The 112,842-nt window shown below is 67.1% G+C and carries 108 protein-coding genes, 1 tRNA gene, 1 pseudogene and 1 riboswitch (1 of these 111 cut by a window edge); of the genes and pseudogenes, 37 read left to right on the top strand and 73 right to left on the bottom strand.

All coding sequences use genetic code 11. From position 1 onward, the window contains the following. Positions 1–66: 66 nt before the first annotated feature. The 5 genes from ACP26O_RS04135 (at position 67) to ACP26O_RS04115 (ending at position 5,514) form a co-directional block, all read left to right on the top strand. Complete coding sequence (locus ACP26O_RS04135; protein ID WP_175664126.1) at positions 67–1,323, top strand: lipopolysaccharide biosynthesis protein; 1,257 nt, start codon at positions 67–69, stop codon at positions 1,321–1,323. Further along, on the top strand, positions 1,320–2,144 hold the full coding sequence (locus ACP26O_RS04130; RefSeq protein ID WP_175664127.1) for a glycosyltransferase: 825 nt from the start codon (positions 1,320–1,322) through the stop codon (positions 2,142–2,144). The genes ACP26O_RS04135 and ACP26O_RS04130 overlap by 4 nt, the downstream gene beginning before the upstream one ends. A gap of 62 nt (positions 2,145–2,206) precedes the next feature. Further along, positions 2,207–3,343 carry a glycosyltransferase family 4 protein gene (locus ACP26O_RS04125; RefSeq protein WP_175660947.1) on the top strand — a complete coding sequence of 379 codons (1,137 nt, stop codon included), beginning with the start codon at positions 2,207–2,209 and terminating at the stop codon, positions 3,341–3,343. A gap of 14 nt (positions 3,344–3,357) precedes the next feature. Beyond that, positions 3,358–4,380: a UDP-glucose 4-epimerase GalE gene (galE, locus tag ACP26O_RS04120; protein ID WP_011656147.1), complete on the top strand. Its 1,023-nt coding sequence runs from the start codon at positions 3,358–3,360 to the stop codon at positions 4,378–4,380. A 27-nt stretch (positions 4,381–4,407) separates the two neighbouring features. Continuing rightward, positions 4,408–5,514 (top strand): MraY family glycosyltransferase, encoded by a 1,107-nt coding sequence (locus ACP26O_RS04115; RefSeq protein ID WP_012363239.1) that lies wholly within the window; start codon positions 4,408–4,410, stop codon positions 5,512–5,514. A 118-nt stretch (positions 5,515–5,632) separates the two neighbouring features. On the opposite strand, the gene ACP26O_RS04110 is transcribed toward ACP26O_RS04115, so the two are convergent. The 19 genes from ACP26O_RS04110 to rfbB form a co-directional block, all read right to left on the bottom strand. Beyond that, positions 5,633–7,981 carry a protease pro-enzyme activation domain-containing protein gene (locus ACP26O_RS04110; protein WP_244098985.1) on the bottom strand — a complete coding sequence of 783 codons (2,349 nt, stop codon included), beginning with the start codon at positions 7,979–7,981 and terminating at the stop codon, positions 5,633–5,635. A gap of 303 nt (positions 7,982–8,284) precedes the next feature. Then, positions 8,285–10,168, bottom strand: a complete 1,884-nt coding sequence (locus ACP26O_RS04105; RefSeq protein ID WP_175664129.1) for a polysaccharide biosynthesis protein — start codon at positions 10,166–10,168, stop codon at positions 8,285–8,287. 12 nt (positions 10,169–10,180) lie between these two features. Further along, a complete protein-coding gene (locus ACP26O_RS04100) occupies positions 10,181–11,197 on the bottom strand; it encodes an MraY family glycosyltransferase (RefSeq protein ID WP_175664130.1) in 1,017 nt (338 codons plus the stop codon). Positions 11,198–11,202: 5 nt separating this feature from the next. Next, a complete protein-coding gene (locus tag ACP26O_RS04095) occupies positions 11,203–12,168 on the bottom strand; it encodes a UDP-glucose 4-epimerase family protein (RefSeq protein WP_175664131.1) in 966 nt (321 codons plus the stop codon). A gap of 449 nt (positions 12,169–12,617) precedes the next feature. Continuing rightward, entirely contained in the window at positions 12,618–13,808 is a 1,191-nt protein-coding gene (locus ACP26O_RS04090) for a glycosyltransferase (protein WP_175664132.1), read from the bottom strand. Further along, the gene (locus tag ACP26O_RS04085; RefSeq protein WP_175664133.1) at positions 13,805–14,881 is read right to left on the bottom strand and encodes a glycosyltransferase family 4 protein; all 1,077 of its coding nucleotides are present in this window, start codon (positions 14,879–14,881) and stop codon (positions 13,805–13,807) included. The genes ACP26O_RS04090 and ACP26O_RS04085 overlap by 4 nt, the downstream gene beginning before the upstream one ends. A gap of 25 nt (positions 14,882–14,906) precedes the next feature. Beyond that, on the bottom strand, positions 14,907–16,058 hold the full coding sequence (locus ACP26O_RS04080) for a glycosyltransferase family 4 protein (protein ID WP_175660940.1): 1,152 nt from the start codon (positions 16,056–16,058) through the stop codon (positions 14,907–14,909). Further along, positions 16,055–16,972 carry an NAD-dependent epimerase/dehydratase family protein gene (locus ACP26O_RS04075; protein WP_105787407.1) on the bottom strand — a complete coding sequence of 306 codons (918 nt, stop codon included), beginning with the start codon at positions 16,970–16,972 and terminating at the stop codon, positions 16,055–16,057. The genes ACP26O_RS04080 and ACP26O_RS04075 overlap by 4 nt, the downstream gene beginning before the upstream one ends. Next, complete coding sequence (gene gmd / locus ACP26O_RS04070; RefSeq protein ID WP_126227269.1) at positions 16,950–17,984, bottom strand: GDP-mannose 4,6-dehydratase; 1,035 nt, start codon at positions 17,982–17,984, stop codon at positions 16,950–16,952. The genes ACP26O_RS04075 and gmd overlap by 23 nt, the downstream gene beginning before the upstream one ends. 60 nt (positions 17,985–18,044) lie before the next feature. After that, positions 18,045–21,701 carry a glycosyltransferase gene (locus ACP26O_RS04065; RefSeq protein ID WP_175664135.1) on the bottom strand — a complete coding sequence of 1,219 codons (3,657 nt, stop codon included), beginning with the start codon at positions 21,699–21,701 and terminating at the stop codon, positions 18,045–18,047. A gap of 389 nt (positions 21,702–22,090) precedes the next feature. Next, positions 22,091–23,467: a PfkB family carbohydrate kinase gene (locus tag ACP26O_RS04060; protein WP_244098986.1), complete on the bottom strand. Its 1,377-nt coding sequence runs from the start codon at positions 23,465–23,467 to the stop codon at positions 22,091–22,093. Between the two features lie 151 nt (positions 23,468–23,618). Beyond that, the gene (locus tag ACP26O_RS04055; RefSeq protein ID WP_175664137.1) at positions 23,619–25,034 is read right to left on the bottom strand and encodes a class I SAM-dependent methyltransferase; all 1,416 of its coding nucleotides are present in this window, start codon (positions 25,032–25,034) and stop codon (positions 23,619–23,621) included. Beyond that, positions 25,031–26,251, bottom strand: coding sequence for an ABC transporter ATP-binding protein (locus ACP26O_RS04050; protein ID WP_175664138.1), 1,221 nt, complete (start codon positions 26,249–26,251; stop codon positions 25,031–25,033). Before ACP26O_RS04050 ends, ACP26O_RS04055 begins: the two co-directional genes overlap by 4 nt. After that, the gene (locus ACP26O_RS04045) at positions 26,251–27,045 is read right to left on the bottom strand and encodes an ABC transporter permease (RefSeq protein ID WP_126228789.1); all 795 of its coding nucleotides are present in this window, start codon (positions 27,043–27,045) and stop codon (positions 26,251–26,253) included. The genes ACP26O_RS04050 and ACP26O_RS04045 overlap by 1 nt, the downstream gene beginning before the upstream one ends. After that, a complete protein-coding gene (locus tag ACP26O_RS04040; RefSeq protein WP_043173195.1) occupies positions 27,045–28,490 on the bottom strand; it encodes a mannose-1-phosphate guanylyltransferase/mannose-6-phosphate isomerase in 1,446 nt (481 codons plus the stop codon). Before ACP26O_RS04040 ends, ACP26O_RS04045 begins: the two co-directional genes overlap by 1 nt. A 140-nt stretch (positions 28,491–28,630) precedes the next feature. Beyond that, positions 28,631–29,533, bottom strand: coding sequence for a dTDP-4-dehydrorhamnose reductase (gene rfbD / locus ACP26O_RS04035; protein ID WP_175664139.1), 903 nt, complete (start codon positions 29,531–29,533; stop codon positions 28,631–28,633). Further along, the gene (gene rfbC / locus ACP26O_RS04030; RefSeq protein WP_175660934.1) at positions 29,526–30,077 is read right to left on the bottom strand and encodes a dTDP-4-dehydrorhamnose 3,5-epimerase; all 552 of its coding nucleotides are present in this window, start codon (positions 30,075–30,077) and stop codon (positions 29,526–29,528) included. Before rfbC ends, rfbD begins: the two co-directional genes overlap by 8 nt. Beyond that, positions 30,062–30,955, bottom strand: a complete 894-nt coding sequence (gene rfbA, locus ACP26O_RS04025) for a glucose-1-phosphate thymidylyltransferase RfbA (protein ID WP_138848164.1) — start codon at positions 30,953–30,955, stop codon at positions 30,062–30,064. The genes rfbC and rfbA overlap by 16 nt, the downstream gene beginning before the upstream one ends. A gap of 11 nt (positions 30,956–30,966) precedes the next feature. Further along, a complete protein-coding gene (gene rfbB, locus ACP26O_RS04020; RefSeq protein ID WP_175664140.1) occupies positions 30,967–32,028 on the bottom strand; it encodes a dTDP-glucose 4,6-dehydratase in 1,062 nt (353 codons plus the stop codon). Positions 32,029–32,373: 345 nt separating this feature from the next. On the opposite strand from rfbB, the gene ACP26O_RS04015 reads away from it, so the two are divergent. Next, positions 32,374–33,213 carry a symmetrical bis(5'-nucleosyl)-tetraphosphatase gene (locus ACP26O_RS04015; RefSeq protein WP_175664141.1) on the top strand — a complete coding sequence of 280 codons (840 nt, stop codon included), beginning with the start codon at positions 32,374–32,376 and terminating at the stop codon, positions 33,211–33,213. A 31-nt stretch (positions 33,214–33,244) separates the two neighbouring features. Here ACP26O_RS04015 and ACP26O_RS04010 read toward each other — a convergent pair whose 3' ends face one another. From ACP26O_RS04010 to ACP26O_RS03975, 8 genes are all read right to left on the bottom strand, one after another. Further along, entirely contained in the window at positions 33,245–34,102 is an 858-nt protein-coding gene (locus ACP26O_RS04010) for a lysophospholipid acyltransferase family protein (protein ID WP_175664142.1), read from the bottom strand. Positions 34,103–34,121: 19 nt separating this feature from the next. Then, positions 34,122–35,399, bottom strand: a complete 1,278-nt coding sequence (locus tag ACP26O_RS04005; protein ID WP_175656152.1) for a dihydroorotase — start codon at positions 35,397–35,399, stop codon at positions 34,122–34,124. A 61-nt stretch (positions 35,400–35,460) separates the two neighbouring features. Further along, positions 35,461–36,492 (bottom strand): aspartate carbamoyltransferase catalytic subunit, encoded by a 1,032-nt coding sequence (locus ACP26O_RS04000; RefSeq protein WP_006751103.1) that lies wholly within the window; start codon positions 36,490–36,492, stop codon positions 35,461–35,463. A 74-nt stretch (positions 36,493–36,566) separates the two neighbouring features. Continuing rightward, positions 36,567–37,082, bottom strand: a complete 516-nt coding sequence (gene pyrR, locus ACP26O_RS03995) for a bifunctional pyr operon transcriptional regulator/uracil phosphoribosyltransferase PyrR (RefSeq protein ID WP_175664143.1) — start codon at positions 37,080–37,082, stop codon at positions 36,567–36,569. After that, positions 37,069–37,518, bottom strand: a complete 450-nt coding sequence (ruvX, locus tag ACP26O_RS03990) for a Holliday junction resolvase RuvX (RefSeq protein WP_011656118.1) — start codon at positions 37,516–37,518, stop codon at positions 37,069–37,071. Before ruvX ends, pyrR begins: the two co-directional genes overlap by 14 nt. Then, the gene (locus ACP26O_RS03985; RefSeq protein WP_006751106.1) at positions 37,515–38,093 is read right to left on the bottom strand and encodes a YqgE/AlgH family protein; all 579 of its coding nucleotides are present in this window, start codon (positions 38,091–38,093) and stop codon (positions 37,515–37,517) included. Before ACP26O_RS03985 ends, ruvX begins: the two co-directional genes overlap by 4 nt. 182 nt (positions 38,094–38,275) lie before the next feature. Then, positions 38,276–39,589 carry a hypothetical protein gene (locus ACP26O_RS03980; RefSeq protein WP_175664144.1) on the bottom strand — a complete coding sequence of 438 codons (1,314 nt, stop codon included), beginning with the start codon at positions 39,587–39,589 and terminating at the stop codon, positions 38,276–38,278. A gap of 105 nt (positions 39,590–39,694) precedes the next feature. After that, a complete protein-coding gene (locus ACP26O_RS03975; protein WP_004186709.1) occupies positions 39,695–39,865 on the bottom strand; it encodes a rubredoxin in 171 nt (56 codons plus the stop codon). 256 nt (positions 39,866–40,121) lie between these two features. On the opposite strand from ACP26O_RS03975, the gene ACP26O_RS03970 reads away from it, so the two are divergent. Next, positions 40,122–40,988 (top strand): hydroxymethylpyrimidine/phosphomethylpyrimidine kinase, encoded by an 867-nt coding sequence (locus tag ACP26O_RS03970; protein WP_011656116.1) that lies wholly within the window; start codon positions 40,122–40,124, stop codon positions 40,986–40,988. Positions 40,989–41,141: 153 nt separating this feature from the next. Here the strand turns inward: ACP26O_RS03970 and groL are convergent, their stop codons facing one another. From groL to ACP26O_RS03920, 10 genes are all read right to left on the bottom strand, one after another. Next, positions 41,142–42,782, bottom strand: coding sequence for a chaperonin GroEL (gene groL, locus ACP26O_RS03965; protein WP_426356293.1), 1,641 nt, complete (start codon positions 42,780–42,782; stop codon positions 41,142–41,144). A gap of 46 nt (positions 42,783–42,828) precedes the next feature. Beyond that, the gene (gene groES / locus ACP26O_RS03960; protein ID WP_004186661.1) at positions 42,829–43,122 is read right to left on the bottom strand and encodes a co-chaperone GroES; all 294 of its coding nucleotides are present in this window, start codon (positions 43,120–43,122) and stop codon (positions 42,829–42,831) included. Positions 43,123–43,493: 371 nt separating this feature from the next. After that, positions 43,494–44,003, bottom strand: coding sequence for an SRPBCC family protein (locus ACP26O_RS03955; protein WP_175664145.1), 510 nt, complete (start codon positions 44,001–44,003; stop codon positions 43,494–43,496). 44 nt (positions 44,004–44,047) lie between these two features. After that, the gene (locus tag ACP26O_RS03950; RefSeq protein WP_175664146.1) at positions 44,048–44,680 is read right to left on the bottom strand and encodes a LolA family protein; all 633 of its coding nucleotides are present in this window, start codon (positions 44,678–44,680) and stop codon (positions 44,048–44,050) included. Continuing rightward, positions 44,677–45,099, bottom strand: coding sequence for a quinol oxidase (locus ACP26O_RS03945; protein WP_175664147.1), 423 nt, complete (start codon positions 45,097–45,099; stop codon positions 44,677–44,679). Before ACP26O_RS03945 ends, ACP26O_RS03950 begins: the two co-directional genes overlap by 4 nt. 28 nt (positions 45,100–45,127) lie before the next feature. Further along, on the bottom strand, positions 45,128–45,910 hold the full coding sequence (locus tag ACP26O_RS03940; protein ID WP_175664148.1) for an anti-sigma factor family protein: 783 nt from the start codon (positions 45,908–45,910) through the stop codon (positions 45,128–45,130). Further along, complete coding sequence (locus tag ACP26O_RS03935; RefSeq protein WP_006753920.1) at positions 45,910–46,425, bottom strand: sigma-70 family RNA polymerase sigma factor; 516 nt, start codon at positions 46,423–46,425, stop codon at positions 45,910–45,912. Before ACP26O_RS03935 ends, ACP26O_RS03940 begins: the two co-directional genes overlap by 1 nt. Positions 46,426–46,483: 58 nt before the next feature. Next, positions 46,484–46,843, bottom strand: coding sequence for a COG4315 family predicted lipoprotein (locus tag ACP26O_RS03930; RefSeq protein WP_175664149.1), 360 nt, complete (start codon positions 46,841–46,843; stop codon positions 46,484–46,486). 273 nt (positions 46,844–47,116) lie between these two features. Beyond that, the gene (locus tag ACP26O_RS03925; protein WP_175664150.1) at positions 47,117–48,361 is read right to left on the bottom strand and encodes an NAD(P)/FAD-dependent oxidoreductase; all 1,245 of its coding nucleotides are present in this window, start codon (positions 48,359–48,361) and stop codon (positions 47,117–47,119) included. A gap of 66 nt (positions 48,362–48,427) precedes the next feature. Continuing rightward, positions 48,428–49,207, bottom strand: coding sequence for an ABC transporter substrate-binding protein (locus ACP26O_RS03920; RefSeq protein WP_175664151.1), 780 nt, complete (start codon positions 49,205–49,207; stop codon positions 48,428–48,430). A gap of 380 nt (positions 49,208–49,587) precedes the next feature. Here ACP26O_RS03920 and ACP26O_RS03915 point away from each other — a divergent pair, with 380 nt between their 5' ends. From ACP26O_RS03915 to ACP26O_RS03900, 4 genes are all read left to right on the top strand, one after another. Then, positions 49,588–50,550: an ornithine cyclodeaminase family protein gene (locus tag ACP26O_RS03915; protein ID WP_175664152.1), complete on the top strand. Its 963-nt coding sequence runs from the start codon at positions 49,588–49,590 to the stop codon at positions 50,548–50,550. Continuing rightward, complete coding sequence (locus tag ACP26O_RS03910; protein WP_175664153.1) at positions 50,547–51,341, top strand: helix-turn-helix transcriptional regulator; 795 nt, start codon at positions 50,547–50,549, stop codon at positions 51,339–51,341. Before ACP26O_RS03915 ends, ACP26O_RS03910 begins: the two co-directional genes overlap by 4 nt. Positions 51,342–51,432: 91 nt before the next feature. Then, a complete protein-coding gene (locus ACP26O_RS03905; protein ID WP_175664154.1) occupies positions 51,433–52,167 on the top strand; it encodes a DsbA family oxidoreductase in 735 nt (244 codons plus the stop codon). Between the two features lie 346 nt (positions 52,168–52,513). Beyond that, the gene (locus tag ACP26O_RS03900; RefSeq protein WP_175664155.1) at positions 52,514–53,302 is read left to right on the top strand and encodes a sulfite exporter TauE/SafE family protein; all 789 of its coding nucleotides are present in this window, start codon (positions 52,514–52,516) and stop codon (positions 53,300–53,302) included. A gap of 180 nt (positions 53,303–53,482) precedes the next feature. On the opposite strand, the gene ACP26O_RS03895 is transcribed toward ACP26O_RS03900, so the two are convergent. From ACP26O_RS03895 to ACP26O_RS03885, 3 genes are all read right to left on the bottom strand, one after another. Beyond that, positions 53,483–53,617, bottom strand: a complete 135-nt coding sequence (locus ACP26O_RS03895; RefSeq protein ID WP_279607348.1) for a hypothetical protein — start codon at positions 53,615–53,617, stop codon at positions 53,483–53,485. A gap of 216 nt (positions 53,618–53,833) precedes the next feature. Beyond that, positions 53,834–55,921, bottom strand: coding sequence for a D-(-)-3-hydroxybutyrate oligomer hydrolase (locus ACP26O_RS03890; RefSeq protein ID WP_175664156.1), 2,088 nt, complete (start codon positions 55,919–55,921; stop codon positions 53,834–53,836). Between the two features lie 248 nt (positions 55,922–56,169). Further along, entirely contained in the window at positions 56,170–56,535 is a 366-nt protein-coding gene (locus ACP26O_RS03885; protein ID WP_175656162.1) for a BON domain-containing protein, read from the bottom strand. A 464-nt stretch (positions 56,536–56,999) separates the two neighbouring features. Between ACP26O_RS03885 and ACP26O_RS03880 the strand changes: the two genes are divergently transcribed. From ACP26O_RS03880 to ACP26O_RS03870, 3 genes are all read left to right on the top strand, one after another. Then, positions 57,000–58,472, top strand: coding sequence for a TAXI family TRAP transporter solute-binding subunit (locus tag ACP26O_RS03880; RefSeq protein ID WP_175664157.1), 1,473 nt, complete (start codon positions 57,000–57,002; stop codon positions 58,470–58,472). Positions 58,473–58,563: 91 nt separating this feature from the next. Continuing rightward, positions 58,564–59,202, top strand: a complete 639-nt coding sequence (locus ACP26O_RS03875; RefSeq protein ID WP_006752404.1) for a 2-hydroxychromene-2-carboxylate isomerase — start codon at positions 58,564–58,566, stop codon at positions 59,200–59,202. Positions 59,203–59,270: 68 nt separating this feature from the next. Beyond that, a complete protein-coding gene (locus ACP26O_RS03870) occupies positions 59,271–60,218 on the top strand; it encodes a LysR family transcriptional regulator (protein ID WP_126227245.1) in 948 nt (315 codons plus the stop codon). A gap of 42 nt (positions 60,219–60,260) precedes the next feature. Here ACP26O_RS03870 and ACP26O_RS03865 read toward each other — a convergent pair whose 3' ends face one another. The 4 genes from ACP26O_RS03865 to xdhA form a co-directional block, all read right to left on the bottom strand. Next, positions 60,261–60,662, bottom strand: a complete 402-nt coding sequence (locus ACP26O_RS03865) for a polyketide cyclase (protein WP_175664158.1) — start codon at positions 60,660–60,662, stop codon at positions 60,261–60,263. Between the two features lie 96 nt (positions 60,663–60,758). After that, positions 60,759–61,421 carry a xanthine dehydrogenase accessory protein XdhC gene (gene xdhC / locus ACP26O_RS03860; RefSeq protein ID WP_175664159.1) on the bottom strand — a complete coding sequence of 221 codons (663 nt, stop codon included), beginning with the start codon at positions 61,419–61,421 and terminating at the stop codon, positions 60,759–60,761. Positions 61,422–61,505: 84 nt separating this feature from the next. Next, complete coding sequence (gene xdhB, locus ACP26O_RS03855; RefSeq protein ID WP_175664160.1) at positions 61,506–63,869, bottom strand: xanthine dehydrogenase molybdopterin binding subunit; 2,364 nt, start codon at positions 63,867–63,869, stop codon at positions 61,506–61,508. A gap of 18 nt (positions 63,870–63,887) precedes the next feature. After that, a complete protein-coding gene (xdhA, locus tag ACP26O_RS03850; RefSeq protein WP_175664161.1) occupies positions 63,888–65,450 on the bottom strand; it encodes a xanthine dehydrogenase small subunit in 1,563 nt (520 codons plus the stop codon). A gap of 348 nt (positions 65,451–65,798) precedes the next feature. Here xdhA and ACP26O_RS03845 point away from each other — a divergent pair, with 348 nt between their 5' ends. Next, the gene (locus tag ACP26O_RS03845; protein WP_175664162.1) at positions 65,799–67,013 is read left to right on the top strand and encodes an MFS transporter; all 1,215 of its coding nucleotides are present in this window, start codon (positions 65,799–65,801) and stop codon (positions 67,011–67,013) included. Between the two features lie 320 nt (positions 67,014–67,333). On the opposite strand, the gene ACP26O_RS03840 is transcribed toward ACP26O_RS03845, so the two are convergent. After that, positions 67,334–68,230, bottom strand: a complete 897-nt coding sequence (locus tag ACP26O_RS03840) for a DMT family transporter (RefSeq protein WP_105784774.1) — start codon at positions 68,228–68,230, stop codon at positions 67,334–67,336. A 133-nt stretch (positions 68,231–68,363) separates the two neighbouring features. On the opposite strand from ACP26O_RS03840, the gene ACP26O_RS03835 reads away from it, so the two are divergent. Next, positions 68,364–69,299: a helix-turn-helix domain-containing protein gene (locus ACP26O_RS03835; protein ID WP_175664163.1), complete on the top strand. Its 936-nt coding sequence runs from the start codon at positions 68,364–68,366 to the stop codon at positions 69,297–69,299. Positions 69,300–69,359: 60 nt separating this feature from the next. Here the strand turns inward: ACP26O_RS03835 and ACP26O_RS03830 are convergent, their stop codons facing one another. Next, positions 69,360–70,571 (bottom strand): pyridoxal-phosphate-dependent aminotransferase family protein, encoded by a 1,212-nt coding sequence (locus ACP26O_RS03830; RefSeq protein WP_175660912.1) that lies wholly within the window; start codon positions 70,569–70,571, stop codon positions 69,360–69,362. Between the two features lie 209 nt (positions 70,572–70,780). Here ACP26O_RS03830 and ACP26O_RS03825 point away from each other — a divergent pair, with 209 nt between their 5' ends. The 5 genes from ACP26O_RS03825 to ACP26O_RS03805 all read left to right on the top strand — a co-directional run bounded on the left by ACP26O_RS03825 (position 70,781) and on the right by ACP26O_RS03805 (position 75,608). Further along, the gene (locus ACP26O_RS03825) at positions 70,781–70,981 is read left to right on the top strand and encodes a hypothetical protein (RefSeq protein WP_164714806.1); all 201 of its coding nucleotides are present in this window, start codon (positions 70,781–70,783) and stop codon (positions 70,979–70,981) included. A gap of 348 nt (positions 70,982–71,329) precedes the next feature. Beyond that, positions 71,330–72,316 carry a LysR family transcriptional regulator gene (locus ACP26O_RS03820; RefSeq protein ID WP_175664164.1) on the top strand — a complete coding sequence of 329 codons (987 nt, stop codon included), beginning with the start codon at positions 71,330–71,332 and terminating at the stop codon, positions 72,314–72,316. Between the two features lie 30 nt (positions 72,317–72,346). After that, positions 72,347–73,345 (top strand): 2-hydroxyacid dehydrogenase, encoded by a 999-nt coding sequence (locus ACP26O_RS03815; protein ID WP_126227232.1) that lies wholly within the window; start codon positions 72,347–72,349, stop codon positions 73,343–73,345. Positions 73,346–73,469: 124 nt separating this feature from the next. Beyond that, positions 73,470–74,231, top strand: coding sequence for a 5,6-dimethylbenzimidazole synthase (gene bluB, locus ACP26O_RS03810; protein ID WP_175664165.1), 762 nt, complete (start codon positions 73,470–73,472; stop codon positions 74,229–74,231). Positions 74,232–74,447: 216 nt separating this feature from the next. Further along, entirely contained in the window at positions 74,448–75,608 is a 1,161-nt protein-coding gene (locus ACP26O_RS03805; RefSeq protein WP_175664166.1) for an MFS transporter, read from the top strand. 138 nt (positions 75,609–75,746) lie between these two features. Here the strand turns inward: ACP26O_RS03805 and fahA are convergent, their stop codons facing one another. From fahA to ACP26O_RS03780, 5 genes are read right to left on the bottom strand one after another with little or no spacing between them, the layout of a single operon-like run. Then, entirely contained in the window at positions 75,747–77,051 is a 1,305-nt protein-coding gene (gene fahA, locus ACP26O_RS03800; protein WP_175664167.1) for a fumarylacetoacetase, read from the bottom strand. Beyond that, positions 77,048–78,382, bottom strand: coding sequence for a homogentisate 1,2-dioxygenase (gene hmgA / locus ACP26O_RS03795; protein WP_175664168.1), 1,335 nt, complete (start codon positions 78,380–78,382; stop codon positions 77,048–77,050). Before hmgA ends, fahA begins: the two co-directional genes overlap by 4 nt. 15 nt (positions 78,383–78,397) lie before the next feature. Next, the gene (locus ACP26O_RS03790; protein WP_165750957.1) at positions 78,398–79,759 is read right to left on the bottom strand and encodes an MFS transporter; all 1,362 of its coding nucleotides are present in this window, start codon (positions 79,757–79,759) and stop codon (positions 78,398–78,400) included. Next, on the bottom strand, positions 79,756–79,986 hold the full coding sequence (locus ACP26O_RS03785) for a DUF2783 domain-containing protein (RefSeq protein WP_175664169.1): 231 nt from the start codon (positions 79,984–79,986) through the stop codon (positions 79,756–79,758). Before ACP26O_RS03785 ends, ACP26O_RS03790 begins: the two co-directional genes overlap by 4 nt. 46 nt (positions 79,987–80,032) lie before the next feature. Then, on the bottom strand, positions 80,033–81,709 hold the full coding sequence (locus tag ACP26O_RS03780; RefSeq protein ID WP_175664170.1) for an FAD-dependent oxidoreductase: 1,677 nt from the start codon (positions 81,707–81,709) through the stop codon (positions 80,033–80,035). 385 nt (positions 81,710–82,094) lie between these two features. On the opposite strand from ACP26O_RS03780, the gene ACP26O_RS03775 reads away from it, so the two are divergent. Continuing rightward, positions 82,095–82,898 (top strand): EAL domain-containing protein, encoded by an 804-nt coding sequence (locus tag ACP26O_RS03775; protein ID WP_012363186.1) that lies wholly within the window; start codon positions 82,095–82,097, stop codon positions 82,896–82,898. Positions 82,899–83,072: 174 nt separating this feature from the next. Here the strand turns inward: ACP26O_RS03775 and ACP26O_RS03770 are convergent, their stop codons facing one another. Continuing rightward, complete coding sequence (locus ACP26O_RS03770) at positions 83,073–83,483, bottom strand: GFA family protein (RefSeq protein WP_175664171.1); 411 nt, start codon at positions 83,481–83,483, stop codon at positions 83,073–83,075. Positions 83,484–83,610: 127 nt separating this feature from the next. Then, complete coding sequence (locus ACP26O_RS03765) at positions 83,611–84,402, bottom strand: IclR family transcriptional regulator (protein ID WP_175656178.1); 792 nt, start codon at positions 84,400–84,402, stop codon at positions 83,611–83,613. 210 nt (positions 84,403–84,612) lie between these two features. On the opposite strand from ACP26O_RS03765, the gene ACP26O_RS03760 reads away from it, so the two are divergent. Then, positions 84,613–85,800, top strand: coding sequence for an acyl-CoA dehydrogenase (locus ACP26O_RS03760; RefSeq protein ID WP_175664172.1), 1,188 nt, complete (start codon positions 84,613–84,615; stop codon positions 85,798–85,800). A 134-nt stretch (positions 85,801–85,934) separates the two neighbouring features. On the opposite strand, the gene ACP26O_RS03755 is transcribed toward ACP26O_RS03760, so the two are convergent. Next, a complete protein-coding gene (locus ACP26O_RS03755) occupies positions 85,935–86,573 on the bottom strand; it encodes a peroxiredoxin (protein ID WP_012363183.1) in 639 nt (212 codons plus the stop codon). Positions 86,574–86,888: 315 nt separating this feature from the next. On the opposite strand from ACP26O_RS03755, the gene ACP26O_RS03750 reads away from it, so the two are divergent. The 3 genes from ACP26O_RS03750 (at position 86,889) to ACP26O_RS03740 (ending at position 88,191) form a co-directional block, all read left to right on the top strand. Further along, entirely contained in the window at positions 86,889–87,191 is a 303-nt protein-coding gene (locus ACP26O_RS03750; protein ID WP_006754606.1) for a DUF883 family protein, read from the top strand. 123 nt (positions 87,192–87,314) lie between these two features. After that, on the top strand, positions 87,315–87,704 hold the full coding sequence (locus ACP26O_RS03745; RefSeq protein ID WP_105832615.1) for a phage holin family protein: 390 nt from the start codon (positions 87,315–87,317) through the stop codon (positions 87,702–87,704). 43 nt (positions 87,705–87,747) lie between these two features. Then, positions 87,748–88,191, top strand: a complete 444-nt coding sequence (locus ACP26O_RS03740) for a DUF3318 domain-containing protein (RefSeq protein WP_175664173.1) — start codon at positions 87,748–87,750, stop codon at positions 88,189–88,191. A gap of 117 nt (positions 88,192–88,308) precedes the next feature. Here the strand turns inward: ACP26O_RS03740 and ACP26O_RS03735 are convergent, their stop codons facing one another. The 7 genes and pseudogenes from ACP26O_RS03735 to glyA all read right to left on the bottom strand — a co-directional run bounded on the left by ACP26O_RS03735 (position 88,309) and on the right by glyA (position 93,104). Beyond that, complete coding sequence (locus ACP26O_RS03735) at positions 88,309–88,761, bottom strand: type IV pilin protein (RefSeq protein ID WP_175664174.1); 453 nt, start codon at positions 88,759–88,761, stop codon at positions 88,309–88,311. Continuing rightward, positions 88,758–89,306, bottom strand: a complete 549-nt coding sequence (locus tag ACP26O_RS03730; RefSeq protein WP_175664175.1) for a pilus assembly protein — start codon at positions 89,304–89,306, stop codon at positions 88,758–88,760. The genes ACP26O_RS03735 and ACP26O_RS03730 overlap by 4 nt, the downstream gene beginning before the upstream one ends. A gap of 106 nt (positions 89,307–89,412) precedes the next feature. Continuing rightward, positions 89,413–90,260, bottom strand: a pseudogene (locus tag ACP26O_RS03725) (PilW family protein). Then, positions 90,244–90,660, bottom strand: coding sequence for a hypothetical protein (locus tag ACP26O_RS03720; RefSeq protein WP_175664177.1), 417 nt, complete (start codon positions 90,658–90,660; stop codon positions 90,244–90,246). The pseudogene ACP26O_RS03725 and the gene ACP26O_RS03720 overlap by 17 nt, the downstream one beginning before the upstream one ends. After that, positions 90,657–91,217, bottom strand: a complete 561-nt coding sequence (locus ACP26O_RS03715) for a GspH/FimT family pseudopilin (RefSeq protein WP_175664194.1) — start codon at positions 91,215–91,217, stop codon at positions 90,657–90,659. Before ACP26O_RS03715 ends, ACP26O_RS03720 begins: the two co-directional genes overlap by 4 nt. Before the next feature lie 153 nt (positions 91,218–91,370). Next, positions 91,371–91,850, bottom strand: a complete 480-nt coding sequence (gene nrdR / locus ACP26O_RS03710) for a transcriptional regulator NrdR (protein WP_006754597.1) — start codon at positions 91,848–91,850, stop codon at positions 91,371–91,373. Between the two features lie 6 nt (positions 91,851–91,856). Then, positions 91,857–93,104, bottom strand: a complete 1,248-nt coding sequence (glyA, locus tag ACP26O_RS03705) for a serine hydroxymethyltransferase (RefSeq protein ID WP_041491093.1) — start codon at positions 93,102–93,104, stop codon at positions 91,857–91,859. Positions 93,105–93,241: 137 nt separating this feature from the next. Then, a riboswitch (ZMP/ZTP riboswitch) is annotated at positions 93,242–93,342 on the bottom strand. 180 nt (positions 93,343–93,522) lie between these two features. Between glyA and ACP26O_RS03700 the strand changes: the two genes are divergently transcribed. From ACP26O_RS03700 to ACP26O_RS03660, 9 genes are all read left to right on the top strand, one after another. After that, entirely contained in the window at positions 93,523–94,269 is a 747-nt protein-coding gene (locus ACP26O_RS03700; protein WP_011656071.1) for an SDR family NAD(P)-dependent oxidoreductase, read from the top strand. A gap of 109 nt (positions 94,270–94,378) precedes the next feature. Continuing rightward, positions 94,379–94,864 carry a tol-pal system-associated acyl-CoA thioesterase gene (gene ybgC, locus ACP26O_RS03695; protein ID WP_011656070.1) on the top strand — a complete coding sequence of 162 codons (486 nt, stop codon included), beginning with the start codon at positions 94,379–94,381 and terminating at the stop codon, positions 94,862–94,864. 145 nt (positions 94,865–95,009) lie between these two features. Then, positions 95,010–95,687: a protein TolQ gene (gene tolQ, locus ACP26O_RS03690; RefSeq protein WP_006753266.1), complete on the top strand. Its 678-nt coding sequence runs from the start codon at positions 95,010–95,012 to the stop codon at positions 95,685–95,687. A 10-nt stretch (positions 95,688–95,697) separates the two neighbouring features. After that, on the top strand, positions 95,698–96,147 hold the full coding sequence (tolR, locus tag ACP26O_RS03685; protein ID WP_006753267.1) for a protein TolR: 450 nt from the start codon (positions 95,698–95,700) through the stop codon (positions 96,145–96,147). Then, positions 96,144–97,211: a cell envelope integrity protein TolA gene (gene tolA, locus ACP26O_RS03680; RefSeq protein WP_011656068.1), complete on the top strand. Its 1,068-nt coding sequence runs from the start codon at positions 96,144–96,146 to the stop codon at positions 97,209–97,211. The genes tolR and tolA overlap by 4 nt, the downstream gene beginning before the upstream one ends. 108 nt (positions 97,212–97,319) lie before the next feature. Further along, on the top strand, positions 97,320–98,615 hold the full coding sequence (gene tolB, locus ACP26O_RS03675; protein WP_006753269.1) for a Tol-Pal system beta propeller repeat protein TolB: 1,296 nt from the start codon (positions 97,320–97,322) through the stop codon (positions 98,613–98,615). Between the two features lie 17 nt (positions 98,616–98,632). Further along, positions 98,633–99,142 (top strand): peptidoglycan-associated lipoprotein Pal, encoded by a 510-nt coding sequence (gene pal / locus ACP26O_RS03670; protein ID WP_006753270.1) that lies wholly within the window; start codon positions 98,633–98,635, stop codon positions 99,140–99,142. A gap of 19 nt (positions 99,143–99,161) precedes the next feature. Further along, the gene (ybgF, locus tag ACP26O_RS03665) at positions 99,162–99,911 is read left to right on the top strand and encodes a tol-pal system protein YbgF (RefSeq protein ID WP_011656065.1); all 750 of its coding nucleotides are present in this window, start codon (positions 99,162–99,164) and stop codon (positions 99,909–99,911) included. 109 nt (positions 99,912–100,020) lie between these two features. Further along, positions 100,021–100,097: transfer RNA gene (locus ACP26O_RS03660), tRNA-Lys, on the top strand. A gap of 160 nt (positions 100,098–100,257) precedes the next feature. Here the strand turns inward: ACP26O_RS03660 and ACP26O_RS03655 are convergent. From ACP26O_RS03655 to ACP26O_RS03620, 8 genes are all read right to left on the bottom strand, one after another. After that, positions 100,258–101,205: a fatty acid desaturase family protein gene (locus ACP26O_RS03655; protein WP_175665251.1), complete on the bottom strand. Its 948-nt coding sequence runs from the start codon at positions 101,203–101,205 to the stop codon at positions 100,258–100,260. After that, positions 101,202–101,819 (bottom strand): phosphatase PAP2 family protein, encoded by a 618-nt coding sequence (locus ACP26O_RS03650; RefSeq protein WP_175665252.1) that lies wholly within the window; start codon positions 101,817–101,819, stop codon positions 101,202–101,204. Before ACP26O_RS03650 ends, ACP26O_RS03655 begins: the two co-directional genes overlap by 4 nt. Next, positions 101,816–102,973 carry a hypothetical protein gene (locus tag ACP26O_RS03645; RefSeq protein ID WP_175665253.1) on the bottom strand — a complete coding sequence of 386 codons (1,158 nt, stop codon included), beginning with the start codon at positions 102,971–102,973 and terminating at the stop codon, positions 101,816–101,818. Before ACP26O_RS03645 ends, ACP26O_RS03650 begins: the two co-directional genes overlap by 4 nt. Beyond that, complete coding sequence (locus ACP26O_RS03640; RefSeq protein ID WP_011656061.1) at positions 102,970–103,719, bottom strand: hypothetical protein; 750 nt, start codon at positions 103,717–103,719, stop codon at positions 102,970–102,972. Before ACP26O_RS03640 ends, ACP26O_RS03645 begins: the two co-directional genes overlap by 4 nt. After that, on the bottom strand, positions 103,716–104,732 hold the full coding sequence (locus ACP26O_RS03635) for a hypothetical protein (protein ID WP_244099024.1): 1,017 nt from the start codon (positions 104,730–104,732) through the stop codon (positions 103,716–103,718). The genes ACP26O_RS03640 and ACP26O_RS03635 overlap by 4 nt, the downstream gene beginning before the upstream one ends. Positions 104,733–104,793: 61 nt before the next feature. Beyond that, entirely contained in the window at positions 104,794–105,858 is a 1,065-nt protein-coding gene (locus ACP26O_RS03630) for a glycosyltransferase (RefSeq protein WP_175665255.1), read from the bottom strand. 139 nt (positions 105,859–105,997) lie between these two features. Further along, positions 105,998–106,441, bottom strand: coding sequence for an inner membrane protein YiaA (gene yiaA, locus ACP26O_RS03625; protein WP_011656058.1), 444 nt, complete (start codon positions 106,439–106,441; stop codon positions 105,998–106,000). A 104-nt stretch (positions 106,442–106,545) separates the two neighbouring features. Then, a complete protein-coding gene (locus tag ACP26O_RS03620; protein WP_175665256.1) occupies positions 106,546–107,496 on the bottom strand; it encodes a cupin domain-containing protein in 951 nt (316 codons plus the stop codon). 130 nt (positions 107,497–107,626) lie between these two features. Here ACP26O_RS03620 and ACP26O_RS03615 point away from each other — a divergent pair, with 130 nt between their 5' ends. Together ACP26O_RS03615 and ACP26O_RS03610 are read left to right on the top strand one after the other, a co-directional pair. Next, positions 107,627–107,956, top strand: a complete 330-nt coding sequence (locus ACP26O_RS03615; RefSeq protein WP_105831886.1) for a carboxymuconolactone decarboxylase family protein — start codon at positions 107,627–107,629, stop codon at positions 107,954–107,956. A gap of 157 nt (positions 107,957–108,113) precedes the next feature. Continuing rightward, positions 108,114–108,947 carry a class II glutamine amidotransferase gene (locus tag ACP26O_RS03610; RefSeq protein WP_105831887.1) on the top strand — a complete coding sequence of 278 codons (834 nt, stop codon included), beginning with the start codon at positions 108,114–108,116 and terminating at the stop codon, positions 108,945–108,947. A 21-nt stretch (positions 108,948–108,968) separates the two neighbouring features. Here the strand turns inward: ACP26O_RS03610 and ACP26O_RS03605 are convergent, their stop codons facing one another. The 4 genes from ACP26O_RS03605 to ACP26O_RS03590 all read right to left on the bottom strand — a co-directional run. Beyond that, positions 108,969–109,649: a GNAT family N-acetyltransferase gene (locus ACP26O_RS03605; RefSeq protein WP_175665257.1), complete on the bottom strand. Its 681-nt coding sequence runs from the start codon at positions 109,647–109,649 to the stop codon at positions 108,969–108,971. Next, positions 109,646–110,971 carry an aminotransferase class I/II-fold pyridoxal phosphate-dependent enzyme gene (locus ACP26O_RS03600; protein WP_175665258.1) on the bottom strand — a complete coding sequence of 442 codons (1,326 nt, stop codon included), beginning with the start codon at positions 110,969–110,971 and terminating at the stop codon, positions 109,646–109,648. The genes ACP26O_RS03605 and ACP26O_RS03600 overlap by 4 nt, the downstream gene beginning before the upstream one ends. A 67-nt stretch (positions 110,972–111,038) precedes the next feature. Then, positions 111,039–111,956 carry a UDP-3-O-acyl N-acetylglycosamine deacetylase gene (locus tag ACP26O_RS03595; RefSeq protein WP_175665357.1) on the bottom strand — a complete coding sequence of 306 codons (918 nt, stop codon included), beginning with the start codon at positions 111,954–111,956 and terminating at the stop codon, positions 111,039–111,041. Between the two features lie 47 nt (positions 111,957–112,003). Beyond that, positions 112,004–112,842, bottom strand: partial view of a type I polyketide synthase gene (locus tag ACP26O_RS03590; protein ID WP_175665259.1) — the final stretch only. It continues 6,727 nt past the right edge of the window; only the last 839 of its 7,566 coding nucleotides appear in the window; its start codon lies off the right edge, out of view; the stop codon is at positions 112,004–112,006.

The following is a 112,842-nucleotide window of genomic DNA, read 5'->3' as shown; positions in this document are numbered from 1 at the left end:
CGCCGCCGCCAACCTCCCGCCTCCCGGCGCCCTGCCGGCCGCCTCCAGCGCGTGCGGCCGCCCCGCATGCTGAAGCGATTCGGCAATCCGGACGTCGCGAAGGCCGTCGCGAATCTCGTCTGGCTCGGGCTCGAACGGCTCACGCAGATCGGCGTCGCGATCGCGATCAGTGGCCTTCTGGCCCGTTATTTCGGGCCGGACGTGTTCGGCAAATGGCAGTATGCGAATACGCTTCTCCTCGTACTGGCGCCGCTCACCTGGGTGTGCGGCGCCGAAATCCTGGTTCCGACCATCGTCCAGCGCCCGCCCGCGCAACTCGGCGCGGTGCTCGGCAGCGCGTTCGCGCTGCGCATCGGCGTGTCCGCCGTCGCGCTCGTCGCGACCTGGATCGCGATCGGCGCCGGTGCGTTCGACCCGCTCGTCGGCGCGATGCTCGCGGGCCTCGCGGTCACGATGGTGTTCCGCGAGCCGTTCGTCGGCGTGATCAACGCATGGCTGCAGAGCATGACCTACAGCAAGCCGCAGCTCATGACCAGCATGGTCACTGCGCTGGCGAAGGCGCTGCTCGTCTGGCTGCTGGTGCGCGCGGCCGCCGGCCCTGCCCGCTTCGCGTGGCTGTGGGCGCTGGAGGCCGCCGCGATCGGCTTCGCGCTCGTGCTGTACTACCGCCATCGTAACGGCGGCACGCTCGGCTGGACGTTCGACAAACCGCTGTTCAGGCACTTCGCCACTGCCGGCACCGTGTTCTGGCTCGGCCTGATCTGCATGTACCTGTTCCTGAAGCTCGATCGTCTGATGCTCGAGCGTCACGTGTCGTTCTCCGACCTCGGCCGCTACGCGGCGGCCCAGCAGCTCAACGAGAACTGGATCACGCTCGCGCTGATGCTCGCGCAGACCATCGCGCCCGCGTTCGTGTACCGCGTGCAGGACGTCGCGCGGCTGCGCCGCAACATCGTCCGGCTGACCGCGATGACCGCCGGCCTGATGACGGCCGGCGCGCTGGTGCTCGACGCGGCCGCACCGCTCATCGTCGGCAAGGTGTTCGGCCACGGCTACGAGGCGTCGGTCGACATCTTCCGCTGGGCCGTCTGGCTGTCCGTGCCGGCCGGCATCGAGGCGATAGGCAATCTTATCGTTCTCAAATATCAAGCAAAATTCGTGTTGCTGGCGAAATGGGTGCTCGCGCTCGCGATCGCCGCGCTCGTCAACGTGTTCGCCATCCCCCGGCTCGGCCTGTACGGGGCGCTCGTCGGGCTGGCGGCCGGCTATGTCGCCGCCATCGCCGTTAATTTTTATTACATTCGTTTCAGGCTGCGCCCATGACGTCTCCCGCTTGCCCGCTCCCGCTCGACGACGTGGCCGTGCTGATGCCGGCCTACAACGGACACGACGACGTCGCCCGCACCCTCGCGTCGTTCAGCGAGGACGCGCCGGTGCACGTGCTGATCGTCGACGACGGCAGCACGCCGCCGATCGTCGCGCCCGCGTTGCCCGGCCTCGCCGTCGAGGTGCTGCGCATGCCGCAAAACGGCGGCATCGAGCGCGCGCTCGAGGCCGGCATCGACGCGCTCGCGGCGCGCGGCTTCCGCTATGCGGCCCGCATCGACGCCGGCGACCTCGCCGCGCCCCGGCGGCTCGCGAAGCAGCGTGCGTATCTCGATGCCCATCCGCGAGTCGCCTGCGTCGGCATGTGGACGCAGGTCGTGTCGCGCGCCGGCGAACCGCGCTTCATGCTGACGCCGCCGGCCGATCCGCGCATGCTGCGCCGCACGCGTTTCCTGCGCTCGCCGCTCGTGCACCCGTCGGTCATGCTGCGAGTCGACGCAGTGCGCGAAGTCGGCAACTACCGCGCGAAGTACCGTGCGGCTGAGGATCTCGATCTTTTTTTACGGTTAATGCAACGCTACGATTGCGCGAACCTGCCCGAGCTCGGCCTCTACTACGAGCTCAACGAGGGCGGGATCAGCGCGACCCGGCGCCGCCGCCAGCTGATCTCGACGCTGTCGCTGCTGCTGCGTCACTTCAACGCGCTGAACCCGTACGACTGGGCCGGTCTCGCCAAGAACCTGCTGCATTTCGTGACGCCGTACCGTACGCTGCAGCGGATCAAGCAGACGCTGTTCGCGGCGCGGCCGTCCGCTTAGGGTCTGTTCACGCGGTCTGTTCACGCCCGGCATTTTCGACGCTTTATTTTTTCTTTATTTTCATGTCCGCTACCTCCTCGCTGCGCATCGCGCTCGTCTGCAACACGGCCTGGGCGATCTATACGTACCGCCACGGGCTGATCCGTGCGCTCGTCGCGCGCGGCGCCGAGGTCGTCGTGATCGCGCCGCACGACCGCACGGTGCCGCTGCTCGAGCAGATGGGCTGCCGCTACGTCGCGCTCGCCGTCGCGTCGAAAGGCACGAGCCCGCGCGAGGATCTCGGCACGCTCGCCGCGCTGGTGCGCCATTACCGCGCGCTGCGGCCCGCGCTCGTGTTTCATTACACGATCAAGCCGAACATCTACGGATCGGTCGCCGCGTGGCTCGCGCGCGTGCCGTCGATCGCGGTCACCACCGGCCTCGGCTACGTGTTCATCCAGAAAAGCCGCGCGGCGAGCGTCGCGAAACGCCTGTACCGGTTCGCGTTCCGCTTCCCGCGCGAAGTCTGGTTCCTGAACCGCGACGATCTCGCGACTTTCACCGACGAGCAGTTGCTCGCGCACCCGGATCGCGCGCGGCTGCTGCACGGCGAAGGCGTCGATCTCGACCAGTTCGCGCCGGTGCCGCTGCCCGGCGGCAACGGCCCGGTGTTCATCCTGATCGGCCGGCTGCTGTGGGACAAGGGCGTGCGCGAGTACGTCGAGGCCGCGCGCGTGGTGCGTGCCCGCTACCCGGACGCGCGCTTTCAGCTGCTCGGGCCGCTCGGTGTCGACAACCCGAGCGCGATCAGCCGCGCGGACGTCGACGCGTGGGTTAGCGAAGGCGTCGTCGAGTATCTCGGCGAGGCGCACGACGTGCGCCCGCACATCGCAGCGGCCGACTGCGTCGTGCTGCCGTCGTACCGCGAGGGCGTGCCGCGCACGCTGATGGAAGCGTCCGCGATGGGCCGCCCGATCGTCGCGACCGACGTGCCGGGCTGCCGCGACGTGGTCGCCGACGGCGAAACCGGCTTCCTGTGCCGCGTACGCGACAGCGCGAGCCTCGCGGAGCAGTTGGTCCGCATGATCGAACTCGGGAGTGGCGGACGCGACGCGATGGGCGCGCGCGGCCGCCGCAAGGTGGCCGAGGAATTCGACGAGCAGCAAGTCGTCGAACGTTACCGGCAGACCATTCATACATTGACCGGCATCACACTCTGAAGGAGCGCATCAGCATGACCGCTAAAGGCACCATCCTCGTTACCGGCGGTGCGGGCTACATCGGCTCGCACACGGCCGTCGAGCTGCTCGACAACGGCTACGATGTCGTGATCGTCGACAACCTCGTCAACAGCAAGGCCGAGTCCGTGCGGCGCATCGAGAAGATCACGGGCAGGACGCCCGCGTTCCACCAGGTCGACGTGTGCGACGAAGCCGCGCTCGCGAAAGTGTTCGACGCGCATCCGATCACCGGCACGATCCATTTCGCGGCGCTCAAGGCGGTCGGCGAATCGGTCGCGAAGCCGCTCGAGTACTACCAGAACAACATCGGCGGCTTGCTGACCGTGCTCAAGGTGATGCGCGAGCGCAACGTCAGGCAGTTCGTGTTCAGCTCGTCGGCGACCGTGTACGGCGTGCCCGAGCGCTCGCCGATCGACGAATCGTTCCCGCTGTCCGCGACCAACCCGTACGGCCAGTCGAAGCTGATGGCCGAGCAGGTCCTGCGCGATCTCGAGGTCTCGGACCCGTCGTGGCGCGTTGCGACGCTGCGCTACTTCAACCCGGTCGGCGCGCATGCGAGCGGGCTGATCGGCGAGGATCCGGCCGGCATCCCGAACAACCTGATGCCGTACGTCGCGCAGGTCGCGGTCGGCAAGCTCGAGAAGCTGCGCGTGTTCGGCTCCGACTACCCGACGCCGGACGGCACCGGCGTGCGCGACTACATCCACGTCGTCGATCTCGCGAAGGGGCACATCGCCGCGCTCGACGCGCTCGCGACGCGCGACGCGAGCTTCGTCGTGAACCTCGGTACGGGCCAGGGCTACAGCGTGCTGGAAGTCGTGCGCGCGTTCGAGAAGGCGTCGGGCCGCCCGGTGCCGTACGAACTCGTCGCGCGCCGCCCGGGCGACATCGCCGAGTGCTACGCGAATCCGCAGGCCGCGGCCGACCTCATCGGCTGGCGCGCGACGCTCGGCATCGACGAGATGTGTGCCGACCACTGGAAATGGCAGGAGGCGAACCCGCGCGGTTTTGTATAATCCGCTGTCCATTTTTCGAGCGATCCCATGCTCAGCTTCGCGTCCGGCTTCATCGTCTCCCTGCTCGTCACGTTGTTCATCGTGCGTTATGCGCATCTGCACGAGAAATTCTCGATCGACAGCGACCTGGCCGGCGTGCAGAAATTCCACGTGCGGCCGGTGCCGCGCGTCGGGGGCATCGGGATCCTCGCCGGCGTCGTCGTTGCCGCGCTGGTGCTGTCCCGGCGCTACCCGACGATCTCCGGCAGCATTCTCGGGATCGTCGCGTGCGGGCTGCCGGCGTTCCTGTCAGGGCTCGTCGAGGACCTGACCAAACGCGTGTCGCCGCGCGCGCGGCTGCTGTGCACGATGGGCGCCGCCGCGCTGGCGTTCTGGCTGCTGAACATCGCGGTCACGCGCATCAGCGTGCCGCCGCTCGACTTCCTGCTCCACTACGTCGCCATTTCGGCGTTCATCACCGTGCTCGCGGTCGCGGCGCTGGCGAACGCGATCAACATCATCGACGGCTTCAACGGCCTCGCGTCGATGGTCAGCTTCATGATGTTCGCGTCGCTTGCCTACGTCGCTTTCCACGTCAACGACCCGGTCGTGATGTCCGCGTCGATCATCATGATGGGCGCCGTGCTCGGCTTCTTTCTGTGGAATTTCCCGGCCGGGCTGATCTTCCTCGGCGACGGCGGCGCGTATTTCATCGGCTTCATGCTCGCCGAACTCGCGATCATGCTGGTGATGCGCAACCGCGAAGTGTCCGCGTGGTATCCGGTGCTGCTGTTCATGTATCCGATCTTCGAGACCTGCTTCTCGATCTATCGCAAGAAGTTCATTCGCGGGATGTCGCCGGGGATTCCGGATGGCGTGCACCTGCACATGCTCGTGTACAAGCGGCTGATGCGTTGGGCTGTCGGCACCAAGCATGCGCATGATTTGACGCGGCGAAATTCGCTGACGTCGCCTTATCTTTGGCTGCTGTGCCTCGTTGCGGTGATTCCGGCGACGCTGTTCTGGCGGCACACCGTGCATCTGTTCGTTTTTGTCGTGCTGTTCGCGCTCACTTATGTGTGGCTTTATCTCAGCATCGTAAGGTTCAAGGTGCCTAGGTGGATGGTCGTGAGGAAGGAAAGACGCGGGCATTGAGGGGGTGGATGACCGGCGTGTTGCCGGTTCACGCGACGACGCGTGGCCCCGATGACGGATGAGTCGCCGTTGCCGACTGGATCAATGACGGCGCCCCGGCGACTCGACCAACGAACTGCTAGCTTCCCGCGGTATTCGAGCTCCAGCTCGGTATCCGCGCATAGATCACGATGTTTCCGTCGTCCTGCAAATACGTGGTCGCCCCCGGATTTCCACTGGTGCCGGAATACCAGAGCGGAGCACCCGCGGAACTGTAGACGACCAGATTGCCATCCCCTTGCATCGTCGCATACGCACCTGGGTGATTGTAAGTACGCGAACTCCACTGCGGCACGCCCTGGCGAAGCAGCACCAGATTCCCGTCGCCCTGCATGACGAGCACGTTCGCGCCGTTGCCTGAAGTCAGACTCTGGCCGCTGCTCAGCGTCATGCCACCGTTCCAGACGGCCGGGCCGCTCGATGAATTCGCCATGCCCGCCGCGGAAGTCGACGTGGCAAATACCGGCACGGACACGCGGTAGATCACCATGTTGCCGTCGTCCTGCACGGAGAGCCTATGGCCGAAGGTGGCGCCGTTGGTCGACGAGAACCACAATGGCTTGCCGCTCACGCTGTAGATCACGAAGTTGCCGTCGGTCTGGAACACGGCATAGGCACCGGCATTTCCGTTGGTCCCCGAATTCCACACCGCGGCGCCGTTGGCCGTGTTGTACAGCACCAGGTTGCCGTCATCCTGCATGGCCAGTCGATGACTTCCTGACGCCGAGTACACGATTTGCGACGGCCTGAGCGTCGTGCCTTCGGTGACCTCGCCGCCATAGATCGGCGAAGTCGGCACGCATATCGCGGAATGCAGCGCGCTGACGTTCGGCGTGCCCCAGCCGGTCACGAAATCCCATCCCGAACCCGCACTGTATGCACCGTTCGACCCGTTGGTGACATCGCGAAAGATCGATGGGCTTGTCGCTTGTGCGCTGTACAGCGTGGGCGCCGCGAAACCGAGGCTGGCCGCGCAGCCCCCGGACAGCATGCGCGCCCAGGTCGCGGCAAACAGCGGCGCGGACAGGCTCGTCCCGCCCACGATCTGGAGTTGTCCACCGACGACGACCTGTGCACCGCTGTACGGATCGGCGTCGAACGCGATGTCCGGCATGCCTCGGAAGAAGCGGCCCTTGAGCGCCGGCACGTTCGACTGCCACGACGGAATCGGCTCGATGCCACTGATGCCACCGCCGCTGCCGTCCCACGCGGTCTCGCCCGCGTAGCTGCCGTTCCCGTTCGTATAAAGCGATGTGCCGCCCACGGCTACCACGTAGGGGGAAGTCGCCGGGTATTGCACCGACGTGCCGTTGCAGCCGTATGCAACGCTGCCCGAATCCCCGGAACTGACCGCGAACGTCTGTCCCTGCGCGACGGCGAGCTCGAACAGCGTGTCGATGGCGGCCGTCGGCGCCCAGTTCTCGCAACCGCCGATCGACATGTTCACGACGCGCGCGGTGTTGTCGGTCACGGCCCGATTGATCGCGAGCGCCATGTTGCTCCACGCGAACGATGGCGCGACATAGAAATTGAGTTGCCTGACGCCGCCGGACATCCCGACGATGGTCTGACTATCGAGCGACCATTCGGTGTTCGCGCTGGTGTCGGCGCTTGGCGAGCCGACGTTGATCACCGAAACGGGTACGGGAGGCAACTGGTGGTTGCTTGCGAAGGTGGCCAGGTCGATGACGGGCTGCGTCACATTGCCTTCCGCAATGATGCCCACGGTGATGTTGCTTGCCGTCGGCGTACTGCCCACGGAATAGATGCCGGGAAAGTCCGTCGGACTATGCGCGACCGTCACGGCCGCGGTTGTCGGCGACGCATTCGCTTGCGGCGCCGCCGCCGAAAGCGAGGCGCGAACGAAATGCGGATGGAGGCGGGTCGCCGTATCCAGCCCCAGTACCGATTGAACGACCCCGCCGAGCGCATTGGGCAGCGTCTCCGGGGCGGTGTTGATATGGGCGCTGGTGCCGTCCGCCATCGCGACCGGCACCAGCGTCGTCTGGAACACGCCGGAGACCACGCCGGCCGGCGCGTCGGCTTCGACAATCATGTTGTTGCCGGCGACGTTGATGTTCGTGAAGCCCTTACTTTGCAGATAGGCCTTCACGGTGGCGACCTGGCCGGCGGAGGGCGTGTATCGCGCGGCGATCTGCGCGGAGGTCAGCACGGCGCCGAAACTGGCGCTGCCGGGCGTTCGCGCATCCTGCACGAAACGATGCAACGCGGCTTCGTCGTTCAGTTTGAGTACGAGCGCGACATGGATCGGCGCCGTCGCGCTCATTGGCGCCGCGCTCACCACGTTGCCCGTGGCGCGCAGTGCGGACACTTTGCCCGTCTGCGCAGCGACATTGGTAGCAGCGGCCGTCGGACTATCGTCCCCGCCGCACCCTGCAAGCGCGAACACCATGAGGGCCGCGCTCATTCCCCTTGCAATATGCTGCTTCATTGGATTGGTATGGACCGTAGATCTCGTATTTGGCTTTTCGTTCTTTTACGGCAATCGCACGGCAACCTTGAGGGAAACATAGGAAGTATTCGGCCGGTAGTCAAATGAATGCGGCCAATCGATGGGGGGAACGGGAAGGGGCCGATTCACGCGCCCGAGCGACACGGTGGCGCCACGCGCGTGCCACAGCCGATACCGGCCCGACCCGCGGCGCGGAATAAAAAAAGCGCCTCACGGGCGCTTTTGGGGGATAGCCGACGCACGCACGCGGCGGTGCGTCTACTTGCTCGAGGCCGCCCGCACATCCGGCACACTCTGGAGCACAGGAGCAACCGTCGTCTGGTATTCAGGCACCCAGCGGCGCAGGTCGCGCCGGACTTCGTCGTCGCTCAGAACCCTGTTCTGCATCAGCCACGGCAGCAATTCGTCGAGCAAGTGATCCGGCACTTCCCGCGCGCGCGCGATCCGCAGTTTGGGATGCGGCGTGCGCGTGGTCGTCTCGTCGTCCGCGAGCAATTCCTCGTAGAGCTTTTCGCCGGGTCGCAGCCCCGTGAATTCGATCCGGATCTGTCCTTCCGAAAAGCCGTACAGACGAATCAGGTCGCGCGCGAGATCGACGATCCTGACGGGCTCGCCCATGTCGAGAATGAAGATCTCACCGCCGCGACCCATGCTCGACGCCTGCAGCACGAGTTGGGACGCTTCCGGGATCGTCATGAAGAACCGCGTGATCTCGGGATGCGTGACGGTCACCGGGCCGCCCTTTGCGATCTGCTGCTGGAACTTCGGGATCACGCTGCCCGCGCTACCGAGCACGTTGCCGAACCGCACGGTCTCGAACTGCGTGCCGCCGCTCGTCTGCTGCAACGCCTGGCACGCCATCTCGGCGAGACGCTTGCTCGCGCCCATGACGTTGGTCGGGTTGACGGCCTTGTCGGTCGAGATCAGCACGAAGTGGCGAACATCGTGGCGAATCGCGGCACGCGCGACCCGATACGTGCCGAGCACGTTGTTGCGCAGCGCCTGCCACGCATTGTGCTCCTCCATCAACGGCACGTGTTTGTATGCGGCCGCATGGAACACGATGTGCGGCGCATGGCGCGACATCACCTGGTCGAGCAGCAACGAATCCTTCGCATCGCCGATGATCGGCACGACGGGCTGGTCGGGGAAGCGTTCCCGCAACTCCTCGGTAAGCCGATACATCGCGTATTCGGACAGATCGAACGCGACGATCTGCGCAGGCGCAAAACGCAGGATCTGGCGGCACAGCTCGGAGCCGATCGAACCGCCCGCGCCCGTCACCATCACGACGCGGCCACGCAGCAGCGCCTCGACGTGCGGCGTGTCGATCGTCACCGCATCGCGGCCGAGCAAATCCTCGAGGTCGATATTGCGCACCTGCGACAGGAACCCCTGTCCGGGCATCAGTGCGGTCAGCGACGGCAGCACCATCGCCTTGATGCCGGCGCGCACGCACAGCGTCGCGACGCGGCGCTGCGTTTCGACGGACGCCGACGGAATCGCGATGATCGCGTATTCGACCTTGATCGCGTCGGTCCAGTGCTTCAGGTCGTTGAACGAGCCGAGCACCTTGTAGCCGTAGATCTCGCGCCCATGCTTGGTGACGTCGTCGTCGAGCAGGCCGACCAGACGCCATTCGCCCGAACGCGACAACTCGCGCGCGAGGCTGGCGCCCGCCGTGCCGGCGCCGAGCACCAGCACGGGCTTGCCCTGTCCGACGAGGCCGCCGTACAGGTAGAACTCCTTCGTCGCGCGGTACAGCGCGCGGGCGCCGCCCATCAACAGGAACAGCATCAGCGGCGAGACGAGCAGCACCGAGCGCGGGATGATCGGTGTCGGCTGGAACATCACGGCGCCGATCATCACGATCACGCTGCCGCCGGCAACCGCCTTCGAGATCCGCATCAGGTCGGGAAGGCTCGCGAATACCCAGAGGCCGCGATACAGGCCGAACACATGGAACATCAGCGCGTAGACCGGCAGCGTCCAGACGAGCGCGGCCACCGCGCCGCCGAGAAAATCAGCCGGAATGCTGCCATTGAAACGAACGAGATAAGCGCACAACCACGACGCGACCACCGCCGTCAGGTCGAACAGGAAAGCACTCAGCGACAGCCACGATGCTTTGGATCGCAACATCGGCAGGAAACCTCAAGAGTTGTTTTCGGCGGCCGACTGAAACCGGCGCCAACGCATGTCGATCACCAACCCGATACATGCAAGGACGCCATACCATGCGACAAACAACAGCCATTGCTGCTGTTCAGGGCGGCCTTTTGCCCACACGGCGATGATTATGCCTGCGAGCATGATGAGGTACCAATAAAGAGCAGTCCGGCGGTGACCTACGCCCGAACGGACCATCCTTTGATAATAATGCTCCCGATGCGCCTGCCAGAACTTTTCTCCACGTAACAGGCGTCTCAAAAGTGTTACAGATGCATCAGCGATAAAGGGCGCGAAGACGAGTGCCGGAAACCAGATCGGCCACGCATCGGCACGCCATCCCCAGTAGCCAAGCGCGCCGGCAAGGAATCCCAACGGAATCGAGCCTGCGTCGCCGAGAAACAGGCGAGCCGGATGGAAATTGAGCAACAGGAAGCCGAGCGCCGCGCCGGCAATGGCCGCGCCGGCCACGGCGAGATCCGGTGACGGGTTCGGGCCGGTCAGCGCCGCGGCCGCGTATGCACCGAAGCCAAACAGCGCCATACCGCCCGCGAGGCCGTCGGCGCCGTCCATGAAGTTGTACAGGTTCGTCAGCCAGACCATCACGAAGCCGACGCCCGCGAGCAGCCACCAGGGCGCATCGGCCGGATAGACGACGATCAGCGCAACCACGGCCACAAGATGCGCCGAAAACCGCACGCGGGCCGGCAGCCCGCGCCGGTCGTCGATTTGCGACATCGCCGCCAGCCCGGCCGCGCCGACTGCAATCAGCCACAACGCCGGCGCAAGGGCCAGCAGGAAGACAACGCAGACCGGCACGATCCCCCATCCGCCGACGCGCGGCGTCGGCAGCGTATGGAGCGAACGATCGTTCGGAATATCGGTGGCAAGGCGCCATGCGAGGCCGGTCGCGAGCAGCGTGCGCAGGATGGCCGTCGTCGCGATGGCGGCGACCAGCGCCACCACGACCGCGTAGGGCCCTGTGGAGATCGGGAAATGCATGTGGACTATTGTTGTGTATCGCGCGAACGATACCATGCGGCGGTCGCTGCGAGGCCCTGGCGGGTCGTATAGGGCGGATGCCAGCCAAGCACGCGCCCGATCCGGCCGGTATCGAGCTGCAGACTACCGGTCAGGCGATCGATGGCCGCGCTGCGGCCCGTCAGCTTGCCGAGCACGCGCAGCAGCACCGGCGGCACCGCGACCAGCCGCGCCGGCTTGCCCAGCGCGTCTCCGACGAGGCGCAGCAGGCCCGTGACCGACGGTGCGTCGTCGTCGGCCACATGAAAGCATTCGCCGGCCGCGCGCGGATCGATCGCGCAACGCAGCAGCGCATCCGCGAGGTTTTCGACGTAGACGATGCTGCGGCGCGCCGAAACGGCGCCGAACGGCAGCGGGATCCCGCGTGCGACCGCATCCATCATCCGCAGGAAGTTGGCGCGCACGGCCGGGCCATAAACGAGCGGAGGACGAACGACGACGACGTCGAGCCCCGCCGACGCGCCGAACTGCGCGAGTTGTCGCTCCGCATGCAGTTTCGAGCGGCCGTAGGCATCCTGCGGATCGGGTTCGACCGCTTCCGACAGCGGCACACCGTCGTCGCCCTCCCCGACCGCCTTGATGCTGCTCGCGAACACGATGCGGCGTACGCCGTGATTGCGCGCCGCCTGGGCGAGCCGCAGCGTGCCGATGACGTTGGTGGCGTCGAACGCCGCATCGGGATCGGGCGACTCGTCGCGCATCACGTGCACACGGGCGGCAAGATGGATCACGCAGTCGGCGGCCAGATCGGCCGGCCACGCTTCATCCAGTTGATCGAAATCAGCAGTGCCGTGTACCCATTCGCGCACCCCATCGATGCAGCCGCCCGGTCGCCTTACCAGTGCGGTCACCGTGTGACCGGCCTGCAGCGCACGGCGGCACAGTGCACGGCCGACAAAGCCATTCGCGCCGGTGATGACGAGATGGGTCATCGCCCCCTCCGGCCGGATCGGCTGACGGTTCGACGAAGCGGCGTGAACCCGCGTGTCGCGCCGGCACGCGGCGCGGGCCGATGCACGCTGGAACGACGCGGGGAAACGGAAAGGGGAATTGACACAAACACGTCGGGATCTCGAAGACGTAAAGCATGCCGCTCGCCGGCATCTGGCGATGCATCAAGGCATGTGCTGCCGGATGCAACCCTATGGAAAGACACGTCGATGTCCGGGTTCCGTATTAGATGAAGGCGTCGCGCGGCCCGGCTCGCTCCGCTTGCGGGACAGCGGCGTCGCCGCCACGCAATACCGGCCGAAGGCCTTTGGCGGCGGCATGCCGATGGGGCCGCATCGGTGCGCGAACATTGTAACCTTGCCGATCGGCAGCAACCAAGCCTGGCCCGGCGCGCGGCCACGGGGGCCGCGAGCGCCGGACGTGTCGCCGCTCAGGCCAGCAACGCGCTCACCTCGTCGACGAGCGGCGCGAGCATGCGCTCCCAACCGTGCTCGTGCTCGACGAAGGCTCGCGCTCGCGCCGTCATCTCGACCGCCGCGGCTTCGTCGGCGACGAGCTGTTCGATCCGATCAGCGAATTCCTCCGGCGTATCCGCGATCAGCAGGTCGCGCCCGCTGTGCGCGCCCAGGCCCTCGTGGCCCAGCGACGTGGTGACCACGGGCAGCCCGAGCGCCATGTATTCGAGAATCTTGTTCTGCACACCTGCACCGATGCGCATCGGGCACACGCCGATTGCGCCGTCGGATGCGGCCTGCGCGACCGACTCGACTCGGCCCGTCACGTCGACGCCGTCATACGCGCGGAATCGTTCTGCAAGTGCGGGCGCGATGGACCCGACGATCCGGAAGCGGTAATCGGCACGCTTGCGCAGCAACGGCAGCACCGCCTCCGCGAAATAGTGGCACATGTCCTGGTTCTGCACGGTACGCATGTCGCCGATGAAAATCAGGATCCGGCTCGCCATGCTGCGTGCGGTGTACGGCAGGCCCGACAGGTCCACGCCGTTCGAGCACACCATCACCTTCTTGGCGGGCTGGCCGGGAAACAGGTAGTCGCGATCGGTCCGCGACACCAGCACCGACAGGTCGAAATCGTCGACGATCGTGCGCTCGTAGTCGAGCAGGCGCTTCGCCTCGATGCCGAACACGCGCGACTTCAGCCCCCGTGCGCGCCGCAACTGCTTCACCCGGCTGTAGTTGAGCGAAATCGCATCGGTCATTTCCAGGACGCGCGGCTTGTCCGACTTGCGGACATACTCGGCGCAGCGCACGAGATGCACGAAGGCGCCGTCGTGCGACGGCAGCAAGCGCGCCACCGCCGCCGCAAACGCGCGACTCCGGTAGTACGCCACCTGCAGCGGCGTGCGCGTGGGCAACGCCAGCAACGTATTCAAGTACGATCGCCGACGCGACAGAAAGACCCGTTCGACCCGATCGAATACGCCGTCGTCCGGCAACGCGGCGTGCATTTCGTCGTCGCTGTCGCACATGCTCAGCAGCGTCAGCGAGAATCGACGGGACAGCACACGGCAGAGATGGTAGATCCGCAGCTTGTCTCCGCCGATCACCGGATACGGAAACCGCGGCGTCAGCACCAGCAGCTTCTTCTTGTCCTGGTTCATGATAGACGCGCCCAGAAATCCTGGATCAACGGACGCACCGCCGACTCCGAGAACGTGCGTGCGCGGGCGACACCGTCGCCGATCGCGACGTCGAATCGCGCGCCGTCGTTCCATACCCTGCGAATCTGCTCGGCCATGTCGTCCACCGAAAAGGGATCGAACTGCAGGCCGCAGTCGCCGATGACCTCGGGCATCGACGTCGTATTGCTGCACGCAACCGGTGTGCCCGACGCCATCGCTTCCAGCAGCGGAATGCCGAACCCTTCGAACAACGAAGCAAAGATGAATGCGTGTGCGTGCCGATACTGCTCGCGCAGCTCGTCCCGCGAAATATAGCCGAGCAGCTCGACCGCACCCGCGAGGCCGAGCGCTGCCGCCCGCCCGAGAAAATGCGCGTGATGGTCGGACTTGATCCCGGCGATCCTGAGCGTGGCGTCATCGCCGAGCGCCGGACGCGCGATCGCGAACGCCTGCAGGAGTCGATCGACGTTCTTGCTCGGCACCTCGCCCGCGACCGTGAACAGGTACGGCCGACGTGCCGCCGCGCTCACCGGCGCGTCGAACCAGTCGTCCGAAATCATGCACGGGATGACGTGCACGTCGGCCTCGTTCAGCCCGAACGTTTCGACCAGCTCCCGTTGCGTAAACCGCGAGATGGTCAGCACGACGTCGGCCCGGCGCGCCAGCCGCGGCACCACATGGCGGCGATATACACGCCCGGCGGTCTGATACAGCGACCTCGCCGGCGGCAGCACGCTCCACGGCTGCATATAGATCAGATCGTAAATGACCGCGATCAACGGCGTGTTGCCGGTGGCGCGCAGCGGCCCGGTGTTGTACGGGCACAGCAGATAGTCCGGTTTATGCTCGCGGCACAATCGCGGCAACTCGACCTGCTCCCACCACGGGAAGAAACAGCGCCCCTGGCTGACGCACGGCCATTCGTCGGTGGTCACGCCGTCTGGCGCGAAGCCCAGTACCGACTTGCCGATCGGCGCCACCAGTTGACGGGCAAAACGCCCCATGCCGCGGTAGTTGCCGACCATCCAGGTGATGTCCACCCCCAACTTCACGCGGTGCTCCTTGAAGCGAATTGATTCATTGACGACGTGTTCCGCCCAGGACAGCTTCGTAGACCGCCAGCGTCTTCTCCGCGCAAGCCGGCCAATTCAATGCTCGCGCCCGTGCCAGCCCGGCCTCGCGAAGCGCGTCGGCCCGCCCGGGCTGCTCGACCACCATTCTCATGCCGTCGGCAATGTCACCGGTCCGGGTGGGATCGACGAGGATCGCCGCGTCGCCCGCGACTTCGGGAACGGACGTCGTGTTCGATGCAACGACCGGCAAACCCGAAGCAAAAGCTTCCACGACCGGCAACCCGAAACCCTCGCACAGCGACGCGAACACGAGCGCACTTGCCGACTGCAACAGCGCGCGCACGTCATGATCAGGCAGATACTCGAGCCAGCGAACACTACTGCTCTCGTCCGCGCGCAGGCGCGCGACGAGTTGCTCGCAGCCCCACCCGGCCCGTCCGACGATCACCAGAGGGAAATCGCGACGCAGGCCCGCAGGCAGGCTCGCATGGGCATCAACCACTCGCTCGAGATTCTTCCGCGGCTGCAGGGTCCCGATGCACAGGAAGAACTGCGTCGGCAAGCCGAGACGCTCCCGTACCGCATCGCGCTCGGCTTGCTCGATCCGTTCGAAGAACCGGGGATGGACACCCAGCGGAACCACCGAAATCCGCTCCGGTGCGATGCCGAAATGCTCGACGATTTCCTGTTTCGAGTAGTCGGAGATCGTGATCACATGGTCGGCCCAGGCGCCCGAGCGACGCAGCAGCCAACGCCGCAGTGCCGCCAGCCGGATCGTCGTCCATTCCGGATGCGACAGCGGGATCGCGTCCATCAGCGTCGCGATCACCGGTGTCGAGGACAGCTTCGGAATCAGGTGATCCGTCGCATGAAACACGTCGACGCGTTCCGCACGCAATACCGTCTCGTCGATGGACGTCCACGGCGTCACGGCACCCAGCACCGTCGCGATTTCATGCCGACCGAGATTCACTGCGGGCCGGGCGCCCGGGAATACGTCGTCCCCGACGGTCACGCCGAAACCGGCGGGGACCAGGTCGACCCCGCCTCGCGCGATCAGCGCCTGCCCCAATTCGCGTGTATACGAACCAATGCCGTCTACGCCGCCGTGCGCACGGCTTCGTGCCAGCGCCGTCGTGCCAAAACCGACCTTCACCCACGCCCTCCGCCAAACATCCAGCGTAGCGTGCTCTCCAGCGGAATATCGTCGAGCGGGCCGATGGCGGCCTGCAGCCGCGTACCGTCGCCCTGCAACCGGCGCACTTCGTTCGCGCGCACGAAAGCCGGGTTCACGCGCACCTCGATCGTGTAGCCGGCAATCTTCTCCATCATCGCGATCACCGCCTTCAGCGACACCGCACGACCGGAGCATACGTTGAACACGCCGCCGGCCGGCGCGAGCTGCAGCAAGCGTCGATAGGCATCCACCACGCGGCGCACGTCGGAGAAATCACGCTCGACGTCGATATTGCCGAGTTCGATCACGCGCTCGCCGCGCTGGAAGTGGCTGACGATCTTCGGCAGCAGGAACTGCGGCGACTGCCCGACGCCCGTGTAGTTGAACGGACGCGCGACGACGATCGGCAACTTGTCGCACCACAGGCGTGCCATGTACTCCATCGCGAGCTTGCTCACCGCGTAATCGTTCGCCGGATTGGGCTCGACCGATTCGTCGATGACTTCAACCGCCGCGTTGCCGTAGATGTTGGCACTGCTCGCCAGCAGAACCGCCTTCGGGCGGCTCTGCAGATTCGCGAGCGCGTCGAGCAGGTTGCGCGTGCCGACCACGTTGGTGCGATAGATCGCATCGGCGTCACCGTGCGCGACGAACGCGATCGCAGCGAGATGCGCGACCACGTCGGGCTGCACGTCGGCGACAACCTGTGCAAGCGCCGCGCGGTCGCACAGATCGACCCGATACATATCGGGTCCCGTCGTTTCGGAACCGTGCGTCGTGCCGAACACGCGATAGCCGGCCGCGCGCAACGACTGCGCCAGGAAGTCGCCGGTAAAGCCGCCCAGCCCTGTCACCAGGGCCCGCGGCGCGTCAGAACGAGAAGCCGAGTTCATTGCGACGCAAATCCGCTTCAACCATCATTGCGCACAGCTGCTCGAGCGTCGTCGTCGGCTCCCAGCCCAGCTTCTGCTTCGCCTTCTCCGGGTTGCCGATCAGCAGGTCGACTTCGGCCGGGCGGTGGAACTTCGGATTGACGCGCACGACCGTCTTGCCGGTCGCGACATCGACACCGATTTCATTCACGTCGCTGCCCTTGAACTCGAGATCGACACCGGTGGCCTTGAACGCCATGCGGACGAAGTCGCGGACGGTTTCCGTTCGATTCGTGGCGAGGACGTACGTGTCCGGTTCGTCGACCTGCAGCATGCGCCACATACCTTCCACGTATTCCTTCGCGAAACCCCAGTCGCGCTTCGCATCCATATTGCCCAGTTCGAGCACGTCGAGCTGACCGAGCTTGATCTTCGCGACGGAGTCCGTGATCTTTCGCGTGACGAACTCGCGGCCGCGCAGCGGCGATTCGTGATTGAACAGGATGCCGCTACAGCCAAAGATATCGTAGCTTTCGCGGTAGTTCACCGTGATCCAGTGCGCATACAGCTTGGCCACGCCATACGGGCTACGCGGATAGAACGGCGTCGATTCGATCTGCGGGATCGCCTGCACCTTGCCGAACATTTCGGACGTGCTCGCCTGGTAGAAGCGGATCTTCGGATTGACGATACGGATCGCCTCGAGCAGGTTCAGCGGACCGATACCGGTGATTTCCGCGGTGGTGACCGGCTGGTCGAAGGACACGCCGACAAAGCTTTGCGCGGCGAGGTTGTACACCTCCGTGGCGCCCGTCGTCTGCAGCAGGCGGATGCTCGACGACAGGTCCGTCAGATCGTATTCGATCAGGTGCAGGTTCGGGTGCTTGGCGATGCCAAGCTCTTCGATGCGCCAGAAGTTCACCGAGCTGGTGCGGCGATAGGTGCCGTAGACCTGATAGCCCTTCTCGAGCAGGAGCTGGGCGAGGTAGGCACCGTCTTGGCCAGTGATGCCGGTAATGAGGGAAACTTTCATAGTTTGAGAATTCATCTTAAGTTCTCTTGCAAAATCTTTATCGAAGGATTGACGGCAATGTCACTCGGTCTCCGCAGGGACCTCCATGCGGCGGACCACCTTGATGACGTGGCGCGTCGGCAATACGTTGTCCAGCAATTGCTGAACAGAGGCTTGCCAAGTCAGCGTCGGCATTCCCTCGGACTTCGGGTGAGTGCCTTGCCGATACAGCTCGAGCCAGTGTGTCACGGCCTGCGCCAACGCTTCGCCACTGTTGCCATGGAAATAATCAGCATGGCTCAGCGCTACCTCACGGAACACGGGCAAATCCCGCGCCAATATAGGCAGATGCTTGCGCCCCGCCTCGATCAGCGGCAACCCGAAGCCTTCTCCTTCCGACGCTGCAAGCAAACAACTGCAAGCGCCATAGACTTGCTCCAGGTATTCATCACTGATGCTCTCCAGCCAGAATAGCCGCTTTCCAAGCTCGGGATGCGCGCGCAGTCGTGCGACCAGCTTCTCGACCAGCCACCCGGATTTGCCGACGATCACCAGATTGACCGCAGTACCTTGTTGCCAGAGCTGCTCAAAAGCGGTCAGCGCCTGTGCATGCCCTTTACGCGGCTCGACCGTCCCTACCATCAGGAAGCTGGGAGCCGCGCGCAGCGCCTTGAGTACACGAGGTGCATCGCTCGGCATGCCGGTACTCGGTCGGGAATTCTGTACATCCGCGCCGTAATGGAACCAGCCGACCTCGAGCGCGCGCTCGCGCTGGGGATGATGCTCCCGCAACCACTGCGTGAATTCGTCCGCCACCGTCCGGGAGCCGCACACGACACCGTCGTAACGGGAGACCGTATTCAGCCATTTCTCGAACAGTTCCCCGCTGCCCGGCGCAAAGTAGCTGGGCATCTGTACGCACAAGAGGTCGTACACGACAAACTCGATGCGAACGCCCTGGCGCCACATTTCATCCAGAAATGGTTCCTGAACGCCGATGCCGTACGGGTTTAGATCGAGACCCAAAAAGACATCGCCCGCCTGAAAATCAATGGGATCTTCCTGCACCGCGCCGGGATCACCCTGCCCCAGGAATCGCGACCGCAAGCGCTTCGCGTAAAAGTACCCCGTGCGATCGTGCGTCGAGTAGACCGGCCACACCTCGAAGTCTTTCGGCGGATCCTGGAGCAGTTCGCTCAGAATACTCCGCACGACCCGTTGAATTCCGGTCCGCGCGTCATGGCTGACCAGCTCCGACACATCGACAAACAGCGCACGACGCGTTCGCGTGGGCAAGCTGAGCGCTATGCCCTGCGCGACTTGAGCCAGTTCGTCTTCATTGCATTGACGCACCAAAGGCGCGAGGGCCTGGAACAACTTCTTGCGCGTCGACTTGACGCTCGGACGCGCCGGTGCCGTCGGCACCGCCGCACCGTTCTGGGCCAGCAGCTCACGGCAGCGGGCAAACACTTCGTCCACCGTGATGTCATCGAGACAAAAGAAGTTGTGCGGGCAATCGCGTCGCGCCGGAATGTGGCAGGGCGAGCACGCTGCCTCATTATGCAAGACATAGCTGTTGCCGAACACCGGCGCCCATTCGTGCGCGGTTTCCAGCCCGCCATAGACCCCCAGCGCCGTCACGCCCAGATAGGCCGCCATGTGCGCACCACCGGAATTGTTGGCGACGCATAGCTGGTGGCCGGCGAGATGCCGCATCAGTTCGGGGATGCTGAGGCCCGCTTGAATCACCACTTTATCAATGCCGTCGAAGCTGAAACGCTGGGCTTCTTTTTCGCTGGCAAAGAAAACGCTGACGAGTTCGACCGCGGGATCCGCAGCCAGCCGGCGTGCCAATTCATGGAATCGCGCGACAGGCCATTCCTTGGCATCGCCACCGGCGTAGGGAAACAGCGCAACCGCACGAGTATGCTGCTGCAAAGGGGTGGCGATCGGCGGCAAAACCACATAGTCCGACGGATGAGCCGGCAGTGCGTCGACCAGAGCCAGCATCTGCTCGCTGATCGAAATGCGATTCAGCGGCGTTTCCACGAACGGCAGATCCTGATACGTGGGCAGTGCGATGTCGAGCTTGGCATCGATGGCCGGATCGAGGCTGCCATAGCCGACCTTGAGGCCCGCGTCGACTTGTGCCAGGACGAACCGCGTATCAGGCTGTCGCCTGAAATCGATAGCGAGGTCGTAGAAACCCAGTTGCTTCACGAATTCGGTCAACGACCCATCGGACAGTTCTGCCTGCAACGACGATTTGCGCTTGAAGTAGTCGAGCGTCAACACCCGGTCAAAGAATGGCAGCGTCTGAGCCAACGCCTGATTCCAGCTACCCACCACGACATCGATACTGGCCTTCGGGTATCGCGCGCGCAGACGGGAAATAGCCGGCACCGCCAGCAGCAGATCGCCCATGTGATCCAGCTTGAGCAGCAGGATCCTGTTGATTTTCGGCTCGAACAGTGTGGTGCGCTCGAAGGTCACGGGCCGTGCCGCCCGGAACTCACGGGTGCGCTCGAAGGGCGCGATGGCCTGCAACACGAGCTTGGCGCTGCGATCCCACGAAAATGCCTGCGCCTGAATCCTGGCGTTCTCCAGCAGCCGTGCACGCAGGCCCTCGTCAGTCAGCGCCTGATGCATCTTGGCGCTGATGGCCGGCACCGACTGCGGATCAAACAGCGCCTCGGGGCTGCCCATGACCTCCGGAAGACTGGCGGCGTCGGCGGCAATCACCACCGCGCCGCATGCCATCGCTTCGAGCGGTGGCAAGCCGAAACCTTCGTGCAGAGAAGGGAAGACGAACAGCTGGCACGTACTGAACAACGCCAGCAGCTCTTCATCAGAGATGTAATCGCTGAACAACAGCTCGTCGGCACGTAGGCCGGCGCGTTGCGCATGTGCACGAAGCGCGCTCACTTCCGACTGCGGCATTCGACCGACAAACAGGAGCTGATGGTGGTGGCGCGACGTATCAGGCAAATGGGCGAACGCCTCGATCAGCCGTGGGAGATTCTTGCGAGCATCGGCTCCCCCCGTGTACATGATGAAAGGTCGCGTTACCCCCAGTCGCCGCTTCAGGGTTGCGAGCGAGTCTGCATCGGGCACGACGCGGGTAAACATTTCATCGCACGCGCCCGACACATTGGTCACCTTCTCGGCCGAAAAGGGCAATGCACCCAATGCCTCCTGCCGGGCACTTTCCGAGATCGCAAGAAGATGGCGTGCACGCTTCAGGTTCTCGATGCGGTCAGCATAATAGCCGCGATAAACGGGGTTCGTCCGGTATTGCTCGTCCGGGTTGATCAGCGGAATCAGGTCGTAAAGGATGACCGCGGTCGGCAGCGGCTCACCGAGTGCCCCAATGCTGATGATCGCGTCGTCCCCCAGCCCCTCGAACAGACTGGTGACCAGCACGATATCGGGATCGAGCGTTTCCAGAAACGCCTCACGCACCCGTTCGGCAATGGCGCGACGCGACGCATTGTTTGCGTCGATCCAGCGCATCGGCCCCGGCGCCTGCCAGACCCGAATCCGTTCCTGCGGCACCAGCCCTCGAAATGCGTCACGGATTGGCCCGATGGTCTCGGGGAAAAGCCCGCTGAGCGCCAGGTACACTTCATGGTCGCCCGCGTTGCGGGCAATGGCAAGCGCCAAGGAAAGGGAATAGCGCCCGATGCCCCGGAAGCGGCTCTCGGTTTGCGCTCCCTGCATGTCAATAACGATTCGCATGGTTGTCCTACTTTACTTGGCTACCGACGCCCGCGAGGCCGTCTCGATCCCGGAACAATCCGGCGCTGCAGTGCATCGCGGTGCGCGGACGGAAAATGGCCGTCCAGCAGGCACCCTCGAGTGGTAAAAGCGGCGCTGAACCTTGCTCCCGGTTCGTTCAATCAGAGAACTACCGTCAAACAAGCCTTCGAAACTCGTGCGGCTCACAACGTCGAGCCGGCGGCATTGCACCATCAAGCGACGAGGCGGCGCGCTCCACGGATGACCTGAAAAGCCGAGCCGCTCGCGAAACAGGCCTACACCGGCGTCGTAACCCGGGACCACCCGTCGCGGCATGCCCGCTTCGCACGACCGGCGCAGGCCCTGCTTCCATTCAACACCACGCAAGGTCATTGATCACGCACCGTGCCGACCTTCCGAACGACACGGGCGGTCGGGTAGCCGTCGTGGAATGCGAGCGCGGCAACGCGGCCTCCGCGAGCGCTTACCGCGTCACGGCCCACGATGTCATTCACGTCGTAATCACCGCCCTTCACGAGAACGTCGGGTTCGAGCGATTCGATCAATTGCAACGGCGTCGGCGCGTCGAACTCCACGACGTAATCCACTGCTGCCAGGCCGGCCAGCACTTCGGCGCGATCGGCGACGGAATTGCCCGCGCCCCCGGAACCGTCGAGTTCGTGCACCGAAGCATCGGAATTGAGCGCCACGACCAGAATGTCGCCCTGCGCACGCGCTTCATTGAGGAAGCGAATATGGCCAGGGTTCAGCGTGTCGAAACGGCCGTTGGTGAACACGATGACTTCCCCTCGCTGCCGATGCGTCAGCAGCAGCTTCCCGAGTGTGTCCTCATCCACCAGCTTCGGAGCACGCTGGCGTGACGGATTCAGTTGATCGCGAACTTCGTCCGCCGTGACCACATAGGTGCCGGAATGCGACACAGCGATGCCCGCCGCCACATTGGCGATATGCACCGACTCGGATACCGGCGTACCGCGGGCCAGCGCCAGTGCGAGTGCCGAGAGCACGGTATCGCCGGCGCCCGAAACGTCGAAGACATCGCGTGCGTGCGTGGGAATGCTGCCCTGATGGCCGTCCGTGCTCACATAGACCATGCCCTTCGCGCCACGGGTCACGACGAGATGCCGCAAGTTCAGCTCCGTCAACGCGTGACGTGCCCGTTCCAGCAGTTCCTCTTCGGACGTGTAGTCGCCGAACAGCCCGATGAACTCGGAATTGTTCGGCTTGAGCAAGGTCGCGCCGCGATAGAACGCGGGATCAGTCCGTTTCGGATCGACCAGCGTGGGAACATTCAATGCCGCGGCCGCCGCCAGAAATTCCGGCAGGTGGTCCAGCGTACCCTTCGCATAATCGGAAAACACGATCAGGTCATGGTCGGGTGCGACCCGCTTGAATTCTTCGAGCAGCAACGCCTGCGTATGTGCCGTCGGCCGCACATCGCGATCCACCCGGGCGATCTGCTGCGTGCCCGCCATCAAGCGGGTCTTTTGCGTCGTGCCGCCCTCAGGGTCCGACACGAATCGCGTCTGTACACCGTATTCCTGCAAGCACTTTTGAAGTTCGATTGACGCGCTGTCGTGACCGACCACCGCCAGCAGTGTCGCGTCCCCGCCCATGGCACTGACGTTGGCGGCGACGTTCGCCGCGCCGCCTGGCCGATTCTCGTCGCGACCGACCGCCAGAACGGGAACCGGTGCCTCAGGAGAAATGCGAGAGACGCTGCCAATGACGTAGCGGTCAAGCATGATGTCGCCAACCACCAGGATTCGTGGTCCGATTGCGTTAGCGCGCTGGGGTTTATGCATGGGGGATGTTGTTTCCAAAGCAGCACTTACCATTGTTACCGGCACACTGTTCGCGTGCGCGGCAGTTCCATCTATTCGGTTACGCGCATCGTCACCGGGATTCGGACGCACGCGCGGCGGCCCGAAGCGCGTCGAGCACCTCACGGGCCGACTCGGGCAACGCGCGTTGAGACGCAGGAGAACCGACTGCAGCGCTGGCCGACTGTGTCACGACGGCGCGCAGTCGACGGTCCAGCGCCGGACTCATCCGCACCAACCTGAGGGCCGCGCGCTTCAATGCCGGCCGCTTCGCCAGTTCAGCCGCCCCGATCTTGAGTACGCCCTTGATTCGCGCCTTGATGCCGGGCAGCAACCTGCGTTCACGGATTGCAGAGGTCAATCTGCGCAGCGGAAAGCCGACCATGCGCACGGGCTTCGACACACGCCACGACGTGCTGTGCAGCACGGCATGCAGCAGCTCATTCGCCTGCCGGGCCTGCGCTTCGGCGTGTTGCGCCCGCGCCTCCGCCGCGCCGAGCTGGTTCTCCGCATGCTGGCGCAGCGCCTCTGCGTGCTGGCGCAACTCCTCCGCATGCCGACACCGCTCGTCTGCAAGCTGGAGCCGGTCTTCGGTCACCTGCCTTTGCCCTGCATCCAGATCAGCTTCGACGGACTGAAGCCGCGCCTCGGCCTGTTGTAGCTGCACGTCGAGCGCACGACACAGTTCGTCCAGCCGCTCGACGCCGGCCTCGGCTTTTTCCACCCGGAGTCGGACGGACTCGGTTCGCGCTTCGTAACGGTCAGCCAGCCGCTCCAGCGACAAGCCATACTCAGCCGCGAACACCTGAGCAAACTTCTCCTTGATGTCCGGATCGGCCGCCTTCTGCGCAATGACCGCATAGTCGGGGCTTGCACCGCGTATCACCTCGAGCAGAGACACCGAATGATCAGGATTACGCAACGCCGGCGATTCCTGCAACCCGAGCGTCTTCACCGTCTCGAATCCACCGTGCTCGACCACGAAAGACAACAGCAGCGACGGAATCGGCTTCTGATGCGTGGGATCCAGGTGGAAGTTGTTGGTCGCGACGGCGATATTTTCCGGATTCGGCGTTTCGAGGATCAGCAAGCCGCCGGGCCGCAATACCCGTAACGCCTCGGAAACGACCGTCTGCAACTGCTCGAAGCTAATGTGTTCGACGACGTGGAAAGCCGACACGACGACCTGGCTCTCGGATTCCAGCGTCTTCAGATAGGCCACCGCATCGCCCTGCGTCGCGGGCAGGCCACGCTCCTCGCACGCTTGCAGCATGCCGGCGTCCAGGTCGACGCCGAAAGGCGTCAACCCTTGTTCGGCCATCAACTCCAGCCACTCGCCACGACCACATCCGAGGTCGAACGTGCGGCCCCCCGGATAGATCGATGCCAGCGGTTCGACGAACGGCAAATACTGCCTGCGGATGCGCTTGATGAGGTCCCGGGGCGCGTAATAGCGCTCTTCGAATGCCCGGTAGAAATTGTCGCTCACGACACCACCTTCGCCTGTGTCGGCATCCACGTCATCCCGACGAATTCGCTCTCGTTGCCGTTCACCATGCTGAATGTAAGGGCGTGATCCCTCCACTCGAAATTGTTCTGCATGTGCGTGCTGCCCGTATGCAGCGCCACGGCAACCGAATAGCTGCCCGGCCCGATGTTCGCCGGAAATTCGAAATCGACCGTCGCCTTCGCCCCGGCAGCCACGTCGCCGATCTCGGACTTGAGATTGTGCGTGTTCGTGCCAAAGACGGTCTGCCCCAATCTGTCCTTGATCATGAAGCCCATGACCAGATCCTGCACGGACTCACGACACTCGGCGGATATCCGCAGCTTCACCGGCTGCCCGACATGAGCGACTTCGATCGGTCTGCCATCTCGATTCAGCAACGTAACCTGATCGATCGTGACTTCGCCCGTGCCGGAAATGGTCTGGACCTTGCCGGTCTCGAGCACTTCCTGACGGACCTGCTGATCCTGGTGGTCCGCCAGCATCGCGTTGTAGTAGTCCATGACCGCCTCGGGCGTTCCTTCCATCTCCAGCCGCCCGGCATTCAACAGGATCGCGCGATCGCAGATGGCCTGAATCGCGGCCTTGTCGTGCGCGACGATCAACAACGTCGTGCCCTGCTTGCGAAACTCGCGGATGCGATCGAAACTCTTGTGCTGGAAATAGGCGTCACCGACCGAGAGCGCCTCGTCGACAATCAGGATGTCCGGACGACGAGCCGTCGCGACACTGAACGCGAGACGCACCTGCATCCCGCTCGAATAAACGCGCACCGGCTGGTCGATGTATTCGCCGATTTCGGCGAACGCCTCGATTTCCGGCATCAACGCGACGATCTCTTCGACGCTGTAACCGAGCAGCTGCCCTGCCATCATCACGTTCTGGCGCCCGGTGAAGTCCGCATGGAACCCCATTCCCAGCTCGAGCAATGCTGCGATCTGGCCAGTCCGCGTCACGCTGCCGACGGTCGGCTGCGTGGTGCCGACGATCATTTTCAACAGGGTGCTTTTGCCGGCGCCGTTAATGCCGACAATACCCAGCGCCTCGCCGGAGCGAACCGAGAAATTGACGTCACGCTGCACCCAGTGCAGCGTGTGATGAGGCTTGCGACGCGGATCCAGCCACTCGATAAGACGCGACCACCGCGTTGGATACTGCTTGTACGCCTTGCCAAGATTGGTAACGGTAATGGTGCCCATCAGAGTTCATCCACCATTTCACCCGCATGCTTGCGGAACAAACTGAAGCCGGCCAGACACAGCACGATGCTCAATACGAGCGGATACAACAGCGTCGACCAGTCCGGCCACACGTGTTGGACCATCGTGACCTGGAACGCTTCGATTACGGGCGCCATCGGGTTGAAGCGCAACGCCTCTTGTGCAGACTTCGACAAGATGTTGGCCGCATAGACGACCGGCGTCAGCCAGAACCAGAAATTCAGCACGATCCCGAAGAACTGCCCGACGTCGCGAAAAAACACGTTCAACACGCCGAGCGTGATACCCAGTCCGATCGCAAATAACGTCATCAGGGTCAACACGGGAATGATGGCGAAATAGGTCAAACCGGGGAAATTACCCGTCATCACCAGGAACACCGTGAACAACCCGAACACAATCGCGAAATTGACCATCGCGTTGATCACGACGATGATCGGCAGGCACAACCGCGGAAAGCTCAGCTTTTTGAGCAGGTTCGCATTGTTGACGAATGTGTTCTGGCCATTGCTGACGATTTCGACAAACATGCCCCACGGCAACACACCGGCGCACAGGTGGATGCTGTACGCAAACGTGCTGTCCACCCCGGGCAAGCGGGCATGCATCACGCGCGAAAAGATCACCGTGTACACGACGATCATCGCAAGCGGATTGAGCACGGTCCACGCCGCGCCGAGCAGGGAATTACGGTACTTGGACTGGAATTCCCGTTTGACGCTGCCCAGAATGAAACCGCGATAGGACCAAAGGATTTTCAACATCCCTAGCATCACGCCCGCCCGTAAACGTCCTGGAAGCGAACGATGTCGTCTTCCCCGAGATACTCGCCGCTTTGTACCTCGATCATCACGAGATCCAGCACACCCGGGTTCTCGAGTCGGTGCTTGTGGCCGGCAGGAATGTAAGTGGACTCATTGGTGCGCACGAAGATTTCCTGATCTCCGTTCACGACCTTGGCCATCCCGGACACGACAATCCAGTGCTCGCTTCGGTGATGGTGCATTTGCAGACTCAGGCTGGCGCCCGGCTTGACCTCGATGCGCTTGATCTTGAAGCGGGGCCCCTCTTCCAGCACGGTGTAGGTCCCCCAGGGACGACTCACGGTGCGATGCAGCTTGTACGCTTCGTGATTCTGCTTCTTGAGGCGAGCCACGACCCGCTTCACGTCCTGTGCGCAATCGGGATGGGCAACCAGGAGCGCATCCGGCGTATCGATAATCATCAGATCAGCGACGCCCACGGCCGCGACCACGCGGTCCTGGCTCTGCACATAGGTATTCCGGCTGTCGATGAAGATGGCTTCGCCGATAGCGCGATTACTCTCCGCGTCCGGCGAAACCAGATCACGAACCGCGCCCCACGAACCGATATCGCTCCAACCGAAACTGGACGGCACGACCGCCACGTTCGTCGAGCGCTCCATCACTGCGTAGTCGATCGAGATATCGGGCATCTTTGCGAAAGACTCCGCGGGAATCTCGAGCATCTGCTCCGACGTATTGTTCGCCTTCAGCGCCGACCAGCACGCCTCGGCTGCCGTCGCGACGTCCGGCGCATAGCGCGCCATTTCGTCCAGAATGACCCCTGCCTTGAAGCAGAACATCCCGGAATTCCACAGATAGTTGCCCGCGGCAAGATATTCGGCCGCCTTGTCGGCATCCGGCTTTTCGACGAAACGCAGCGCGGCCCGACCTGCGCCGATCGTCTCGCCGGCCTCGATGTAACCGAAGCCTGTATCCGCGCGGGTCGGCACGATGCCGAACGTCACCAGCTTGTCCTGATTCGCCAGTTCGACGGCACTCGCGACCGCGGCGGAAAATCCCTGCTGATCCTGAACCAGATGATCGGCCGCGAGAATCAGCATCAGCGCATCGCGCCCGTACTTTTCCGCGACGTGATGGGCCGCCATTGCGACCGCGGGTGCGGTGTTGCGACCGGCAGGTTCAAGCATGAATGCGCCGGACAGAGATTCGCCAAGCTTCACGCCTGCGAACTCGTCCTTGCTCATGAAGTAGTAGTCGCGATTGGTGACCGTGAGGATCTCCCGCTGCTGCGACCCCGTACCACCGCCGACCACGGCTGCCGCGCGGCGATAGGTTTTCAGGAGCAGGCTCTCGCCGTCGGCAAGCTTCATGAATGGTTTCGGGTGCCCTTCACGGGAGACCGGCCAAAGTCGTGTGCCTGCGCCACCAGACAGGATGACGGGGATCAATATCACTTTCACTCCAGATTTGGTTTTCCAACCGCGAAAGGACGGCTTTCAGCGCCTTTCGCCGTTTGATTCAACAGTCCGTCAGCAAAAAATATCGGCCGCTGAGGCCAACTTAGTTGGGACAGAATTATAGCCGACGCACCCTACTCGCCCAGGCAGAGCCTCAGTGCATCGTCCCATGCCGGCATCGTCACGCCGAACGTCCGCGCCAGTTTTTCCAGCGCCATCCGCGAATTCGCCGGGCGCTTCGCTGGAACCGGATACTCGCTCGCCGGAATCGGCAATACCTTCGGCGCAAGCTCGCCCATCGCGTGCTCAAGAATCGCCTGCGCGAAGCCGTGCCACGACGTCGCGCCGGACGACGTGAAGTGATAGACGCCGGAACGCTTCGCCCACCAATCGGCAACGTCATCCGCGGCGGCTTGCTGCGCGATGATGTGCGAGGTGACGACGGCGATCGTCCGGGCCCAGGTCGGCGCACCAACCTGATCAGACACGACGCGCAACTCCGGCCGCTCCTTGCCGAGCTTCAGCATCGTCAGGAGGAAGTTCTTCCCGCGCCGCCCGTACACCCAGCTCGTCCGGAGAATCAGATGCGCACACCCCGTCGCCGCGATCGCCTGCTCACCCTCAAGCTTGGTCGCGCCGTAAGCATTCACGGGATTCGTCGCGTCGGTTTCCGTATACGCGCCCGCTTTCGTGCCATCAAACACGTAATCGGTCGAATAATGAATCAGCGCGCCGCCGGTGCGCGCCATCTCCTCGGCGAAGATGCGCGGCACGTCTGCATTCAGGCGCCGCGCGGCATCGACTTCGCTCTCGGCCTTGTCCACCGCCGTATAAGCCGCCGGATTCACGATGAGGGATGGCTTCAGCTCCCGTACGAACGCGCGCACTCGATCGAGATCCGAAAGATCGAGCGTCGACCGATCGCACGGCACCACGCGCCCGAGCCCTTGGAGCGACCGCAGCAATTCGAACCCGACCTGGCCGTTCACGCCAGTCACGAGGATCGTCGGTTCAGGACGCACGCCACCTTCACGCATAGACTTCCGCCTCGCTCAAACGCTTGCCCGCCGCGTCCTTCGGAGCCAAGACCGGTGCCGCATCGATCGGCCACTCGATCCCGATTTCGGGATCGTCCCACACGATGCAGCGCTCGTGCTCCGGATACCAGTAGTCGGTCGTCTTGTACAGGAACTGCGCGGCCTCCGACAACACGACGAAGCCGTGCGCGAAGCCGGGCGGCACCCAGAGCTGGCGATGATTGTCCGCCGACAGCGTCACGCCGACCCACTTGCCGAAGTTCGGCGAACTGCGCCGGATGTCGACGGCAACGTCGAATACCTCGCCTTCCACCACACGCACGAGCTTCCCCTGCGCATGCTGAACCTGATAGTGCAACCCGCGCAGCACGCCCTTCGCCGAACGCGAGTGGTTGTCCTGCACGAATTCGATGCCGGGCCCGATATGCTCGGCGAATTCCCGCCCGTTGAAGCTTTCGTAGAAATACCCGCGCGCATCCCCGAACACCTTCGGCTCGATGAGCTTGACGTCGGGCAGCGCCGTTGCCGTTACTTGGATTGCCATGCGACCTGACTCGTGAGAAGGCTCGTGAGGTATTGACCGTAGGCGTTCTTCGACAATGGCTCGGCCAGTTTCTGTACCTGTTCCGCATCGATCCAGTTGCGGCGGTATGCGATCTCCTCGGGGCAAGCGACCATGAGACCCTGACGCTTCTGAAGGGTCGCAATGAAAGTGGCCGCCTCGATCAGCGAATCATGCGTGCCGGTGTCGAGCCATGCGTAGCCGCGCCCCATGATCTCGACATTCAGCGCGCCCGCAGCGAGATAGCGCGAATTGACGTCGGTGATTTCCAGCTCGCCCCGCGGCGACGGCTTGATGTCCGCCGCGATATCGCACACGCGATTGTCGTAAAAGTACAGGCCCGTGACCGCATAGTGCGAACGCGGTTTCACCGGCTTTTCCTCGATCGACACGGCACGGAAGTCCTGGTCGAATTCGACGACGCCGTAACGCTCCGGATCGTGCACGTGATAGGCGAACACCGTCGCGCCCGCATCCTGCGCGTCCGCGCGCTCGAGCTGCTTCGCCAGGTCGTGACCATAGAAGATGTTGTCGCCAAGGATCAGCGCCGACGGATCCCGGCCAACAAATTCCCTGCCGATGATGAATGCCTGCGCAAGGCCGTCCGGCGACGGCTGCACGGCGTACTGGATATTCATTCCCCACTGGCTGCCGTCGCCGAGCATGGCTTCGAAGCGCGGCGTGTCCTGCGGCGTCGAGATGATCAGGACGTCGCGAATGCCCGCGACCATCAGCGTCGAGAGCGGGTAATAGATCATCGGCTTGTCGTAGACCGGCAGCAGCTGCTTCGAGACCGCATGCGTGATCGGATACAGACGCGTGCCGGAACCGCCGGCGAGAATGATGCCCTTACGTGCCATCGATGAACTCCTCAAGCCCGTGCTGCGTAGTTGGTTTCAACCCACTTGCGGTATTCACCCGAGGCCACTTCGTCGACCCACACCTGGTTGTCGAGATACCACGCGACCGTCTTCGCCAGACCGGTCTCGAACGTCTCCGCAGGCTTCCAGCCGAGCTCGCGCTCGAGCTTGCGCGCATCGATCGCATAACGCCGATCATGGCCGGGACGGTCCGTCACATAGGTGATCTGGTCGCGGTACGAACCCGCTGCCTTCGGGCGCGCCTGATCCAGCAAATCGCACAGCGTATGCACGACCTCGAGGTTCTTCTTCTCGTTCCAGCCGCCGACGTTGTAAGTCTCGCCGGGCACGCCGCGCGCGAGCACTTCACGAATCGCGCTGCAGTGGTCGCCGACGTACAACCAGTCGCGCACGTTCTGCCCGTCACCGTAGACAGGCAACGGCTTGCCGGCGAGCGCATTGGCAATCATCAGCGGAATGAGCTTCTCGGGAAACTGGTACGGACCGTAGTTGTTCGAGCAGTTCGTGGTGAGCGTGGGCAGGCCATACGTATGATGATAGGCGCGCACCAGATGATCGGAGCCCGCCTTGGTCGCCGAATACGGGCTGTTGGGCGCGTACGGCGTGGTTTCCGAAAACTGCGGATCGGTGGCAGACAGCGAGCCGAACACTTCATCCGTCGATACGTGCAGAAAACGAAAGGCCGACCGGTCGGCTTCGTTCAGACCGTTCCAGTATGTCCGTGCGGCTTCGAGCAGCGTGAACGTGCCCACCACATTGGTCTGAACAAACTCCGCGGGCCCGTGAATCGAGCGATCGACATGGCTTTCAGCGGCGAAATGCAGGACAGCGCGGGGCTGGTATTCGGCGAACAGCGCGTCGAGCGCAGCGCGATCGCAGATGTCGGCGCGTACGAACACGTGTTTCGGGCTCCCGTCCAGCGACTGCAGCGTGCGAAGGTTGCCAGCGTAGGTCAGCTTATCGACATTGAGCACGGCCTCGTCGGATTGACGCAGCCAGTCGAGTACAAAATTTGCGCCGATAAAACCCGCGCCACCCGTCACCAGGATCATGAGGCTCCCTTTAGTCGTCCGCGGCAGGCCTCGAGCACGAGCCGCCCTCATTTCGAACAGCGACAACGTCAAGGTGCGCGTCGCTCAAGGCGGGCATTCTAACTTCTCACCGTGACCGTCAAAGTCATGAAATGCTAATTTTGTCGAGGAAGCGGCAATTATAGGAAGCAAGTGGCTTCAAAATCCATGGTGCTAACAACTTGAAACAGTGACCCCATACTCGCCGACACGAGTGGAATTATGTTTTAAATCAACCTGTTAAGATGGAACAAAGTTGTGCCCGGGCGTATTGTGGCGCCCGCGCCATTTTCCAATCAGCGTCAAGACTTGCAATATCCACCTCTCATGCCGCCCACCCCCATCGCCATCGGCGACATCCAAGGCTGTCATTCCGCTTTCCACTCTCTACTGGAAAAGCTTTCCTCCCCCGCCGACACCCCGCTATGGATAGCCGGTGACGTCGTCAACCGCGGCCCCGAGTCCCTCGCCGCGCTGCGTGCGCTGGTGGATCTCGGCCCGCGCGCGACCGTCGTGCTCGGCAACCACGACCTCCACCTTCTCGCGGTTTCCGCAGGCATCCGCACCGAACGCCCGGGCGACACCATCGGCGAAATCCTGGACGCGCCGGACGCCGACGCGCTGCTCGAATGGGTCCGTCATCGCCCGTTCGCGCATTTCGAACACGGGATGCTGCTCGTGCACGCGGGTGTGCTGCCGCAATGGGACACGTCGCTCGCGCTCGAACTCGCCGATGAATTGCAGCGCGCGCTGCGCGCCCCCGACTGGCGCGACACGCTTCAAGGCCTGTACGGCAACGAACCGAACCAATGGAGTCCGAACCTGAAGAAACGCGACCGGATGCGCGTCGCGTTCAACGCGTTCACGCGCATGCGCTTCTGCACGCCCGACGGCGCGATGGACTTCAAGGCCAACGGCGGCCCCGACAGCGCGCCGCCCGGCTACTTGCCCTGGTTCGACGCGCCGGGCCGCCGCACTGAAGACGTGACGCTCGTGTTCGGCCACTGGGCCGCGCTCGGCCTGATGCTGCGCGACGACGTCGTCGCGCTCGACTCGGGATGCGTGTGGGGAAACCAGCTGTCGGCCGTGCGACTGACGGCCGACCCGGCACAGCGTACGGTCACGCAGGTGCAATGCGAAGCGTGCCGCACGCAGGGCGGCGAATAGCCCGCACGCGACACGCGCGGGCGAAAGAACATCACCCCTCGCGCCCAGGCATCGGCTCCTCGGCCGCCGCCTCACCCGCCGCCCCCGCGCCGACTTCGGTTGCCGGATACGCATGCCGCTCGAGTTCCGCCAGCGACTCGGGCGACGGCTTGCCGACCTTCGCCTGCAGCGTCTCGAGCGCGGCCGCGATCGCGTCGCGCGCCGCCGCGGAGGTCGCGCGGCGGTCACCGCCCGGCGGGATCGGCTCGCACACGTACAGGTGCGCGACGAGCGGGCCGCCGCGCAACACCATGTCGAGCGACTTCCCGAGCGACAGCTCGCCCGTGTAGGCCGGCGCGACCGACTGCCGCCGCTGCGCGTCCTCGTACATCAGGCAGACCGGCTGCACCGCGCAGCCGGCCGACACCGCGGCCTGGAACAGATTCGCATGGAACGGCAGCAGCGCCTGCCCGTCCGACGTGGTGCCCTCCGGAAACACGCACATCAGCCCGCCGTTGCGCAGGCGCTCGGCCATCTCGTGCATGATCCGCATCGCCTCGGTACGCTTCTCGCGCTGCAGGAACACGGTATCGAGCTTCTCCGCGAGCCAGCCGACGACCGGCCACTGCCGCACCTCGGCCTTCGACACGAACGGCGTCGGCCGCCACGCGTTGATCGCATAGATGTCGATCCACGACACGTGATTGCCGACCACGAGCGCGCTCGCGTCGAGCCGCGCGCCGTCGTTGTGGACGACGAGACGCATCCCGCAGATGCGCAGCATCTTGATGGACCAGCGGCGCGTCATCTCGGCGCGGCGCGCGGGCGTGACATGCGAAAAGCGCAGCGCGACGATCGTCATGCCGCGCAGCAGATGAAAGACGAGACGCAGCTTGCGAAGAGCGGTCATGGCGAGGATCCGGCGTGGTTCAGTGGCGCTCGAACGCGACCTGCCCCGCCACGAGCGTCGCGCGCACGCAGGCCGGCAGTTCGTAGCCGAGGAACGGCGAGTTGTGCCCCTGGCTCTTCAGCGCACGCGGTTCGACGCGCCAGTGCGCGCGCGGGTCGAATACGCACAGGTCGGCCGCAGCGCCTTCGGCCACGCGGCCGGCCGGCAGTTGCAGCACGTCGGCCGGCGCGGCCGTGATGCGGCGCAGCGCCTGCGCAAGCGGCGTGTTCGTTTCATCGGCCCACTTCACCGTGAGCGACAGCAGCAGTTCAAGCCCCGTCGCACCGGGCGTCGCTTCGGCGAACGGCAGCAGCTTCTCGTCGTCGTCGACCGGCGTGTGATCGGAGCAGATCGCGTCGATCGTGCCGTCGGCGAGGGCTGCGCGGATCGCTTCGCGATCGCGCTCGCCGCGCAGCGGCGGGTCGAGCCGGAACTGCGAATCGAAGTAGCCGATGTCGATGTCGATCAGGTGCAGGTGATTCACGCCGACGTCGCACGTCACGGGCAGCCCCTCGGCCTTCGCCTCGCGCACGAGCGCAAGGCCGGCCGCCGACGACAGGCGCGCGAGGTGCACGCGCGCGCCTGTCACCCGCATCAGTTCAAAGATCGTGTGCAGCGCGATCGTCTCGGCCGCGACCGGCACGCCGGACAGCCCGAGCCGCGACGCGAGCGCGCCGCTCGCGGCCACGCCGCCACGGCCGATGAACGCGTCGAGCGGACGCAGCCACGTCGTGTAGCCGTAGGTGCTCGCGTACTGCAGCGCGCGCAGCAGCACCTGCGTGTCGCGCACCGGCACGTTCGCGTGCGTGAAGCCGACGCACCCCGATTCGGTCAGCGCGACCATCTCGGTGATCACCTCGCCCTTCAGGCCGACGGTGAGCGCGCCGAGCGGATGGACGTTCGCCTGGTGCAGGTTGCGCGCGCGGAACTTGAGCATCTCGACGAGGCCCGGCTCGTCGAGCACGGGGTCGGTGTCCGGCGGGCACACGAGGGTCGTGACGCCGCCGGCGACGGCCGCGGCCATCTCGGACGCGAGCGTCGCCTTGTGCTCGTAGCCGGGCTCGCGCAGCCGCGCGCACAGGTCGACGAGGCCGGGGGCGACGATCAGGCCAGACGCGTCGATCGTCTTCTCCGCGTTGAAACCGGCCGGCGTGGTGCCGAGCGCGGCGATCTTGCCGTCCGCGACGAATACGTCGGCCTGCCGCTCGGTGCCGGCGACCGGATCGATCAGCGTGCCGCCTTGGATATGAATCTTCATGCGCTGTCTGTGAATGCGTTGATTGCGTTGAATGCCTGGATCAGGATGCGCGAAAGCGGGCTCAGTCGCTGTTGCCGGCGACGATGCCCATCACCGCCATCCGCACGGCGATGCCGAACGTGACCTGGTTGAGGATCACCGACTGCGGACCGTCGGCAACCTGCGAGTCGATCTCGACGCCGCGGTTCATCGGGCCCGGGTGCATCACGATCGCGTCGGGCGCGGCGAGCGCGAGGCGCTCGGGCGTCAGGCCCCAGGTCTTGAAGTACTCCTGCGCGGACGGCAGCAGCGCGCCGCTCATCCGCTCGTTCTGCAGGCGCAGCATGATGATCACGTCGACGCCCTTCAGCCCTTCGTCGAGGTTGTTGAACACCTTCACGCCCATCTGCTCGAGACCGCCCGGCAGCAGCGTGCGCGGGCCGATCGCACGCACTTCCGGCACGCCGAGCGTGGTGAGCGCGTGGATGTCCGAGCGCGCGACGCGCGAATGCAGGATGTCGCCGACGATCGCCACGCGCAGCTTCGTGAAGTCGCGCTTGTAGTGGCGGATCGTGTACATGTCGAGCAGGCCCTGCGTCGGGTGCGCATGGCGGCCGTCGCCGGCGTTGATCACGTGCACGTGCGGCGCGCAATGCTCGGCGATCAGGTACGGCGCGCCGCTCGATGCGTGACGCACGACGAACAGGTCGGCATGCATCGCCGACAGGTTGTTGATCGTGTCGAGCAACGACTCGCCCTTGCTCGTCGACGACGCGTTGATGTTCAGGTTCAGCACGTCGGCCGACAGGCGCGTCGCGGCGATCTCGAAGGTCGTGCGCGTGCGCGTCGAATTCTCGAAGAACAGGTTGAACACCGACTTGCCGCGCAGCAGCGGCACCTTCTTCACCTCGCGGTCCGTCACGCTGACGAACTGCTCGGCCGTATCGAGAATGTGATTGACGATCGAGCGCGGCAGGCCCTCGATCGACAGCAGGTGTTTCAGCTCGCCGTTTTTCGTGAGCTGCGGGTTGCCCTTCAGGAAACCGTAGCGGAACCGCTCGGGGCTCGCGGCCGCGGCGGGATTGCCGGTGCGGCCAGTGGTGTCGGTGGTCATGGTGTGCGTGATTCCAACTATGCAAACGGGCCGCGGCGCGAACCGGCGGCCCGGGATACGGTTTCGCGGTTCGCTCAGGCGCCGTGCGCCTCGATGCGCAGCGTGAGCTGGGCGGCTTCGTCGCGCGCGAGCACGAGCGTCGCGTCGGCCGGCACGTCGAGCGTGCCGCCCGCGAAGCGCGCGGCGACCGGCAGCTCACGGCCGCCGCGATCGGCGAGCACCGCCAGCTCGACCGCGGCCGGACGGCCGTAGTCGAACAGTTCGTTGAGCGCGGCGCGCACGGTGCGGCCGGTGTACAGCACGTCGTCGACGAGCACGATGCGCGCGCCGCCGACCTCGAACGGCAGCGACGTCGGACTGGCCTGGCTGTGCAGCCCCTTTTTCGCGTAGTCGTCGCGGTGCAGCGCGACGTTCACGACGCCGAACGCCGGCGCGCCGAGATCGCGCGCGAGGCGCTCGGCGAGCCACGCGCCGCCGCTGTAGATGCCGGCGAGCCGCGGGCCGCCAGGCTCGGCGAAGGCCGTGCCGTATGCGTCGCGAATCTGCTCGAGCAGGACGCGGTAGAGCGCGTCGGCGTCAATGGTGCTCATGGTCGGACAATTGATCGAGATACTGTTGAAGGATCACGCGCGCGGCCTCGGCATCGAGCATCTCGGCGCGGGCGCGCCCGCGCACGTTGCGCTCGCGCAGCCCGGCCTCGGCCTCGACCGACGAATAGCGTTCGTCGACCCACGTGACGGGCAGCCCGAAGCGGCCGTTCAGCTGGTTGCCGAAGCGCTTCGCCTGCTGCGTCATTTCGTGCGGCGTGCCGTCCGGATGCATCGGCAGGCCGACGACGAGCGCGTCCGGCCGCCATTCGGCCAGCAGGTCGCCGACCGCCTTGAAGCGGTGTTCGCGGTTCAGGTTGGGAATCACGACGAGCGCGCGGGCCGAGCGCGTCAGCGCATTGCCGATTGCGACCCCGATCCGCTTCTCGCCGTAGTCGAACCCCAGCAGCGTCGCATCGCGCGCACTCGCGCCACTCATGCGTGCCCTGCTTCGCCGGACAGCATCGACGAGCTGACACCGAGCAGGCCGAGCGCGGCTTCGAAACGCTCCTCGGCCGGCGTGTCGAACACGATGCGCGGATCGGCGGCGACCGTCAGCCAGCCGTTGCGGGAAATTTCTTCCTCGAGCTGCCCGGCGCCCCAGCCTGCATGGCCGAGCGTCAGCAGGAAGCGCTTCGGGCCGGTGCCCGTCGCGACCGCCTCGAGCACGTCCTTCGACGTCGTCATCTCGAGCCCGCCCTCGACCGACATGGACGAGTTGTAGTTCGCGCCCTCGACCGGCTCGTGCAGCACGAAGCCACGCTCGGTCTGCACCGGGCCGCCGAAGTACACGGGAATGTGCAGCAGCGGCTCGATGTCGAGCTTCAGGTCGATGCGGTTGAACAGCGATTCGAGGTCGATGTCGGTGGGACGATTGATGACGAGGCCGAGCGCTCCGCGCTCGCTGTGATCGCAAAGATAGACCACCGTTCCTGAAAACGTGGGATCGGCCATGTTGGGCATGGCAATCAGGAACTGGTTGGTGAGATTGATGCGATCGGAAGGCTTTGACATGGTTTGAATTTTAGCAAAGACGCCGCGACCTGACCGGGCCGCGATCAACAAGCAACGCCGCGCGACGCTGGCAACGACGCACGCGGATCACACGGCACTCTAACACGCGCGCGGGCGCTGTCGGCAGCGTGTTGCCGGCCCGCGCGACAAGGGCTGCCGGCGTGTACGCGCCCCGTTGCGCGTCAGGTCCGGCCGAGCGCCTCGCCGAGCGCGCCGGACACCGCGGTCAGGTCCGGCGGCGCCACCCCCGCGGCGATCTTCAGCAGCGCGCCGCGCAGCAGGTCGGACGCGCGGCGGTGCGCACCGAGCCCGTCGCCGGCGAGCGGCACGCCGTGCGCGGCACGGCGCCACGCCAGCCCGAGCGTATCGGCCAGCAGCGCCGCGTGGCCGAGCCCCAGCGCGCACGCGGCCGTACCGACCCGATAGGCGGCCGCGGACGCGCGCCATGCGGCCCCCGCATCGGCCGCGGCCGGATCGAGCGCGAGTTCGGCCATCGACGCATCGGCGGTCTGCAGGAAATCCTCGTACGCATGCGCGTTGACGGTCACGACCCCGAGCATGCGGGTGGGCGCCACCGCGACCGCGTCCTGCTCGGCCTGCGCGGCGCCGGCTTCCCACAGCGCCTCGGACGCGGGCGTGCCGGCGACGTGCCAGTCCACGGTCAGTCCATAGTCGTGCAGCACGTCGACGAGCGCGACATCCTCCGCCGCCGCGCCGAATAGCGCGAAATCGCGCCATAGCAATGCGACCGTCTCGCGCACGAGCGCCGGCGGCGCATGGCGCCTGCCCTGCGCATGCTCGCCGAGCAGCAGGTTGGTCCGGGCGAGGAAACGTTTCAGTTCGGGCGCGTTGGTGGCGCGCAGCGCGCGCAGGCACGCGGCGGCGAGCCGCCAGAAGTCGTACGGGCCGTCGGCGGCCAGCGCGGTCACGATCGCATCGAGCTCGTCGAGCGCCGCGTCCGGCGTGCCGTTCGACGAGCCGTTGGCAGTGCGGAGTACGCCGAGCAGCGCCTGCTCGTAGCGGGCCCGCGCCCGGCTCGCGAACGCGTCGGACATCGGCCACAGCGTCGCCGGCGGCACTGCGCGCCCGACGAGGGCCAGCACGTCGAGCGGCACGCTCGCGTGCAGGTCGGCCGCGCCTTGGGCACGCAGCGCACGGAAGTGGTCGAACAGGAGCGGCGAGCAGGCCAGCTCGCGCAGATTGTGGCGCCCGACCGCCGCGCGGAAATCGCGCAGCGCGATGCGCCAGCCAGCGGAAGTCGGTTCGGCGGCGGCGAGCGGCGCCGCGGCGGCGAGTTGTCCCGCGAAACGGGCGGCCGGCAGCCAGCCGGCCTCCGCCAGCACGGCGGCGGCGGCCGACAGCGGCGCGGCCGCGTCGTCGCGACGCTCGAAGGCGTCGGCGGCCGCCGCGAGCCACGCGTCGGCCGCGCGCACGGCCCCGCCACGCGGGTTGGGCAGTGCGTCAGGGAGGGGAACGTTCGCCGGATCGGACGTCATGGACACGCGCGCCTGTCATCGTCTAGTCGCTCGCGCCGGCCGCGGCGCGCAAGCGCCGGGCAACCGCGAGGCCGCGAGCGGTGTGTCCGTGGGCCGAGGGTCCGATCAGATCTGGACCATCTCGAAGTCTTCCTTGCGGGCACCGCATTCGGGGCACGTCCAGTTGATGGGGACGTCTTCCCAGCGCGTGCCCGGGGCGATGCCCTCTTCGGGCAGTCCGGCTTCTTCGTCATAAATCCAGCCACAAATCAGGCACATCCAGCTCTTGTATTCCATCTTAAGCCGCGTCGGGGAAAAGTCGGTAAATTCGGGAGCCATGATGGTACCGTGTCGGGGCCGGACTGCCTAGCAATCGCACTGGAGTACAGCGACTACGTTGCGTTGGGCTAAAAAATCCGTCGTGCGGGCCGGATTTCCGCCGCATAATGCCTAAAAAGTGCGGCCTGCCGGGGCAACACCGGGCCAAACCGCCCCCTTCGCCTCGCCGTCCGCAATTCCGTCGCTTCCCCGTTTTTTCTTGCCCTTTTTTTACATGTCCAGCAACGCCCCTCCGATCGTCCTCACCTTTGGCCTGTCCGATCCCACCGGCGGCTCCGGCATCCAAGCCGATCTGATGACTCTGGCGAGCATGGGCTGTCACGGCGTATCCGTCCTGACGGGCTATACCGTGCGCGACTCGGCCGCCTGCGACGAAGTCACCGGCCTCGATCCCGATGTCGTCGCCGCCCAGGCGCGCATGCTGCTCGAGGACATGCCGATCGCCGCGTTCAAGATCGGCGCGGCGACGCGCGCGGAAGTCGTGAGCGCGATCGCCGAAGTGGTCGCCGACTACGACGGCGTGCCGCTCGTGCTCGCACCGGACTTCACGCTCGACGACGAGCACGTGCTTGCCGCCGACGACCTGCGCGAATCGATCGCCGACCTGCTCGCGCCGCAGACGACGCTGCTGGTCGCCGATCACGCGACGCTGCTGGCGCTCGCGCAGCCGGACGGCGACGCCGAGGCGCCGAATCTCGACGCGGCCGTGTCGCACCTGCTGTCGCAGGGCTGCGAGTACATCCTGTCATCGGAAACAGGCTCGCACCGGCTCGTCAACACGCTGTACGGCGAGGAAGGCCAGCTCCGCGAAGACATGTGGGATCGTTCGCCGCACCGGCTGATGGGCATCACCGACACGCTCGGCGCGGCGATCGCGGCACTGCTCGCGAACGGCCAGGAGCCGCCCGAAGCGGTGCGCGAAGCACAGGAATACCTGTATCAGGCCGTGCGCGACGCGTTCCGGCCCGGCATGGGCGCGTACCTGCCCGACCGGTTCTTCTGGGCCCGCAGCAACGACGATGCGGACACGCCGCCGGCCGTGAAGGCCGATCCGGTGCCGAGGACGTCGCACCGCCATTGACGCCCGCACGGCGGCCCCGCGCCGCCGTCGCCTCGGGGCGGCAGGTCCGCCCCTTTCGTTCGCGCATAAAAAAAGACCCGCATCGCTGCGGGTCTTTTCTTTTGGCTGGAGCGCGCATCGCTGCGCGCTCCGGACACCATCGACCGAAGTCGATTACATGTCCATGCCCATGCCGCCCATGCCGCCCGGCATGCCGCCCGGCATCGGTGCATCTTCCTTCGGCAGTTCTGCGACAGCTGCGTCCGTCGTCAGCAGCAGGCCAGCAACCGAAGCTGCGTTCTGCAGTGCGGTGCGCGTGACCTTGGTCGGGTCGACGACGCCGGCTTCAACCATGTCGACGTACTCGCCCGTTGCTGCGTTGTAGCCGTAGTTGCCCTGGCCTGCAGCAACTGCCGCCACCACGACGCTGGCTTCTTCGCCGCCGTTCGTGACGATCTGACGCAGCGGCTCTTCCATCGCGCGCAGCACGATCTTGATGCCGGCGTTCTGGTCGGCGTTCGCGCCGGTCAGGCTGGCGATTGCCGTGCGAGCGCGGATCAGCGCAACGCCGCCGCCTGCCACGATGCCTTCTTCCACAGCTGCGCGCGTTGCGTGCAGTGCGTCTTCGACACGTGCCTTCTTTTCCTTCATTTCGACTTCGGTCGCAGCGCCGACCTTGATCACTGCCACGCCGCCGGCCAGCTTGGCCACGCGCTCTTGCAGCTTTTCACGGTCGTAGTCCGACGTCGCTTCTTCGATTTGCGCGCGCACTTGCTTCACGCGTGCTTCGATGCTCGCGGCTTCGCCTGCGCCGTCGATGATCGTCGTGTTTTCCTTGCCCACTTCGATGCGCTTCGCCTGGCCCAGTTCTGCCAGCGTTGCCTTCTCGAGCGTCAGGCCGGTTTCTTCCGCGATCACCTGGCCGCCGGTCAGGATCGCGATGTCTTCCAGCATTGCCTTGCGACGATCGCCGAAGCCCGGTGCCTTGACCGCGACGGTCTTCAGGATGCCGCGGATGTTGTTGACGACCAGCGTCGCGAGCGCTTCGCCCTCGACGTCTTCCGCGATGATCAGCAGCGGCCGGCCAGCCTTCGCGACTTGCTCGAGCACCGGCAGCAGATCACGGATGTTCGACACCTTCTTGTCGTGCAGCAGCACGAACGGGTTGTCGAGGACGGCGACTTGCTTTTCCGGGTTGTTGATGAAGTACGGCGACAGGTAGCCGCGGTCGAACTGCATGCCTTCGACGACGTCGAGTTCGTCGGCGAGCGACTTGCCGTCTTCGACGGTGATCACGCCTTCCTTGCCGACCTTGTCCATCGCTTCAGCGATACGATCGCCGATCGACGTGTCGCTGTTCGCCGAGATCGAGCCGACTTGCGCGATTTCCTTGTTCGTCGTGCACGGCTTGCTGATCTTCTTCAGCTCTTCGACAGCCGCTGCGACTGCCTTGTCGATGCCGCGCTTCAGGTCCATCGGGTTCATGCCCGATGCGACGTACTTCATGCCTTCGCGAACGATCGATTGCGCGAGGACGGTTGCCGTCGTCGTGCCGTCGCCTGCGTTGTCGCTGGTCTTGGAAGCGACTTCCTTGACCATTTGCGCGCCCATGTTCTGGAGCTTGTCCTTCAGCTCGATTTCCTTCGCGACCGACACACCGTCCTTGGTGACCGTCGGGCCGCCGAAGCTGCGCTCGAGCACCACGTTGCGGCCCTTCGGACCCAGCGTGACCTTGACCGCGTTGGCGAGAATGTTCACGCCTTCGACCATCTTCGAACGGGCGGAATCGCCGAATACGACGTCTTTAGCTGCCATCTTCTAACTCCTTGAATTCTTGGGAATATGTACCGTCAGTGGACGCTTACTTCGCGTTGACCACGGCCATGATGTCTTCTTCGCGCATGACCAGCAGTTCCTGGCCGTCGACCTTGACGGTCTGACCTGCGTACTTGCCGAACAGGACGCGATCACCGACCTTCACGTCGAGTGCGATCGGTGCGCCCTTGTCGTCGCGCTTGCCCGGGCCGATGGCCAGGACTTCGCCTTGATCCGGCTTTTCAGCTGCTGCGTCGGGGATCACGATGCCCGAGGCGGTCTTGGTTTCCTGATCCAGGCGCTTGACGATCACGCGATCGTGCAAAGGACGAAGGTTCATATTCACTCCTCTCTTGACTGAGATTGAAGAACGCTTAGGGAATCTGCCCGGCGGGTCGCCCGGCAGAGAATTGTTAGCACTCTCGTGCAGCGAGTGCTAATTATATGGACGGGTTTTGACAAATTCAAGAAGGGAAACCGGAGGTTTTTTCGCGGGGGCCGAAACGACGGAAAAACGGGGATGGAATTGAAAAATCCTTTTGAAACAATCAAGTAGGCATCAATACTGCGCTCCGGCAGCATGCGGATGCGGGATTTCCCGACCCGCGCACCGATTTGACACGGGGTAAGCACCGAGTTCCCGCGATCGTCTGACACCACATAAAAAGATCCGCTTGGGCGCCGCCGGGGCCCCTGTTCGGGGCCGGATCGTCACATGTCGGGACAGCCCGCGACCGGCTGGTACGTCCGGCCGTCGGTCTGGACCGTCGCGCCGAGCAGGCGCGCGAGCCCTTTCGCCCCTTCGCGCATCACGACGTCGTGATTCCAGATGAACAGCGGGCGGGCGAGCGGCTCCAGCCAGTTCATCCAGCGCTCGCGCGTGCGGATGTGCCAGTCGTAGCGCACGACGGTGCGCGTGCCGTCGCCGCTGAACGACCAGCGGCCGTCGCCGTCGATCGCGCCGCTCGCGCGGCCTTCGAGCACATAAGGCCGCTCGACGCGCAGCACGCGCATGTCGAAGGTCAGCCGGTACGGCAGCGCGCCTTTCCATGTGTATCGCTGCAGCGCGCCGACGCCGTGCGCGTCGCCGCGCTCGATCTCGACGGTCCGTACCGCGCTCTTCCACCAGTCGGGCCAGCGGTCGACCTGGTAGATCGCGTCCCAGACCGCCGCGAGCGGCGCGTCCACGCGCCACGTCGTCGAAAACCGGTATTCCGCCATGCAGCCTCCGGCATGAGTCGGGATCAGGAATCAGGGATGAAGGATCAGGGCGCGAAAAAGCGGGCGGGAAACGCGACGTCGATCTCGACGTCGTCGAGCGTCACCGTTTCGAGCGGGTCGCCGTCACCGTCCGCGAAGCTGACGACCTTCAGCGGAAAACCGTCCTCGGTGTCCAGCCACAGCCGATAGCGATGCACGCCGTCGACCGCGTGCGCGGGCGCGCCCGTCACCGACACGCGCAGCGCGGTCCGCCCGTTGATGGTCTCCTCGCCCTCCGTCACCGTCGCGCCGCCTTGCTGCAGCGCATGCACGTTGCGCAGCAACTCGCCGACGTCCGAGCGGTCGACGCGATGGCCGCTGCGGTCGAGCACGAGCGGATTGGTCGGCGACAGCCGCAGCGCGGGCGGCGCATGCTCGCCGAACGGGCGCAGCCGGACCTTGCCGTCGCCGGGATCGTACGCGAGCACCGCGCCACGATGGGGCGACACGAAGTCCATCCGGACGAAACCGGGTTTCAGATACGCATAGTGGAATTCGGTGCGCTCGCCGCTTCGCGCCGCCGAGCGGATCGTCGCGCGGTACGAGCGGACCTGGTCGAAATGTGCCTGCGCAACGGTCACCGGGTCGGCTGTCATGCTCGCTCCTATCAGGCTCGCGGCCAGCAATGCGGCGATCATGGCGCCGCCTCGACGTCGAGCACGCCCTCCATGCCGCGTTCGCGATGGCTGCGCAAGAACAGCAGCCGATGCGTGCAATAGTAGGCGAAGCGACCGGGCTGCGTCGGCGTGAAGCGGAACGTGCGCGGGGTCGTGGCCAGGTCGGTGTGCACCGCGATGCCGGCCTGCGGCGCGTCGATTTCGAAGCTGTGCGGCACGCGGCCCGGTTCGGCCGATACGGTCAGTTCGACCGGCACATGCGCGCGGACGATCACGTGACGCGGCCGAAAGAAATAGCTGCCGCCGACGATCGTCACCCGCTGCACGCCGTCGGCGTCGACCGGCACGCGCACCGGGGCGTCGCCTTGCGCCCGCGCGAGCCCGGCGCCTGCCGCGAGCACCGCCACCACCGTCGCCATCATCGCCGTCTTCGCGTTCATCTTGTGCTCCTTGCCGATGCCGAGCGGGTCACCCCTTCCATGCGTCGGTCGGCCCGCCGAGCGCGCCGCATGCGTCGATCGCGAGCTCGCGCAGGCGCCGTTCGTCGCCGCGGCCGGACAGCGCGTAGCCCATGCCGCGATCCGACCAGAAATACGTGTAGCGTCCGTCCGCCGACATCGCCTGCGGCGCGAGGCGCCGCGCATCGTAGGCCGTCATGTACAGCGTCACGCGCGCGCCGTCCGCGCGCTGGTACATCAGCTGCGCGGCCGGCCCCGCGTCGCCCGGCAGCAGCCGCCCGCCCAGCAGCGCGTAGCCGTATTCGTCGAGCGACGGCGCGCGCACGGGCCGGCCGAGACGCGCGGACAGCCAGCCGGCCAGGCGCGCCGGGTCGCGGGCGTCGATTTCGACCGGGTGTTCACGATCGGCCGCGTACACCGCATACGCGACATCCGCGCGCGCGGCGAACGCCGGTTCGACGCCGAACGCCGTCCAGCCCACGTGCAGCGCGATGCCGAGCACCAGCCCGGCCGCCAGCCCCGCGAACGCATAGGCAACCACGCGCCGGCGCGACGCGCGCCGCTGCACGAACAATGCCGATGCGGCGCCCGGCAGCGGGAACAGCGCGCGCAACGCGTCGCGCTGCGCGCCGTAATGCGCGAACCGGTCGGCTTCCCGCGGATCGGACTGCAGCCGCTCGAGCACCTCGCGGCGCTCCTGCCCGGACAGCTCGCCGTCGAGCAGCGCCGACAGCAGCTGGGCCGATGCAGCATCGTCCCGATCGTCCGAAGGTTTGCGCGGATCGTCGTCCATCATGTCTTCCCGATCACCCGTAACGCGGCCGTGCCGTGCGCCGGCGGCTCGCCGGACAGCAACGCACGCATCTGTTCACGCGCCCGCGACAGCCGCGACATCACCGTCCCCACCGGCACGCCGAGCACCTGTGCGGCGTCGCGATAGCTCAACTCCTCCAGCGCGACCAACAGCAGCACCTCGCGCTGTTCGACCGGCAGCCGGTACAGCGCGCGCTGCACGTCGCGCAGCATCAGGCCGCTGATCTCGTCGGCGGGCGCGGCCATCGTCTGCCATGGCGCGGTGGCGTCGTCGACCGCGATCTCGTGCCGCGCGCGCAACTGGTCGATGAAGCGGTGGCGCAGCAGCGTGAGCAGCCACGCGCGCAGGTTGCCGCCGTCACGCGGCGGCCGGTTCAGCGCGCGCTCGAGCGTGTCCTGCACGAGATCGTCCGCCCAGGCGCGGTCGCCCGTCAGCGCACGCGCATAACGCGTGAGATGCGGCAGCCACACCAGCAGGTCCGATTCGTAGCTCATCCGGATGCCTCGCGCGTCGCCACGTCGTCAGCCCGTCAGTCGGTCCGTCCGTCAGTTTTCAGGGACGTGCGACGTGCCACATGCCGCCGATTCCGTCGCCGCCCGCGTCTCCTGCCTTGTGGTCCATTTTCCAGCGATACAGCGGGCGACCGTTGTACGCCCATTGCTTCTTGCCGTCGTCGCGCTTGACGAGGCTCAACGCACCCGACGCCTTGTCGTATGCGTCGGCGAGCGCCGGCGGCCAGTTGGCCGCGCAGGTGCCGGTGCAGGTGCTCTTGCCCGGCGCGTCGTGATCGAACACGTACAGCGTCATGTGATCTTCGTCGACCAGTTTCCCGTTGCCGGCCTGCGGCGGCTCGGCGGCCGCGGGCCGCGCGATCGCGGCCGTCAGCGCGACGGCGAACAGCATCGTCTTCATTCCCGTTCTCCTTGGCATGGCATTACGGCACGGCACCGCCGGACGGGCGTCGAAAAACTTCGTCATGGTCATTATCCCGCTGCCCGATTGCGCCGCGACTCGGTATATAAACGGACGGCCGCGGGCGGTTATTCCATGCAGCGCGCCGATCGCCCGCCATTCGTCCAACAAGCCCATCGGGAATCCAAAGAAAAACGCGGCATGACCTTGCCGTCATGCCGCGTTGTGCATTGCAACGGCCGCACGCGCGGCGGCCGTCGCCCGCCGACTAGCTCAGCCGAAACGCGCGGGCCGGTACGGATGGGGATCGATGTAGGTCGGCGCGCCGGTGATCATTTCGGCGAGCAGCCGTCCGCTTGCGGGGCCGAGCGTGAGCCCGTGGTGACAATGACCGAACGCGAACCACAGATGACGGTGGCGCGGCGCCGGCCCGATCACCGGCCGCATGTCGGGCGTGCACGGCCGCATCCCGAGCCACGGCGCCGGATCGAGCCGCTCGCCGATGCCGAACGCGTCGCGCGCGAGCGGCTCGGCACGCGCGAGTTGCACGCCGGTCGGAGGCGCATCGCGCAACGCGATCTCGACGCCGGTCGTGAGCCGCAGCCGGCCGCCCTCCATCGGCGCGACCACGAAACCTTCCTCGGTATCGCACACCGGCACGTTCAGCGGCGCGCGGGTCGGCAGGTAATGCATGTGATAGCCGCGCTTCGCGCGCAGCGGAATCCGGTAGCCGAGCGGCGCGAACACGTGATCGGACCACGGCCCGAGCGCGACCACGGCCGACCGCGCCGAGATCGGCCCGTGTTCGGTATCGACCTGCCAGCCGTCGCGCACCTGCGCGAGCGTCGTCGCGTCGCCGTGCACGAACGTGCCGCCGTCGCGCTCGAACAGCCGCGCGTACGCCTTCGTGAGGCCGCCGGGACTCGATACCGTCTTCGGATCCTGCCAGTGGAACGCGCCGCAGAATGCGTCGCCGATGCCGGGCTCGCGCTCGCGCAGCGCGCGCGCGTCGAGCACGCTCATCCGCAACCCGTGCGCGTCGGCCACCCGCTGCTGCGCGCGCGTTGCCGCGTCGAACAGCGCGGGCGACCGGAACGCCTCGAGCCACCCGCCGTCATGCACGAGCGGCTGTGCGTCGGTGCGCGCGAGCAGCGCGTCGTGCTCGACGACACTCGCCGCGACGAGCGGCAGCATGTCGCGCGCGGCAGCCGCGAGCCGCTGCGGCGACGATTCGCGCCAGAAGCGCGCGAGCCAGCCCGCGTACGCAGGCAGCGCCTTGTAGTCCCAATAGAGATCGACCGAGCGGTTGTGCGCGTAGCGCAGCAGCGTGCCGAGCCGGCGCGGGAACGCGTACGGCACGACCGACGAGCGCTCGATCAGCCCGGCATTGCCGTGGCTCGTCTCCTCGCCAGGCGCGCGCCGGTCGACGAGCGCGACCCGCAGCCCGCGATCCTGCAGATGCAGCGCCGACGACACGCCGACGATGCCGGCCCCCAGAACGATGACGTCGAAATCCATGCTTCCCCGTACTGCGTCGAGATTCGGTGCGACGCGCGCCGGCACGGCGCCGGCGCGCGGCCTGGCTTACTTCGCGACGATGTCGCGCTTGAAGTACTTCTGCGACAGCGCGCTCAGCGTGCCGTCCTTCTTCAGTGCGTCGAGCGCGCCGACGATCTTAGTCTGCAGCGCCTTGTCGCCCTTGCGCATCCCGAAGCCGGTGCCTTCGCCGAGCGTCGCGGCGTCTTTCAGCGGCTCGCCGACGATCTGGTAGTCGCGGCCGGCCGGCTTGTCGAGGAAGCCGTCCTGCGCGGTCTGCGCTTCCTGCACGGCCGCGTCGAGACGCCCGGCGACGAGATCGGCGTAGATCTGGTCCTGGTCCGGATAGGACACGACGGCCACGCCCGCATTCGCCCAGTGCGCCTTCAGGAAATCCTCCTGCGACGAGCCCTGCAGCACGCCGACGTGCTTGCCGCGCAGGCTCGCGGCATCGGGCCGCAGCGGCGAGCCGCGGTGCGCGACCATCACGATCGGCACGACGTAGATCGCCGGCGTGAAGTCGATGCTCTGCTTGCACTTCGCGGTGATGTTCATCGCCGAATTGATCGCGTCGAACTTGCGCGCCTGCAGCGCCGGGATCAACCCGTCGAACGCATTCTCGACCCACACGCACTTCATGTTCAGCTTCGCGCACACCGCGTTGCCGATGTCGACGTCGAAGCCCTGCAACTGGCCGGCCGGCGACTTGCTCTCGAACGGCGGGTAGGCGGCTTCGATCCCGAAGCGCAGCGTGGTCTGTTCCGCGTGGGCCGTGACGGCCGCGCACGCAAGCGCCGCGACGGCGCAGAGGGAAAGCTTCCAGTTCATGACGGATGTCCTTCGATTCCGGATTGAGGCGATGAAGACCGGTCGCGCGACGCCGTTGCCGGGCGCTGCGCCCGCGCCGGATCGGCCGGCGATGCAGCCGGCCGCCGTGCGGCGACACGCTGGTCCGCACGTAAAATATAGACTCTTAGTCTACTATAGACTATAGGGGATACGATAAGCGCGGTGCTGACGTCGTCCCTCGCCATACCGTCGCTCGCGCACAACCCCTTTGATTTATCTATGTTTTTCCTTGCGCACGCGTCGTGGAAAGAAAAATCCACCCGACCACTTCTGTCTATATTAGACTTTTAATCCATCACGAACACTGCCGGACGTACTGTATCGAGACAGTCCCGTCCGGCCCCGACCGGAGAAGTCCCATGACGCAACCCGCCCCGACCCTGCCGCTCACCGTCGACGAAGCCGCGGTGCGTGCCGCGCTGCCGTCGCTCGACGTGCTCGGCACGCTGCGCCGCATGTTCGCGTCGCTCGCGTCGGCTCGCGCGGTGCAGCCGCCGCAAACCCTCACGCTGTTCCCCGAACAGGCCGGCGATTTCATCACGTATCTCGGCGCGCTCGCCGACGAGCAGGTGTTCGGCGCGAAGCTGTCGCCGTACGTCGTGACGGGCGGCAAACCGATCGTGACCGCGTGGACCGCGCTGATGTCGATGCGTACCGGCCAGCCGCTGATGTGGTGCGACGCGGGGCTGCTGACGGTCGAGCGCACGGCCGGCACGACGGCGCTCGCGGTCGACTGCCTCGCGCCGCGCGACGCGCGCCGGCTCGCCGTGATCGGCACGGGCGCGGTCGGCCTCGCGCATCTGCGCCACGCCGCGGCACTGCGCGACTGGGCCTCGATCAGCGTGCATTCACCCGCGCTCGCCGGCGACCCGGCGCTGCAGGCGACGCTCGCGCGGATCGATCCGCGCGCCCGTCCGGCCGCCGGCGTCGAGGCATGCGTGCGCGACGCCGATGTCGTGATGCTGTGCACGTCGTCGGGCACGCCGGTGCTCGCGGACGGCATGCTCACGCGTCCCGCGCTCGTCACGTCGATCAGCACCAACGTCGCGCGCGCGCACGAGATCCCGCCCGTGTGGCTGCCCGACATGGACGTGTATTGCGACTACCGCCACACGACGCCCGCCAGCGCGGGCGAGATGCAGATCGCGGCGGCCGCGCACGGCTGGACGCCCGAGCGGATCGTCGGCGACCTGCCCGCGCTCGTCGCCGGCACCTGCGCGGCACCGTCGCGCACGCGTCATGCGTTCTTCCGCTCGATCGGCCTCGGCCTCGAGGACATCGCGATCGCGCACGCGCTGTACGTGCATCTGACGCGCGCATGAGCAGCACGCGCACGCGGGGCCGATACAATGGCGCAACCGCCGCGGCGGCAGCGCGCGGGCGCACGGACATGCCGGTCGACGGTACGCCGGCGCGCCGCGCCCACGCACCGCCCGGCCCCCGCTCACCCGAGATGGCGATTCCGATGCGCAAGAAGCAATCCCCCGTCAAAAACCTGCTGCTCACCCGCTATGCGCCGATCGCCGATGGCATCGCGGCGCTGTTCTTCCCGTACGCGGAAGTCGTGATCCACGACCTGCACGATCAGACCGTGCTGTACCTCGCGAACAACCTGTCGAAGCGCGAGGTCGGCGACGACTCGGCGCTCGAGGAAATCGATCATTCGGCGCGCGAGCGCGTGATCGGCCCGTACGAGAAGCTGAATTGGGATGGCCGGCGGATGCGTTGCGTGAGCAACGTGCTGTTCGACGACGAAGGCCGCCCGGCCGGGATGATGTGCATCAACTTCAACATCGCGGTGTTCGACGACGTCCGCGCGACGCTCGACGTGTTCATCAAGGGCGCGGGCATCGTCGCGCAGCCCGACGAGCTGTTCCGCGACGACTGGCAGGAGCGCATCAACACGTTCCTGCACGGCTGGCTGCGCGAACGGCAGGTCGGCCTGAACGGCCTCACGCGCGAGCACCGGCGCGAACTCGTCGAAGCACTGCATGCGGAAGGCGCGTTCCGCGGCAAGAGCGCCGCGAACTACGTCGCGAACGTGCTCGGGATGGGGCGAGCGACCGTCTACAAGCACCTGAAGCATCTGAAGGAAACGCAGGGCGACGCGTAAGGGGCCCGTTTCGTCCGCGCCAGGCCATGACGAAGCGTCGAAGCATAAAGTGATATAGTCGCGGTTACATTTATTTGCCGCCCTACCGCCCATGACGACCACCCCTGCCCCGACTGCCCGCCCGACCCTGACCGTCGAGATCTGGTCCGACCTGATCTGCCCGTGGTGCTGGATCGGCAAGCGCCGCTTCGACGAGGCGCTCGCAGCGTTCGCGCACGCCGGGCACGTCGACGTCGTGCTGCGCGCGTATCGGCTGATGCCGGGCCAGCCGGTCGAGCCGGTCGAGGCGATGCTCGCGGGCAAGTACCAAATGTCGCCCGCGCAGGTCGACCAGATGCTGCGCCAGGTGACCGACGCGGCCGCGAGCGTCGGGCTGCGCTACGACCTTCCGGGCACGTCCGTCGGCGACACGCTCGACGCTCACCGGCTCGTGAAGCTCGCGGAAGCGACCGGCCGCGCGCATGCGCTGACCGAACGCCTGTACCGCGCGTATTTCTGCGAGCACGGCTCGCTGTTCGACCACGCGGCGCTGATCGACTTCGCGGTCGAAGCGGGGCTGGATCGCTCGGCCGTCGAAGCCGTACTGCGCAGCGACGCATACCGTGACGAAGTCGAGGCCGACATCGCGCGGGCCGCGCAGATCGGCGGACGCGGCGTGCCGCTGTTCGTGTTCGGCGGCCGCTACGCGGTGTCGGGCGCGCAGCCGGCCGACGTGTTCGCGCAGGCGCTCGAGCAGGCGTGGCGCGACGGCGCGATCGTCGAATTCGCCGGCGACGACGCAGCCGCGTGCGGCCCCGACGGCTGCGAACTGCCGCCGCGCGGCTGACATCGGGGCGTCGGGCGCCGCGCGACACGCGCGGCCGCTACGCGTCGCTCCTGCCATGAACCGGCAGGAAGCGCGCGCGAATGACGTCTGCCATTCAGCCTCTCAAAGCACTATCAGAAGACTGCCGGGCCATCCGCTCGCGGATACCGGCACGCCGCCCTGTCGGGCCCGGCGCCCGTTCAAACGCACGTTTCATCCACCGCGAACGGCCCGCCCGGCGGCCCTTCCCGGCCGATTTTTAACGTAGTCGTACACCAACGCGCCACTTTTGCGACAATGGCGGACTTTGAATGCGCGCGCCGCAGCCGCGCGCCACCGCCGAACGCCGCATAACCGCCTGCTTCCGATGTCGCTCCCCCATATCGATCTGCTGTACTCCCTGTCCGGCCTGTTCGTCGGCATTCTCGTCGGCCTGACGGGCGTCGGCGGCGGTTCGCTGATGACGCCGATCCTCGTGCTGCTGTTCGGCGTCCACCCCGCGACGGCGGTCGGCACCGACCTGCTGTACGCGGCCGCGACCAAGGCGACCGGCACGCTTGTCCACGGGCTAAAGGGGTCGATCGACTGGCGCATCACCGGCCGGCTCGCGGCCGGCAGCGTCCCGGCCGCGGCCGTCACGCTGTGGGTGCTGCACACGCACGGCGTGAATTCGCCCGGCACCGCGCGGATGATCCAGCTGGTGCTCGGCATCGCGCTGCTGCTCACGTCGCTCGCGCTGATCTTCCGCCCGCAACTCACCGCGCTCGCCGCGCGCAACCCGCTCGCGCCGAGCCCCGCGCGCACGCTGTGGTCGACCGTGCTGACGGGCGCCGTGCTCGGCATGCTCGTGTCGATGACGTCGGTCGGCGCCGGCGCGATCGGCGTCACCGTGCTGCTGCTGCTGTACCCGGCGCTCGCGACCACCCGCATCGTCGGGTCCGACATCGCGCACGCGGTGCCGCTCACGCTCGTCGCGGGCATGGGCCACTGGCTGCTCGGCTCGGTCGACTGGTCGATGCTGCTGTCGCTGCTGCTCGGCTCGCTGCCCGGCATCGTGCTCGGCAGCCTGCTATCCGCGCGCGCACCCGAGCGGCTGCTGCGCAACCTGCTCGCCGCGACGCTCGTCGCGGTCGGCATACGGCTCGTGCTCGCGTAACGACGCGGCCGGCGGTTCCCGCGCCGCGGGACGCGCTGCTTGCGGCGCCTCGCGCGCCGACACCCTTTCCACAAAAAACAGCCCGACCGGCCTGCGCCGATCGGGCTGTCGTCCATCCGAGGCCTCGCGAACCCGCGCCGCCCGGCGCAAGACCGGGCCGCGCGGGCCGCAACGCGATGCTTACCGTCCCTGCTGCTCCAATTGCCGCTCCTCGAGCTGCCGCGTACGCGCGTGCAGCGTACGCGCGTGCAGCGTCAGCACGTGCTGCAGCGCAGTCCGCGGCGCGTCATTCAGGTCGATGCCTGTCTCTGTCAAGCGTCTGCACCGGGTGTTGGAGTCGATGCACCGCTAGCGCCACGGCGGGCTCGCCCGCCCCCCCAGCTCATCTGGCCCGACGTGCAGTTGTTGGTCATCGCCGCCAGATCGCCGGCGGCGGCGTAATGCCGCCGCCGGCGTTCGCGCGCCGGTCGGGTCGGGCGGCTGACGTGTGTATGACAGCCCGGCTTCATCAACGCGGTGCGGCGGATGCCGTCAGAGCGGCACGTTGATCGCGCCAGCGCCCGCCGTGATCGCGTTCGCGCCGGGCGATGTCGCGATCGGCGGCAGGTTCGCGCTCGTCAGCGCCGGTGCGGCGCCCGGCGTGCCGCCGCGCGGCACCGTGCGGATCACCTGCGACGGCGGCAGCGCGGCGCCGTTCTTCAGATGGCGCCACATCAGGTTCAACGCCTGCATGTTGTAGTAGTGGACCGGCACGAAGCGCGTATCGAAGCCCGCGACGGGCAGGAACGCGTCGAAGTGCTGCCCGTTCGTCACCTCGTAGAACACGAGCTGGCTGCGGCTGCCTTCGCTGATGCTGTTCTGCGCGACGTATGCGCGCGACGCGTGGTTCACCGGCACGAGCGCGTCGCTGCGGCCCTGCACGATGATCGCGGGCTTGCCCTGCAGGTTCGCGTTCACGCGCACGGCGTCGACGTTCGCCGGCATGTCGAGCATCCCGTTGGTCCACAGCTGGCGCAGGCACAGCGCGCCCGCGAAACTCGCGTCGGGCGTCGCGAGCCGGTGATCGACGCCCGCGCCCGTGTTGAACACGAGGTCGATGCCGCCCGTCGGCGGCACGCCGTTGCCGACGCCGAAGATGGCCGGCATCGGCGACGCGGCGGGCGCCGCGACCGTGCCGGTCGGCGCGCTGGTGGTCGCGAAGCTGAAATTGCACAGGTTGTCGGTCACGCGCGAGCGCGTGTACGCGTTCGCATAGGTGACCGCGATCGCCGGAATCGCCTGCGAATCCCACATCGACGCCTGCAGCAGGTCGGAATCGGCGAGATAGCCGGCCGCATGCAGCTGCGCGAGCGCGTCGGCGGCCTGGCTCTGCGTGTCGGCGCCCGACACGAGCCCCGCCGCGGCGAGCGTCGCGCAGCGCTGCGTGCGGATCGACTGCGTGGTGGCGGCCGGCAGCCCGCTCAGGTACGGCTCGCCCGCGAGCGACGCGGACGCGGCCGCGCACGGCTGCAGCAGGTTCGCGAGCGTTGCGTAGTCGGCCAGCGGGCGGCCGAACGACGGCGCCGGCTGGCCGCCCTCGCGCACGATCGCGTTCGGCGACATCCGCACGTTGACCTGCGGCTCGCCGACCACGACCGCGGTGATCCAGCGGCGCGTGTCCTGCTCGGCCGCCGCGAGCGCCGCGCCGCCGCCGTTGCTGACGGACGCGGCGATCGTCGTGATGTCGCCCGGGTGGTAGCGGACGCCGTGATGCGAGCTGTCGAGTACCGGCCCGAACTGCTCGTTGAGCGCCCAGTACGCGAATTCGACCGCCTGCAGCGTCGCGTGCCCCCAGTCCTGCTCGGGATTCTGCTGCGAATGCGCGTGCTTGAACGCGTAGCGGTTCGGGAAGCGGCCGTTGAACGCGGCCAGGTCGCCGCTCGTCACGTTCGCGGTAAAGAGGCTGGCATTGCCGGCGAGCACCGCGTTGGCGAGGGTGCCGTCGATCAGCGTGATCGTGTCGGAGCCGAGCTCGTGCGCGCCGTTGCCGCCGCCCTTGTCGTTGTATGCGACCGCGCAGCCGCGCTTGAGGCCCCACTCGCCAGCCGCCGAAATCGCGCCGTACACGCCGCGCGAACCCGACGACGTCGCGGTGACGATGCACGGCTGCTTGGGATCGAAGCTGGCGGGCACCTGCACGAGCAGCGTCACGTTCTTGCGGCCGCTGCCGTCGTCGGAGTACGCGAGATATTCGGTGCCGGGGATCTTGCCTTCGCCGAGCGTGGCGTTGCCGTCGAGGTCGACGTTCGGCCCCCAGAAGCGGCCGTAGCCGCCGTTCGCGCTCATGTCGACGAGCGCGCGGTAGTTCGACCAGATCGCGAGCCGGCGCAGCTCGGCGCTCGTCGGCCGGGACGGATTCGCGAACGCGGGCGCCGTGGAGGCGAGGCCCGTCTTGCCGAGGCCGGCCGTCAGCAGGTCGTCGCTCGTGCCGTCATAGGCGGTTGTGCGCACGCTGCCGGACACGAAACCGGGCAACCGGTTGCGCTCGCCCGAATCGGCGTCGTTGCAGGCGCCGAGCAATGTGAGCGCGGCCAGCGCCGCGCCGAGAAGAATCCGAGTGCCCCACCCGTGCGTCGTCATTGTCGCCCCCTATCAGTATGGATATCGCTATCGCTGCGCCGCTGCGTCGTGCGCGGCTCGCGGCCTGTCGGGAAAACACCGGGCCGCTCCTGATATTCCGCCCCGAAGGCAGTCCCCCTGGGAGATGCTCTCCCGGAGGGCTGGCGCGCAGCGACAGCTGGGGCACGCTGCGGCGCAAACGGGCCCCGGCATGCCGGGGCCCGTCTGAAAGCAGGCGCGGGCGGCACTCGCGCGCCGCCCGCCCGGCATTATTGCTGCTGAACCGTCAGCTTGTTCGAGACCGACGTCACGCCGCTCACGCCCTTCGCTGCCTCTTCCGCCTTGTCGATCTGTGCCTGGTCGGGCACCGTGCCCTCCAGCGTGATCGCGCCGCCCTTCGAGCGCACGACGATGTTGGCCACGTCGATGCCGCCTGCCTTCGTGATTGCCTTGCGCACCGCGTAGCCGAGCTTGCGGTTCGCCTTCTTCGCGGTCTTGGCCGCCGCCTTCGGCGAGCTCGCTGCCGCGGCCGGCGCTTCGGTGGCCGCCGTATCGCTGGACTGCGCGTATACGCTGCCCGTCAGACAGGCCGCCACGGCCGCAACACCCAACGCTCTCAACACGATCGACTTCATGCTATCTCCTTGTAACTCCTGAACGGCCGTGCACAGTACGGCCGGATACCCCCAATGGCAGCCGGCCCGCGCGCGAACGGGCGGGACGGCCGATGATTTCCACGGCGATGCGAGAGAGGCGACACGGGCCGGCAACCGGCGCGCGCGAGTGCGGGCCGGCCGGGCCGGGCAGCCGCCGGCCGGACGCGCCCGGTCTCATTGCGTGCCGGGTCGCGCGCGAATCGGGCGCGGCTGCGTCGCACAATGTAATCCAGCGCCCGCCGAAGCGCAAAGCTTTTGACGCGCGGGCGAGCGCCGCCGCACACGACCGGCCGTCGTGGCCGGCCGGGCAAGCCCGCGCGACACGGCGGCGGATTCGCGCACGTCAGGGGAAACCGGGTACCATCGCCGCCAGAACATGCATCGCGTGCAGCGTCCGAGCCCGCCGTCATCGATGCGTCACGCCCGTGTCATCCGCCGCCGCCATGAAGCCAGCCAGCCCTCGCCCGCCCCGCCGCATCCTCGCCCGCTTCGTCGCGGTGTCGTGGCGCGACCTCGCGCTGTCGATCGGCCCCACCGTGCTGCTCGCGGCCACGGCGGTCTGGCTCGCGGTCAAGCTGATCCAGCCGGCGCCGCCGTCCACGCTCGTGATTTCGTCCGGGCCGCCCGGCAGCACCTACTGGAACGCCGCGCAGAAATACAAGGCGATCCTCGCGAAGAACGGCGTCACGCTCGACGTCGAGTCGTCCGAAGGATCGGCGCAGAACCTCGAGCGGCTGTCGAACCCGAACGCGCCGGTCGACGTCGGCTTCGTGCAGAGCGGCATCGGGCCGAAGGAGCGCGACGAGCACCTGGTTTCGCTCGGCAGCATCGGCTACGTGCCGCTCGCGATCATGTACCGCGGCCCGATCGTCGCCCGCCTGTCCGACTTCAAGGGCAAGCGGCTCGCGCTCGGCGCGGAGGGCAGCGGCGCCCGCGAATTGAGCCTGGCGCTGCTGAAGATGAACGGCATCGTGCCGGGCGGCGCGACCGAGCTGCTGCCGACCGCCGGCGAGGACGCCGCGACCGCGCTGCTTGACGGCAAGATCGACGCCGCGTTCCTGTCCGGCGACTCGACCCAGATCCCGGTGATGGCGAAGCTGTTCCGCGCGCCGGGCGTGCACGTGTACTCGTTCACGCAGGCCGAGGCGTACGCGCGGCGCTTTCCGTACCTGACCGCGATCACGCTGCCGATGGGCGTCTACGATCTCGGCCGCAACCTGCCGCCCGCCGACATCCACACGGTCGCGCCGACGATCGAGCTGGTCGCGCGCGACACGCTGCATCCCGCGCTGTCCGACCTGCTGATCGAGGCCGCGCGCGAGGTGCACGGCCACGCGACGATCCTGCAGCACGCGGGCGAATTCCCGTCGGCCGTCACGCGCGGCTTCCCGCTGTCGGACGACGCGGCGCGCTACTACAAGTCGGGCAAGACCTTCCTGTACCGGCGGCTGCCGTTCTGGGTCGCGAGCCTGGTCGACCGGATGCTCGTCGTGCTGGTGCCGCTGATCGTCGTGCTGATTCCCGGGTTGCGGCTGGTGCCGTCGCTGTACGGCTGGCGCGTGCGTTCGCGCATCTACCGCTGGTACGGCGCGCTGATCGCGCTCGAGCGCCGCGCGCTCGGCGAGCACACGGCCGAGGAGCGCGTGCAGCTGCTCGACGAGCTCGACGACATCGAGGAAGCCGTGAACCGGATGAAGATGCCGCTCGCATACGCGGGGCAGTTCTACGTGCTGCGCGAGCACATCGGCTTCGTGCGCGAGCGCCTCACCGCGCACGAGCACGACGCCGCGTCGGGTACGTCGGGTACGTCCGGCACGTCGGGTACGCCCGGCGCCGGGCCGCCCACGACGGCGCGAACCGCGGAGGCGTCGCCGCCGGCCGGCGCGCCCCCCCGGGCGACTCCCGGTTCCGCGTAAGCGGCCGATCCGCGATCATTGCTGCATCCGCGCCACCGCGCAACATGAAGGCCGCCGCCAGGCGCGCACGCCCCACCCTCTGGAGATCGCCATGACAACCGGCCTCGATACTGCCCAACCCGCGTGGTTCTACGACTTCGTGTCGCCGTTCTCCTACCTGCTGCTCGAACAGCTCGACAAATGGCCCGACGTGCCGTTCGAACCCGTCGCCGTGTCGCTGCTCGACCTGCAGCGCCACTGGGGACAACGCCCGAGCGCCGAAGTACCGGCCAAGCGCGTGTTCACGTACCGCCACGCGCTGTTTCGCGCCGAACAGCTCGGCATCCGCTTCAAGATGCCGCCCGCCCATCCGTTCGATTCCGACAAGGTGCTGCGCCTCGCGCTCGCGCTGCGCGCCGATATCGCGACCGTGCTGGAAATGTTCCGCTTCATCTGGCACGACGGCAACGATCCGTCGACGCCGGACGGCTTCGCCGCGCTGTGCGAACGCGTCGGCGTGAGCCACGGCGACGAGCTGATCGAATTCGAGGAAACGAGCGCGCAGTTGCGCCGCAACACCGACGACGCGATCGCGCTCGGCGTGTTCGGCGTCCCGACTTTCTGGATGAACCAGCAGCTGTTCTGGGGCGAGGACGCGCTGCCGATGGTGCTGTACTGCGCGCGCACGCCGAACTGGCTCGAATCGCGCGAGGTCAAGCGGATCAGCACGCTGCCGAAGGGCCGCGTGTGATGGCCGGTATCACGCACGGCGACGCGCGGCTGCGGTAAGGTTACGCTTCCCCGAACCAGCCCGCCCCGATGGAAGACGACGACCGTACCGCCTCGCTCGATATCTGGCTCGTGCGCGTATTGCGCACGCTGCTGCTCGAGCGCAGCGTCACGCAGGCCGCGCTGCGGCTGAACCAGACGCAGCCCGCGATCAGTACCGCGCTGCGCAAGCTGCGCGAGACGCTGAACGACCCGATACTCGTGCGCGGCAAGTCGGGGATGGTGCCGACCGAATACGGCGCGTCGCTGCTCGGTGCGGCGTCGCGCGCGCTGCGCGAAGTCGACTTCATCGCGACGCCGCATGGCGACTTCGATCCGTCGTCCGCACGGCGCACGTTTCGCGTCGCCGCACCCGACTATCTGAACGATTTCTTCATGCCGACGCTGATCGAGCGCTTTCGCGACGCGGCACCGCATGCGCATCTGGAAATCGATTCGCTGAATCCCGCGCTCGACCACGCGGGCGCGCTCGAATCGGGCGCGCTCGACCTCGTGATCGGCAACTGGCCGAAGCCCGACCCGCACTTCGCGCGCCAGGACCTGTTCTCCGACACGATCGTGTGCCTGATGCGCGACGCGCATCCGCTCGCACGCGAGCCGCTCACGCGCGAAGCGTACGCATCGGCCGCGCACGTCGCGCCGACGCCGTACACCGGCGACAAGCGCAACGCGATCGAGATCGGCCTCGCACGCGCGCGCCTCACGCGGCGGATCGTGACGACGCTGCCGTACTTCGGGATCGTGCCGCAGGTGCTGCTGCAGTCGGACCTGATCTTCACGACGACGCGCCGCTTCGCGACGCACTATGCGCAGTTGCTGCCGCTCGTCGTCGTCGCGCCGCCCGTGCCGTTCCCGCGCATCAAGAGCTACCTGCTCACGCACCCGCAGCCCGATCGGCCGACCGACATCGCGTGGCTGTGCGCGCTGATGCAGAGCGTGTCCGACGAGCTGACCGCCGCGCGTGGCCGCAAGCGCTGACCGGCGCGGGCCAGCCCGCGCGAGCGCATGCGGCGCGGTCGCTCAGGCCGTGCAAAAAGTTTCCTGCAGATGGGTCCAGCGCACGACGCCTGCCGCGTCGCGTTCGAACACGGCGGTCGCGCGGCGCGCGGGCAGTTCGCCCGACGCCGCCTGCTGCGCTTCGAGATAGGTGAGCACCGCATGCGACGCGTCGGCCGCGAGCACGCGGATATCCGACAGCGCGATGCGCAGCCCCGGCTTCGCGCCGCCCAGCTTCGCGAACAGCGCGCGCGTGCCGTCATGGTCGAACACGCGACCGTCGGTCATGATCATCGTGAAATCGATGGAGAAAGGCGCGAGCAGCGCATCGAGCGCCGCGGGCGCGGTATCGGCGCCGGACAGCCAGCGCTCGATGGCGACGAGGCTCGAATGGAGCGCGTCGAGATAGACCTGATGATCGGACATGGTACCTGCACGAAAGACGCGCGGCCCGATGCCGCGCGATCCGTGCAGTGTAGGCAAAAACGCGCGAGCGCGCGTCGGGTGCAGCGGCCCTCGTCGTTACCGCGCGCAGCTTACGTCGTCGCGCACGCGGCCGGCCGCGGTCGCCTTCACTTCGGCCACCGGCGTCCCCGAGCGCGCCTGCAGCAGTTCCGCGCAAACGGCCACCGCGATCGCGCCGGGCGCCTTGTCGACGATGCCCGCGATGCCGATCGGGCACACCATCTCCGTGAGCCGCGCCGGATCGACGCCGCGCGCGGCGAGCCGGCGCTCGAACTTCACGCGTTTGGTGCGCGAACCGATCATCCCGAAGTACGCGAAGTCGCGCCGCCGCATGATCTGCGCGGCGAGCGAGAAGTCGAGCGCGTGGTTGTGCGTCATCACGAGGAAGTACGCGCCGGGCGGCGCCGCGTCGACGACGGCCTCCGGCGTGTCGGTCGGCTCCGGCTGCACGTTCGGCGGACATTCGTCCGGGAACAGCTCGTCGCGCGTGTCGACCCACTGCACGACGCACGGCAACGCGCCGAGCAGCGTGACGAGCGCGTGGCCGACATGCCCCGCGCCGAACAGCACGATGTGCATCGGCGGCGGCGCGGCGCTCGCGCGGTTGCGCCGGCCGGTGCCTTGCGCGAACGTCTGCGCGGGTGACGCGCCGCACGCGCCGTCGCACCCGGCGGCGGGTGCATGCGACGCGGCATTCTGCGACGGAGCGGGTCCGTTCATGTCAACCTCCGCCGGGCCGCCCCAAGGAAGCTGACCGCTCCCTCGGAGAGCAGCGATCGAAGTGAGCATGGGCGTCGTTTCATCTCAACCTGCCCGCACGGCGCTCGCCGCCCGCACCGCGTTCACCGCACGCAGGATCGACTCGCCGGTGGCCGGCGCGTCGAGCGGCGGATTCACCTGATAGTCGCCGACCGCGGCAATCGCGTCGCGCACCGCGAAGAACACCGAGAACGGCAGCAGCAGCGGCGGCTCGCCGACGGCCTTCGAACGATGGATGCTGTCCTCCACGTTGCGGTTCTGGAACAGCCGCACGTTGAACTCGGGCGGCGTGTCGTTCACCGTCGGGATCTTGTACGTGGACGGCGCGTGCGTCATCAGCTTGCCGCCCGCGTTCCACCACAGCTCCTCGGTCGTGAGCCAGCCCATCCCCTGGATGAACGCGCCTTCGACCTGGCCGATGTCGAGCGCCGGGTTCAGCGACGCGCCGACGTCGTGCAGCGCATCGACGCGCAGCGTGCGCATCTCGCCCGTCAGCGTATCGATCACGACTTCCGACACGGCCGCGCCGTACGAGTAGTAGTAGAACGGCCGGCCCTGCAGCTTCGACTGATCCCAGTACAGCTTCGGCGTCGCATAGAAGCCGTCGGACCACAGCTGCACGCGCGCCAGATAGGCCTTCGCGATCACCTCGCCGAACGGCACGCTCGCACCGCCGACCCACACGAAGTCGTTGCCGAACTTCACGTCGGCCGCATCGACCTTGCCGTCGCCGAACTGCTTCGCCGCGAACACCGCGAGCCGCTCGCGCAGCTGGCGCGCCGCATCCTGCGCGGCCTTGCCGTTCAGGTCGGAGCCGGTCGACGCGGCCGTCGCGGACGTGTTCGCGACCTTGCTCGTGTCGGTCGCCGTCACGCGAATCCGGCCGAAGCGGATGCCGAGCTCGTGCGCGACGACCTGCGCGACCTTCGTGTTGAGCCCCTGCCCCATCTCCGTGCCGCCGTGGTTCACGAGCACCGAGCCGTCGGTATAGATGTGCACCAGCGCGCCGGCCTGGTTGAAGTGCGTGACGTTGAACGCGATGCCGAACTTCACCGGCGTGAGCGCGATGCCCTTCTTCAGCACCGTGTTGCGGGCGTTGAATTCGCGCACGCCCGCGCGCCGCACGCGGTAGTCGCTCGTCGTCTCGAGTTCGCCGAGCAGTTCCTGCAGCACGTTGTCCTCGACCGTCTGCCCGTAAGGCGTCACGTTGCGTTCGGTCTTGCCGTACAGGTTCGCGTAGCGCACGTCGAGCGGATCGCGGCCGAGCGCGCGCGCGATGTCATCCAGGATGTACTCGATCGCGAACGCGCCCTGCGGGCCGCCGAAGCCGCGGAACGCGGTGTTCGACTGCGTGTTGGTCTTGCCGCAGTAGCCGGCGATATCGACGTCGCCGAGCCAGTACGCGTTGTCGAAGTGGCACACCGCGCGCGTCATCACCGGGCCCGACAGGTCGGCCGAGAAGCCGCAGCGCGACGTCATCTCGAGCGCGACGCCGTCGAGGCGGCCGTCGTCGTCGTAGCCGACGTCGAAGCGGTAATGGAAGTCGTGCCGCTTGCCGGTAATCATCATGTCGTCGTCGCGGTCCGGACGCAGCTTCACCGGGCACAGCAGCTTCCATGCGGCGAGCGCCGCGCAGCATGCGAACAGGCCCGACTGCGATTCCTTGCCGCCGAAGCCGCCGCCCATCCGGCGACATTCGACCAGCACGTTGTGCGACGCGACGCCGAGCACGTGCGCGACGAGGTGCTGCATTTCGCTCGGGTGCTGCGTCGAGCAGTACACGTGCATCCCGTCGTCGTCCTTCGGCACCGCGTAGGCAATCTGCCCTTCCAGATAGAACTGCTCCTGGCCGCCGAGCAGCATCTCGCCCGACTCGCGATGCGGCGCGGCGGCCAGCCGCGCGGCCGCGTCGCCGCGCGCGAGCTTCAGCGGCGGGATCACGTAGGTTTCGGCCTGGCGCGCTTCCTGCGCGGTCAGGATCGCGGGCAGCTCCTCGTAGTCGACCTGCGCGCGGCGCGCGGCGAGCCGCGCGATGTCATGCGACGTCGCGACGACGATGAACATCGGCTGGCCGACGAACTGCACGATACCTTTCGCGAGCACCGGGTCGTCGTGGATGATCGGGCCGCAGTCGTTGACGCCCGGGATGTCGTCGGCCGTGAACACGGCGACCACGCCCGGCGTCGCGCGCACCGCGTCGAAGTTCATCGACACGATCTTCGCGTGCGGCTTGGCCGACAACCCGAGCGCCGCGTGCAGCGTGCCGGCGACGATCGGGATGTCGTCGGTGTAGGTCGCGCGCCCGCTCACGTGCAGATGGGCGGATTCGTGCGGACGCGAGATGTGCACCTGCGCGGCGTCGGCTTGCTGGTCGAGGGTGTTCAGGAACGGTTCTGCTTGCTGGTTCATGTTCGGTGTTCTCCGTCTTCAGACGCGTGCGTCGGCGTCGGCGCCGGCTTCGGCGGCCACTTCACGCACATTCACGGCTTGCGGCGGCAGCGGGTCGTGCGGGCGCGTCTCCAGCCAGAATCGATACGCCAGGTTCTTCGCGGCATCGAGGCGATACGTGCTCGTCGCGCGCATGTCCGAGAGCGGCTGATAGTCGCGCTCGAGCGCCTGCATCGCGGCCTGCGCGGTGGCTTCGTGCCACTGCGCGCCGTCGAGCACGGCTTCCGTATGCGTCGCGCGCTTCGGCGTCGCGGCCATCCCGCCGAACGCGACGCGCGGCTCGCGGATCGTGTCGCCGTCCGCGACGAACGCGAACGCCGCGCACACAGCCGAGATGTCGGAGTCGAACCGCTTCGACACCTTGTAGGTGCGGAACTGCAGCTTCGCGCGCGCGCCGGTGCGGGTCGGCACCTTCAGGCCGACGACGAATTCGTGCGGCGCCATGTCCTTTTGCTGATAGCCGGTGTAGAGCGCCTCGAGCGGCAGCTCGCGCACCGTGTCGCCGCCGCGCAGCACGACGCGCGCACCGAGCGCGATCAGGCCCGGCATCGAGTCGCCGATCGGCGAGCCGTTCGCGACGTTGCCGCCCATCGTCCCCGCGTTGCGGATCGGCAGCGACGCGAAGCGCTTCCACATTTCGGTCAGCTCCGGATACGTGCCGGCGAGCGCCGCATACGCGTTCTCGAGCGTCACGCCCGCGCCGATCTCGATCCAGTCGTCGCCGTACGCGATGGTCTGCAGTTCGGCGATCTGGCCGACGTAGATCAGGTCGTCGAGCCGGCGCATCTGCTTGGTGACCCACAAGCCGATGTCGGTGCTGCCGGCGAGAATGCGCGCGTCGGGCCGCTCGATCTTCAGCGCGGCCAGCGCGTCGAGCGTGCGCGGCGCCGCGAAGCGCGCGCCGTCGCTCGTCGTGTAGTCGAACGTGTCGTCACGCTTGAGCGACGCGAGCGTGCGGGCGAGCGCGGCCGTGTCGACCGGGGCTACCGGCTGCGACGCGCCTTCGCCGGTCGCATTGAACATCTGGACGGCCGCGTCGACGATCGGGCGATAGCCGGTGCAGCGGCACAGGTTGCCCGTCAACGCGTCGGCGATCTCGGTGCGCGTCGGCACGTCCTTCGCCTTCGCGCACGCGCTGCCGCAACCTTCGTGGCCGTGCTTCTCGTACAGCGCCCACATCGACATCACGAAGCCGGGCGTGCAGAACCCGCATTGCGACCCGTGGCAATCGACCATCGCCTGCTGCACCGGATGCAGCGAACCGTCCGGCTGGCGCAGGTCTTCAACCGTCAGCAGCGCGCGGCCGTCGAGCGTCGGCAGGAACTGGATGCACGCGTTGACGGCCTTGAACGCGACCGTGCCCGCGTCGGTCAGCTCGCCGACGACGACCGTGCACGCGCCGCAGTCGCCTTCCGCGCAGCCTTCCTTGGTGCCGGTGCAATGCGCATCCTCGCGCAGGTACTGCAGCACGGTGCGGGTGACGTCCGCGCCGCTGACTTCGCGGACCGCGTGACGATGGTAGAAGCGGATCGGCTCACTCATGTCTCTGTCGTTCTTCAAGGGGGGCAAGGCGGCCTGCGCGGGGCGCTCGACCGACGTTTCTCTGACAGTTTGCACGCTATCACCATCAAATTTCCCAACCCATAGCCCATCACGCATGCGGCCCATATAACTGCCGCGATATGAGCGCGGCAGCCGGCAGCCAGCCCCGCTCGCGCGTTGCCCCACTTGCGTTTCGGGTCGGCCCGCGCCGATCCGTCGGCGCTCCGCCAGCGAGGAACCGGGGCGTGTTGAACTAAGCGGTACCTGCGGGAAAACCGGTTCCATGGGAAAATCCCGATTCCGTTTTACGCCAACTTCCGCTCCGCTTCGCTCATTCGTTCCGACCCCATGCCAACCGATTCCGCCACACCGCCGCGCAGCGGGTTCGCCGTCACGCTGCAAATCGTGTCCGTCGTCAGCTTCACGTTCATCTGCTACCTGACCATCGGCCTGCCGCTCGCCGTGCTGCCGGGCTTCGTCCACGACGATCTCGGCTTTTCCGCGATCGTCGCGGGCGGTGCGATCAGCGTCCAGTATTTCGCGACGCTCGCATCACGCCCGCTCGCGGGGCGCTTCGCCGATACGCTCGGGCCGAAGCAGACGGTGCTGCGCGGACTGATCGGCTGCGGCGTGTCGGGCGTGCTGCTGCTCGTCGCGCTGCTGCTGGCCCACTGGCCGGTCGCGAGCCTCGTGCTGCTGGTCGCGAGCCGGCTCGTGCTGGGTGTCGGCGAAAGCCTGTGCGGCACGGGCGCGATCCTGTGGGGCATCGGCCGGGTCGGCGTCGCGCACAACGCGAAGGTGATCTCCTGGAACGGCATCGCGACCTACGGCGCGCTCGCGCTCGGCGCGCCGGTCGGCGTGGCGATCGCGCATACGCTGAACCCGGCGCTGATCGGCGTGATCGTGATCGCGCTCGCCGCGATCGGCTTCTACCTCGCACGCCTGATCGATGCCGTGCCGCTCGTGCATGGCGAGCGGATGTCGTATGCGAGCGTGTTCACCCGCGTGCTGCCGCACGGCCTGGGCCTCGCGCTCGGCTCGGCCGGTTTCGGCTCGATCGCGACCTTCGTCACGCTGTACTACGCGGCGCGCCACTGGCCGAACGCCGCGCTGTCGCTGACCGTATTCGGCACGCTGTTCATCGGCGCGCGCCTGCTGTTCGCGAACACGATCAAGACCTACGGCGGCTTCCGCGTCGCGATCGTGTCGTTCGCGTTCGAATGCTCGGGCCTCCTGCTGCTGTGGCTCGCGCCCGTGCCGCACGTCGCACTCGCCGGCGCCGCGCTGACCGGCTTCGGCTTCGCGCTGATCTTCCCGGCGCTCGGCGTCGAGGCCGTCGCGCTCGTGCCGCCCGCGAGCCGCGGCGCGGCGCTATCCGCGTACTCGGTGTTCCTCGACCTGTCGCTCGGCATTACCGGCCCGCTCGCCGGTTATATCGCGGGCGCATTCGGCTATCCGCAGGTGTTCCTGTTCGCGGCCGTGGCCGCCGCGGCGGGTGTCGCGCTGTCGATGGGGCTGTATCAGCGGCAGGCGCGCGTCGCGGGGAGCGGCGCGGCGGCGTGAGCCGTGTCGCGGCACCGGCAATGCCGGCCAGCGCGGCAACACATCGAAGTCCCGCAATACGCGCAACGCTTGGGGATGACGCCGGAACGCATCGGCGCCCCTGAGCGAGCGGTTCGGTTCGGCACGATCGGGGCCAGGCATGGTCGCGCGCCGGGAGCACTGCGCCTCCGGCCGTTTCGACATCGAGAATCGCAGCCGCGCCTTCCCGCGCATGCGTGCCCCTCATCGCCTCCTGACCCAACCGGAGGATCAAGCGCCACCCTGAAGCGAAACCAGGTCGGCCGCGCCAACCCCATCCCGCCGGCGCCTCGGTCACGCGCTCAGGCTCGCGCCGTCCTCGGAAACAACCGGCGCGTCATGTCGAACGCGACCAGATTGCCGGCCAGCACGAGCAGCAGCCCGATCACCGCGAGCGGCGACCACTGATAGCCCTCGAAGACCGTCGACACGGCCAGCGCGACGATCGGGAACAGCACCGTGCAGTAGGCGGCGCGCTCCGGCCCGATCCGCCCGACCAGCGTCAGGTATGCGGTGAACCCGATCACCGAGCCCGGCACGGCCAGATAGACGAGCGCGCCGAGATAGCGCGGGCTCGGGTCGATCGTGAACGGCAGCCCGGCCGCCGCGCTGCCGACCGTGAGGATCGCCGCGCCGATCAGCATTGCCCAGCCGTTGGTCGCGAGCGGGTGCAGGCCCATCGACTGCATCCGGCTCGACAGCAGATTGCCGACCGAGAAGCACATCGTGCCGGCGAACGCGATCGCGAGGCCCGTCCAGGTCGCGTGATCGTCGAGGTGGCCGGCCATCTGCTGCCAGAACAGGCATGCGATGCCGGTCAGCCCGAGCAGCGCGCCGGCGATCGCCGACGGCCGCAGCGGGCGGCCCATGAACAGCCGGCCGTTGATCGAATTCAGCAGCGGCGCGGTCGAGAAGATCACGGCGACGAGGCCGCTCGGCACGACCTGCTCCGAATAGTAGAAGCACAGGAAATTGAGGCAGAACAGCGCGAAGCCCTGAGCGACGAGGTAGCGCCACGCTTCGCGCGGCGGACGTACCGGCCGGCGCATCACGCGCAGCAGCGCGAACAGCACGGCGGCGGCGAGCCAGAAGCGCCACGCGATCGACACGGGCGGCGGCACGGCGCCGAGCTGCCACTTGATCGCGATCCAGGTGGTGCCCCAGATCAGCACGGTGACGAAATAAAGCGACAGGTTCATGGCGGCAACGAGGCGAAACGAGTGGAACGGGCTCCGACTATGCCGCCGCCCCGCCCGTGCGGATTGTCCGGAATTGCGGTCTTTTCCGGGCCGCCGCACGGCGCGCGTCGCGCCCGCTTATACTCGTCGCATCATGAGTTCGCCCCTGTACGCCCCGCCCGTCGATCACTCGGCCGCCCTTGCCGGCGGCGCCATGCCGTTCGGCCTGCAGTCGGTGTGCCGCACGCTTGCCGAGGCGAACGCGACGCTCGAGCGCTTCACGTGGCTCGGCGACCATCTCGCGATCGCCGAATGGACGCGCATCACCGACGAAAGCGAGACGATCTACGAACAGCCCGGCCACCACACGCTGTCGTGCTATCTCGACGGCGGTTACCGGACGGAGCGCGAACGCGTGCCGCGCTACGGCGCGCCGAGCCTGCTGTGCGCGCTGCCGGGCGACCATGAATCGCGCTGGTGGGTGCGCGGCGAGATGCACTTCATCCACCTGTACTTCCTGCCCGAGCACTTCACGCAGCGCGCGATCCGCGAGCTCGATCGCGAGCCGCGCGAGCTGAAGCTCGCCGACCGCACCTATTTCGAGGATGCGCGCGTGGCGGCCCAGTTCCGTTCGCTCGCGCTGGAGCGCTGGGACGATGCCGACGGGCGGCTGCGCGCGAACGAGGCCGCGCACGACGTGCTGAGCCTGCTGCTGCGCGGCCAGAGCACGACGCGCACCGACGTGCCGTTCCGCGGCGGGCTCGCGCCGGCCGTGCGCCGCCGCGTGCGCGACTATATCGACAGCTATCTGTCGCAGCCGCTGACGCTCGGCGAACTGGCGAACGTCGCCGCGCTGTCCGAATACCACTTCTCGCGGATGTTCCGGCTGTCGTTCGGCCGTGCGCCGCACGCGTGGGTGGCCGAGCAGCGGCTCGCGCGGGCGCGCCTGCTGCTGCGCACGACGGCGCTGCCGCTCGCGCAGGTCGCGGCCGAATGCGGCTACGCGAACGCCGGCCACTTCAGCCATCGCTTTCGCGACGCGCACGGCACGACGCCGAACGCGTACCGGCGCGCGATGCAGGGCAGCTGAGGCCCGCGCGCGTTTCGACGGCCGATGCCGCCGCGCGCATCCGGCCCCCTCGCCCGCCGCTTACGTGCCCCGCCGCGACAGTTCCTGCTCGAGCGCGGCCACGCCGGCCGGCAGGTCGACCGGCACCTTCAGATCGTCCATCGTGCGACCGAACGCATGCAGCGTGCGGAACAGGTTGTGTTCGCGGCACTGTTCGCCCATCTGCCCGATCCGCACGATCGGCAGCCCGAACGAGCCCGAGATCTCGACCTGGTACTGCTTCGAGATATGGCCGCACACCATCCCGGGCGTGAGCCCCTCGGGCGTCTCGATCCCGACCACCGAATTGAGCCGGCACTCCTTCGGCGCATAGAGCGTGAGCCCCATCGCCTCGACGCCCGCCTGCAGCGCGAGCGAGCAGCGCAGGTGGCGCGCGAAGCGGCTTTCGAGCGTCTCCGCGCAGACGAGGCGCAGCGCCTCGTGCAGCGCGAGCACGCCCGACACCGGCGCCGTGTAGTGATAGCCCGCGTTATGCCAGAAGTTCTCCGCGAGCGCCATGTCGAGGCACCAGTGCGCGTTCGGTTCCGGACGCTGCTTCATCCGGTTCCACGCGGCGTCGGAGAATGCGATCAGCGACACGCCGGGGATCGACGACAACCCCTTCTGGCCGCCCGTGATCACCGCGTCGATGCCCCACGCGTCCATCTCGAGCGGCATCGTCGACAGCGTGCACACCGCATCGACGACGACCAGCGCGCCGGCCGCCTTCGCGAGTGCCGCGATCTCGCGCAGTTCCCGATTCCATACGGTGTTCGACGTCTCGCCCTGCACGATCGTGACGATCTCGGGCCGCTCGCGCGCGATGGCGTCCGCGATCTCGTCGAGGCTCGCGACCGCGCGGTCGGCCACTTCGAGCGTCGCGACGTCGGCGCCGACGCGCGTCGCCATCTCGGCCATCCGCGCGCTGAAAAAGCCGTTGCGGATCGACAGCACGCGCGTGCCGCGCCACGCGAGGTTCGAGATCGCCATTTCCATCGCGGCCGAGCCGGGGCCGGCGACGCCAAGCACCCATTTCGTGCGGGTCTGGAACACGTAGCGCGCCATCTCCTTCACCTGCTCGATGATCTTCGCCATCGTCGCGCCGAGGTGGTTGATCACGATCGTGTTCGCCTTCGCGACGGCGGCCGGGATCGGGACCGGGCCGGCCCCCATCATCAGCAGCGGTTCTTCGGGCAGGATCGCGTCGAGCGGCACGACGACGGGACAGGGAATCGGCGAGTAATCGATGGACATGGCAGGCAAAAGTGGAGGAGGGAAAACGCACGGAGGTCGCCCGCCGCGCGGCATGGCGAACTGATCGATCATTCCGTGTTCCGCGGCCGCGCGCAAGAGGCACCGGCGGGCGGACAGCGTGCCGGTGGCCCGGTGGACGGACCGGGCCACCGTCCGCGCGCCCGTCGAACGACCACCGGCTTCCATATTGCCGCGGCATTGCCGTGCACATGCGAAACGGTTCCATCGGGGGTTCGATCGCCGCGATTTTCCCCGGCAATATCGAGACGAGTGCCGGATTCCCGGCTTCAGCATGGTGCATGTATCGGCCGGAATACCGGCCATCACGCCCAAAAATCGCTCAGGTGGAATCGACCCACGAAAACCGCGATCTGCGCAAAAACATCCATTATCGCGGCATCTATTGGTGAGCGATTTCACCCATTACCCGATCCGGTCGCCACGCTTCACGCATAACGCACTGATTTAAATGACAAATATTTCAAATCACCGGGACCCGGATTCAATACACCACCGACTATCCCGGCCGCACCCCCGCGACCCCGATTCGTTAAAGCGATACCCGTGATTTCGATTTTACGCAAGCCGACCTTTCTCGCAGGTTGACGGATAACGCTTCCATAATGAACAATCGTCTGCAGAATGGAAAACCGATTTTTCGATACGAAGGAGAACCGGGTGTCGCGCGACGGTTTTCCAGGTCGTGCAACGAAAAATCACAATCGATATCAATCAACCGGGCCAGAAATTCGCGAGCCATGAACCAGATTCAGACCATGCGTGTGTTCGTCTGCGTCGCCGAGCAGCAGAGCTTCCGCCGCGCGGCGCACCATCTAGGCGTGTCCAATGCGCTCGTCACGCGTTCAATAGCGATGCTCGAGTCTCACCTGAACACGCGGTTGATCCACCGCACCACCCGCAACCTGTCGCTGACCGAGGCCGGGCTGCGCTACCTCGACGGCTGCCGCGCGCTGCTCGAGGAATTCGATCATCTCGAGGCATCCGTCGCGCACGCGGTGCGCGAACCGGCCGGCACGCTGCGGGTCGTCGCGTCGGGCCTGCTGTCGCCGCTCGCGCTGACGCCGCTCGTCAGCAGCTTCCGGCACCGCTACCCCGAGCTGCGCGTGCAGCTCACCGTCGCCGAAGGGCCGCTCGACGTGCTCGATTCGGGCTACGACGTCGGCATCGTGACCGGCAACCGGCTCGACGGCAACCCGACGCTGATCGGCCACGCACTCCCGTCGGCCCCGTTCGTCGCCTGCGCGGCGCCCGCGTATCTCGAACGGCGCGGCGAGCCGCGCGCGCCCGACGACCTGCCCGGCCACGACTGGGTCGCACTCGCGCCGCACCAGCATCCGCCCGCGTGGCGGCTGGTCGGCCACGACGGCGCAACGCATTCGATCACGGTACGCCCGACCTGCACGGTCAACCAGCTGGCGCTCGTGCACGCGGCGGCGCTCGCCGGGTCCGGCATCGTGGTGCTGCCCGAGCCGTGCGTCGCCAACGCGCTCGCCACCGGCGCGCTCGTGCGGCTGTTGCCCACCTACCAGATCGACGACCCGGACGCGCAGCTGTCGCTCGTCTACCCGAACCGGCAGTACGTGCCGGCCCGCACGCGCAGCTTCATCGAACACGCGCTCGAGCATTTCGGCGTGCAGGCTGCCCGCGAGGCGACCGGCTACAGCTTCCTGCGCACGCCCGATCGCGTCGATCTCGTCACGGGCCGGCAGACGGGCCTGCAGTAAACTGCACGCGTCAGCCCTTGGAGGTGCAGCGTGCGCGTGATCCTGTTCAGCAGCCGGCAGTACGACGACGAATCGTTTACCGCCGCCAACCGGCAGTTCGGCTATCGGCTGCACTTCCAGCCGTCCCATCTCGACGCGGAAACCGCGATCCTCGCGCACGGCTATGAAGTCGTGTGTCCGTTCGTCAACGACACCGTCGACGCGGCCGTGCTCGAACGGCTCGCCGACGGCGGCACGCGCCTGATCGCGCTGCGCTCGGCCGGCTTCAACCACGTCGACCTGGCCGCCGCCGAGCGGCTCGGCATCGCGGTCGTGCGGGTGCCGGCCTATTCGCCGCATGCGGTGGCCGAACACGCGGTCGCGCTGATCCTCGCGCTCAACCGCCGGCTGCCGCGCGCGGTCGCGCGCACGCGCGAAGGCGACTTCTCGCTGAACGGCCTGCTCGGCTTCGACCTGCACGGCAAGACCGTCGGCGTGATCGGCACCGGCCTGATCGGCAGCGTGTTCGCGAAGATCATGATGGGTTTCGGAATGCACGTGCTCGCGCACTCGATGCCGCCGTACGACGACGAGCTGATCGCGTTCGGCGCGCGCTACGTCGAGCTCGACGAGCTGCTGCACCACGCCGACATCGTCAGCCTGCATTGCCCGCTGCTGCCGTCGACGCACCATCTGATCAACGCGCAGACACTCGCGCGGATGAAGCACGGCGCGATGCTGATCAATACCGGCCGCGGCGGCCTCGTCGACGCGCAGGCGCTGGTCGACGCGCTCAAGAGCGGCCAGCTCGGCCATCTGGGGCTCGACGTGTACGAGGAGGAAAGCGGGCTCTTCTTCGAGGATCACTCCGACCTGCCGCTGCAGGACGACGTGCTCGCGCGCCTGCTGACGTTCCCGAATGTGATCGTCACGTCGCACCAGGCGTTCTTCACGCGCGAGGCGCTCGCCGAGATCGCGCACACGACGCTGCTGAACATCGAGGCATGGCACGCCGGCACGCCGACCAACGTCGTCACGGCCGGGCGCTGACCCACGGCATCGCGCGTTCGGTGCGCGCGATCGTCAACGATTCGCCATTTTGTTTCGACTGATGTAACGCCGCACGCGCCGCGTCTGCTATCGTTGCGCCGACCTCCCCTGCTTTCTGCCGCCCATGCGTTTCGACGACTCCGCCATTGCCGCGGTCTACCGCGCGATCTTCGAACGGCGCGACATGCGCCACTTCACGCCGGCGCCCGTCGATCCGGCCACGCTCGCGCGATTGCTGCGCGCCGCGCACCACGCGCCGAGCGTCGGCTTCATGCAGCCGTGGCGCTTCATCCGCATCACCGACGCCGCATTGCGCACCGAGATCCATGCGCTGGTCGAGGCCGAGCGCCGCGCGACCGCCGACGCGCTCGGCGAGCGGCAGGACGAATTCATGCGGCTGAAGGTCGAAGGCGTGCGCGAATGCGGCGAATTGCTGGTCGTCGCGCTCACCGACGATCGCGAGCGCCACGTGTTCGGCCGCCGCACGCTGCCGGAGATGGACTTGGCGTCCGCCGCGTGCGCGATCCAGAACATGTGGCTCGCCGCGCGCGCCGAAGGGCTCGGGATGGGCTGGGTGTCGCTGTTCGACGTCGACGCGCTGCGCACGCTGCTCGGGATGCCGGCCGGCGCGAAGCCGATCGCCGTGCTGTGCATCGGGCATGTCGATGCGTTCTATGCGAAGCCGATGCTCGAGGAGGAGCGCTGGGCCGCGCGGATGCCGATCGACGCGTGCCTGTTCGAAAACGGCTGGGACGCGCCGGCCACGCAGGCCGCCGATCATGCGGCGAGCGGCGGCACGAGCCCCGGATCGTCGCCGTCGCCCGACGTTTCCGCAGCGGACGACCTCTCCGACTCGACACCCGCCGCGGCGCCGCCCGGCCGCTGACCGAGCGCACGACGCGTGAAACGGCCGCGACACCGTGTCGCGCCGCCCCGATAGCGAGCCACGGCGCGGCGATCGAACCCACCGCCGAATCCGGCCGAACACGCATGACGCGCGGCAGCCCGGCCTCGCGCCGCAACGTTCGTTGCGCACGCAACCCCACCCGATCCTGATGGCCTTCATGGACCTTTCAAGGGCCGCGGTGTAGCATCGCGCCCGATGAAAGCCATTCTCAATCGTGATTTCCTCGCGCTGATCCTGAGCGTCGCGGTGGTCGGTCTCGGCACCGGTGCCACGCTGCCGCTCACCGCACTCGCACTGACCGAAGCCGGACACGGCACCAACGTCGTCGGCATGCTGACCGCCGCGCAGGCGCTCGGCGGCCTCGCGATCGTCCCGTTCGTCACCGCGCTCGCGCGGCGCATCGGCGCGCGCCGTGCCATCGTCGTGTCGGTCGTGCTGCTCGCCGCGGCCACCGTGCTGATGCAGTTCACGTCGAACCTGATCCTGTGGGGCGTGCTGCGCGTGCTGTGCGGCGCGGCGCTGATGCTGCTGTTCACGATCGGCGAAGCGTGGGTCAACCAGCTCGCCGACGATTCGACACGCGGCCGCGTGGTCGCGATCTACGCGACCAACTTCACGCTGTTCCAGATGGCGGGGCCCGTGCTCGTCAGCCAGATCGCCGGCGCGACCGGCATCCGCTTCGCGCTGTGCGGCGCGCTGTTCCTGCTCGCGCTGCCGACGCTCGCGACCATCCGGCGCGCGCCCCTCGCCGGCGACGATGCGCATCACGCAGCGCACGACAGCTGGCTCGCCGTGCTGCCGCGCATGCCCGCGCTGATCATCGGCACCGGCTTCTTCGCGCTGTTCGATACGCTCGCGCTGTCGCTGCTGCCGCTCTACGCGATGGATCACGGCGTCGCGAGCGCGACCGCCGTGCTGCTCGCGTCGATCATGCTGTTCGGCGACACCGCGATGCAATTCCCGATCGGCTGGCTCGCGGACAAGCTCGGCCGCGAACGCGTGCACCTCGGCGCCGGCTGGATCGTGCTCGCGGGCCTGCCGCTGCTGCCGTTCGTGATCGCGAATCCGTGGCTGTGCTGGCCGCTGCTGTTCGTGCTCGGCGCGGCGGCCGGCAGCATCTACACGCTGTCGCTCGTCGCGTGCGGCGAACGCTTCCGCGGCGCGGCGCTCGTCACCGCGAGCTCGCTCGTGTCGGCGTCGTGGAGCGCCGCGAGCTTCGGCGGCCCGCTGGTTGCGGGCGCATTGATGGAGCAACTGGGCAGCAACGCGCTGGTCGGCGTGCTGGTCGCGTGCGTCGCCGCATTCGTCGCGGCCGCGCTGTGGGAACGACGCGCCGCGTTGCAACGCGCAGTCTGACGCCGATACGGACGCTGTCGCTGTCGCGCGGCGTTCACACCGGTGCATGAGAGCGCATCCGCACCGCCCCCCGCCGCCCCAACGAAAACGGCCCGCGCAATGCGGGCCGCCCTGTCCTTGCGGATCACACGGGACGTGTCACGCGCTCCGCGCGGGCAGAATCTTGCCGGCGCACACGCCGAACCCGACGCGATAACCGTCGCCCTGGCACCAGCCCGCGAGCGTGAGCTCATCGCCGTCCTCGATGAACGTGCGGCTGCCGCCGCCGTTCAGCGCGAGCGGCTCCTTGCCGTTCCACGTCAGTTCGAGCAGGCTGCCGAACGAATCCTTCGTCGGCCCGCTGATCGTCCCCGAACCCATCAGGTCGCCGACGCGCGTGTTGCAGCCCGCGACCGTGTGATGCGCGAGCTGCTGCGCCATCGTCCAGTACATGTACTTGAAGTTGGTGCGGCAGATCGACGTCGCTTCGGCCGCCCCTTGCGCGCGCAGCGTCACTTCGAGCGCGATGTCGAACGCATGCTTGCCCGCGTGGCGCAGATACGCGAGCGGCTGCGGCGACTGCTCGGGCTGCGCGACGCGGAACGGTTCGAGCGCGTCGAGCGTGACGATCCACGGCGAGATCGTCGTCGCGAAGCCCTTCGAATTGAACGGGCCGAGCGGCACGTATTCCCACTGCTGGATGTCGCGCGCGCTCCAGTCGTTGAGCAGCACCATCCCGAAGATATGCGCTTCGGCGTCCTCGCACGCGATCGGTTCGCCGAGCGCGTTGCCGCGGCCGACGATGAAGCCCGTCTCCAGTTCGAGGTCGAGCTTGCGGCACGCGCCGAACACCGGACGCTCCGCGTCGGGCAGCTTCAGTTGCCCGCTCGGGCGCCGCACCGGCGTGCCGCTCACGACCACCGACGACGCGCGGCCGTTGTAACCGATCGGCATCTCCAACCAGTTCGGCATCAGCGCATTCTTCGGATCACGGAACATCGAGCCGACGTTGGTCGCATGCTCCTTCGACGAATAGAAATCGGTGTAGCCGGGAATGTCGACCGGCAGATGCAGCGTCGCGTCGCGCTGCGCGACGAGCACCTGCGCGCGCAGTGCGGCGTCATCGCGCAGCCGCGCGTCGTCGCGCGAGAACAGCTGCGACAGCTGCACGCGCACGCTGCGCCATGCATCGCGGCCGAGCGCGATGAACGGGTTGAGCGTCGGCGCGGCGAACACGTCGGCGCCGGCCGGCAGCGTCACGAGGCCCGCCCGCGCGAGCGCGGCGAGGTCGACGATCTGGTCGCCGAGCGCGACGCCCGCGCGGCGCGCCGCCTGCTTCGCATCGCTGAAGATCCCGAACGGCAGGTTCTGGATCGGGAAATCGCAGGCGGGATTGTTCGCCGTCTCGACCCAGCTCTTGCGAGCCGGGTCGAGTGTCGCGCGCCAGTCTTGGGGTTCGCTCATCGTTGCTCCGGATTGAAGTGTTTCCTGATGCCTTGCCAGCATTCGAAGTAGTCGGCCTGCAGCTGCGCGGTGTCGAGCGCGTAGCGCGTCGGACGGATCAGCGTGCGGGTTTCGAACATGAACGCCATCGTCGCGTCGACCTTGTGCGGCTTCGTCGTGTCGCCCGCCGACGCCTTCTCGAACGTGTCCGCGTCGGGCCCGTGACCCGACATGCAGTTGTGCAGGCTCGCGCCGCCCGGCACGAAACCCTCGGCCTTCGCGTCGTACGCGCCGTGCACGAGCCCCATGAACTCGCTCGCGACATTGCGATGGAACCACGGCGGGCGGAACGTATCCTCGGCCGCGAGCCAGCGCGGCGGGAAGATCACGAAGTCGATCGCGTCGACGCCCGGCGTGTCGCTCTGCGACTGCAGCACGAGGAAGATCGACGGATCCGGATGGTCGAAGCTGATCGAGCCGATCGTGTTGAACAGGCGCAGGTCGTATTTGTACGGCGCGTAGTTGCCGTGCCACGCGACGACGTCGAACGGCGAATGGCCGATGTCCGCGCGCCAGAGGCGCCCGTTCAGCTTCGCGACCAGCTCGAACGCGCCTTCGCGATCCTCGTATGCGGCCTGCGGCGTCAGGAAATCGCGCGGGTTCGCGAGCCCGTTCGAGCCGATCGGGCCGAGGTCCGGCAGGCGCAGCAGCGCGCCGAAGTTCTCGCAGATGTAGCCGCGCGCGTCGCCGTCCGGCAGCGCGACGGAAAACCGCACGCCGCGCGGGATCACCGCGATCTCGAACGGCTCGACGTCGAGCCGGCCGAATTCCGTCGCGATGAAGAGCCGCCCCTGCTGCGGCACGATCAGCAGTTCGCCGTCGGCGCTGTAGAAGAAACGGTCCTGCATCGAGCGGTTCGCCGCATACAGGTGGATCGCGCAGCCGTTCATCGCGGCCGCCGAGCCGTTGCCGGCCATCGTCACGAGCCCTTCGACGAAATCGGTCGGCTCGACCGGCATCGGCAGCGGATCCCAGCGGAGCTGGTTCGGCGGCGTCGGCGGCACGTCGGCGGAGTCGCCGAATTCCGACACGAGCCGCTGCGGGCCCGTGAACGGCTCGAACGGCCGGTGCACGGCCGCCGGCCGGATCCGGTACAGCCACGAGCGGCGGTTGTGGCCGCGCGGCGCGGTAAACGCGGTGCCCGACAACTGCTCCGCATACAAGCCGTACGGCGCGCGCTGCGGCGAATTGCGGCCGTGCGGCAGCGCGCCGGGGAGCGCCTCGGTCGCGAATTCGTTCGCGAATCCGCTCAGGTAGCCGGCGGTTGCCGGTTTCGACAGGTCAAGCGTCATCGTTTCCTTTCTCCATCAATTCATGGCGGCGTTCGGCGCCTGCGCACCGCCGCGCCGCGTTACGCCGGCCAGCCCGAGCACGAACAGCGCCGAGCACAGCACGGGCACCGCGGCCGCGTGGAACAGCGCGTCGTGCGTCCAGTTGAGCGCAATCAGTTGTCCGCCGACGAGCGGCCCGAGCACCGAGCCGATCCGGCCGATGCCGAGGCTCCAGCCGATGCCGGTCGAGCGCAGCGACGTCGGGTAATACTGGCCCGCGAGCGCGTTGACGGCCGGCTGCCCGCCGACCACGCAGAAGCCGCCCGCGAACACGACGATCAGCAGCCACGGCAGCGCATGCGCAACCGAGCCGATCAGGCCGACCGACACGGCCGCGCACGCGAAGCACGCAAACAGCACGCGCACGAAGCCGTGGCGTTCGATGAACCAGCCGAGCGACAGCGTGCCGATCACGCCGCCCGTCTGCAGCACCGTGCCGACGATCACCGCCGTGCCCGGCGAATAGCCCGCGTCGCGCATGACGGTCGGCAGCCAGTTCGACAGGAAGTACAGGTCGATCAGGTTCATGAAGCTGATGGCCCACAGCAGCAGCGTGACCGGCAGCCGGCCATGACGGAACAGCTCGGCGACCGGCGCGCCGCTCGCCGCGCGCTCGCGCACGACCAGACGCGTGTTCGCGTCGATCCCGGCCTGCGGCGCGAAGCGCGCGAGCCAGTCGCGTGCGTGCGCGTCGCGCCCTTTCAGCACCAGGAACTGCAGCGACTCGGGCAGCCGCGCGAGCATCGCGATCGTCAGCACCAGCGGCACCGCGCCGCCGACGAAGAACACCGAGCGCCAGCCGAGCGCCGGAATCAGCGCGGCGCTGATGAAGCCGCCGATCGCGGCGCCGAGCGTGAAGCCGCACGACACGATCATCATCCGCTTCACGCGATGCGCGGCCGGGCTGAACTCGCCGACCAGCGCCATCGCGTTCGGCATGATGCAGCCGAGGCCGAGGCCCGTGACGAAGCGCAGCGCCATCAGCACCGGGATCGAGCCCGCGAACGGCGTCGCGAGCATCGTCACCGCGAAGAACAGCGTCGAGCCGATCAGCACCGGGCGCCGCCCGATCCGGTCGGCGAGCACCGACAGCCCGAGCGCGCCGAGCAGCATCCCGAACAGGCTCGCGCTGAACACCGGACCGAGCGCCTGCTTCGGCACGCCCCATTCGGCGATCACGCTGGGCGCGACATACCCCATCGCCTGCGCATCGAAGCCGTCGATCACGAGGCACAGCCCGCACAGCGCGAGCAGCATCCAGTGAAAGCCCGGGCGATGGGTCTCGTCGATCACGCGCTCGACTTCGAGCACGCGCGCGTCGGCCGGCGCCGCGCTCATTGCGCGACCTCGGCGGCCGGATGCACGGCGGGCGTCACGCCCTGACGCGCGAGCGTCATCGCTTCGCGCAGCACGTCGGCGTCGCCGATGTGGTTCGCGAGCAGCAGGATCAGCTTCGCGTTGACGAGCTGGCTGTCGGCGTCCGACAGGTCGCGATGCATGTCGATCAGCGCTTCGTAGAACGCGTCCGGATCGGCCAGGCGCGGGCGGGTGTCGAGTCGGGGCATGACGGGTGTCTCCGGTGTCGGTGTCGTTGTCTTGTCGGTACGGGGTTCAGCGGGCGCAGGTCGCGCGCGCCAGTGCGTCGGCGATCGCCTGGCGCTCCAGCGTGCGCATCCGCGCGCACACGTGCTGGTCGGGGCGCAGCAGGTAGAACGTGCCGGGCTGCGCGTCGTAGCGTTGCGCGGCGAAACCGTCGACGTCCTCCACGACGTCGACGCCGGCCACCGGTTGCGCATGCCCGGCCGGCACGATGAGCACCGGCCGCACCGGCAGCGCGAGGCCGTCGAGCGCCTGCACGAGCGCGGGTGCGTCGGCCGGCAGCCCGAACAGCACGCCCGCGAAGCCATCGCCCAGATGCTGCAGCAGCCAGCCCGAAGCCCCCTGCGCGCGCACCGGCGCATCGGCCGCCGCGGCACCCGGGCGCATCGCGCACGCGAACGCGTCGCCGTTGCGGTCCGGCGTGTTCAGCGGCGAATCGGCCAGCACGGCCGGCACCGACAGGCGGCCGCTGTTCACGAGCTTGCGCGCGAATTCGCAGTCGCGTGCGAGCTTCAGCGTCGCGTCACGGAACACGCGCGACACCGCGCTCTTCGGCGTGATGAAGTCGGTCGAGCGCGTCGAATTGCGGATGTTCTCGTCGGCCGCGAACTCGCGCTCGCTCGCATAGGTGTCGAGCAGGCGATCGTCCGCGCGGCCGTCGAGCACGAGCTTCAGCTTCCACGCGAGGTTGTCCGCGTCCTGCACGCCGCTGTTCGCGCCGCGCGCGCCGAACGGCGACACGCCGTGCGCGGAATCGCCCGCGAACAGCACGCGGCCGTGCCGGAACGTATCCATCCGCTGACAGCGGAACGTATAGACGCTCACCCATTCGAGCTCGAACTCGACGTCCGCCCCGAGCAGCGCACGCACGCGCGGAATCACGCGCTCCGGCTGCTTCTCGGCGACCGGATCGGCGTCCCAGCCGAGCTGGAAGTCGATGCGCCACACGTTGTCAGGCTGGCGGTGCAGCAGCACCGACTGGTTGCGGTGAAACGGCGGATCGAACCAGAACCAGCGCTCCGTCGGGAATTCCGCCTTCATCTTCACGTCGGCGATCAGGAAGCGGTCCTTGAACGTGCGGCCGCGGCTTTCGAGGCCCATCGCCGCGCGCATCGGGCTGCGCGAGCCGTCGGCCGCGATCACGTACCGCGCGTGCAGCGTCTCGATGCCTTCCGGCGTCTCGACCGTCAGCGCCGCGTGCTCCGCCGACTGCGCGACGCCCGTCACCTTGTGCTTCCAGCGAATCTCCAGGTTCGGCAGTTCGAACGCGCGCTCGGCCAGATAGCCTTCGACGTAGTACTGCTGCAGGTTGATGAACGCGGGGCGCGCATGCCCTTCCTCGGGCAGCAGGTCGAACGCGTACAGCTGCTCGTCCTGCAGGAACACCTTGCCGACGTGCCAGCTCACGCCCTTCTCGACGAAGCGCTCGCCGCAGCCGAGCCGGTCGAAGATCTCGAGCGTGCGCTTCGCGAAGCAGATCGCGCGCGAGCCCGTCGACAGCGTGTCGTCGTCGTCGAGCAGCACGACCGGCACGCCCTGCTGCGCCAGGTCGATCGCGGCCGACAGGCCCACCGGGCCCGCGCCGACGACGATCACCGGGTGGATGACCGCGTCATCGCCGGCGGCGCGCACCGCGCGCGGCCGGTACTCGAACTTCAGCGTCTGGTAATCGATGCTCATGGTCGCCATCCGCTCGTCAACCCTGCCGCGCGCACGCCCGCGCGTGCCGCGTCGTTGCGCCCATGTCCTTTGCCTGTCGCCGCCGCTGCCGCGGCCCGCGCTGCTGCGCCCACTTGCTGTCAACCGCCACGTCTCGCTCCTTGCTGCCTGTTGATTCGATTCCGGAAACGGCGCCGTTGCCGGCGCCCGAACGCCGCTTTTCTTGATCGGCGACAAATCCTTGGATTTACGAATAGTAAAACCAATTACGAATAGTGAAATCAACGTAAACCCTAGCCATCGACCCGGGGACGGGATAACGATATGAGCGAAACGCCAAGCCGAGCCGGGCGCGCACTGCTAATATCAAGACATGAGGCGGCCCGTTCGGCCGCCATTTTTCCTTCCTACGCCGATGATTCCGCCCAACATTCCCGAGCTGGTCGTCCGTGCCGGGCAACTACCGTATCTGCGGGAACACCTTGCGCTCGCCGAGGGCGGCACCGCGTGCGCGAATCTGCCGGAGCGCACGCTCGCGAGCGCCTACGAACCCATCTACGACGTGACGATGCCCGGCGCACCGCAGTCGACATCGTTCACGGATGCGATCGAGCGCTACGGCGACGAGCTCGGCTTCCAGGCCGTCACGCTGGTCACGGGCGCCCCGCACGACCCGGTCGATTCGGCCGTCGACGACCAGGCGCTCGTGGCCATCGACCGGCTGTCGCGCGCGCTGCACGCGATCAACTTCTTCGGCGCGCAACGCCACGGGCTGCTGTTCCTGCGCGTGCACGAGCGGCTGCTCAAGAGCGTGAAGTACGACCACGGCAAGCATTTCTCGTCGGTGCTGCAGCGCTTCGGGCTACCGACGGAGCGGATCGTGATCGAGCTGCCTGCGGTCGCGGTCGCGCACAAGACCTTCCTCGGCTACCTGACGCGCAGCTACCAGCATCACGGCTTCAAGGTCGCGGACAAGCTGCCCGACCCGGGCCGGATCCTCGCGGTCGAATCGGACATGGCGCGGCCGGACTACATCAAGATGGATGCGGGCATCGCGCTGCGCGACGGGATGGTGAAGGCGCTGGTCGCGTATGCGCAGCGCGTGCGGATTCCGCTGATTTTCGATGGTGTCGTCGACGAGACGCAGTGCGAACTGCTGCGCCAGCACGACGTGCGGTTCATGCAGGGGCCGGTGTTCGCGAAGGTCGTCACGGCCTGAAGCGGGCGGGCGACGGGGCCGCGCCGGATGGCGCATCTCGATGACGTATTGCTGCGGAATCGCGGGCAACGGGCATCGTCGCGCGCTGGCTGACGGTTTCGTGTCCGTTCAGACGGAAAGGTCGGACGCGCTTGCGCGCGGGATGCGATGCCGGCGATCGATGCCGACAGCCGCCTACGCCCTTCCACCGTCATCGTACTTGGGCAGATCGTCGCCGATTTCGACGCCCGGGAAACGATCCCCGTACCACACGTGCCACGCGGACCGCAGCCGCGACGGCTCGTCGAGCGTCGCACTGTTGATTTCCACGGTCGTCGGTGCATCGGCCAGCCGGTACTCGAGCTGCGCGCCGCAGCGGCCGCAAAAGCGCCGCTCGCCCCACGCGCTCGACGCATAGACCGTCGGCTCGCCCTGCAGGTATTCGAACGCGTCGATCGGCACCGATGCCGACGCGACGACCGCCGCGCCCGTCGTGCGCTGGCAGAGCCGGCAATGGCAGAAACCGGCGTCGGCCGGCATCCCGGCGATCCGGTAGCGGATCGCCCCGCACGCGCAACCGCCTTCCATCGTTTCGGGGTGTGGCATCGCGAACCTCGTCGTCGTCGGGAACCAGGCGAACGATGATGAGCGCGGTTCGCACGCGGTGCAACCGGCGGCTGCGCGCTTCCCCGTTCCGCAGAACCCGGCGACGCGCGAGTTCGCGGCACCCGACTCAGACCGTCTGCCCGAGCCGCTGCGCGAGCGCCTTCAGCTTCGGCCCGACCTGCGTGCGGAACACGTGCTCGTCCATCGACGATGCGGGCCCGCTGCAGCTGAGGATCAGCCAGCGCCCCTCGCGCGGCTCGCGAAACGGCACGGCCGCCGCGTTCACATCCATGTGCCACGCGCGAAACGAATAGCAGCATCCGCCCTCGGAGAATTCGGCCACCGCAAGCTGCGCGGCCGCGACGAGCGCATCCGCGTCGGCCGCGCCGCCGGCCGCCCGGTGCAGGTCCGCATAGAGCGCGCGGCGCACGTCCTCCGGTTGCACGGCGAGGTACGCGCGGCCCATCGAGCTCGTCAGCATCGACAGCCGCGAGCCGGGCGCGAGCCCGAGCGTCAGCGCGGTTTCGCTGCGGATCGTCTCCAGGTAGATCATGTCGAGCCCGTCGCGGCAGCCGAGCGACACGGCCGCGCCGATTTCGCGCGCGAGCGCCTGCATGTGCGGCCGCGCGAGATCGATCGTCCCCGAGCCGGACAGCAGCGCGTAGCCGAGCGACAGCACGCCGGCGTCGAGCGCATACTTTCCGAGCGTTTCGTCATAGCGCAGGTAGCCGAGCACGGTCAGCGTGTACGCGAGCCGGTTCACCGTCGCCTTCGGCAGCCCGGTGCGCTCCGCGAAGTCGCGATTGCCGAGCATCGTCTCGCCGGGCCGGAACGCGCGCAGCAGGTCGAGCCCGCGCGCGAGCGCAACGACGAACTTGCGCTCGTCGATCGTGGTTTCGTCGATGGTTGAAAGTGTCATCTGATGCTACACTGGGTTCGTTTTGCAAAACATTGTTCCGCACAGCGGAACTCTAGTCAAGCGAACTTTAGACATCGGGCAAGGCGGCGAAGCGCCAACCCGGGACGACCGCAAGCATGGAATCAGGCAAGCGCTGAATCTGCCGACTCTGACCGACCGCGAAGCATCGGGCAGAGCAAGCGGCGAAGCGCCCCGACAGGAGATGACACGATGAGCGCTGCAACTTTTCATTGGGACGATCCGCTGCTGCTCGACCAGCAACTGACCGAAGAGGAGCGGATGGTGCGCGATGCCGCGCACGCGTACGCGCAGGACAAGCTCGCGCCGCGCGTCACCGAGGCGTTCCGGCATGAGCGCACCGACATCGAGATCTTCCGCGAAATGGGTGAAGTCGGGCTGCTCGGCCCGACGATTCCGGAGGAATACGGCGGCCCGGGCCTCAATTACGTCAGCTACGGCCTGATCGCGCGCGAAGTCGAGCGCGTCGACTCCGGCTACCGCTCGATGATGTCCGTGCAGTCGTCGCTCGTGATGGTGCCGATCTTCGAATTCGGCTCGGACGCGCAGAAGCAGAAATACCTGCCGAAGCTCGCGACCGGCGAATGGATCGGCTGCTTCGGGCTGACCGAGCCGAACCACGGCTCCGATCCGGGCGGCATGGTCACGCGCGCGAAGAAGGTACCCGGCGGCTATTCGCTGTCCGGCGCGAAGATGTGGATCACCAACTCCCCGATCGCCGACGTGTTCGTCGTGTGGGCGAAGCTGGAAGAAAACGGCAAGGACGCGATCCGCGGCTTCATCCTCGAGAAGGGCTGGAAGGGTTTGTCGGCGCCGGCGATCCACGGCAAGGTCGGGCTGCGCGCGTCGATCACCGGCGAGATCGTGCTCGACGAAGTGTTCGTGCCCGAAGAGAACCTGCTGCCGAACGTCAGCGGCCTGCGCGGGCCGTTCACGTGCCTGAACTCGGCACGCTACGGGATCGCGTGGGGCGCGCTCGGCGCGGCCGAATCCTGCTGGCACACCGCACGCCAGTACGTGCTCGACCGCCAGCAGTTCGGCCGGCCGCTCGCCGCGAACCAGCTGATCCAGAAGAAGCTCGCCGACATGCAGACCGAAATCACGCTCGGCCTGCAGGGCGTGCTGCGTCTCGGCCGGATGAAGGACGAAGGCACGGCGGCCGTCGAGATCACGTCGATCATGAAGCGCAACTCGTGCGGCAAGTCGCTCGACATCGCGCGGCTCGCGCGCGACATGCTCGGCGGCAACGGCATCTCGGACGAATTCGGCGTCGCGCGCCACCTCGTGAACCTCGAGGTGGTCAACACGTACGAAGGCACGCACGACATCCACGCGCTGATACTCGGCCGCGCGCAGACGGGCATCCAGGCATTCTTCTGATCAATCTCGCGGAGCTCGCGGCGCCCGGGCGCCGCGTGCGCTGAAATGACACGGCCCGCCCGGCATCGCTGCCGGGCGGGCCGTTTTCATCGGTGCGCGCGTGCGTCACGCGCGCCCGAGGCGTCAGCCGATGCTTACTTGTTCGGCTGCGGCGTGAGGCGCAGGTATGGACGCACTGCGTTGAAGCCCTTCGGGAAGCGTTTCTTCAGTTCTTCCGGATCCTGCAGCGACGGCACGATCACGACGTCGTCGCCGTCCTTCCAGTTGCCGGGCGTCGCGACTTTGTAATTATCGGTCAGTTGCAGCGAATCGATCACGCGCAGCACTTCGTCGAAGTTGCGCCCGGTGCTGGCCGGATAGGTGATGATGAGCCGCACCTTCTTGTTCGGGTCGATCACGAACAGCGAGCGTACCGTCAGCGTTTCGTTCGCGTTCGGATGGATCATGTCGTACAGTTGCGAGACCTTGCGGTCCGAGTCGGCAATGATCGGGAAACCGACGACCGTCGACTGCGTTTCGTTGATGTCGTTGATCCAGCCTTTGTGCGATTCGACGTCGTCGACCGACAGCGCGATCACCTTCACGTTGCGTTTCTCGAATTCGCCCTTCAGCTTCGAGGTCAACCCGAGCTCAGTCGTGCACACCGGCGTGTAGTCGGCCGGGTGCGAGAACAGGACGCCCCAGCTGTTGCCGAGCCACTCATGAAACTTGATCGGGCCCAGGCTCGTTTCCTGCTCGAAATCCGGTGCGATGTCACCAAGACGCAGACTCATGATGTTGCCTCCTCGAACGATGCTGGTTGAAACCGCGCGCTGGATGGCGCGGGACAGTCCATCAGCTTACGGGAAGCAATGGGCCGTGCGAACGATTATTCCGTTTGATATTCATACTTTTTTGTCATTTTTACCCTGCGTCGAAGCAGGCCTGACGGCGGCGATAGAACTTTTTGCACGGTTTGCGGCTCTGTTGAAGATTACGAGTCGTTTAACATGCGGTATCGCACCACCGCCGTGTGTTCCCGGCTCGCCAGCAGGCAGGGGTTTCGTTACGATGTGAACCTGCAGCATGACAGCATGAAGGGAGTTGCAATGTCGGAAATCAACAAGGAGAAACTGATGTCGGATATCAAAACCGTTCTCGCGGACGCCGAGGATCTGCTCAAGCAAGCTGCGAGCAGCACGGGCGACCGTGCGGCCGAACTGCGCGAGAAAGCCATGTCGCGTCTGAAGCAGGCCAAGGAAAAGGCAACCGACGTTCAGGTCGTGGTGGTCGAGAAGGGCAAGAAGGCGGCCCGCGCGACCGACGATTACGTGCATGAGCATCCGTGGACCTCGATCGGTGTCGCCGCCGGCGTGGGCGTGCTGATCGGTCTGCTGATCAACCGCAAGTAACGCGCTCAGCGCCGTTCCGACCCATGTGCCGCACGGTGCGGCGCATGGGTGCCGAAGCTGCCGGTGGTTCGCCACCGGCCGGCTTTGACCTAGCCGCTTACTGCGCGCGCAAGCGCCTTATCCATGACGACAGACACTCACCCGCAGCCGTCCGGCCAGGGACCGCTGCGCCGCCTCGTCGGCTCAGCGATCGGCCTGCTGCAAACGCGCCTCGAACTGGTCGGCATCGAACTCGCCGAGGAAAAGGAACGCCTGATGGGCGTGCTGTTCCTCGGGCTCGCGGCCATGATGCTCGCGACGATGGCGCTGATCAGCCTGACCGTGCTCGTCGCGATCGCGTTCTGGGACACCTATCGCTGGCAGTCGCTCGCGGGCATTACCGCGCTGTACACGATCGCCGCCCTCGCGTGTGGGCTGAAGGCGCGCTCGGGCCTGCGCGAAGCGCCGACCGTGTTCGAGTCCACGCTCGCCGAGCTCGAGAAAGACCGCGAGATTTTCCGCGGCAAGTCGTGAACGCAGTCGTGTTCGCCCCTCTCACCTACTTCGCCGACGCGCCATGAGCCAGAACGTCACGGGCCATTCCCCCCGCCCCCATTCGTCGCGATCGCACTGGAGCGCGTCGCAGCACCGTGCGCTGCGCAAGGAACTGCTGATCCTGCGCTCCGAGGTCGAGCGGCTCGAGCTTGCCGAAGCCGCCGCCGACGTGCGCCACGCCGTCACGCGCTTCAGCTGGCTCAAGATGTTCATTCCCGGCCTGTCGGGCGGCACGTTCGGCCAGTCCGCCAAGAACCTGAACGCGAGCCTCGGTCACCTCGTGAACCAGTATCCGATGTTGAGTTCGCTCGCATCGCTCGTGCTGGCCAAACCCATCCGCTCGCTTCTGCGCGCGAGCGCGGGCCCCGCGCTGAAGTGGGGCACCGTCGGCTTCGCCGCGTGGGAGGTCTACCGGATCTGGAAGCAGTCGCGCGACGAGCGCGCAACAGCTGTCAACGACGACTGATTCGTAACGACAAACGCGCACGGCCCTGGGCCGTTGCGCGTTTTCCGCGCGCCTTCCAGCGGTTGCCGCGGCGGCAGCAGCAGCCAGACGGCGACGGCGGCGGCGGCGGCGGTGTGATCAACGCACGCCCCAGCATGTGCGCGCCTGCGCATCGGCCTCGCCGTCAATCGATCCCGCATTGCCTTTCGTCCCGTCCGAACGCAGCGTGAATGCGCCGCACGCGTCGTCGCGCATCGGGCCCGCATCGAGCGGGCTCGCGACGAGTTCATAGACGACCGCTGCATCGTCGCCGACCGATCGCCGCAGCGCGACGCGATAGACCGCCGCCCCGTCCGGCGGCGCCTGCGCATAGGCGTCCGGCAAACTCTGCGGCGGTGGGCCATCAAGCATTTCGAGATATTGAGCCGCACGGTACAGCGCGGCCACCGCGGATGCGCGATGCATGCGCGCGACATGCTCGCGATACGACGGAATACCCCACCCGGCGAGTACGGCGACGATCGCGAGCACGATCATCAGTTCGAGCAACGTGAACGCCGCCGCTCGACGCTTCAGCGCAGGCCCTTTCATCGATGCACCGCCGCGACGCGACGCCAGCGCTGCGCAACGATGCGTCCGTCGCGCAGCGCGACCTGGCTCTGCAGCCAGACCACGCTCGACGCATGGCCGCCGACGCCGCGCGCGGTGACGAGGTACGCACGACTATGTTGCGGACCGACGCCTCGCCAGGCTTCGATCAGGCAACGCGACGGCTGCGCGGCCATCGGCCAGGACGCGAACGGGGCGAACGCTTCGGCGGCACCCAGCGCGGGCGTGCGTCGCCATGCATCCGGCTCGGCGGATGATGCGGGTTCGTCCAGGTACGGCGCCCCGCCGTGCAGCAATCGCGCGGTGCAGGCCGCCAATGCCGCATCGGCCGCGTGGAATGCAATCAGCCGGTCGGACAACGCACGCGTGCGGCGCGATTCCGTGAGTGCGGATTCGAACCACGTGCCGGTCAGCGCGGCGACCGCCGCACCGACCGCGATCACGGCAGGCAGCGCGAGGCCCGCGTCGCGACGCCAGCTTCGAGTCGCGGACGGAACGCGGGCTCGCGTCGCTCCGCCGCTCAACATGGCGCCTCCGCCGCGAGCTGCATGTCGCAGGGTGCCAGGGCGTGCCTTCGCGCACGTCCAGCCGCGATTCGCATCGCAAGGTCACCGATGAACCCGTTTGCGTGAATCATCGCAACGCCTCGTGGGCCGTTGCCGCGTCACGAACAGGATCGGCGAATGCGTCCGCGGAATTCCGCACCGCGACGATTCGATGCAGCACCAGATGCGCGCGACCCTCCGGCGCAACCACCGTGCGGCCGTCGCAATCGACATGACGCGCGGCCTCGGGCATCGGTTCGCCACGCGCCCGCACGCACACCTGCACGGCGACGACATCGCGCCAGCCGTCAGCGCCCATCGCCTGCGCGTCGATGAACTGCGCGCCGTCGCGACGCAGGTAACGCACGCGCAGCTGGTCGATCCCGGACACGACGGGTTGCGGCGTGCCCGGACGCCCGCTTCCCTCGCAGTACAGTTCGGGCTCGCCCGTCGACGGGCTGACATGTGCGTCGAAACGGTTTTCCACGAGTGGCCGCTCACCCGGGGCGCCGACACCCTGACCGAGACAATCCGACACCTGTGCGCTGCTGGTCGGCCACGTCGATACGGGATCGCCGACATACCGGACCAGCACCGCATCCGACGCCGCGCGCACGGGTTCGCAGCGCACCTGCGCGCCATCGCCTCGCACGCGGCCCGCTGAACAGCCGAACAGCCGAACAGCGGCGGCAACGACGACGCGCCTTCGACATCGAGCGGCCGAAACCCGGCCATCTGGATCTGCTGGCCGATCAGCATCAGTGCGGTCGCGGCCGCATCGCGCATCCGGAATCCGTCTTCCGCCCGCCGCTGCGCGACGCGCTGCGCGTGATACAGCGCACCGGCGGCGGCAAGCACAAGCAGACCGACGATCATCGCGATCAGCACTTCAAGCAGCGTATGCGCACGGCAGCGCCGATCAGCGTTCAACGGCATCGACCTCGACCTCCCGAAACGGAATCCGCACACACGACGGCGGCTTCACCGTTGCCCCCGCGCCTTCGCATCGCGTCGATACCGCCGCGCCCGCACCGTGCCAGCCGACAATCATGTAGCGGACACCGCCCGGCCCATGGTCGAGCGTCATCGCACCGCCCGGCAACGATGCGGCCGCGAGCGCCGCGATGCCGTCGTCGGCGCCTGCCGCTGCGTGCCGGCGCTCGATACGTGCATCGGCGAGCCACAGCGCGCGTTCACGCCAGATCGTCGCCCGCTGCGCGCGCGTCATCGCAAGCTGGCTGCCGGCCACGGCCAGCATCACGACCGCGAGCAGCGCGACGGCCAGCACCGCTTCGAGCAGCGACGTGCCGCGCATCGACCGGCGCACGCGCTTCATGCCGCCTCGCAACGCCCGGCGGCGACGCGCGCCCGGCCGCCCGCCGCGATCCGGATACAACGCGACACGCGTGCGTCGTCGCCGGACAGCATGCGCTGCGGACGCAATTCGAAGCGCCGGATCCCGCCGATCACCTGCCCGGCCGGCGGCGCGAACGCCAGATCGTGCGCGATGCCCGCGACGGCGATGTCGGCATCGCGCGGATAACGCCGCAGCACGCGCGACTGTCCGTCGAACTGCCCGCTGACAATCCAGCCGCACGACCATTCCGCGGGGTCGCAGCGCTCGCCGGAGCGCATGCAGTCGCCGTCGCGCCCGGCTCGGCACAGCGTGACGCGCACGCCGAGACGCGTCGCCTCGGTGCGTGCGAACGACAGCGCACCGACTAGCGCGCGCGAGCGCGCATCCACCCGTTCGCGCATGTGCCATTGATTGAATGCGGGTGCTGCGAACAGTCCGATCGACGCGGCCAGCGCGATCGCGACCATCAGCTCGACGAGCGTGAAGCCGCCGCAGCAGCGCATGCTTTTTTCGACGACCTGCCGGTGCAGTTCCATCGCCATCGCCCTCCGTCAACGTGATGCGACGACTGTAGCGACGCGAGCGGACGCGCGCCATTGGCCGAACGGCCGACTGGCGACATGCGATCGCGACCGACACAATCGGCGCGAATCGAACCCACGGAGAAGACAATGAACGGACGCAGCGCGTCAGCGCTTACGCGAAGGCTTGGAGGGGGACGCGCGACGGAACTCTTCGATCACGTCGGCAAATTCGGAGACGTCCTCGAACCGGCGGTAAACCGATGCGAAACGGACATAAGCGATCGTATCGAGGCCACGCAACTCGTTCATCACGAGTTCGCCGAGCTTCTCGCTACGCACTTCCCGCTCGCCGGTAGCGAGCAGTTGATATTCGATGCGGGCGACCGCCGCGTCGATCGCGTCAGCCGCAACCGGCCGCTTGCGCAGCGCGAGTTGCATGCTGGCGACGATCTTGCGACGGTCGAATTCCGTGCGGCTGCCGTCCTTCTTCACGACGGCCGGCAGGTTCAGCTCGACCCGCTCGTACGTCGTGAAGCGCTTGTCGCAAGCCGAGCAGCGACGGCGCCGGCGAATCGCGGCGCCATCTTCGGACACGCGCGAGTCGACGACCTGCGTGTCTTCATGCCGGCAGAACGGGCAGCGCATGCGGGATCAGCGATAGACCGGGAAACGCTTGGTCAGCTCGGCCACTTGCGTGCGCACGCGCTCGATCGTCGCCGCATCTTCCGGGTTCTCGAGCACGTCGGCGATCAGGTTGCCGACCAGTTCCGCTTCCGCCGGGCCGAAGCCGCGCGTCGTCATCGCCGGCGAACCCAGGCGGATGCCGCTCGTCACGAACGGCTTTTCCGGATCGTTCGGGATCGCGTTCTTGTTCACCGTGATGTGCGCAGCGCCCAGCGCCGCTTCCGCCGCCTTGCCCGTGATGTTCTTCGCGCGCAGGTCCACCAGCATCACGTGGCTTTCGGTGCGGCCCGACACGATCCGCAGCCCGCGCTTGACCAGCGTTTCAGCCAGCACGCGCGCGTTCTCGACCACCTTTTCCTGGTACGCCTTGAATTCCGGCGACAGCGCTTCCTTGAACGCCACGGCCTTCGCCGCGATCACGTGCATCAGCGGGCCGCCCTGGATGCCCGGGAAGATCGCCGAGTTGATCGGCTTCTCGTATTCCGACTTCATCAGGATCACGCCGCCGCGCGGGCCGCGCAGGCTCTTGTGCGTCGTCGTCGTCACGAAGTCGGCGTGCGGCACCGGGTTCGGATACACGCCCGCCGCGATCAGGCCCGCGTAGTGCGCCATGTCGACCATCAGGTACGCACCGACCGACTTCGCGATCTTCGCCAGACGCTCGAAGTCGATCTTCAGCGCGAACGCCGATGCGCCCGCGACGATCAGCTTCGGCTTGTGTTCCTGCGCGAGCTGCTCGGCGGCGTCGTAGTCGATGTCTTCCTGCTCGTTCAGCCCGTAGCTCACCACGTTGAACCACTTGCCCGACATGTTCACCGGCGAGCCGTGCGTCAGGTGACCACCGTGCGCGAGGCTCATGCCCATGATCGTGTCGCCCGGCTTGAGCATCGCGAAGAACACGCCCTGGTTCGCCTGCGAACCCGAGTTCGGCTGCACGTTCGCGGCTTCCGCGCCGAACAGCTGCTTCACACGGTCGATCGCCAGCTGCTCGACCACGTCGACGTATTCACAGCCGCCGTAGTAGCGCTTGCCCGGATAACCTTCCGCGTACTTGTTCGTGAGCTGCGAGCCCTGCGCGGCCATCACGGCCGGGCTCGTGTAGTTTTCCGACGCGATCAGCTCGATGTGATCTTCCTGGCGACGGTTTTCCTGCTCGATCGCAGCAAAGAGTTCGGGATCGACGTTCGCGATGGTGCTTTGGGCTCTGTCAAACATACGGTTTCCGTTAAGTGTGTACAGGTTGACCGGTGCGGCCGAGTACATTGCGTTGCTGGCGGGACCAGCTCGACGTGGCGGAAGAATCCGTATGACGCGAGGCAGGACAGCCACCGGCGATGCACGCAACGGCGCACAACGGCTGCCCAGGCGAACGGCAAAAACGGCGCCCCGCGCTTCACGGTGGGATGCTCCACCTTGAACCCGAAGGGTTCTATCGCCAGTCACGCAGGGGTGATGAGCGCGTTAGTGTATTGGATGCGTCATGAATAGGCAACCGCACGCCAGCGGCCCCGAAATAATAAGGGCCGGACTCCGCGCACCCGTGCCGCCATGCGTTGGCGCCTTGCCGCGGTGCGGCAATCTCAGTACGCTTGCGCGATACTATCCGCTACTTTGTTACCGACCAGGAGCAGCAATGATCGTGTTCGTCACAGGCGCGTCCGCCGGCTTCGGCGCCGCCATCGCCCGAGCCTTCGTCAAGGGCGGCCACCGCGTCGTCGCAACCGCGCGCCGCAAGGATCGCCTCGATGCGCTCGCGGCCGAACTCGGCGACGCGCTGCTGCCGTTCGAGCTCGACGTGCGCGACCGCGCAGCCGTCGAAGCCGTGCCGGCCGCGCTTCCCGCCGAATTCGCCGCGCTCGACGTGCTCGTCAACAACGCCGGCCTCGCGCTCGGCGTCGAGCCGGCGCACAAGGCGAGCCTCGACGAGTGGCAGACCATGATCGACACGAACTGCTCGGGCCTCGTGACCGTCACGCACGCGTTGCTGCCCGGAATGATCGCGCGAGGCCGCGGCCACATCTTCAATCTCGGCTCGGTGGCCGGCACCTATCCGTATCCGGGCGGAAACGTATACGGCGCAACCAAGGCTTTCGTCAGACAATTCAGCCTGAACCTGCGCGCCGATCTGATCGGCACACCGTTGCGCGTGACGGACATCGAGCCGGGCCTGTGCGGCGGCACGGAGTTTTCGAACGTCCGCTTCCGTGGGGACGATGCGAAGGCGGCCAACGTCTACCAGAACGTTCAGCCGCTCACGGCCGAGGACATCGCCGACACGATCTACTGGATCGCGACGCGCCCCGCGCACGTCAACATCAACACGATCGAGATGATGCCGGTCGCCCAGGCGCCGGCCGGCCTCGCGATCCATCGCGGCTGACCTGTCCGAGCGCCGCCGCGGGCACGGCTGAAGCCGGCCCGCGGCGTGCTGCGACGTACTACATTCCGTTACGAATCGGTTACGAATCCGGCCTTGCCCTTCCGGTAGAATGCGCGCCATGACTCAGCCTACCCGCTCCCCGGACGCGCCCTCCGGCTTCACCTGGCCGGTACGCGTGTACTACGAGGATACCGACGCAGGCGGCATCGTCTTCTATGCCAACTACCTGAAATTCTTCGAACGCGCCCGCACCGAATGGCTGCGCGCGTGCGGCATCGACCAGCGTCGGCTCGCCGACGACACGGGCGCGATCTTCATCGTCCGCAGCACGTCGCTCGACTACCGCGCGCCGGCGCGACTCGACGACGCGCTGACGGTCACGAGCCGGCCCGGCCGCATCGGCCGCGCATCGGTGGAATTCACGCAGGAAGCCTGGCGTGGCGACACGCTGCTCGTCACCGGACACATTCGCCTCGGCTGCGTTGACCGCACCGGCATCCGGCCCGCGGCGATCCCGCCGGTCGTGCTCGACGCGCTGCAACGCGGGCCCGTCACCGATGCCGGGCAAACTGTACTGTCAACGAAGCTCGCATGAGCCCCGTTTAGACAAAGCCTATGAACTTGCCTTCCTGAATCGATACTAAGCAAGGTTCGGCGCCAGGCCTGACCGGCGCGCCGCGCCGCACGCATGCCGTGCGCCCCTCGCCGGGCACCCCCGATGGGACGTTACTCAAACCTCTATGAACACTTCTCAAGACCTGTCGATCATTTCCCTCGTCCTCAATGCGAGCGTGCTGGCCCAGGCCGTGATGGGGCTGCTGTTGCTGCTGTCGCTGATGTCGTGGACCTTCATTTTCCGCAAGTGGTTCGCGATTCGCCGCGCACGCGCGCAGACCGAACGCTTCGAACGGGATTTCTGGTCGGGCGGCGACCTGCAGGCGCTGTATCAGAGCGCGGCCAACAACCGCCACACGATCGGCGCGCTCGAGCGGATCTTCGAATCGGGGATGCGTGAATTCCTGAAGGCGAAGGAAAAGCGCCTCACCGACCCGGGCCTCGTGCTCGACGGTGCGCGCCGCGCGATGCGCGCGTCGTTCCAGCGCGAAATGGACGTGCTCGAAGCGAACCTCGCGTTCCTCGCGTCGGTCGGCTCGGTCAGCCCGTACATCGGTCTGTTCGGCACCGTGTGGGGGATCATGAATTCGTTCCGCGGCCTCGCGAACGTGCAGCAGGCCACGCTCGCGAACGTCGCGCCGGGCATCGCCGAGGCGCTCGTCGCCACCGCGATCGGCCTGTTCGCCGCGATTCCGGCGGTGGTCGCGTACAACCGCTACGCGCACGACATCGACCGCCTCGCGATCCGCTTCGAGACCTTCATCGAAGAGTTCTCGAACATCCTGCAGCGTCAGGCCCAGTAAGGAGCACGCCATGGCAGGAAGTCCCATTCGATCCAGCATGCGCGGCGGCCGCTCGCGCCGCGCGATGGCCGACATCAACGTCGTGCCGTACATCGACGTGATGCTGGTGCTGCTCGTGATCTTCATGGTCACGGCACCGCTCGTGGCCCCGTCGATCATCAATCTGCCGACCGTCGGCAATGCGGCGCCGCAGGAACAGACGCCGCCCGTCGTCGTCAACATCAAGGCCGATCGCACGATGAGCGTCAAGTACAAGGGCGACTCCGGCGCGACGCAGGAAGACACGATGACCAAGGCCGAGCTCGACAGCTTCATGTCGGCCCGGCAGGCCGACCATCCCGACCAGCCGGTCGTGATCGCGGCCGACAAGACCGTGCAGTACGATGCGGTCATGACCGTGATGTCGGATCTGAAGGCGCGCGGCGTCAAGCGCGTCGGCCTCCTCGTCAAATCGCAATGAACCGGCAGCAATCCCCGCGCAGCAACGCGTACCCGTATCGGCCGCCTCGCGAGCGAGGCACCTGGCGCGCGTTCGCGCTTGCCGCGCTGATACACGTGCTGCTCGCGCTGTTCCTCTATCACGGCGTGCAGTGGCAGAACAGCACGCCGGCCGGCGCCGAAGCCGAGCTGTGGACCGAGGTGCCCGACGTCCCCGCGCCGCGCCCCGTCGTCACGCCCACGCCGCCCGCGAAGCTCGCACCGCCCCCTCCCCCGGTCCGGGACGAGCAGGCGGACATCGCGCTGCAGCAGAAGAAACGACAGCAGGAAGCGGCCGCGCGCGAAGCGCTGCTCGAGCAGCAGCGCCGCGCGCAGCAGTTGAAGGCCCAGCAGGAAGAAGCCCGGCGCGAGCAGCTCGCGGCCCAGCAGGCCGCCGCACTCGCCGCGCAGAAGGCCGCCGAACGCGAAAAGCAGAAGCAGGCGGACAAGCTCAAGCAACAACAGCTCGTGGAGCAGCAGAAGCTCGAACAGCAGAAGGCCCAGCAGCAGAAACAGCAGCAACAGAAGCAGGCGCAGCTGGAAGCCCAGGAGGCGGCGAAGGCCAAGGCTGACGCGGCCGCGAAGGCGAAGGCGGAAGCCCAGGCGAAGGCGAAGGCCGAAGCGGCTGCGCACGCGAAGGCCGATGCGGCGGCGAAGGCGAAGCTCGACCGGGAACGGAATGCGCGACTCGCGCAGATGCAGGGCCTGGCGGGTGCCGGCGAAGGCGGCGGCCAAGGGCTCGCAAAAAGCGGCACCGGTACGGGTTCCGGCGGCAATGCCGCGTCGCCCGGCTATGCCGACAAGGTGCGCCGCCGCGTGAAGCCGAACATCGTCTGGGGCGGCGAGCGTGCGGGGCTCACGACGATCGTCAAGATCCGCTGTACGCCTTCGGGCGACCTGCTGAGCGTGTCGGTCTCGCGGCCGAGCGGCAATTCGGGGTGGGATCAGGCGGTCGTCAATGCGATCCAGGCGTCGGTTCCGTTACCGCCCGATACTGACGGTCATACGCCGTCCAGCATTACGATTACCTTCAAGGCGGCGGAGTGAGCGCAAATGCGCTTACACTCCGTGCGTCGCTACCGGACGGGAACGAATCGGGTATTTTTACTGTCTCTGCGGTTGCGCAGCGATCCAAGTCACATGGGAAGCAGAAGCATGAGATTGATGACGAAACTAGGTTTCAGGGCACTCGTGGCCTCGTGTCTGATTGCGGCCGGCGGCGCCGCTAACGCGCAGGTCAACGTGTTGATCACCGGCGTCGGTTCGACCCAGTTCCCCATCGCCACCGCGAACTTCGCGAACGAGGCAGGCCTGCCGCAGCAGGTCACGTCGATCGTCCGCGCGGATCTCGCGCGCAGCGGCAAATTCACCAACATCGATGCGGGCAGCACGCCCGTGCCCGAGACCGCTTCGGTGGATCTCGGCGCATGGAAGGCCAAGGGCGCGAACGCGTTCGTCGCCGGCAGCGTGAACCGCGAGGCGAACGGCCAGTACAAGGTGAATTTCATCCTGTACGACACCGTGAAGCAGCAAAGCCTCGGCGGCCTGTCGCTGACGGCCACCGACACGACGCTGCGCACGGCCGGCCACAAGATCGCCGACTACATCTACCAGAAACTGCTCGGCGTGCGCGGCGTGTTCGCCACCCGCCTGTCGTATGTGATCAAGACGGGCAACCGCTACCAGCTGCAGATCTCGGATTCGGACGGCCAGAACGCGCGCATCGCGCTGTCGAGCACCGAGCCGATCATCTCGCCGGCATGGTCGCCGAGCGGCACGAAGGTCGCGTACGTGTCGTTCGAGCGCAAGAAGCCGATCGTCTACATCCACGACCTGCCGACCGGCCGCCGCTACATGGTCTCCGACCAGAAGGGCAACAACAGCGCGCCGGCGTGGTCGCCGGACAGCAACACGCTCGCCGTCGCGCTGTCGCTGACGGGCAATACGCAAATCTATACGGTCAATGCGAACGGCGGCGGCCTGCGTCGTCTCACGCAGAGCAGCTCGATCGACACCGAGCCGTACTACTCGCCGGATGGCCGCTGGATCTACTTCACGAGCGATCGCGGCGGTGCGCCGCAGATCTACCGGATGCCCGCGCAGGGTGAAAGCGCCGGCGCGGCGCAACGCGTGACCTTCACCGGCAGCTACAATACGAGCCCGCGCATCAGCCCGGACGGCAAGCTGCTCGCTTACATCTCCCGCACGGGTGGGGGCTTCAAGCTGTACGTTCAGGATCTGCAAACCGGCGCGGCGAACGCGATCACGAATACCAATCGTGACGAATCGCCGAGCTTCGCGGCAAACGGCCAGTACCTTCTCTACGCGACCCAGTCGGGTGGTCGCAACGTGCTGGCAGCTGTGCCCTCCGACGGCAGCGCGCCGCCTCAGATCCTGTCCGTCCAGGGCGGCTCCGTTCGCGAGCCGTCGTGGGGGCCCTTCATGCAATGACCACAAGGAGAGTAACCATGATGTCGAATAAAGCTCGTCTGGCCCTGGCCGTGATGATGATCAGCGCGCTCGCAGCGTGTAAGTCGGGCGTGAAGCTCGACGACAAGGCCAACGCTGGTGCGGTGAGCACGCAGCCGAGTGCCGACAACGTCGCGCAAGTGAACGTCGATCCGCTGAACGATCCGAACAGCCCGCTCGCGAAGCGCAGCATCTACTTCGACTTCGACAGCTATTCGGTGAAGGACGAGTACCAGCCGCTGATGCAGCAGCACGCTCAGTACCTGAAGAGCCACCCGCAGCGTCACGTGCTGATCCAGGGCAACACCGACGAACGCGGCACGAGCGAGTACAACCTCGCGCTGGGCCAGAAGCGTGCGGAAGCTGTCCGCCGCGCGATGGCACTGCTCGGCGTGAACGACTCGCAGATGGAAGCCGTGAGCCTCGGCAAGGAAAAGCCGCAAGCATCGGGCCACGACGAAGCATCGTGGGCGCAGAACCGTCGCGCCGACCTCGTCTACCAGCAGTAAGTAACGGAAGAGTTGCCGTATGACGCACTGTGTAACCTGGCTGCGCGTTGCCGCAGCATTCTGCGTCGTCGGCGCGGCGTGGTCGGCCGCGCCGGCGCACGCCGGCGTGTTCGACGACAACGAAGCGCGCCGCGCCGTGCTCGATCTGCGCAGCAAAACCGACAACCTGGCGAGCCAGTTGTCCGCCGCCCAGCGTACGATCCTCGACCAATCCGGCCGTCTCGACCAGCTGAACCAGCAGGTCGCGACGCTGCGCGGCGAGAATGAGGACCTGACGAACCGGCTGACGACGCTCGAACGGCAGCAGAAGGAGTACTACCAGGATCTCGACACGCGACTCAAGAAGTTCGAGCCGCAGCAGGCGACGATCGATGGTGTCGAAGGCACCGTGCAGCCGGGTGAAACGGATGCGCTCAATGCGGCGCAGCAGCAGTTCCGCAACGGCAACTTCAAGGCGGCCGCGGCATCGTTCCGCAGCTTCATCGCGAAGTATCCGCAGAGCCCGTACCAGCCGACCGCGCAGTACTGGCTCGGCAATGCGCAATACGCGCTGCGCGACTATCGCGGCTCGACCGCGACGTGGCAAACGGTCGTGAGCAAGTATCCGCAGCATCCGCGCGCGGCCGACGCGCTCGTCGCAATCGGTACGAACCAGCTCGAGCAAGGCCAGAAGGCGGCCGCGAAGAAGACGTTCGAGCAGGTCGTGTCGCAGTACGCCGGGTCGAACGCTGCGCAGACCGCGCAGGGCAAGATCGAGAGCATCAAATAAATTAGCGTGCCAGGTTGTTGACTGACCTGAAATTCGCCGCTATAATTTTTTGCTCTTTAGGTCGTTGGGCGAGTTGTTAGCGCAACGGGCTGACAAGTTTCAAGAACGTGGGGTGGTAACTCAGTTGGTTAGAGTATCTGACTTTTAATCAGAGAGTCGAGGGTTCGAGTCCCTCCCACCCTACCAACTATCTTTGATAGTGCAAATTAAAGCCTCCCAAGTGGAGGCTTTTTTGCGTCTGTCGCATCCGTATCGCCGCGGCATCCCGGTGATGTCTGCAACACACTCAGCTGCACCCTCCCGACTCCGCGACCGGACAGGGCACGCACCGTGCCCCGCCCGTGCATCAGCGCACGCTCACGTTGCGCAGTACGTCACCATATCCCGTGTACAGATTGCCGTCGGGCAGCAACTGCCGCTGCGCAAGCTGCCGATGCACGACTGGCAGGTGATGGAACGGCATCCGCGCGAACAGGTGATGTTCGATATGAAAATGAATCGCGTGCGGGCCGAACAGGAACGTCTGCCACGAACGCCGGACGATCGTGCGCGCGTTGCGGCTCTGGTCGGCACAGGCCGGCAGCCCCGCATGCTCGAAGATCGCGCGCACCTGCCCGGCGAGCGGCAGCAGCGTGACGGACGGCACGATCCACAACGTGACGTACAGCAGCGGATGCCCAGCCCATGCGAGCGCGCCGAACAGCACACCGTTGCCGGCCAGCATCGACGCGACTTCCCACGCGGCGTACGCACGCGACTTCCCGACCTTCGGCATTGCATGCGCAAACTCGCCGCGGGCGAGCTTCACGACGCTCGTCACGTAACCGATCCCGCATGCATACGCGAGCAGGCGGCCGATCAGCCGCCCGCGCGTCACCGGATAGTCGTGCACGCCGAACAGCAGCGCTACGGGATCGTCCGGCTCCATCGGTGCGCGATGGTGTTTCAGATGGCCGGCACGATACGTCCGCAGCGACAACCACAGCGGGCCGGCCGCGAACACTTGGCCCAGCGCGTCGTTGACGCGCCGGTTCCGCGCCAGCAAACCGTGCGCACCTTCGTGCATCATGACCGCGAGCGCAAGCTGGCTGCGCGCGATCACGATCGCTGCCAACGCGTACACGAGCGGATGCGCAAACGCGATCGCAACCGCGAACGCGGCGGCAATCATCAGCCAGTCACCTGCCAGCGCTGCGCCGACGCGCGAGGCGCTCACGCGAAACAACGCCGGATCGGGCACGAACCGCGCAAGCCCCGCATTCGGCCCGGCTTGGTGAACACGGGTATCCGTCACGCGAGCCTCCCGCGCAGCGATCGCCGCTCGACCCACAGCGCACTGACCATCGCGAGTGCCACGCCGCCCAGCACATCGGCCACCGTATGCTGCTTGAGCGTCAGCGTCGACGTGCAGATCAGCAGGCCGACCGCCACGGTCACGAGCCGTCGCCGGTCCACCAGCATCCGGCAGGCAAGGCACGTCACCGCGACATGCAGGCTCGGAAAACCATTGGCCGCGAGATCGAGCTGCCACATGCGCGCGAGACGGTGACGCACGAACGTGTTGCCGATCTCCGCGACGTCGGGCCGCGGCACGGCCTCCGGAAACAGCAGGAAACACACGATACCGAGCACGAACGCGATCAGCACGGCCTCCTTGAACGCGGCGAATGCGGGCGGCCGCGCATACGCAGCAAGCGCAATCACGAACGGGAAGAAGCCGACATAGACGAGCCACGACCACGCGATGAACGGAATCCGCGCATCGATCGACGTGGCAAACACGTAGCGCGGCGTGACGCTACGCTCCAGCAGAAAGAAGATCGCGAGGCCGGCTGCCATGCCGAACGTCGCGGCCAGCATCTGCCGGATGTCGGGCCGGCGATCGTCACGAAGCGACAGCGAATTCATCGTGGTGCCGGCGCCTCGCATCGCGTCTCCCTATCGGCCACCTTCGCATGCGGACACAACGCGAGAAGGCGTGACGTCCATGCGTCGACGCGCGCACGTGCATGCTCGCGGCCGGCGATCGTCCCTGCCCGCGTACCGGGATGGCGCATCAGTTCGGCTGCAGCCTGCCCGACTTCCCGCCGGAACGCGGCCGCGTCGCCGCGCCACGTGACGACGCGATGCACGAGTTGCAGTTGCGCGGCGCGCGTGGCGTTGCTCGCCTGCTCGGGCTGATCGGACTGCACGAGCAGGATCGGGCGGTGATACACATGTGCGATCGACAGCGCGGCCATGCCGGGTGCCGACACGATCAACGGAGCATGGGCGGCGCGCGTCACCCAGTCGGCGTCGACGCCGGTCCAGCCGTCGTGCCCGGCATAGCCCTCGCCCACGCGATGGGTGGCGAGCCCCGCGTCGCGCATGCCGGCGGACAACGCATCGGCGAGCGCGATATCGCGAAAGTGCGGGTTCAGATAAATGGCGGCTGCAGCCTGCTCCGAAGCCGGCCGCTCGGCGACGATCGGCACCGGCGTCGGCAGCCGGCAATGCGTGCGCGATCGCCGGACGTCATCGGCGGCATCGTATGCAAAATCGTGTTCGATGCAGCATCGCGCCGAATCGATCTGCCAGTCGACGATCCGTGCAAATGCACGCGCCAGTGCGCGCGGCAGACGTGCGTCGAAATTCGCGGTCAACGCGCGGCGCAGGCTGCCGCCGTATACGTGGACGATGCGGCGTCGCCAGCCCGGCATCGCGCCCATGAACAACAGCGCCGGATGAAACGAGTCGTTGATCACGAGATCGGCATCGCGGACGATCGCACGCAGCCGCGCGATGTCACGCGGCATGCGCGTCGGCCTGAACACGTAGTGCGCGACATTGCGATCGGTCGCGTCGCGCAGCATGTTCTGCCGTTCGTCGAACTGCACCGCGTAGTGACGGGACAGCACGGCCGCGTCGATGTCGAACGCAGCCAGGAATGCCTGCCCCGCATCGGACGTCGTCAGCACGGCGACCTGCGCGCCGGCCGCACGCAGCGCATGCACGAGCAGTTGCGCGCGCATCAGGTGGCCGCGTGCGTCGGCCGTCGCGAGATAGACGATCCGCGGCATCATGCGCGCGGACGAAGCGACTGGAACCAGCCGGCCGCGACCATCGCCAGCGCGCCCGTCACGCCGAAACCGGCTTCGATCGCGCGGATCTCGTTCAGCAACGCGGCGAGATGCGCTGCCTCGGACGGCGCAACCAGACGGCGCAGCGTGTCCGAGCAGAGCCGGACATGCCGCGTCTCGTCGGCGAGCACGCGCGAGAGCAGCGGGTACAACGGATGTGCATCGCCGATCGTCGCGCAGTGACGCGCGAGCACACGCATCGCCATCTGTTCCGCACACAGGCCCGTCGCATAGGCCGGCACGAGCACGCCTTGCGAGAAATGCGGTGCATGGCGCTGCGCGAGCCGGCGCCATCGCATGATCTTGCGCCGGCTCAACCAGTCGGGCTCATGCGGTGCAGTCGACGGCGCGACACCGCGCTCGCGCAGCGCATCGGCGAACGCCGCGGCGTGGCGACGCTCGTCCGCGAGGTGCTGCTCGATCCGCGGCGCAAGCCAGTCCGGTGGCCGTCCGGTCCAGTCCTCGTGCAACGCGCACTCAGTCGCTTCCTCGCCGATCAGGTACATGCGCAGCACCCAGCGCTCGCCATGCACGCTGCGATGCAACTGCCGAATCGCGGCTCGCTTGAGGCGATCGACGAGGTACGCGCGCACCCGCGCCGCCCCGCGCGGCACGGGCGCATCGAGACAGTCGAAGCGTGCATCGTGCGCTGCCTGCGGCGACGCCGGCAGTTCGCCTGCCGCGCTCATGCCGGCTCGCCTCGTACAGACGCAGATTTCGTCGCAGCCGCCGCAGCGCCGGCAGGATCGCGACGCCATCCGAGGATCAGGCCGATGAAGCTTTCCTGCATGAACGCGTGCGCGGATGCGGTCGCCCCCGCAAATGCTTCCTCGCGGCCGTTGACGCGCAGATAGCCGCTTCCGTCACGCGCGCCGAATTCGATCCGGTCGTTCTTCCTGAAGCCGCGCGTGCGCATGTCCTTCACCAGCGCGCTGCCGTCCAGGCCGAACAGGAACAGCTCGCGCTGGGCGACCCACACCGGAATGTGATTGCTCAGCGCATCGAAACGAATCGTCCACGTGCCGGCTGCGAGTGCGCGATCGACGTCGGCATCGTGCGGCGCATTCGACGTAAAGCTCGCACGCGCGACCGACTTCGTCAGGCCGCCGACGCCAAGCCCAATCGTGATGTCATCTGCGGACGGCTGCTTCGGATCGGTCGCGCTCACCTTCACGAGATGCCGCGCGAGCCGCGATGCAAGCGACGGATGCGCGAACAGTGCCAGCGTTTCGTCCGGCGTGAGCACGTCGCGCTCGCCGTCGCCCTCCTTCACCCGCACGCGATACGGATCGATCCGGACATCGGTGAACGTGCCGTGCACGGGCGCATGGACGTACACGTCGCGGTCCCATTTCGCGCCGTTGCGACGCAGCAGCACATGCACGCTCAGCGGCACGCGCCGGCCGTCGCCGTCGACGCCCGTGCCCTGCAGCAGCACGTCGCCGAGTACGTCCTTCGTGCGGCGGGTCTCGTCGCTTGAGAAGACGATCGCGTGCGCATCGGTATCGATGCTCGCGTGAACGTCCGGCGCATCGAGCGCGACGCGATTGCAGTCCGCGGCGGCCGCGTTCGCGAACGGGCAGCCGCTTTGCGATGCGAAGTGGTATATCCCGCGCCCCGCATGGTCGACCGGCGCGGCATGGGCGCCGGCGCCGGCGGCAAACAGGGCGAGGCAGGCAACACGGGTGGCGAGAGAGGACATGGTCGTTGTCGGGATGGGTGCAGGATGTGGGCGTGCCATGGCCGCGATGCGCGGCACCGGCTCAATGACGGTGATAGGAGAGCGCTTCGAGATCGCGCCGCGCCGATGCACGCCCGGCGAGACCGAAACCGCGCGCGAGCGCGCCGAGCGTATCGATGGCCGACGCGGCGATCGTGACGCCCACGGCCGCGAGATAGCGGGCAGCGCCCAGTCGCGGCAACTGCTGGCGATTCAGCGCGCGCAGGCTGTAGCCGAGCCGCATGGCCATCACGCAGAACGGGCCGAGCGGGCCGCTGCGGCCGAGCCACTGCCACCCGCCCGGCAGGTACGCGTTCACGAGATACGGCGTCAGCCCGACGCTGTCCTCGCCGCGCATCCAGCGCAGCTTCAGCGATTCGCGATGCGTGTCCGGCAGCCGATGCTCGGTGTGCGCGGCCGGCGCGAACTCGACGGCCACGCCGGCCGCCTGCATCCGCAGCCCCATCACCTGGCAATGCGCGCGATAGACGCCGTCGAGCGGCTCGTAGCGGAATCGCGCGAATACGTCGCGCCGGAACGCGACGTTGTTCGCGTAGAAATTGCGTGTCGCACCGTCACGCAGCGGGCTCGGGAAATACATGAAATCGATCGACGTCAGCGCGATGCCGAGCACGTTCGGCGCATAGCTGGTGCGCCCCGCCACCGCGGCGGGCGCATCGCCCGCTTCGCGCGCGAACGGTGCGAGCAGGTGCTCGAGCCAGTCGTCGGCCGGCCGGCAATCGGCATCGCCGAACACGACGATGTCGCAGCGGGCCGCGTCGACGTGGTCGAACCCGTCGTTCTTCGCATCGTAGTAGCCGGTGCTCGCGCCGATCTCGACGAAGTCGATCGGGCGGCCGGCCAGCGCGGCGATCTCCGCGCACGCATCGGCCGGCAGGCCGTCGTGCGTGATGATCCATTGCGCGAGTGCCGCGGGCGGTACGGTCTGCTTCGACAGCGCCGATACGAGGCGCTTCAGGCTGTCGACGGCCTGCACGAGCCCCGCGCCGCCGCGCAGGTTGTTCGTCTCCAGCACGAGCGCGGCCTGCGCCGCCACGGCGCGGGCCGCCGCGCGGGCGTGTCGCGTGGCTTCTGTGAAGTCTGGCATCCGGAATATCTCCATCGTCATGCGCACCGGCATGGATGAAACGAATGGGCGGGGAGCCCGCCGCGCATCGGCGAATACGGGTCGCCCGCGACCGTCGTCGCAAAGCGGGCGGCCTGGAAGGCGCCCGCTTCGCATGCCGTCACTCCTGGACGGACGGCGCCGATTCGGCGTCGGGATAGCGCGGCTTCGCGTTCTGCAGGTCGCGCGTGTTCTTCTGCACGGCCACCGCACCGAACAGCGCGAGCACGAACGACATCGCGTAGAAGCCCTTCTCGCTCAATTGCAGCGTCGCGTTGAAGAGGCCGACGACCAGCAGCGCGATCGCGAGCAACAGCGCAACCCAGCTCAGCCCGTAGTAGATGCCCGTGACGGGAATGCCTTCCGCGCGGTCACGCACGCTCTTCTGCAGCGAGATTGCCGCATAGAGACCGAACACCAGCACGGTGAAGTAGTAGCCCTTCTCGTTGAGCTGCATGCCGGCGTTCCACAGGCCGATCAGAAATGCCGCGAAACCGGCGATCAACGCGGCCCACGACGCCGCGACGAATGCGAACGACGGCTGCTGGATGGTGGTCTGGTTCATTGCTTTGCCCTCTCTTTCTTCTTGTTCGAAATCGTTTTTCGTTGAACTGCGTTTCGCGCATGGTAGCAGCTTTGGCGCGTGCCACGACAGCCTCGCTTGCAGTCTTACATGCCGCGCTGCGCCCGCCGCCAGCGTCCCGGCGTCATGCCGAGCACCGCGCGAAACGCCTTGCCGAACGCCGCCTCCGACTGGTAGCCGACCGCCTGGCCGATTTCCGCCTGCCCGCGCTGCGTGTCCTGCAGCAGCGCGCACGCATGCATCATCCGGATCTGCGCGACGAACGCGCCGACGCTCATCCCGGCCTTCTCGCGGAAATGCCGCGCATAGGTCGCGCGCGACATCGCCGACGCCGCGCCGAGCGATTCGACCGTCCACGGTTTCGCCGGCGCCTGCAGCACAGCCTGGACCGACGAACCGAGCCGCATATCGGCAGCCAGCGCGAGCCAGCCGGCCGGCACGCGCGCATCGCGACCGTACGCGCGCAACGCATAGGCGAGCAGCGCCTGTCCGAGCGCGTTCACGATCGCACGCGCACCCGGCTGCGCATTCGATGCCTCCGCGCGCAGCACGCTCGTCAGCAGTTGCAGCGACGCCAGCCCCGACGACGCCTCTCGCAGCCCGACGTGCAGCACGCGCGGCAGCGTGCGCATCAGCAATTCACCGGCACCGCGTGCATAGACGAAGCGTCCGCAAAGCAGATCGACGCCCGCCTCGCCCTCATCCGCGGAATCGCGGTTCGACTTGACCGGCAGCACCGCGCCGCCCGCCGCGCGCGGTTCGCGCAGTAACGCGACCGACCTGGCGCCGCCCCCGCCTCCATCCGACAAATCGTGCGCGTCGCCCGCGGGCAGCAGCACGAAGTCGCCGTCGACGAGCCGCAGCGTGCGCCCGTCGGCGGTGCGCAACCGGCACGTGCCGGACAGCAGCAGATGAAACGCCGCCTCGCCGGGCGGCAGCGGGTCGTGCGGCATCGCGAACGGGCCGTCGAGCAGGCAGCGCACGTCGAGCTCGACATGGCTGCGGCCCAGCGACAACAGTTGACTCAACGCATCCATGAGACGTTTGCGCTAAAAATTGACACTCTAGCGTATCGAAACCCTCAGTGCGAGCGATCAGAATAGGCTCTGCATCGCCCGAGATCGCGGCAGCCGCCGACCGACCCACCACTTCTCGAAAGGACGCATCATGCTGAACTGGAACGAATACCGGAAGGAACTCTCGACGCGCATCGGCGACATCGCCAAGCTGTCGCCCGACACGCTGGCCGGCTACCAGGCGCTGTCGGGCGCGGGCGCCAAGACGGGCCATCTCGACGCGAAGACGCGCGAACTGATCGCGCTCGCGGTGGCCGTCACGACGCGCTGCGACGGCTGTATCGCGGTGCATACGGCCGAAGCCGCGAAGCATGGCGCGACCAAGGAGGAAGTGGCCGAAGCGCTCGGCGTCGCGATCGCGCTGAACGCGGGCGCGGCGCTCGTCTACTCGGCCCGCGTGATGGACGCGCTCGGCGACTGACGCGCAGGGAGCATGAAGGGTGCGGCGCCCGCCGCATCCTTCATGGCTGATCGGCCGAGCGACCGGCGCTGCCGGCCGGCGGGTGCGCGGCGCTCGCGCATAACGGCGCCACGAACTCGGCTACCATGCGCGAAGACGCATCGCGAAGGAGCGCTCCATGTGCCGCTGGCTCGCCTATACGGGCAACCCGATCCATCTCGAGACCGTACTGTTTCGCGCGAAGCATTCGCTGATCGACCAGAGCCTGCATTCGGAACTGGGCGCGACGACCACCAACGGCGACGGCTTCGGTATCGGCTGGTACGGCGACCCCGACGAACTGCCGTTTCGCTACCGCTCCGTGCATCCCGCCTGGAACGACCGCAACCTGCGCGAAGCCGCGCGTGCGATCCGCTCGCGGATGTTCGTCGCGCACATCCGCGCGGCCACCGATACCCCCGTCCAGGAAACCAACTGCCATCCGTTTCGCCACGGCCGCTGGCTGTTCGCGCACAACGGGCTGATCCGCGATTTCCACAAGCTGCGCCGCGACCTGACGATGAAGGTCGACCCGGCGCTGTTCCCGACGCTCGAAGGCTCGACCGACTCCGAGCTGATGTTTCGACTCGCGCTGACCTACGGCCTCGAACAGACGCCGCTGCCCGCGCTCGAGCGGATGGTCGGCATGATCGAGGAAACCGCCGCGCGGTATCGCGTCGACGAGCCGCTCAACATGACGATCTGCGCGACGGACGGCGACCGGATCATCGCGGTGCGCTACTCGAGCGAACGGCAATCGCGCTCGCTGTTCCACACGACGTCGTTCAAGCACCTGCACGAACTCTATCCGCACAATCCGCGCATCGCCGAAGCGGGCGACGACGCGTTCATGGTCGTGTCGGAGCCGCTCGTCGACCTGCGCGGGGCATGGGAGGAAGTGGCCGAAAGCACGGCGATCGTCGCGCAAGGCGCCGATGTGCAGCAGCGGCCGTTCAATCCGCGGCACACGTAAGCCGCAAACACGCTTGCGCCGTCAGCCGCGGCGCGTAAGCCGCATGCGTATGGAATCGAGTTCGGCGGGCAGTCGGCGCGAGCGAGCGCGGTGCCGCGTCAGCGCAACGAAGCCGAGCCGCTCGTACAGCGCGCGGGCGCGCGCGTTGCGGGTCAGCACGTCGAGCACGATGTCGCGACTGCCGTCGTCCGGCAGCGCGCCGGTAGCGAGCGCATCGCGAAACAATGCGGTGAAGACGCCCGTGCCCCGCTGGCGCTCGTCGGTCGCGCAATGCGCGACGAGGATCTGCGAACGCTTCGGCGCCGGAATTTCCGTCTCCAGCACCAGTCCGCGCAGCAACTGGCCGATCGTGCGACGCACGCCGAAGAAGCGTGCCAGGGCCGACACGAGGTGAACGTCGTCGAACCTCGTCCGGCGTCCGTCATGGATCGCCATCACGGCAAGCACGGTGCCGTCGGCGCCGACCGCGACGCGGTGCCGGCGCCAAGAAAACCGGCCGTGACGCGACCGGAACGCCCGTTGCAGGAATGCGATGCAGCGTGCGTCGCTTTCCCCGAGGAAGAAAGCGAATTCGCGCACGCCGGATGAGAATACGAGCGGCGCACATGCCGCCGCATCCTCCGCGCATGCCGCGCGAAACGGCGTCGACGCACCGGCTTGCGGCACGCCGAACGACGACGCGAGCGCCCCGGCCGGCATCATGTCCGCCCCGCCAGGCGAGCGAGCACGGCGACCGTCCGACTGATCTGCTCGGGCTCGTGCGTCGAGCAGATGAAGAAACGCAGGCGCGCGGCCTTCTCCTCGACGGCCGGATAGAAGATCGGCTGCACGTTGATCCCTTCGTCGAACATCGCGTTCGCCCACTGCGCAGCCTTCAGCGAACTACCCGTGATCACCGGCACGACCGCATACCCGGCGCTCGTGCCTGTGTTCAACCCAGCGGCGCGCGCCTCGGTCAGGAACTGCCGGCCGCGCGACTGCAGTTGCGCAACCCGCTGCGGCTCGGCCTGCAGGCGTTCGAGCGCGGCCAGCGACGCTTCGGCGAGCGTCGGCGCGAGTCCGACGCTGTAGAGAAAGCCCGGCGCCAGATGGCGCAACATGTCCACGAGCGGCTGACAGCCGGCGATGAAACCGCCGCAGCCGGCCAGCGTCTTGCTCATCGTGCCCATCCACATGTCGACCTGGTCGGGCGCGACCGCGCAATGTTCGCGGATGCCCTTGCCCGTCGCGCCGAGCACGCCGAGCGAATGCGCTTCGTCGACCATCAGGAACGCGCCATGACGCGTCTTCACGTCGACGAAGCGCTGCAGATCCGGGAAGTCGCCATCCATGCTGTACAGCCCTTCGATCGCGATCAGCACGTGCCGGTATTCACGGCGCACGCGCGACAGCAGTTCGTCGAGCGCCTGCCAGTCGTTGTGCGCGAAACTCAGCCGCTTCGCGCCGCTCAGCTGCGCACCCTGCACGATGCTGTTGTGCGCGAGCGCATCGTGGACGATCAGGTCGCCGGGCCCGAACAGCGCGCCGATCACGGTCACGTTGGTCGCGTGGCCGCTCACGAACGCGACGCAATCGTCGGTCTCGTAGAACGCGGCCAGCGCGCGCTCGAGGTCACGTTGCACCGGGCGCTCGCCCGCGACCATCCGGCTCGCGGACGCCGACGTGCCATAGCGGTCGATCGCGGCCTTCGCACGTTCGGATACAGTCGGATCACCCGCGAGACCGAGGTAGTTGTAGTTCGCGAAGTTCAGGTATTCCCGGCCGCCGATCCGCGTGGTCGCACCGGCCACGCCATCGTGCACGCGGAAGAACGGCGAGTCGACACGCAGCTTTTCGCCCATCTCGCGCATGATCCTGACCTGCTGATACTGCGGCATCGATTCGAAACGGCTGCGCGCCGATGCGGCCTGTGTCGTCGGCGTATCCGGCACGCCGGGGGCCGCGGCGGCTTCCGTCGCGCGCTCCAGTTGCCGTTTCAGGGCTTTCGCCGCCAGTTGCTGGCGAAGGTGTTCTCCGAGTGCCATTCCTGCCTTCGCTTTATCTCAAAAATGGCGCGATATTACGCCAGGTATTTTTAAAAAAAGACGTGGATCACGCGTCGGAAAACTCGGCCCACCGCCATGCATCGGTATCGGCCAGCAACGCATCGATCAACCGGAAATTCATCTCGTGGCTCGGGCGCAATGCACTGACGCGCGCAAGCAGCGGTGCACCGGCCAGCGAGAGATCGCCGATCAGATCGAGCACGCGATGTCGGACGAACTCCTCCGGCAACCGCATTCCGCCCAGCACGCGCTTGCCGACGATCGACGCCGTGCATGACGGCCGCGCGCCCCGCAGGATCGGCACGCCACGCACATACCCGGCGATGATCGCCGGCACGGCCCATTTCACGCGCCCGTACGAACGCGACGGCGCGATTTCGGTGGCAAACGTCTCCGGTGTCAACACGCCATCCCAGTGCATGTCGCCGAAGCCGCGCAAATCGTTGCGCACGCTCAGTTCGTAGCGCGCGGCCGGCTCGATCCGCATTTCGCGTCGCTGGTCCCCGGTGCCGTCCGCGACGACGACAGGCCGAAGCACCCGAATGAAGCGCTTCGGCGTGTCGAGCGCGATACGGCCGCAGGCACGGATCGCGTCGACCCACGGCGCCGCGCTGCCGTCGAGAATCGGCACCTCCTCCGCATCGAGCTCGACGACGGCATGATCGATTTCGCATGCCAGCAGCGACGCGAGCAGATGCTCGATCGTGCGGACGCCGACCCCATCGGCGTTGCGCAGCATCGTGCAAAGCGGCTGTGCGCGGCGCAGGGCGGGATCGACCTCGAGCACACCGAGCTCCCGTCCTTTGCGCATTCTTCGAAACACGATCCCGCGCCGGCCGCCCGCCGGCGTCATCGGCTGGATCCGCACCTGCACACGCCGACCGGTATGCAAACCATGTCCCGACAGTGCCAGCGGCCGCGCAAGCGTGCCCTCGCTCGCCTGCCAGCCCGGAGGTAGCTTGATTCGGGGAATCTCCGCGTCGACTGGCACGCCTTCGCTTCCTGGCTCGTTCAATTCGACCCCCGCTCGAGCTCGGCCCGCGCTTCATCACCCAGCCCATGCCGCGCGGCCAGCGCTTGCGCCAGTTCGTCCTCTGCCGTGGCTTGTTCTTCGCCGCTCTGCGTATCGAGCAACTCGACGATGCGCTCGGCCAGCGTATGCACCGTCGCCCCTTCCGCGATCGCCATGATCGACAGCTTGACGCCGAACGTCTCCTCGACTGCCATGCCTAGCTCCATGCCCATCAGCGAATCCATCCCGAGATCGAGGACCGACCGGCCGGCGTCGACACGCTCTGGCGACATGTGCAGAATCCGCGCGATCTGGCCGCGCAGTGCCGTCTCGACGAGCGCGACAGCGTCGGCAGGCGGCAACGCACGCACCTGCTCCAGCAACATGCGATCCTCGCTCGTCGTCTCGGCCGCGCCACCCGCCTGCAACGCCGCGTAACGCCGCGCGTGCGCGGCCGGCATGCCGCGCGAGACGGCGCCCCAGTCCAGACGCACGACGGCTTCGCCGGCGCCTCCTTGCACCAGCGCGCGTTCGAGCGCGGCCATCGCCTCGTTCGACGTGATCGACGCCCCGCCGATACGCGACTGCAACGCCTCGCGCGTGCCGGCGTTGCGCGCGAGGAAGCCGACGTCCTCGATCGGCCCCCACGCCATGAACATGGCCGGCTGGCCGACCGCGCGACGATGTGCGACCAACGCCTCGAGGAAACCGTTGGCGGCCACATACGCGCCCTGCCCCGGATTGCCGAGAAAGGTCGTCGCCGACGAATACACGACGAAGAAATCGAGCGCACAACGCCGCGTCGCGCGATGCAGGTTCCATGCGCCCGCAACCTTCG

The organism is Burkholderia sp. R-40, assembly GCF_049942845.1.
Classification (GTDB): Bacteria; Pseudomonadota; Gammaproteobacteria; order Burkholderiales; family Burkholderiaceae; genus Burkholderia; species Burkholderia ambifaria.
This window is presented reverse-complemented; position numbering and strand designations above follow the sequence as displayed.

Excerpts from the sequence above, each read along its gene's own strand:
- ACP26O_RS04135 (WP_175664126.1), top strand. The coding sequence starts at position 67 with ATGCTGAAGCGATTCGGCAATCCGGACGTCGCGAAGGCCGTCGCGAAT.
- ACP26O_RS04130 (WP_175664127.1), top strand. The coding sequence starts at position 1,320 with ATGACGTCTCCCGCTTGCCCGCTCCCGCTCGACGACGTGGCCGTGCTG.
- ACP26O_RS04125 (WP_175660947.1), top strand. The coding sequence starts at position 2,207 with ATGTCCGCTACCTCCTCGCTGCGCATCGCGCTCGTCTGCAACACGGCC.
- galE (WP_011656147.1), top strand. The coding sequence starts at position 3,358 with ATGACCGCTAAAGGCACCATCCTCGTTACCGGCGGTGCGGGCTACATC.
- ACP26O_RS04115 (WP_012363239.1), top strand. The coding sequence starts at position 4,408 with ATGCTCAGCTTCGCGTCCGGCTTCATCGTCTCCCTGCTCGTCACGTTG.
- ACP26O_RS04110 (WP_244098985.1), bottom strand. The coding sequence starts at position 7,981 with ATGAGCGCGGCCCTCATGGTGTTCGCGCTTGCAGGGTGCGGCGGGGAC.
- ACP26O_RS04105 (WP_175664129.1), bottom strand. The coding sequence starts at position 10,168 with ATGTTGCGATCCAAAGCATCGTGGCTGTCGCTGAGTGCTTTCCTGTTC.
- ACP26O_RS04100 (WP_175664130.1), bottom strand. The coding sequence starts at position 11,197 with ATGCATTTCCCGATCTCCACAGGGCCCTACGCGGTCGTGGTGGCGCTG.
- ACP26O_RS04095 (WP_175664131.1), bottom strand. The coding sequence starts at position 12,168 with ATGACCCATCTCGTCATCACCGGCGCGAATGGCTTTGTCGGCCGTGCA.
- ACP26O_RS04090 (WP_175664132.1), bottom strand. The coding sequence starts at position 13,808 with ATGAACCAGGACAAGAAGAAGCTGCTGGTGCTGACGCCGCGGTTTCCG.
- ACP26O_RS04075 (WP_105787407.1), bottom strand. The coding sequence starts at position 16,972 with ATGAACTCGGCTTCTCGTTCTGACGCGCCGCGGGCCCTGGTGACAGGG.
- gmd (WP_126227269.1), bottom strand. The coding sequence starts at position 17,984 with ATGAAAGTTTCCCTCATTACCGGCATCACTGGCCAAGACGGTGCCTAC.
- ACP26O_RS04065 (WP_175664135.1), bottom strand. The coding sequence starts at position 21,701 with ATGCGAATCGTTATTGACATGCAGGGAGCGCAAACCGAGAGCCGCTTC.
- ACP26O_RS04060 (WP_244098986.1), bottom strand. The coding sequence starts at position 23,467 with ATGCTTGACCGCTACGTCATTGGCAGCGTCTCTCGCATTTCTCCTGAG.
- ACP26O_RS04050 (WP_175664138.1), bottom strand. The coding sequence starts at position 26,251 with ATGGGCACCATTACCGTTACCAATCTTGGCAAGGCGTACAAGCAGTAT.
- ACP26O_RS04045 (WP_126228789.1), bottom strand. The coding sequence starts at position 27,045 with ATGCTAGGGATGTTGAAAATCCTTTGGTCCTATCGCGGTTTCATTCTG.
- rfbD (WP_175664139.1), bottom strand. The coding sequence starts at position 29,533 with ATGCGTGAAGGTGGCGTGCGTCCTGAACCGACGATCCTCGTGACTGGC.
- rfbC (WP_175660934.1), bottom strand. The coding sequence starts at position 30,077 with ATGGCAATCCAAGTAACGGCAACGGCGCTGCCCGACGTCAAGCTCATC.
- rfbA (WP_138848164.1), bottom strand. The coding sequence starts at position 30,955 with ATGGCACGTAAGGGCATCATTCTCGCCGGCGGTTCCGGCACGCGTCTG.
- rfbB (WP_175664140.1), bottom strand. The coding sequence starts at position 32,028 with ATGATCCTGGTGACGGGTGGCGCGGGTTTTATCGGCGCAAATTTTGTA.
- ACP26O_RS04015 (WP_175664141.1), top strand. The coding sequence starts at position 32,374 with ATGCCGCCCACCCCCATCGCCATCGGCGACATCCAAGGCTGTCATTCC.
- ACP26O_RS04010 (WP_175664142.1), bottom strand. The coding sequence starts at position 34,102 with ATGACCGCTCTTCGCAAGCTGCGTCTCGTCTTTCATCTGCTGCGCGGC.
- ACP26O_RS04005 (WP_175656152.1), bottom strand. The coding sequence starts at position 35,399 with ATGAAGATTCATATCCAAGGCGGCACGCTGATCGATCCGGTCGCCGGC.
- ACP26O_RS04000 (WP_006751103.1), bottom strand. The coding sequence starts at position 36,492 with ATGACCACCGACACCACTGGCCGCACCGGCAATCCCGCCGCGGCCGCG.
- pyrR (WP_175664143.1), bottom strand. The coding sequence starts at position 37,082 with ATGAGCACCATTGACGCCGACGCGCTCTACCGCGTCCTGCTCGAGCAG.
- ruvX (WP_011656118.1), bottom strand. The coding sequence starts at position 37,518 with ATGAGTGGCGCGAGTGCGCGCGATGCGACGCTGCTGGGGTTCGACTAC.
- ACP26O_RS03985 (WP_006751106.1), bottom strand. The coding sequence starts at position 38,093 with ATGTCAAAGCCTTCCGATCGCATCAATCTCACCAACCAGTTCCTGATT.
- ACP26O_RS03980 (WP_175664144.1), bottom strand. The coding sequence starts at position 39,589 with ATGACGTCCGATCCGGCGAACGTTCCCCTCCCTGACGCACTGCCCAAC.
- ACP26O_RS03975 (WP_004186709.1), bottom strand. The coding sequence starts at position 39,865 with ATGGAATACAAGAGCTGGATGTGCCTGATTTGTGGCTGGATTTATGAC.
- ACP26O_RS03970 (WP_011656116.1), top strand. The coding sequence starts at position 40,122 with ATGTCCAGCAACGCCCCTCCGATCGTCCTCACCTTTGGCCTGTCCGAT.
- groL (WP_426356293.1), bottom strand. The coding sequence starts at position 42,782 with ATGGCAGCTAAAGACGTCGTATTCGGCGATTCCGCCCGTTCGAAGATG.
- groES (WP_004186661.1), bottom strand. The coding sequence starts at position 43,122 with ATGAACCTTCGTCCTTTGCACGATCGCGTGATCGTCAAGCGCCTGGAT.
- ACP26O_RS03955 (WP_175664145.1), bottom strand. The coding sequence starts at position 44,003 with ATGGCGGAATACCGGTTTTCGACGACGTGGCGCGTGGACGCGCCGCTC.
- ACP26O_RS03950 (WP_175664146.1), bottom strand. The coding sequence starts at position 44,680 with ATGATCGCCGCATTGCTGGCCGCGAGCCTGATAGGAGCGAGCATGACA.
- ACP26O_RS03945 (WP_175664147.1), bottom strand. The coding sequence starts at position 45,099 with ATGAACGCGAAGACGGCGATGATGGCGACGGTGGTGGCGGTGCTCGCG.
- ACP26O_RS03940 (WP_175664148.1), bottom strand. The coding sequence starts at position 45,910 with ATGGACGACGATCCGCGCAAACCTTCGGACGATCGGGACGATGCTGCA.
- ACP26O_RS03935 (WP_006753920.1), bottom strand. The coding sequence starts at position 46,425 with ATGAGCTACGAATCGGACCTGCTGGTGTGGCTGCCGCATCTCACGCGT.
- ACP26O_RS03930 (WP_175664149.1), bottom strand. The coding sequence starts at position 46,843 with ATGAAGACGATGCTGTTCGCCGTCGCGCTGACGGCCGCGATCGCGCGG.
- ACP26O_RS03925 (WP_175664150.1), bottom strand. The coding sequence starts at position 48,361 with ATGGATTTCGACGTCATCGTTCTGGGGGCCGGCATCGTCGGCGTGTCG.
- ACP26O_RS03920 (WP_175664151.1), bottom strand. The coding sequence starts at position 49,207 with ATGAACTGGAAGCTTTCCCTCTGCGCCGTCGCGGCGCTTGCGTGCGCG.
- ACP26O_RS03915 (WP_175664152.1), top strand. The coding sequence starts at position 49,588 with ATGACGCAACCCGCCCCGACCCTGCCGCTCACCGTCGACGAAGCCGCG.
- ACP26O_RS03910 (WP_175664153.1), top strand. The coding sequence starts at position 50,547 with ATGAGCAGCACGCGCACGCGGGGCCGATACAATGGCGCAACCGCCGCG.
- ACP26O_RS03905 (WP_175664154.1), top strand. The coding sequence starts at position 51,433 with ATGACGACCACCCCTGCCCCGACTGCCCGCCCGACCCTGACCGTCGAG.
- ACP26O_RS03900 (WP_175664155.1), top strand. The coding sequence starts at position 52,514 with ATGTCGCTCCCCCATATCGATCTGCTGTACTCCCTGTCCGGCCTGTTC.
- ACP26O_RS03890 (WP_175664156.1), bottom strand. The coding sequence starts at position 55,921 with ATGACGACGCACGGGTGGGGCACTCGGATTCTTCTCGGCGCGGCGCTG.
- ACP26O_RS03885 (WP_175656162.1), bottom strand. The coding sequence starts at position 56,535 with ATGAAGTCGATCGTGTTGAGAGCGTTGGGTGTTGCGGCCGTGGCGGCC.
- ACP26O_RS03880 (WP_175664157.1), top strand. The coding sequence starts at position 57,000 with ATGAAGCCAGCCAGCCCTCGCCCGCCCCGCCGCATCCTCGCCCGCTTC.
- ACP26O_RS03875 (WP_006752404.1), top strand. The coding sequence starts at position 58,564 with ATGACAACCGGCCTCGATACTGCCCAACCCGCGTGGTTCTACGACTTC.
- ACP26O_RS03870 (WP_126227245.1), top strand. The coding sequence starts at position 59,271 with ATGGAAGACGACGACCGTACCGCCTCGCTCGATATCTGGCTCGTGCGC.
- ACP26O_RS03865 (WP_175664158.1), bottom strand. The coding sequence starts at position 60,662 with ATGTCCGATCATCAGGTCTATCTCGACGCGCTCCATTCGAGCCTCGTC.
- xdhC (WP_175664159.1), bottom strand. The coding sequence starts at position 61,421 with ATGAACGGACCCGCTCCGTCGCAGAATGCCGCGTCGCATGCACCCGCC.
- xdhB (WP_175664160.1), bottom strand. The coding sequence starts at position 63,869 with ATGAACCAGCAAGCAGAACCGTTCCTGAACACCCTCGACCAGCAAGCC.
- xdhA (WP_175664161.1), bottom strand. The coding sequence starts at position 65,450 with ATGAGTGAGCCGATCCGCTTCTACCATCGTCACGCGGTCCGCGAAGTC.
- ACP26O_RS03845 (WP_175664162.1), top strand. The coding sequence starts at position 65,799 with ATGCCAACCGATTCCGCCACACCGCCGCGCAGCGGGTTCGCCGTCACG.
- ACP26O_RS03840 (WP_105784774.1), bottom strand. The coding sequence starts at position 68,230 with ATGAACCTGTCGCTTTATTTCGTCACCGTGCTGATCTGGGGCACCACC.
- ACP26O_RS03835 (WP_175664163.1), top strand. The coding sequence starts at position 68,364 with ATGAGTTCGCCCCTGTACGCCCCGCCCGTCGATCACTCGGCCGCCCTT.
- ACP26O_RS03830 (WP_175660912.1), bottom strand. The coding sequence starts at position 70,571 with ATGTCCATCGATTACTCGCCGATTCCCTGTCCCGTCGTCGTGCCGCTC.
- ACP26O_RS03825 (WP_164714806.1), top strand. The coding sequence starts at position 70,781 with ATGCGAAACGGTTCCATCGGGGGTTCGATCGCCGCGATTTTCCCCGGC.
- ACP26O_RS03820 (WP_175664164.1), top strand. The coding sequence starts at position 71,330 with ATGAACCAGATTCAGACCATGCGTGTGTTCGTCTGCGTCGCCGAGCAG.
- bluB (WP_175664165.1), top strand. The coding sequence starts at position 73,470 with ATGCGTTTCGACGACTCCGCCATTGCCGCGGTCTACCGCGCGATCTTC.
- ACP26O_RS03805 (WP_175664166.1), top strand. The coding sequence starts at position 74,448 with ATGAAAGCCATTCTCAATCGTGATTTCCTCGCGCTGATCCTGAGCGTC.
- fahA (WP_175664167.1), bottom strand. The coding sequence starts at position 77,051 with ATGAGCGAACCCCAAGACTGGCGCGCGACACTCGACCCGGCTCGCAAG.
- hmgA (WP_175664168.1), bottom strand. The coding sequence starts at position 78,382 with ATGACGCTTGACCTGTCGAAACCGGCAACCGCCGGCTACCTGAGCGGA.
- ACP26O_RS03790 (WP_165750957.1), bottom strand. The coding sequence starts at position 79,759 with ATGAGCGCGGCGCCGGCCGACGCGCGCGTGCTCGAAGTCGAGCGCGTG.
- ACP26O_RS03785 (WP_175664169.1), bottom strand. The coding sequence starts at position 79,986 with ATGCCCCGACTCGACACCCGCCCGCGCCTGGCCGATCCGGACGCGTTC.
- ACP26O_RS03780 (WP_175664170.1), bottom strand. The coding sequence starts at position 81,709 with ATGGCGACCATGAGCATCGATTACCAGACGCTGAAGTTCGAGTACCGG.
- ACP26O_RS03775 (WP_012363186.1), top strand. The coding sequence starts at position 82,095 with ATGATTCCGCCCAACATTCCCGAGCTGGTCGTCCGTGCCGGGCAACTA.
- ACP26O_RS03770 (WP_175664171.1), bottom strand. The coding sequence starts at position 83,483 with ATGCCACACCCCGAAACGATGGAAGGCGGTTGCGCGTGCGGGGCGATC.
- ACP26O_RS03765 (WP_175656178.1), bottom strand. The coding sequence starts at position 84,402 with ATGACACTTTCAACCATCGACGAAACCACGATCGACGAGCGCAAGTTC.
- ACP26O_RS03760 (WP_175664172.1), top strand. The coding sequence starts at position 84,613 with ATGAGCGCTGCAACTTTTCATTGGGACGATCCGCTGCTGCTCGACCAG.
- ACP26O_RS03755 (WP_012363183.1), bottom strand. The coding sequence starts at position 86,573 with ATGAGTCTGCGTCTTGGTGACATCGCACCGGATTTCGAGCAGGAAACG.
- ACP26O_RS03750 (WP_006754606.1), top strand. The coding sequence starts at position 86,889 with ATGTCGGAAATCAACAAGGAGAAACTGATGTCGGATATCAAAACCGTT.
- ACP26O_RS03745 (WP_105832615.1), top strand. The coding sequence starts at position 87,315 with ATGACGACAGACACTCACCCGCAGCCGTCCGGCCAGGGACCGCTGCGC.
- ACP26O_RS03740 (WP_175664173.1), top strand. The coding sequence starts at position 87,748 with ATGAGCCAGAACGTCACGGGCCATTCCCCCCGCCCCCATTCGTCGCGA.
- ACP26O_RS03735 (WP_175664174.1), bottom strand. The coding sequence starts at position 88,761 with ATGAAAGGGCCTGCGCTGAAGCGTCGAGCGGCGGCGTTCACGTTGCTC.
- ACP26O_RS03730 (WP_175664175.1), bottom strand. The coding sequence starts at position 89,306 with ATGTTGAGCGGCGGAGCGACGCGAGCCCGCGTTCCGTCCGCGACTCGA.
- ACP26O_RS03720 (WP_175664177.1), bottom strand. The coding sequence starts at position 90,660 with ATGAAGCGCGTGCGCCGGTCGATGCGCGGCACGTCGCTGCTCGAAGCG.
- ACP26O_RS03715 (WP_175664194.1), bottom strand. The coding sequence starts at position 91,217 with ATGGAACTGCACCGGCAGGTCGTCGAAAAAAGCATGCGCTGCTGCGGC.
- nrdR (WP_006754597.1), bottom strand. The coding sequence starts at position 91,850 with ATGCGCTGCCCGTTCTGCCGGCATGAAGACACGCAGGTCGTCGACTCG.
- glyA (WP_041491093.1), bottom strand. The coding sequence starts at position 93,104 with ATGTTTGACAGAGCCCAAAGCACCATCGCGAACGTCGATCCCGAACTC.
- ACP26O_RS03700 (WP_011656071.1), top strand. The coding sequence starts at position 93,523 with ATGATCGTGTTCGTCACAGGCGCGTCCGCCGGCTTCGGCGCCGCCATC.
- ybgC (WP_011656070.1), top strand. The coding sequence starts at position 94,379 with ATGCGCGCCATGACTCAGCCTACCCGCTCCCCGGACGCGCCCTCCGGC.
- tolQ (WP_006753266.1), top strand. The coding sequence starts at position 95,010 with ATGAACACTTCTCAAGACCTGTCGATCATTTCCCTCGTCCTCAATGCG.
- tolR (WP_006753267.1), top strand. The coding sequence starts at position 95,698 with ATGGCAGGAAGTCCCATTCGATCCAGCATGCGCGGCGGCCGCTCGCGC.
- tolA (WP_011656068.1), top strand. The coding sequence starts at position 96,144 with ATGAACCGGCAGCAATCCCCGCGCAGCAACGCGTACCCGTATCGGCCG.
- tolB (WP_006753269.1), top strand. The coding sequence starts at position 97,320 with ATGAGATTGATGACGAAACTAGGTTTCAGGGCACTCGTGGCCTCGTGT.
- pal (WP_006753270.1), top strand. The coding sequence starts at position 98,633 with ATGATGTCGAATAAAGCTCGTCTGGCCCTGGCCGTGATGATGATCAGC.
- ybgF (WP_011656065.1), top strand. The coding sequence starts at position 99,162 with ATGACGCACTGTGTAACCTGGCTGCGCGTTGCCGCAGCATTCTGCGTC.
- ACP26O_RS03650 (WP_175665252.1), bottom strand. The coding sequence starts at position 101,819 with ATGAATTCGCTGTCGCTTCGTGACGATCGCCGGCCCGACATCCGGCAG.
- ACP26O_RS03645 (WP_175665253.1), bottom strand. The coding sequence starts at position 102,973 with ATGATGCCGCGGATCGTCTATCTCGCGACGGCCGACGCACGCGGCCAC.
- ACP26O_RS03640 (WP_011656061.1), bottom strand. The coding sequence starts at position 103,719 with ATGAGCGCGGCAGGCGAACTGCCGGCGTCGCCGCAGGCAGCGCACGAT.
- ACP26O_RS03635 (WP_244099024.1), bottom strand. The coding sequence starts at position 104,732 with ATGTCCTCTCTCGCCACCCGTGTTGCCTGCCTCGCCCTGTTTGCCGCC.
- ACP26O_RS03630 (WP_175665255.1), bottom strand. The coding sequence starts at position 105,858 with ATGCCAGACTTCACAGAAGCCACGCGACACGCCCGCGCGGCGGCCCGC.
- yiaA (WP_011656058.1), bottom strand. The coding sequence starts at position 106,441 with ATGAACCAGACCACCATCCAGCAGCCGTCGTTCGCATTCGTCGCGGCG.
- ACP26O_RS03620 (WP_175665256.1), bottom strand. The coding sequence starts at position 107,496 with ATGGATGCGTTGAGTCAACTGTTGTCGCTGGGCCGCAGCCATGTCGAG.
- ACP26O_RS03615 (WP_105831886.1), top strand. The coding sequence starts at position 107,627 with ATGCTGAACTGGAACGAATACCGGAAGGAACTCTCGACGCGCATCGGC.
- ACP26O_RS03610 (WP_105831887.1), top strand. The coding sequence starts at position 108,114 with ATGTGCCGCTGGCTCGCCTATACGGGCAACCCGATCCATCTCGAGACC.
- ACP26O_RS03605 (WP_175665257.1), bottom strand. The coding sequence starts at position 109,649 with ATGATGCCGGCCGGGGCGCTCGCGTCGTCGTTCGGCGTGCCGCAAGCC.
- ACP26O_RS03600 (WP_175665258.1), bottom strand. The coding sequence starts at position 110,971 with ATGGCACTCGGAGAACACCTTCGCCAGCAACTGGCGGCGAAAGCCCTG.